We start from the raw sequence: 109159 nt of genomic DNA, 5'->3' as shown, positions 1-109159 counted from the left end.
CACTTAAAGTTTCCGGAACATGGAAGAATGGATGCAGTATGCCAGGGACATGGCGAAAGCGGAAAAAGAGCTGGAGATCGAGCTGTGGGTGATCATCTCCTTTTACAGGACTACGGAGCAGGGCAGCAAAGTCCTGCTCTTCCGATATGACCTGCCACGGAAAGTGGCGGACAAATATGAGTGGGTCGTCCGGTGGAGAAGGGCAAGACTGACCTGCCGATATCCCAAAGGGAATGTTACACACACTTACTGCCTGTATGACAGGCACAGCGGTGAAGACTATTCATTCGGCTCCTGCCTCTCCTCGCTGGCAGCAGCCAAGGCACAGGTCACCAGGATGGAACGGAGGATAAGGGAATACACCGCATGGCAAAAGCAGAACAACCTCTTTTTTGACGAACAGACGGACGAAATGCTCCAAAAGGCTGTCGCCAAGCTCAAAATAAAAAAAGAAAATGTACAGGAGGCAGAAAGAAGGCTGCAAAGGAAAGCCGAAAAACACCAACGGGAAATGCGAAAATAGCAAAACAAATTCCGCATTCCCATTTCTTGCCGCAAAGATAGCCGTTTGCCGGACTGAATGCGCAAGGCAGCCCTGCGGGCAGGTTGACAGGAAAAAAATCATCCTCGCTACGCTCCGGTATTTTTTTCCGTCAAGCCTTGCCGCAATCCCCGACAAACGGACAACGCATCCAACAAGAAATAAAAATGCCCGTCTCACGACAGGCTCATGTATAACTAAAAAATGATCGGCTATGATTACGGATGAAAGAACCCGGAACAGACTGTATGCGGATACGGAAACGACACTTTTCACACTGGAAGACAAACCGGGGGCAATATTACGGATAATGGAAATCATAAGGGACACCCCCGAATATGTGCAACTTTCGCCCCTTCTTCCGGCATATGCGGAAGAAGACCGGCAGGCAGAATGGTGGAAGGGCAAGGAACCGGACTTCCTTCTGGCGGAACTGCTGCATGTACTTCAACTATATGCACCGGAAGGATTCATACTGGGACCGATAACCGGGAGAACGCATGCTTTCGGATATACAAACCCGGAATATGAAAAAAATCTGATCTACAGGACAGAGATCGAGCTTGACTGGGGATATGTGTACGGGAAAAAGAACGAATACAGAAAGAAAAGGAAACTTTATGAAGAAATCGCGGAAATATTCACCACGGACGGATATACGGCAGAGATGGAGAAAAGAGGAAAAGGATGCCGGATAACCAAAGGGAATACAAGGCTTTATTCACATTACGAATGGATAACCGGACAGTGTGAGGCCACACACCTGACCGGAACGCTTATCCGGTTACTCAGGGAAAGCAGGAGATTCAATCTGATTAAGTGCACCCTGCTTGATTTCATATTCAGTTTCACGCAGGAAGAGGAGCTGGAATTCTACCGGCAGCAAAACGAAACAAGCATATACTACCGGATATTTGACCTTTTCAGAAGGAAACCGTGGACTGTTACCGAAAATCTCATGACGGTGGCTTCAGAAATCAACATACCGACTCAAAAATATCCGGAAGGGCCCGACCGGGACTCCCCCGCTTACAAATATGTCAGGGAAGCCTATCAAAAACTCATAGACAAGGGATATCTGGAAGAATACACCCGAACCTGGATAAGGGAAGAGCTCCTTTGTGCAAGAGCAACCCCGGAAGGAATATCAAAAAACATATTCTATGGAACTCAGCTATAACCGTCTATTACTCATCTTCCTGTGGCAGTACAACCACCACGGGGAGGAAGGGCTGAACCTGCACCTTTTCGAGGAGACCTTCGGGAAGACACAGGGCAGTCATTATTACGACAAATGGATGAACTGTTTCAACCGGGACCTCCGGGACATGATCATCTATTTCAGAGGGGAGGGTGAAAACGGACAGAAGTTCTGTGACATGGTGGCCCGACAAATTGAAGTATACCGTAAAAATCGAAAACACTATGGAATTTACTGACCTTTATACAGTGGAAAGCCTGCAATGCTTCAACGGTTTCCATTACCGCAGATATCGGGTAAACCAAAGTGACACGGACAAGGTAAACCGTCTCATTGCAATAATCCGGCAAGAACGGGAAAAGAATATCGGACCGGCAGCAGGTGACATTATCGAGTATACCTGCCGGAACGGTGACTGGTTTCAATCGGCACACATCGAAGAGATATGCGACGGACATTTCAAGATCTGCCTTTCCGGAAGCATCCCGTTCTGTTATGAAAGCGGGGACGGTGTCGGCTATAACGTCCATGAAGGGATATGGACTTATCTGAAGAGAGCCGCCTTAAGACCGGCAGGTATCAGGGAAAAGCAGTTCAGGACATGGGGACATGCCGGAAAATGCGCCAACGGGGAGGTATACTTCATGGCCTGTGTCCGTGCGTGGCAATATACGGAACCGGAACCCCTGTATGGCAGATATACTACCAGAAACTGGAGCAAATACCACATCAACAGGCAGCCCGACCCGGAACATGACGGCGAGTTCTTCTACATGACCGAAGGATTCACCCTATACTCACGCGAGGAACTGGACAGACTGACCGGAATCCTTCACGGGAAACTCTTCGACGGGATATACAGCAACTCACTCGTTCTATGGGGATACCACATGAAATGGGAAATACTCACGGAACAGGAATGGAACGAAACAAAAGCCGAAATACACATATCCTTTCTCGGAAAGTCTCCCGTGAAAATAATAACCAGCGATAATACCCGTACAATAACCGTCTATAAAAAGAAATGACAATGGCAAAATACGAAACCCCTCCCCCGGTCCGTCCGCTTGAAAAGCTGATAACGGATTTCTCCTACACAAACGGACTCGATCCCGTCAATGTATTCAACGATTTCCTGACCTATATCATCCACGGGTTTTCTCCCGGTGCTCCCCCACTGCAGAGCTGGAAGTACAAACGGCAGCAGAACATGAAATTTATGCAAATGCTCACCGGGTGGGTACGGCTCATGGCAAGCCGGATAAAGGATGATACAAGCTGGTATGACCCTTTCGGGGATTTATATATGGCACTGGTTTCCAAAAGTGCCCAGCAGTCACAGGGGCAATTCTTCACTCCGGTACATATCTGCGACCTCATGGTACTGTGCACCCAAACGGAAGAGAAAAAGACCGGACAGAGGATGGGTGACCCGACGTGCGGAAGCGGAAGACTGCTGTTGGCCTATCATGCACGGAATCCGGGAAACTACCTCATAGGGGAGGATATCAACCGGACCTGCTGCCTGATGACCGTATGCAACATGCTCATACACGGATGCGTAGGGGAAGTCATCTGCCATGACAGCCTGAATCCCGGAAACTTCGTGGACGGTTGGAAGGTCAATCCCATGCTAGCATGGACAGGCATTCCCACGATAAAGAGAATGAGCATGGAGGAATACCGGGCAGGCAGGAATCTTCCGGCATCCCCTTATATCATACGAAAAACGATGCCAGCGGGTGGCAGGAAGCGTAAGACGGACTCCCCTCCGCCTTTACAGACCGTTTTCAAGATGTAATAACGACATAAAATATGATACCAAACCCGATCATCAGCATGAAAAATGATTATATACAATATCTTATAAGCATACCACCGGTATGCCAAATTTATTTATTAACCCATTAAATACAGCAATTATGGAAGTTACAGTAATGCCGGCCGCTGCACCGGTACAGAAGCAGCAGGGATTGAACCAGGTAGTCATAAACAAGGTTCAAAAAATGATCGAAGGAAAACAGCAGGGTGTCATGGCTACAATCACCCGCCTGCTCGAAGAGGGAAAAATCGCGCAGGACTTCATCGCACCTATAGGAGTGAACCTGCGTAATGAGGACCGCCATCCGGTCATTACATTTCAGGCAGAGGAACAAGTACAGATGAACATGCCGGAAGGGAATTTCAACCTGCACGGAAATGCCATCAGCCAGATTTCCGAGAAAATGGGCATTCCAGCAAAATATCTCAGGGAGCTTTCCGCAGGAGACGCCTGGCAGAAACAGCTGTGCGCAACCATTCTCAACGAACATTCGGGATGGACGGGGCGCACACGCGTACTCATCCGTGCGGTAGGAACGGAAATCAGGGGTGTACTCTCAGACTCGTACCGGCGGCTTAACTCCGTGGACATACTAACCGCATTCATCAGGGAAGCGGCAAACAACGGAGCCGTCGTGTCCGATGCCTATATGAATGACACCAAAGTATGGTGCGAAACGATTCTTCCTACACCGGTTGAAATACCCACCCGTAAAAACGGGACGGTAATCATATTCGCAGGAGCAAGATTCAGCACATCCGATTTCGGAAACGGTTCGGTGGACATGCGCTCGTTCCTGCTCAACGGAGCTTGCCTGAACGGCATGGTACGTGAATCGGTCATGCGGCAGATTCATCTGGGAGGACGCCTGCCGGATACGCTTGCGCTCTCGCAAAGAACTTATGAACTGGACACCAAGACAACCGTATCGGCAGTCAAAGATTTGACTAAAGGGCTCTACAGCAAGGACACGATCATGCAGAAAGCCATCGAAATTCAGGGAGCGTCAGAAATAGACGTGGACTTTGACAAGGAACTTAAATCCCTGGTACAGCGTGGCGCGTTGCTGAAAAACGAAGGGCGAGAAGTCGAAAAGCTCCTGATGAACAATAACCCCGACGACGGCATAACAGGAGGAGCAACACTCTGGAAACTGGCACAAGGCATCACCGCCTTTGCACGGGAACAGGAGCCGGAACGCAGCAGGGAGCTGCATGAGATATCCGGGCAACTGATGAACCGGGTGAAAAACAACTAAAATGGAATCATAGAATGAAAAATCAACAGAACTTGCCGGACCTTCCATTGTCCGGCAAGCAACTGTAAAACAGAATCATTCACAATGGACAAATTGCCGGACTATAAAAATAGTTGATATGATGAAACGGATGTTTTAACCAAAAGAGCAGATAGAATTGTCGTATTCACCAACTTATTCTAGTTCCCCTATACTATCTCTGCATCTCCCCATAAACAGTCAACTGCTCCCCAGTTCCTCTACTTTATTAAATTCAAATTCATCCGTCTATAAATTTACACAGAATTATTTTTTGTATCTTTGCTTCCCTTTTACAAACATTTATTGAAAAAGAAAACTTATATCAATACTCAAAATGGAAAATAATAATTCGAGCCTGTATGCACAAAAGGCCGTTGAAAGTTTCTATCTGGACCGTCCATACGGTATAAGAATTGATTACTCCAGGAAAGGTTTCGTCCTGTTCAACCGGAAACTGAACCTGCTTGGAATGGACAAATGGAACTCAATTGAGGAATTACCGCTGGAAGAATATGACAACCCGGAAGAAATACCGGTTGAAGGGGTGGATATTCAAAGAAACAGCAGTAAAGTAGACATATTCTTCTACACGGACAAATCCAGTCCCTACCATAACGGAACACTGGATATGGAGTGTCTCAAAAAATACAACAAATATATCTACCGTCTGTCAATACTGCTGGGCAGAACCCTATAATAAAAGAGCCGCGAGCAATATGGTATACTATTCACGGCTCCGATAGCATGTAATCTAAGGTATATAGAAAAGTTCAAACTCCCTCTTCCACCTTGTCAATCATGGAAGGCGGATTTCCGGCACGAGCGGAAAAGGCGGAAATCGAAAGAACAATAAAAAAAGTTTTTTCCCATAATCCATTTTTCCGTTTGTGCTTTCAAACAACGTCTAAGGAAAGTCCGGTGTCTTCTTCCGCAATATTCCGATTCAAGTTATCCACATCCCGATGCATACGACTGTAATCATTCCGGCGGACCGCCAGCTCCTCAAACACGATTTGTTTAGGCAAAAGACGGTGACAATAATAGCTGCTGCCAAATGGGACACCTCCCCCTTTGTCAAACTGGATGCGTTTGTCAAACATCAGCAGTTGCAGCTCCCTGTCCTTGAACAGCCGGCACGGACCGACACTGTTCAGCCAGAAATTGGACATCAGCAGGGCGAACGGCTTGTCCAGTTGCAGGCAGCGTTCAAAAACTTCCATTTTTCTGCTGAAAGGCGGATTAGATACAATAATATCCCAACAATCCGGCTCGTAAGCAAAAAAATCCTGTCCGGTATTTATATGCGAGTATTTTACCTGAAATCCGGCTTCCTGCAGATGAAGCACGAACTCGCTGTGGCACGTGTCAAAAGGGCACCATATGATCTTCCCCTCAGGCAGATACTTGATGATGGGAGCCACTCCGTACCCCGGAGTGTATTTCTCGTCACTGCAGTTCAAGAACATCCTGCTCAATTTACTGGGCACAGGCTCCTCCTTCCATTCTCTCCGCCCCGTCATTCCTGTTATTGAAACTGAAACTCAGCTGCCGGACATCCTGCCAGTTATTTTCAAAGTACAAATCAATCGTTTGTGCCTCATTCGTACTTTTTGAAGTGTAATACAACCGGAACTTCTTCTCACTCAATAAATAGCGGTCATTGGGTTTCAGAAGCGTACCGTCTTCCAGTTTCAACAATCCGTTCCCGTCAGGCTGGAAATAACGGAGAGTATAAAGCGTTCCGGAAAAATTGCCCTCCTCGGTAATTTCCAGACGGATTTCCACCGTCTGGCCGCCGGCTATCTTGTCCGCTACGGGCATCGCCTTTACCGTGAACGGATATTCCTGCTGAATATCCAGGTCATCACTACAAGAGCCAAAACCCAAAAAGGAAGCTGCCATACAGCACAATATCATCATCAAGTCAAGTATCTTTTTCATTTTTCGTATGGATTTAGTCATTATAAAATGTATTTAATTCCCAAGCCGTACTGGGTATGGAAATGCTTTGCTGCACTCCCCCAGAAGATGCGTTCCCGAAGACGCAGTAACAGAACCACCTTATCGGAAAGATATGTTTCCACTTCCAGTGTCACTGTACCACCATAGATAAATGATTCGTATCTTTTCAGGGCAGCACCGTCAGAGAGCAGTCTCTTTCCGCCGTTTACAGCTTCATACCCCATCAGTCCCGAAGCACCAATATTCAGAAATACATTTTTCCCCGGGTCGGAAAAGAAATTGTAATAATAGCCTCCCTCCACAGTATACTGTTCCAAAGGAATACGCGTATTACGGTAAGGGTAATACCGCCGCATGATTTCAATACCCGATACCCATTTGTTTCCTCCCCTGGCATAGGTAGAAACAGCAAGTCCGAAAGTAAGTCCCGCATCATTACGGTCCTTTCCGCAATAAAAGCCGTCAACCATATCCGCCGTAAACTGCACACCTTTCATACCCGGCAGGCAGCGCTGGGCCTGCGCCTGCCCCAGAAACAGGGCAAGCATAGCTACAAGCAGCAACACAAATTTTCCGGTCATTTTCATCGTACCTTCAATTCATTGACAGGTTCTGCACGCACAAGGTCCTCGTTATCCACCTCAAACACCTGATGGCGTCCTCCCTGTTTCTCATACATCTCCACCACCAGTTTCTTGTCCTCCGGTATCGTAAATTTGGGTAATGCGAACACCGTACGTTCCGAGGCCTTTCCATCCACACGGGTCACATAGTTGAAGGCACGCAAGGGATAGATCACCTGTTCCTGCATGGCGGTACGTTTAACGATCTTTTTGTCGACAATCTTGAAGGTCACGAAATCCACATCAAACGGGACATTCGTCTCATTCCTTAGCTGTGTATGAAAGTACAACAGGTCATTATGAGCATAAAGCCCCTTGAGCAGGAACTGCACCCCGAAACGTTTACAACCGATATGTCTGACCCGTCTCTTGTCCTGCCTGTGCACGGACTTCATAATCAGGCGTACCAGACGCGGGGATTCATTACCCAGTTCCTGCAAATAGATTTCCATGGCATTGTTCGGACGGTTCACTGTTTCCCCGTCATGAATGAAATCGCACATCTCCACATTCAGCAGGAGCGGTTCATCCGCATACCTGACATTGAACGTGTAAAAATTTCCATCTTCAGTGATCACGCTCATGTTCGTCTCATCCCGGAAATGCTTTTTAGCAGCTTTCACACGGATCACGTTCTCTGCAGCATCCGCCTTTCCGGCTATCAGATTGGTGGACCCCAGGTCCACATACTTGATCGGGGAAGGAAATATGACATGTACCGTTTTATCATAAGTGATTTCCAGTCCGTGCGGGGCTATCATCCGGTTAAAGCCGATCTTGCGGCTCAGCCCCTCAAAAAAATCCCCGCTACTCTGCTGCGCACTGGCAGCCGTTACACCCGTCATAAGGGCAAAAAACATCATCAGAATCTTTTTCATATCCGATTGCATCTTGATTGGTTGGTTAATGATTGGTTTTCTTTTACTGCTTTTGTGTCTCACTGTTCAGGAGAATGAAGCAACAGCCTGTGTCCGGCTTTCAGAGTGACCTTCACCGTCCGCATCTTTTTGGCGACATATCCCGACACACCCTGTATCACTCCTTTTCCCAGGTCCGAAGCGATCTGCGCCCCGGCATCCGTAGAGATATTGATACTGCCGTTCATGGAGGTTCCCATATTCGCCGCCATCTCACGTGCCGCATCATACTCCATCGAATCGGGTACCGGTATTCCCCGCTGCCCGTCCGCATCGTAAATCTCCAGTTCTACCGGAATAACCGTACCTTTATATTCAACCGCCTGAACCAGGATATCAAGCCGTTCACCTTCCATACGGACTCCGCCGGTCAGGATCGTCCCCTTGGGAATAAACCGGTCATCGACCACCATCGGTTCCAGCAGGCGGATACGCAGTGCCTGACCGTCCGAAACGGTCTGTGTACCGTGTACGCTGGCAGGAATGGTATTCCTGTCAGAAGTCAGTACTTTCCCCACAGGAGTATTGAACCCCATATTCCTTTCCCCCGCAAATCCGGAAACGGATTCCCCGTTGCTCGCGGGTTGTGACAGGGAAGACACCACCTGATGCCGGACCTGTTTTACCGGTTTGACAGCCGTCCGCTGCCTTTTATCCATTGCCGGAGAAGTCGTCGTCGCCTGTTTCCCGTTGTACCGGGCAGCCAGTTCATAGGATTTCTCCATCAACGCCATTTTCTCTTCCATCGTAGTCTCCTGCGACGGCTTTTCATTCTGCCGTTCATGCTCCAGTTCTTCGATACGCCGGAGCAGTTCATTCCTTTCGGAATTCTCCGCACGGGTATAAAAATTATCCAGCGTACGGTTCATGTTACGGTAGGCACCGGCAGAAGAACGGACAGTGCTATGGGAACCTGTAGAGGGTTTATCCGTCTCTTCCACCGGCAATTCCGCCATGCCTTCAGGCAGGTGTACCGTATCCTTACCGGAACTGTCGAACAGCGAGGCCATCTCCTGAAAGGCATTTTTACGGTACTTATCCTTTTTCTCCAATTCTTCACGCTCATAGGCGTCCACCTTGTTACCGTCCATCCTTTGCTGTCCGGGGGAAGGAATGTCCGTATTGAATCCCTTCTCTTTCTCCTCCGCCGCCCTCTCCTTCTCCGACGGCGAATAAATCAGCCATAACGAACCTGCAAAGAGCAGGCACATGGCGGGATAGACAATATACCTGATACGCCTGCGTTTTTCCTCCGGACTCAAAGGTCTGTCAGCAGACAAGCCTAACAGTGTCCTGATTTTCTGAATGTCCATAATCATAATAGTCTTTAAAGTGAATGGTTGTATCTTTCTCCGGCTTTATATCCAAAGGACGGATATGCTCAATTTCCAGTCCCCCGCCCGGTTCTCCGAAACCGGAAAGGGAAGAGAGGATCATATGCAGGCAGCCTGCCGTAAACAGGGCAAATGCAATAGCGATGACAGCCAACCGTTGCCCTGTCGTCAGTCTGCGGCAGTATCGGTGTATCAGGATGTCCGCCTGTTTCCACGGGTATTTTCTTCTTCTCATCGGTCGGCACTCCTTAAATCCTTGTTTTCCATAATGGTAAAATGCTCGATAATGAACCCGTTCGGATTGTCATCCGACCTGACAGCATTCTGAAGCCGGCACTCCGTCACCAGGCTGCGTTCCGTCACGTTGCTCTCACGGATGATCATCTGCCGGGCATACGTCCTCGCCTTATAGGGATAACTGTTGAAGTCGCAAGCCACACTGTCCACCTGGACAACCTGGTTGATGTTACCCGAAATCAGACGGTTATAATATCCCTTCTCCGCAAAGTCCACATAATAATGGTAAGCGCTCTTGTCAGCCAGCAACAGAGCACGGTGGATATTGTGTTCGATGGCGTCCTTCTGCGGTGAAAGGCTGAAGAAGAGTTCATGGAAGCGCCTCACATGCTCCCTGGCTTCCGCCGGACGGTTCTGGGAAAGATCCTGCGAAAGGGCGAGCATCAGTGACTTGCCACCGTCCAGCACATAGATCTTCTCACGCTGCTTCTCGGCAAAACTGTAGGAGCTCCACAACGAATAGCCGGTGATGAGCGTACAGCAGCAGACAAAAGCAACCAGCATCAGGCGGATGCGCCTGAAGCTGCTCTCAATATTGGTTAATGACTTGAATTCCATCAGTGTATCGTTTTTGAATAGTTATTTTCCACGTATGCGCCCTCCGATATTGCCCAGTGCCGCACCACCGGCACCGGCAGTGAAACCACCGGCTTTAGTCGCCGTACGGTTCAGATTGCGGGAATAGTTGCTGGCACCTCCCGCCTGGACAATCCAGCCGGAAACGGTCGGCACGGTAAAATAGCCGACAATCCCGATCAGCATGAAAATGATATATACACAGTTTGAATTGTCCAGCGAATAATCGGGATTTCCCTGCAGTTCCGCAATATCACTCTGGAGCATGAGCACCTGTATCTTGGCAAGCATGCAACTGAACAGGTCGCTGACAGGAAGCCACAGGTAGACCGATATATATCTTGTGAACCACTGCCCGAGCGTGGACTGGAAGCCGTCCCACACCGAAATGGCGAAAGCTATCGGACCCAGTACAGAAAGGACTACCAGGAAAAAGGTCCTTACCGTGTCTATCAGCAACGAGGCGGCTGCAAAGAGCAGTTCCAGCAGGCTGCGGAAAGCGTCACGGATACTCTTCTCCAGATTATACATGCCCACTTCCATATACATCCCCAGACGGGTGGCGGCATCTCCCGGAGACCAGCCGAGCTCATCCAGCTGGCGGTCAAACTCCTCGTCACTGACTAGATAGGCGGTTTCGGGATTACGCATCATGGCCTCCCTTTCCAACTGATCCTTCTGCGCCCTGTATTGCTGCATGTCCAGTGTCTGCCCTTCCAGCATCCTGTGGGTCCCCTGCACAATGGGACTTAAAATACTGTTCATCGTTCCCAACACCAGCGTCGGAAACAGCAGGATACAGATACCCAGCGCAAAAGGGCGAAGCAGCGGATAGACGTCCACCGGCTCGGCACGGGCCATCGACTGCCAGACGCGAAGGGCGACATAAAACAGGGCACCCAGCCCCGCAACGCCCTTCGCCACACCCAGCATGTCCTCGCAAAGAGGCATCATCTCATTGTACAGACTCTCCAGTATCGTATGGAGGCTGGCAAAATCTATCGACAACAACACCATAGGCTACCAATATCTGGAGGTTTCATCACCATAGAGCCTCATTACGCGGTCCATGTCGTTCCTCTTCCTGGCACGCAGGTAGCTCACGGCGATATTCCTGTTCGTATAATAACTGACAAGGTTCCGGTAACGACGCATATCACGGTAACACTCATCCACCACGTCCATGCGGTCCTTGTCCGTCATGGAGAGGGTGCTGACATCGATTACCTGCTTCAGATCCTGCAATACGCCGTTGCTCTCCTCCAGAAGTTTCGTATAGCCGGAAGCGATGGCGTCCAGTTCCCTTGCCGAGAAATTCTCATCCTTCATCATCCTGCCGAAGCCGGTGACATAGATATCCGATACGTCACCCACCATTAGGATGATTTCACGCACCTTGCGGGCGTCCCTCACCAGGTTGTTCACGGATTTAAGGGCGTCATAGTATTTTTTTGACTGCTCATAGATCTTGACCGTTTCGGAAAAGCTCTGCGCGGTGTTCGTGGCCGTCTTGGAGGTATGCGCAATATTGTCCGACATGTTGATGATACCCTGGGCCAGGTTTCCGGGATCGGTAACCACCCACTGAGCACTTGACTGTACGGTTGCCAGCAGAAACACCGTACAAACAAGGCTTGCCTTTTTCCATATGCCTCCCGTTCTCATCGTCTGTTTTCATTACGTACATAATCACCGTGGGGGGAAAAAGTCAGCACGTCGGTTGCTTCATTATAGGATACGTCAATGCGGTATCCGGTGTTGATGAAAAGGTTGCCGTTCTCCTCGACCAGCAGGTAGGTCCGCGGTTTCAGGACACGTGTCTTTCCGCTGCGGGAAAAGACCGTCACCTTATAGGCTCCGCCTTCCTTGTAGACCAGCACGTCAGGCTTACCCTCCACGCTGCTCCACGAACCGCAGAGTCTGTCACAATCCGTTCCGTTTGCTTCCATACAACTTTGCAATACCATGGCGGCCATGCCGACTAGGCATACCGCCAGCCTCACCAATTGTCTGTTTCTCATAACTTCGTTCATTTAGGGGTTTGATACTTGTTTTTGTTCCTCTCTTTTCCTCTCAGCCAGCCGTCGGACGGCGAGCTCCAGATTACCGCCCAGTTCCCGCGTCAGTTCATGGAGTTCCAGCTTCTCGGATTCCTCGGTCGTATACACGTAGGCTAAGCACCCAGCGCCTTGTCATATTTCTATGGTAGGTTTCCGAGTACTCGCCTCCGAACCGGACTTACAAGTCTCCCTGTATCCGGCTCTCCACTAATTAATTCAGTCTGATTCTTCGGTCGGGGTCTATTTTTGCATGACACTTTGAGCAGACAGCCAAAGTTTTTCGTCTTCGAGCTATCATTTTCTTTTCCCAGTCGGATTTACCTTTCAGGTCTTTAAGTTTGCGAACGTGATGCATTTCGAGTTTATCGGTAGCACCGCATAATTCGCAGACTTGGAGCTTCAGCCTTTCCATAAGGCTGTTACGTCCACCTGTTATGGAAACTGTCCGTGGAATAGTGTCACAGTAAATATTCCCTGCAACCTTTTTGCGTTTGAAACCATCATGATAAAATGATTGGTAAAGTGTCTTACCCTTACTATTTTCATATGCCACTTGGAAAACCTTGTTCTTTTTATATTTCAGAAGTATTTTCTTTACAGATGATTTGTATTTGTTCGCAAATACCTTATACATGCTGTATGACATAATGTGATAGAAAGAATTGATGACATAGCTGTTATTGGCTATTGAGTAGTAATTATAGAACCCTCGGATTTCGGCATTGAACTGACTGACTATTTCCAAGTCATCCAAGTTCAGCATGTACGTTCTGACGATGGATTTCCAAACCTCTTTGCCATTGACGACCGCGATTCTTGCGGCTTTATAATCAAAGAGTTTCTTCCGCATCGTTTCAAAATTCAGGTACAATACAGGCTTGTGTCCGAATGCACGAACCGTTTTACCGTACTTATCCTTACGTAAATCGTTACACCTACGTATAAATACGTCATATCCGAGAAATTTCGCTGGTTTCTGCGCATTGGTTATCAGTGTCTTTTCGTCTGACAGTTCCAGTTTAAGAGCTTCATTCAAATAATTCTTAATATCCTCTTTTACTGTTTTGCAGTCTTTAAGATTACCGGTAATTCCAATCAGAAAGTCATCTGCGTATCTCACGTATTTTAACCGTTTGATACTGCTGTCCATTTCATTACGTGCCGGATAGTTGTTCCGTTCTTCTCGTAGCCGCTTAATTTCGGCGGTCATCTGTTTCCTTACCTTTACATCTTTCTCATTCTTTAGTTTCTTTGCCAGTCGGTATCTTCGCTGTTCGTAGAGCTTGTATCGAGCGTCGCCTTTTCTTGTTACCCCTTTATTGAACCGATTGATGTATTCCTTGATGTACTTGTCGAACTTGTCAAGGTAGATGTTAGCCAGTATTGGGCTGATAATCCCGCCTTGCGGAGTTCCACTGTACGTTCTATGAAATACCCAGTCTTCCACATATCCGGCATTCAGGAATTTTCTGATAAGCCGCAAAAATCTCTCGTCGGCGATACGTTCCCGAAGAATATTAATCAGTACGTCATGATTGATATTGTCGAAGAATCCTTTAATATCGCCTTCAATAAACCATTTCACGGCAGTGAATGTCTTTTGTATATCTATAAGAGCAGTATGACAACTTCGTTTGGGACGAAACCCATGTGAAGTATGTTCAAAACTACCTTCATAGATTGCTTCAAGTATCATTCTGACTACTTCCTGTACCAGCTTATCATCAAAAGAGGGTATGCCAAGCGGACGTTTTTTCCCGTTTTTCTTAGGTATGTACGTCCTTTTGGACGGATTAGGCTGATAAGTCTCATTTTTAAGACTGCCAATCAGTTGTTCAACTCGGTCAATGCTCATTCCGTCAATGGTTTTACCATCGGCTCCTGCCGTCATGTTGCCTGTCTTGCTGTAAATATTCTGATAGGCTACATAAAACATTTCCTCGTTAAACAGCACTCTATACAGCCGCTCAAACTTATAGTTCAAGTTACCGCTGTGTTTACTCAGACTGTTCAACACATTTTCTGGATTTCTCATGTCTCTCACATCTTCCTTTAAATTGTTAAACTTAATTAGCTGCTCCCCTTCGCCATGTACAGGGCGTTACCCTGCTCAGACTACTATGGAAGCTCCGTTGCCATGCCGGATATTCAGGGGCAGACCCCATAGCCCTACAACTGGCTTTCCGGTTTAGGCAATCCCCGTTTAGAAATTTGACGACTATTTGGCTCGATAGATTGTCGGATACGACTTTCGTCCTTTACTACTTATGGTAGTTGCCTTGCGGTAAGTTTATGCTACTCCTGCTACGTGTCATCAGTGTAGTACCGCAACATAACGGTATAATTCCGAAGAATTATTCAACTGTCTTCCGTCATTGCCCAAGGATACGACTGCTCGGACTATCGTTCAACCAATGCAGGCTTTATCCTCATATCTATCATTTTAACTTGCCATTCGGTCGCAGCCTGACAGTTGGCTGACTTATGGCTTTACCAACGTGCTATGTTCCCTTGTGGGGTTTTCCCCTCCGGTTAGCGGTTGTTAATGGGCATTTTAAACACTTGCCCAGTCGCTTGCCAAAGCGACATTCGTCAAATTTCCTTTACGGGCGCACCGCATACTCCTCCGCGCTGACCTCCGTCGCATAAACGGCGGAGTGTGTTCCGCCCAGCCCGATCCAGACTTCACGGTAGAAAGGTCCGGGACGGTTCGCACGGTTGATGGAAAGGATCTGCCCCCTCTCCTTCTCCGTCAGTCCCAGAAGTTTCTGGATATGTTCGAACTTGTTCATATATTTACGCTGGTCAAGCAGTATCTTGCAGTCCGAGTTGTTGATGATCGCCTCCTTGACAATATCCGAGGAGATGATATCGTCCACCTCCTGCGTCACTACCACGGCCTCGCCGAAATACTTTCTGACGGTCTTGAACAGATACTGGATATAGGTAGCCATATTGGGGGACATCAACGCCTTCCAGGCTTCTTCCAGCAATATCATCTTGCGGATTCCCCTGAGCTTTCTCATCTTGGAAATAAAGGTTTCCATGATAATAAGCGTAACCACCGGAAGCAATACCTTGTTGGAGGAGATATTATCCAGTTCAAAGACTATGAACCGTTTGTTCGTCAAGTCCAGCTCCTTGTCGGAGTTCAGCAGGAAGTCATAGTCCCCGCCCCTGTAAAACGGTTCCAGCACATTCAGAAAGCCGTCAATATCGAAGTCCTTTTCACGCACCTTCTTTTGCTCGATCATACGGCGGTAGTCATCACGGACAAACTCATAGAAGCCGTTAAAATCCGGCCTGGACGCCCTGTCATCCGTAATCCGGCGGATATAGGCATTCACCGCACCGGACAGGGCCACCTCCTCCGAACGCTTCGGGGCTTCGTCCTCCCGTTTCCAGAGGGTCAGGATCAGCGTCTTGATACTCTCCCGTTTTTCAACGTCAAACTGTCCGGAATCCGTATAGAAAGGATTAAAAGCTATCGGATTATCCTCCTCATACGTTATATAGATACCGTCCTCACCGTGCGTCCGGTCATGGAGCATGCGGCACAGTCCCTGGTAACTGTTACCCGTATCCACCAGCAGGATGTGCGTGCCCTGTTCATAATATTGTCTGACCAGGTGGTTGGTAAAAAAGGACTTGCCGCTGCCGCTGGGGCCGAGAACAAACTTGTTGCGGTTCGTGATGATACCGCGTTTCATCGGCAGGTCGCTGATGTCCACATGCAGGGGGATACCGTTCCGGCGGTCAGCCATTCGGATGCCGAACGGGCTGGGAGAACTCCGGTAATTGGTTTCAGCCGTAAAGAGGCAGACGGCCTGTTCCAGAAAGGTGTAGAACGACTCTTCCGCCGGAAAATCACCGGCATTGCCCGGAATACCCGCCCAGTAGAGCACCGGGGCATCCACCGTATTGTACCTCGGGGTACATTCCATCATGGCAAGCTGGCTGCCCGTATCGTTCTTCACCCGTCTGAGTTCCTCCCGGTCTTCAGTCCATGCCATTACGTTACAGTGGCAGCGGACGGGCAATACTCCTCCGGTATGGGCTTCATCCAGATACATCTCCGTCCACTCCCTGTTTACCGCATTGCTCCGGCTGTACTTCGAGAGGGAAAGCATGTTGCGGGAAGTTTTTTCCATCCCCCGGAGAATCTCCTGCGCGTCATCTATAAACACATACTGCGAATAGATATGGTTACAGGGGAGCAGCAATCCGACGGGGGCGGCGAACGAAAGACGGCAGTCGCTACGGTCGGTGGACATGCGTTCATAGCGCATATCCGTAGATACCCTGCCGGGAAGGTCTCCCGCATCCGAAAGGGTATGCACACACAGCCGTTTGTCACCGATGCGCATACCGCCGGGTTTAAGGCAGATATCCTGAAGCACGGCGGTTTCATCCTCCAGCGACAGGGAGAAATATTTCTCCACCAGCCCGGGACGTCCTTCCGTACCGGTAATCTCGTCCGCCTCCAGCCTGCGCAGGCTGACATGCCCGGAATCATTCATGATACGTTCGAACTGTTCCACAGCTTCCAGAAACCTGCCCGCCGTATCCTTGTCAACCATTTCCTTAGGCAGAAGGGAACCGCGGCAGAGTGTGTTAAAGTCACTCCTCTGCCGGCTGCGCTCACGCGTGGTCTTCGTCAGATACAGGTAGCATTTGTGGTTCAAATACGGGCGCTCGTTGAAATGGCGCTCATAGCTTTTTGACAGGAAACTCTGCCCGCCGTCCTTAAAATCCGCACGGTAAGTTTCTTTCGTGAACCAGTCCTGCTTGCAGACAACCGAGAAGTCAGGCAGCACTTTGACAGCCTTTACCCAGGATGAGTGGATATCCTCGTATTCGGCAGCAGTCACAGTATAAAGTTCAGGCAGCTCCACCTCGAAGGCCACAGTCAGGTCGGCGTCCTTGCTGACGATGCAACCGTTCTCCACAGACAGCAGGGGGAACTTTCGTTCAAGCGTTTCCGCTTTCAGTACATTTCTCATAGGTTCTTCTTTTGGTTAGTAATCGGAATAATCTTCTCCGGTGGATCAGGTAACGGGGATGGCGTCTTTCCGCCAGCAGTTTCATCAGTCCGTGTTCACCGTACCGGGCATTCAGGCGGAAGGTCAGCCAGACCAGCAGCGAGCCCGACAGGAGCCCGAAAGGAATGCATATCCACTGGTTCACACCGGCTATATAAAGGATGACCACCACAAGCAGCACCGCGACAAGCCCGCCCGCAAAAATAAAAAGGTACTGTGATTTCAGGCCCTTGAACTCCAAAGGATTACCCGCGCCTTTGTTTATCTCATATTCCATAGCCTCTAGAGGAAGAAGGAACGCAGGATAGTGGCGGCCACAATCAAAAATATACAGGCGAAAAACCAGCTGGCTGCCGTCTTGCTGGTGTCGGGATCACCGCTTGAAAACTTACTGTAGGTCTTGATACCCCCGACCAGCCCAAGCACCGCGCCGATGGCATAGCACAGTTTGGTTGCCGGATCGAAATACGAGGTCAGCATGCTCGTGGCTTCGTTGATGCCAGCAAGCCCCTGCCCCTGCGCAAAAGAGCCGACCGCGAAAAACGCGAAAAGCACTGAAAAAAGGATTCTCTTTCTCATTGTAGAATCGTTTAAGGTGAGACATAAAATTGAATTCGAACGCAAATATAGGAGGGGACAAAAGACCATGATACAAACATTTCATCAGGTGGCAGCAAATGTCAGCAGATGTCATATCTTACAAAGCACAGACGTCTTTCAGCCTGGTTAAAAGAGAAACAATCTTGTTAGCAGAAATCATAAGTTCAAGAATCCAAATTGCACGCAAGATAACCAGTGCAACAATGGAATTATATTGAAATATCGGCAAGGAACTGTCCGCACAACATTTGAACAAAGGATATGGAGCACAGGTGGTGGAAATACTTGCTTCTGATTTGCAGAAAGAATTTCCCGGAACTACGGGCTTTTCTTCGAGAAACCTCTGGGAAATGAAACGGTTTTATGAACGATATTGCGGGGAAAGCCGGAAACAGCAACAGAGCGTTGCAGTTTAACCTTGAGGACATAACCTATTGTTAATGAGCAAGTGCAAAAAAACGGAAGAAATATACTTTTACCTGAACCTGTTGGACAGACAGGTAAAGATGCCGGACGAAAACCCGTCCATCGGTATTATATTGTGTGCGGACAGGAACAATGTGGAAGTGGCCTTGCAAGGCTCAACGGCTCCGATTGGGGGTTCCGAGTACAGTTACCTGATTCCACAAAAACAGATCAAAGAGTTAATCAACAACGAATTGTCCGGAAATAAGGAATAGAAGAAAACAGCCGTAAAGAAAACGAAAAAATAAAAGCACATCCCGGCATTTGTTCCGGGATGCGCTTTTGGTACACCCGAAAGGTCACAGATATTGCTTCCAACCGTCCGATACAGGTACGACAGATTTTGTTTTCCGCACGGGCAGAGGGTTCCCGTTCCCGTCCAGATATTTTCCCATCAGACTGTCGATGACATTCTTATTCTCGACCTGGGAGGAAAAAATCTCAAACAGGTCCGTTTCCCGGATGGTGTGCAGAGTAAGGGCCGCACGGAGAGATTTCTCCTCATCCTTGTCCGCATCATTCAGTTTAAACAATACGTTGCCGGCATTGTCAAGATCATCAGGCGTTACGACCCGTGAAACGGCATCCACTACCGGGTACATTCCGTCCAGTTCTTCCTGTTCCTCTTTCAGCATTCTCATCTCCTCCAACGGTAATTTACATTCCACTTCTCCCTCAGCGACATCTTCCTCCTCACCTATAAAATCCGCAGCCGTTTCCAACGGCTGGCTCATATAGGGGGCAACGCTCTTTCCTGCATCCTCATCCAGATAGACAAAACAGGTGCTGCCCATAATGCCGGATTCGCCGCCCGGTTCCGACAAGACATTTTCCGGCTCTTTCTCTTTTACGGGAGGTAACTTCGTATACAGCAGGTCACAAATTTCACGTATCTTCTTTTTCTGCCCACATACCTTATATAATATATAACAGGCACAGGCAAGGCGTATCGACAAATAAACTATAGTTCCCATTCCACCGGTTTTTGGGTTGCTTCCCGATTATACATTCCGTTAATTATATCCTGATACCTTTTCAGATGGTCCGACAGTACACTGTTCACAAATGTGGGGACAGACATTTCCGGTGCAATGACCGGAAGCACCCTGGCCAGGACCTTATACAGTGAATCATGTATATAAGTCTGTCTTCTGGCTCCCGTCAGTTTCTGTTGCAGGAATTGTTCCCGGTAATCATCAAAGCCGTATGCCCGCGGTGTTTTCTTCCCCGCGAACGGTTTCTTCTCAATGGAGACATCAGGTTTCTTTTCTTTTTCTTCCGACACTCCGGAGGCACCGGCATCTTCTTCCGGCCGTTCATCCTGTTTCCTTATCTTTTCCAAGGCCGTTGTATCTCCGGCTACCATACGCTTGAGCGCGTCCTCGTCCACATTATAGACGGATCTGTTCTTGTTTGCCATAGTCATGTCCGGTTAAAGTCCGAGTATGGTTTCCATTTCAGCGGCAAGCAGATCGAGGTTGCTTCCTTTCAGAGCGGCGGCGGAAGGCGGAAACAGAGTGCTGCGGAATATCTGCCCGTTCAAACCGACATCCTTTTTATAACGCTCCGCACCCGGAAGGACCGTATTCAATACAGGTAGTCCCAAAGAACGGATGATTTCCATATAAGCGTCATACAAGTCCCTGGAGACGCGCTTGTCCATTTTATTCCAGAACATATGGATATCACGCAAGGGGACTCCCTTGTGATGAAGCAGATATTCCCGGATGGACAGGACAAATGACATGCTGCTCTGCATGACCATCCTCTCCTGGGTGATCGGGGTAAAAACATAGTCCATATTGATGATGGACTGGAAAACGCCTGTGGTATTGACCGTTCCGGGAAGGTCCAAAAGGACAAGGTCATATTCAGTATCGGAACGGTCTATAAAACCATAGGCAGTTTCCTTGGCCTGTTCGGGCGTGGAAGCCAGGATATTGTAGGCCTTTCTGCCCGTATCCCCGAACTGCTCAACCAGCAAACTTTGCAGACGAGGGGTCTTTTCCACATTTTTTATGTCCCATTCACGCATAGTCATCATGCTGTGCTGGGGATAGTCACAATCTACCACAAGCACGTTCTTTGCCTTATGGTAATGGAAATAGCTGGCAAGCAACACGGTTAACGTTGATTTACCGACTCCGCCCTTCTGATTGCTGAGGGCAACAAATAAAGGTTCCTTCTTCATAACTTCATAAAATTAAGGGTTAATGACTTATTTTCTTTTCGCCTGTATCCTTACATCAAGTGACGCCGTACAATACTGTACGGCAGCATGAATACAGCTGTGTATCACTGTTTCCATACATGGGCGGTATCGCATCCAACCGGGGTACACAGTACTGTCCCGTCACAGTCTGCGCCACATCAATACGACTTCTCATGTGCCGGACCAATACGATACATGCAGCCTTGCGTCACACTAAAAACGGAATGTACCTTTGATGCCATACGCCAATATTCGTTATGTATGACTGTATCTATACAAAAGCTACCTCATGGCATCGATACGCCTACGTATCATTGCATCGGAACAATGCCGTATCCATACATGACCAACGTCACATTCAACCGGAATACACAGTATTGTCCCACTACCATAGGCACCGTATTGATAAAGCATTTTTTATACCGTACCGTTCCGTCCCTTACTGCATTGCGTCACGCCAAAAGTAGAACGGATTTTTGATACAATAACTAAAATCCGCTTCACCTGACATGACATGTCATCAGATGTCATCACTTGTCACATAAACTTCTATTTTACAAGTACTTAATCCGTCATAACTTTGCAAAATCGGAATAAGACTATGGAGGAAACCATGCTTCATCGGACAACAGCACGCCGTGAACGTCGCGCAGCAATCCGACGAAGGAGGATTCTATGTTCAAACGAACATAGCAAGTTGTGTTTTCGTCCGACAGGAAGTATCCTGTCCGACGAAAACCACTTGCCCGACCTGACAGTCGGGGAATTTCCTCCAAAGTCGGAAATTCCGGAAGAGAAAAAAGGACGGACCATAATTATGCAATGAGTATGAAGGAAGAATCGAGAGCAAAAACGGGCAGAAAGCCCAAAAGCGATCCGGCGGACTACAAATACAGCTTCCGCCTGAATGCCGGAGAAAACATGCGGTTTGAAAAGTTGGTTACCGAATCAGAGGCAAAAGACAAAACACGTTTCATCAAAAAAGCCATCTTCGGTGGCACAATCAAAGTGGTTAAAATCGACAAGGCGACAATGGATTACTACATCCGCCTTACGGAATTTCACAGACAATTCCAGGCTGTCGGTAACAACTACAATCAAGTCGTACGTGCCATCAGGACCAATTTCGGGGAGAAACGTGCAATGTCGCTACTTTACAAACTGGAGAAAATGACACTTGAACTGATGCTAGTGAACAAAAAAGTTATAGCACTAACCGAAGAATACCAAAAGAAATGGTTGCAAAAATAAGTCATGGAGCCAGCCTGTACGGGGCACTGCATTACAATCACGAGAAAGTAGAGAAAGGGACGGCTGAAATACTCTCCGGCAACCGGATGATTTCAGACCGCCCGGGACTACCGGGCGAAGACATGCGCCTCGCCCTGCTCTCCTTTGAGAATTACCTGCTGGCAAACAGGAACACGGAGAAGCCCGTCCTGCACATTGCACTCAGCCCGGCACCGGAGGACAAGCTGACCGATGAACAGCTGGCGGAACTGGCGCAGAATTATATGCAGAAGATGGGATATGGCGACCAGCCCTACATTGCTTACAAGCATGGTGATACACACAATACCCATATCCATATCGTAAGTGTATGCGTGGATGAAGAGGGACGGAAAATCAATGATTCTTTCGAGCACCGCCGTTCCATGACCGCCTGTCGGGAATTGGAAACAGACTTCGGATTACGCAATAGTGCGGATATGGAAGAACGGAACCCGAAAGCGGAATTAAAGAAGGTAAATACGTCCGGGGGAGACATACGGCATCAGATAAGCAACACCCTAAAAGCTGTATTAGGAAGTTACCGCTTCCAGACATTCGGGGAATACAGCGCGGTATTGTCTACCTTCAATATTGAAGCCAAGCAGGTACGGGGAGAATTCAAAGGCGAGCCTTATACCGGTATTATCTATTCGGCTACCGATGACAGCGGAAAAGTGGTCAGCCCGCCTTTCAAGAGTTCACGCTTCGGCAAACGTTTCGGAAACGAACGTCTGGAAAAGAGGATGCTTTCACACACCAGGGATTTCAAGGATGGTAAATGGGCACCGGCTATTCATGCACAGGTGGTTTATGCCATGCGGCACGCACGTTCGCGTGAAGAACTGGCCGGACTATTAAAGAAAGCCCGCATTGATGCAGTATTCCGGGAAAATGAGCAGGGACGTATCTATGGTGTCACGTTCATCGACCATAACAGGCGGGAAGTATTTAACGGTTCGCGCATGGGCAAGGAATTTTCCGCTAACATTTACAATGAACTTTTCAAATGGTGGGACGGTATACCTGCCACAGAACGTTCCGCACATACCGGCACCGAACTATGGCAGCACCATTCGCACAAGGCGGAATCGGGAAGCCCATTGGAACAGGCGGCAGGCATATTCTCCATGGAAACAAATCCGGTAGATTACGGGGAGGAGGCCCTTGCACGCCGTATGAAGAAAAGGAGAAAAGCGAAACGAAAGTCCCGCGGTATTTAAGGAAAACTGATTATTACCCCCATTTACACATAAGTATTATGCAACAGGAAGACGATTTGAGAGCACTAGCCAAAATAATGGAATTCGGAAGGGCGGTGAGCATTTTTCTTTTGGTAGTACACGTATACGTGTATTGTTATCCGAGCATTGCCAGTTGGAATTTAAATCTGGAAGTGATAGACAAAATAATTATGAACTTCAACAATACAACCGGGATCTTCAATTGCGTCCTATGGAGCAAACTGGCAGCTATCCTGCTGTTGGCCGTCTCGTGTCTGGGAACAAAAGGTGTCAAGGGCGAGAAGATCACCCGGCACAAAATCCATGCAGCACTCTTCGCAGGATGCATCCTTTTCTTTCCCAACTGGTGGATATTGGATTTGCCCATGCCCCATGCGGCTGTCACCGCACTTTATGTATTCACATTGGTGCCCGGCTATCTTTGCCTGCTGATGGCAGGATTGTGGATGAGCCGTTTATACAGGCACAACCTGATGGAGGACGTGTTCAATCTCGAAAACGAGTCTTTCCAACAGGAAACCCGGTTGATGGAAAATGAATACTCGGTCAACCTGCCGACAAAGTTTCAGTATCAGGGGAAACTCAATGACGGATGGATAAATGTGGTGAATCCCTTCCGCGCAACTATCGTGCTTGGTACACCCGGTTCGGGCAAATCATACGCAGTGGTAAATAACTACATACGCCAGATGATTTCAAAGGGATACAGTTGTTACATTTACGATTACAAGTTTGACGATTTATCCATAATTGCATATAACACATTGTTAAACAATATGGATAAATACAAGGTAAAGCCCAAATTCTATGTCATTAATTTCGATGACCCGCGTAGATCACATAGATGTAACCCTATCAATCCGGAGTTTATGACGGACATCTCGGATGCATATGAAGCAAGCTACACAATCATGCTAAATTTGAACAAAACGTGGGTGTGACCTGTAAAGTCACGTAATTGATTGTTAGACAGTAATATTAATTGCATGATTTAACCCGCTGTTCCGTCAGCGGTAGCCTACTATAAGGTGCATCTCCAGTGATGGGTTGTGCCAAGCTTATAGGACAAAGTACACTTTCCGAAAGGACAAGACTGAACCGTGAGGGAATGTCAAGGGCGGTTAGTATCATACCGTTGAGTGGCGAGGCTGGATAGCATGGTTAACGTAAGTGAACTGACTTTAGCCGTCGTAAGGTTTGAAGGAGCGCAAGATACTTTAGCTCTCACCAAAAGGTAAGCAGTCGGATAACCCTTGCCCATGTTGGGGTTACACGGACACAGCACTGCCGGCGGACTTGGCAGAACCTAAACTATCCGTTTGTCAATTACGTGGAACAGGGCAAGCCTGTATCTCTCTCGTAAGAATGCGAGTAAGCGAACCGCAAGGCAAGCCGAATGGGGTGCAGGTATGAGATAACGGAAAAAGCGAATGCCACCCTGTAATGGGGTGGATACGGATTGAATCAACATCACGGGTTGTTATTGGTGACATCATCCGACACGAAAGTGGGCAGACTTCCGTATATGGTAACTCTTTACAAGATAACTTTTAGAACTTTCAAAAGGAGGAAAGCAAATGAACGAAACTAAAACATCGTGTGCGCCTGCTGATAGTAGGAATCTAACTTGGGACGGCATGGACTGGTCCAAGTGTGAAGCCTATGTCCGAAAGCTACAAGCGCGTATTGTAAAGGCTCAAAAGGAAGGCAGACATAACAAGGTGAAAGCCTTGCAGTGGATGCTGACCCACTCTTTTTACGCCAAGGCATTGGCGGTAAAGAGGGTTACTTCCAACAAAGGGAAGAAAACGTCTGGAGTAGATAAACAGCTTTGGGATTCTCCCAAGCGCAAGTACAAAGCAATCGGTGAACTGAAACGTCGTGGTTACAATCCGCAGCCGCTTCGTAGGGTTCACATCAAGAAAAAGAACGGTAAATTCCGACCGTTGGGAATACCGACAATGAAAGACAGGGCGATGCAGGCATTATATCTCATGGCATTGGAACCGATAGCCGAAACGACAGGCGACCGCTTTTCTTATGGTTTCCGCAAGAAACGCAGGACAATGGACGCTATCCGTCAGATTGATACGGTTCTAAACCGCCAGCATTCCCCCGAATGGATTTTGGAGGGAGACATTAAAGGCTGCTTCGACCATATCAGTCACGACTGGCTTCTTAATCATATCCCTATGGATAAGACGATACTCAGAAAATGGCTGAAATGTGGAGCTGTATTCAATGGCAAACTATTCCCGACAGAAGAGGGTACACCACAAGGAGGTATCATATCACCGACACTTGCAAATATAGCACTTGACGGACTTCAACCACTCTTGGCTGAAAGATTCAAAAGATTATGGCGCAACAATAAGACATTCCACTACAAGGTAAACCTTATTCGTTATGCGGATGACTTTATAATCACAGGTCGAGACAAGGAGCTATTGGAAAACGAAGTCAAACCTATCGTGATAGAATTTCTCAAAGAAAGAGGGCTGACCTTATCCGAAGAGAAAACTACCATTACGAACATATACGACGGTTTTGATTTCTTAGGTTTCAATGTGAGGAAGTTTGGCAAAAGGCTATACACATCCCCGTCCAAAGATGCACAGAAACGCTTCAGGGCAAAAATCGGTGACATCGTTAAAGGACATAAAATGTGTAAGCAGGAATCGCTGATACGAATGCTTAATCCTGTAATCACAGGTTGGGGCAACTATTACCGATATGGTGCATCAACCGATGCTTTTCATGGTTGTGACAATCACATTTACAATCTCACGAAGAAATGGGCTTTACGTCGCCATCCAAAGAAACGCAAGTCTTGGGTTGCAGACAAATATTGGCATGAAATTCGGGGGCGTAAATGGACGTTTGCATGGAAATATGAAACCAAGAGCAAGAAAGTGAACTACCTGACCCTTAAAAGGTTGTCGGATATACATTATACTCCGTACAAGCAAATCAAAGGTGAGGCAAACCCTTTCGACCCGGAATACGATGATTATTTCTTTCAGCGAAAGGAGCAACAAATGCTGGAATCTCTCAAGGGACGTAAGTCTCTCTTATATTTATGGAACAAGCAGAACCGGATTTGTCCGTTATGTGGCAAGGAAATAGATTGTACAAAAGCATGGAACGTCAACGAAATATCTGTTGGTGGTTCGATTGTACGGCAACTTGTCCACAACAACTGCTACAAGCGAAATAAACGAAAATGTTGAAAGTATGAGCCGATTTCTAACAACAAATAGAAATATTGAGTTGCTTGAGCCGTATGAGGGGAAACTCTCATGTACGGTTCTTAGGGGAGAAGGGGGCAGCAATGCCCTTGACTTACCCGATATTGAGAAACAGGGGGATTTCTTTGTGGAATCACCCATCATTCTTCTGGCGGCAATTATCTGGTATTTAAAGATTTACAAAAACGGCATCTATTGTACATTCCCGCATGCGGTGGAACTGCTGAACAAACCGTATTCAGATCTATTTACTATATTAACCTCTTATCCGGAGCTGGAGAACTACCTTTCACCCTTTATGGACGCCTGGAAATCCGGAGCCCAGGATCAGCTCCAGGGGCAGATTGCCAGTGCAAAGATCCCGCTCACCAGAATGATTTCACCACAGCTTTACTGGGTAATGACGGGTAATGATTTTTCCTTAGACATCAACAATCCGAACGAGCCGAAACTGCTGTGCGTAGGCAATAATCCCGACCGACAGAATATTTATTCGGCGGCCCTGGGATTGTACAATTCCCGCATTGTAAAGCTGATTAATAAAAAAGGACAACTGAAAAGTACGGTAATCATTGACGAATTACCGACTATATATTTCAGGGGACTGGACAATCTGATTGCCACGGCACGAAGTAACAAGGTAGCAGTCTGTCTGGGTTTTCAGGATTTCAGCCAGTTAAACCGCGATTATGGTGAAAAAGAATCCAAAGTGGTACAAAATACTGTGGGCAATATTTTTAGCGGCCAGGTGGTCGGGGAAACCGCCAGGACACTTTCAGAGCGGTTCGGAAAAGTACTCCAGAAGCGGCAGTCCGTATCCATCAACCGGCAGGATGTGTCCACATCAATCAACACGCAACTCGACTCTCTTATTCCTGCCTCCAAGATAGCAAACCTTTCACAAGGAACATTCGTTGGTGCCGTATCGGACAACTTCGGAGAGAAAATAGAACAGAAGATATTCCACGCCGAAATCATCGTGGACCACGAAAAAGTCAGCGGGGAAGAGAAGAATTACAAAAAAATACCCGTCATCAATGAATTCAGGGACAGGGAGGGAAACGACATCATGACGCAGCAGATCGGACGGAACTATGACAGGATCAAGGCGGATGCGCAGGCAATCATTAACATGGAAATGGAACGCATTAAAAATGACCCGGAACTCTGCAGGCGGCTGGGACTGGAGAATGAAGATGACAAAAAGAAGAGAAACGGGAAACAGGAATAAATGCGCATTTTCCCCTCCATAATTTTGAAAGATGAAACAGCACCCGTTTTCCGGGGGCTGTCCTATATTCCCTTATTCACACAATACCGTATTTCCTCAACTTGTAATACAGGGCAGTCCGGCTGATGCCGAGTACACGGGCGGTAAGGGTGCGGTTGTTACCGGTCTGCCCAAGTATCCGAAGTATCTGCTGCTCCTCCTTTTCCGGACAGACAATCATGTTTCCCAATTTCATGCCCTGATCCAGATTCAGTTCCTGTGCGGATATCCGCCCCTCCCCGGCAAACACGACGGCACGCCGGACGGTATTCTTCAGTTCACGGATATTCCCCGGCCAGCCGTATTGCCGTAACACGGCAGCCGCTTCCCGGTCGAAGCCCTGAACCGATTTCCCGTATCTTGCGGAAAACTGCTTCAGAAAGAATTCAGCCAACGGAAGGATATCCTCCCCGCATTCGGAGAGCAGGGGAACCCGGATAGTGAACTCGTTCAGACGGTGGTACAGGTCCTCACGGAAACTCCCTTCCGCAATGGCCTTCTCCAGATCCGCATTGGTGGCGGCGATAAGGCGGACGTCAAAGGGCCGTTCCCTGACTGTCCCGACCGGCAGGTAACGCTTTTCTTGCAGGGCGCGAAGCAGTTTCATCTGATTTACGGGAGCAAGGTTACCGATTTCATCAAGGAACAACGTACCACCTTCGGCAGCCTGGAAAAGTCCCGCCTTGTCACTGTCCGCACCGGTGAACGCCCCTTTGCAGTACCCGAAGAATTCGGATCTGACAAGGTCATCGGAAACGGCACCGCAGTCCACGGCTACAAAAGGCTTGTGCCTGCGCAGGCTCCGCTCATGAATCTCGGCGGCAATATGTTCCTTACCCGTACCCGATGCTCCACGAAGCAAGACGGACATGTCGGAACGGGCCACAGGGCCTATCAGCCGGTACATCTCACGGGCCTTTTCACTTTCACCACGGTAGAATTCCGTGCTGCCATGCTGCGGACGGCTGAACTCTTTTTCTATGACTTCCCAAAGCCGGTCCGGCTGTACCGGCTTGCAAAGGTAATTGGAAGCCCCAAGCTGCATGGCTTCCACCGCATTCTCCACCTGGCCGTAACTGGTCATAATAAGGAACGGGATGGAATAATGTTTTCCCTTCATCCACTTCAGCAGCTCCATACTGCTGCCGTCCGGCAGGCGCAGGTCTGCCAGGACAAGGTCGAACTCTTTGGCCTGAAGTTCCTTACGGGCCGCCGAGAGTGTAGACACATGACCGGTTACCATACCCTTTTTCTTCAGCCAGTTACTGATACTGCGACTGAAGACAACATCATCCTCTATAATCAGTATATTTTTCATTTGCTTATTTTATATTCTTCTTCATATTTTCAGCACAGGCAATTAGTTTCCCGGCAGCTTCTCCTACTTTATAGATACACCTTATCTGTTCTTCCGTCCAGAGTCCCGGTTCAGACAGTACAATAGTTGCAGTTCCTCTATCGGATAATCAAGGCGGACACTTGTCCACAGGGGAAGGTTCTTGTGCAGGATCTCTCGGACTGTCTGACGCTCATCCCTTTCCAGTGCCCCGTGCAACCTGTCAAGGTCCTTGCGGCTTTCCCGGATGAAGATACCGAGCATCTCCCCCTTGTTGTCCTCCCCGCTCAGAATCAGGGAAAAATCCGGTTGCCATACCGTCTGCCTATTCCCTCTGACGATTCGGGAAACGGTTTCCAGCAGCTCATTCATCCGGAAGGGTTTACGGATACATCCGGCAAATCCCCGGGAAAGGTACTCCTCTTCCGGGTTCATATCGGCAGTCACGGCTATGACCGGAATTGTTCCGGCCCTTTCCATATTGGATGAACGCAACAACTCCAGCAGCCCGAACCCGTCCATGTCAGGCATGCGGATATCCGTCAGCAACGCGTCATAATCCTCATCCCGCAATCTTGCAACCACCTGACGGAAATCGGTATAACAGTCACATTCAACCCGGTTTCGCCTGAACATCTCACGTGTTGCGGAAAGCTGTCTCGGGTCATCGTCAAGAAGGAGAATACGCAGTCCTTCCGTTTGATAGTCAGACGGAAATTGTAACTCTTCCTTCAAGAAACCGCTGTCGGCAGGGGAAAGGGGAAGAGATACCGTAAAACAGCTGCCTTCCCCCGGGTGACTCTCCACCCCGATGGAACCGCCCAGCTGTGAAACAAGCCGGGAAACGATGGCAAGGCCAAGTCCGAAACCGGAAACGCCGCGGGCATTATCAAGCCTTTCGAACGCATCGAATATCCGTTTCTGCTCCTCATCATTCATTCCCGCTCCCGTATCCTGCACTTTGATACACAATTCGCCGACGTTGAAAGTCGCTTCCAACCGGACATATCCTTTCCCGGTAAATTTCAGGGCGTTGGAAAGCAGGTTGTTCACAATCTGCTGTAAATGTCCCTTGTCACAACTGACAACAGCGTTCATGCCGGAATACCGGGTCAACAGTTGCAATCCTTTCTTTTGAACGAGCGGCATGTAATTGTTGGTAATCTCCCTGAACAGGGTTTCCAGACAAAAGACGGAAATATTCTCCCGTGCCTGTCCTGTATCAAGCAGATAGAAATTCATCAGTGTGTCAACCAGAGAAAGCATATAGTCCGATGCATGCCGGATATTTTCGGCATATTCCTCCTGTCCGGCCCTTTCCTTTTCACCGGGCAGCAGTTCCGCCGTTGCTCTGATAATGGCAAGGGGAGAGCGCAGGTCATGGGCGATAGTCAGCATCATACGCTTCCTGGATTGGAGGAGTTCCGTGTTTTCCAAGTTGGAAGCTTCCAGCTGACGCCGGTATCGGTTTCGCCGGTTCAACTCCCGATGTATGATGATATAAAGTAAAATAGTCAGCAATGAAATAAAAACGGCAAAGGTGGAAACCGTATAAAAGGACCGTTCCCGTGCCTTGAGGAACTGCATGTAACGTTCCTCAAGGCGCCGGTCAGTCTCCAATTCAAAATCTCTGATGATACCATACAACCTACAGTTTAATACCATATTGTTATTGAACAGACGCTCCATTTGTACCAGCAGACGTTCACGCTCAGTCTCCTGCCGGCCGGTCAGTTCCCTGTTTAAAGAATGAAGTATACTTGCTGTTGAGACCTTCCGGTCTTTTTCCGCAGGAGGTTGCAGCCGTTCCCGTTTTTCCTTCTGTTCCGAATAAACGGATTTTCTCTTCTTGCGTTTGAGGAAGGACCAGAAACTTTTCTTCGGAACTTCCTCTTTGACTCCAACAGGCGCTTTCTCATTGCGGATATGGGATGCAATCAACGGGATTTTCCGGTTTATGATTTCACCGGCTTCACGAAAACGGCTGAACGTATGCATTACCGTGTCAAGCAATTGTTCCTTTCTCTCCAGAAGCAGGCACAGCGAATCTATACGCCCCCGTTGTCCGGATGCATGCACATAGTGCTTCAAGGACTGTAATGTACCGCATACCTCGTTTCTCCTTTTCTGATAAGTGCTCCGATCGTTCTCGTCCCACACACTGACCGTCTCTCCATAAGTGGCCAGATCCAGCAGGCCAGCGTAGGCTTCTCCGGTCAGATGCCAGAAATGAAGCAGTTCCTGTTCACCCTGTTGCAAATAGTTTCGCTTCATCTGTTCCTTACGGAAGAGACAAATGGTCAAGACAAGCAGGAATATCAAGATAATATATCCCGAGAATATTTTAATTTTTAAACACATAATAAACTAAACTTACATCCTTCATTCCTGCCCAACTAAAGACTAAATATAAAACAATGGCTAGTAGTGAAAAAAGCATCCAAATCCAATATAGTAAATACACCTTTCAAATGTAGCCGAATTTCATCCGTTTTTCATTTAAAATCTGTGATAAAACAAAGTATCAAGATGCTTAAACAGAATATTATTTGCATACACTATACTCAGAAATCAACCGATATAATTCAATTCTTTTATCAAATTCCTATTTTATAATTATATAACTCATACTATTATTTAAACAACTAGTATCAAGAAATATAACCAGCATCAGTTCAAAACAATCTGATAATTTCCACTCCTTAACACTGGTAAAAACAGTTTCCCTTCCTTCAACCTTGCTTTTACCTGCTTTCCATTAATACTTACTCTATTTTTATCTTTCCTTGCAGGAAGAATCACCTCAGCTTCTGTATTTCCGGGAATTTTTACTTCCATCGAGAAAGTAGTGCCTGCCTGGCTATACTCCACGGTCACCGCTCCCTTAATAGTCGGAACTTTCGCTTTCGCCCATTCCAATTCACCCAACTGAGGTTTAATCTGAAATCTGTTCCAACCCGGTAAAACAGGTTTTACTCCTATCAATTCCCTCATAATGATATTTCCGGGAGCAGCCCCCCAAATATGATTCCAGTCCTGATTGGGCTTGTATTTGTTTCCCCATGCCTCCATAGACACCGTACTCCCTTCACGAATCATATTATACCAACTTCTGTCACCCGTCGAATTCATTAATGAAAGTCCATAGTTTCCATCTTCCGCACCATATACCGCTTCCAATAGGAATTGTGCCACATATACGCTGCAAGCCATACCTTTGCTACGGATATACTCCATTACCGATGCTTTATCCTTTTCATTTACCAATCCGAAAGCTAATGAAAAAACATTCGCATGCAAAGAAGCGTGTTCTGTTTTATCACTGTCCCGATAACGCTTGTTCTTCCTGTCCCAAAAGACTTGTTGGAAACTCTTTTTCACATGAGCCGCTTTCTTCTTATAAAAAGTCACGTCCTCCGTATGCCCCAACGCTTCTGCCATTCTTGACATCAATACCAAATCCCGGTAATAATAGGCATTAATCACAGACTTGCAGGAATTGTCAACCACATATCCGTCACGTTCCGTTATCGGCCAGTCGACAATATCCTCAATGCTCCTTTTATGATGTATCTTTGCCATTACTTGCGGATTCTTCTGTTTGTCTGTACCCGATACGATAATCAAGCCATTCTCCGTCTCGAAATCCATCAGACATTTCGCTTTCAAATCCTCATAATAATATCGGATGGAGCGCAAGTCACCCGTATAAAGGTAATCCAGCCATGCCGTCATTACAGAAATCTGAATCCATTCGGTAGGCCAGGTAGGATGAGTGATAGAATACTCGTGCGAATAGCGTGGCAGGTTATATTCATTGTCCACACAATAAGCTGTCAGTTGGCCGATATAATTATCTCCTTCATAAGGCAACCGTTCACGGTCCCCGTCGATAAACTGACCGGTGAATGAGGTTGCCTTTACACTATATTTGCACAAGTCCCATACCTGGTTTAAGATACTGTCCGAACTCTCAAAATAAGAAGCCTCTTCATTATAAGGATAATATACGGCATTGCGAACCAATAACGCCTGCCTGGCATTACCGCCATAATTTTCCAGCTCTACGTAACGAAAAGGAACTACTTCGCCTATGTACCCCGGCATCTTTATACTACCTCCGTCATGCCGGAACTGAATCTGGTAGGTATGCGTTCCGGAGCGCAAAGGCAGGCGATATCTGCAATACCGGATACTGCCTCCGGGTTTTCTGTTTACAGTACCCTCCGGTGTATTCGCTTCCCCCGTATGCACCACCACCGTATCCCGGTCGCTGTCTGAGGTCAAGGTCAGATAAAGTTGTCCGCAAAAAGCCGCCTTACCAAAATCCGCCACCCATGTATTGTCTTTCACATTTCGCACACATACAGGCATTTCTTGTTGTTTCTGCAGAGGATAACGGGCAGTCGCATGTTTTTGCAGATTCTTGTCTGTCAGGAAAACAGCCGCATCAGAATAAGCACTCTCCACCTGGTTTCCATTCCAAATCCTTACTTTCCAAAAATAAAGACGGTCACCGGCAAGAGGCTTTCCGCCATAAAGGATACCGGAAGATTGGGCACTAATCACTTTTCCTGAATCCCAGACATCCCCTTGATTCTCCTTCAAACCGTTCTCCGTACTTGCCACTAAAATCTGATAAGCAGTCTGCATCACCTCCGGTTCATCACTTGAAATGTTCCAACCGAAAGAAGGGGTTTGCGTGAGGATTCTCACACACTCATGTTTGCCCGCCTGTGCCGCTTTCCATTCTGTCGGAACAACAAAACCGTGTGCAGACTGATAATCAGTCTGCAACAACAAATCACATCGCAATTGGGTCGGCACACTCATCTCCTGAGACCATCCGGATACACAACAGCCTATTCCCACAAAGAACAAGACCTGCCTGACTAATCGATTATTCACAAAATATTCCATTCACATATCATTTTATTCATTCAACGCATTACAAACTTTCCGGTTCACCGCCTTTATCTGCGGCTCATCCACTTTGACTACCTTACGGTCATACGTAATCAGCCCGTTCACTTCCCCTTCTACATCGGTAATCTGGGTATAGACAGCGGCGGAGAATCCTTTCTTTATCAGTTCGAGCAACCGGTTGGCATAATTCCGGTATTCCTTCGTCACCTCTTCCGGGGTATTGTACTGCACATAGCCCCAGTTCTTGTCGGGCAACCACAGATGACCTTTCAAAGCCAGACCAATGCCCCCGTATTCGCCGAGCACAGTAGGGCGGACAGGGTCATACAGATAAAGGTTCGGTTCCGGATAATGGTGCAAGTCGAGCATGTCGCCGCACACATAATGATTGCCGCCGCTTGCCGGATTCACCAGTCGGGTAGGGTCGTACTCCTTGGTCCATGCCGCTATCTCCACCGTCTTGAACTGTCCCCATGCTTCATTGAAAGGCACCCACACACCGATGCTCGGATAGGAATACAGGTAATCCATGATTTCTTTCCACTCCTTGCGGTAATTGGCTTCGGAAACGGCAGAACGCACCACTTCCGTACCGTTGAAATATTCCCGCATCTGCCATTGGGGGCTGGGACCACCGCTCGGCATGTCCTGCCATACAATCAGTCCAAGCCGGTCGCAATGGGTATACCAACGTGCCGGTTCCACCTTGATGTGCTTGCGCACCATATTATAACCGAAGTCCTTGATTTTCTTCAGGTCATACACCAACGCCTCGTCCGTAGGTGCCGTATACAACCCGTCGGGCCACCATCCTTGGTCGAGTGGACCGAACTGGAAATAGTCTTTGTTGTTGAGCTGCAACCGGGTGAATCCTGATTTGTCCTTGCAAACGGAGAATTTGCGGAATGCCGTATAACTCTTCACCTTATCCGCCACCTTTCCGTCCTTGTACAACGTAACCTCCATGTCATAAAGCGAAGGAGACTCCGGCGACCAGAGCTTTACATCCTCCGGCATGGACAGTTCTATCGGCAGTCCGCCCAGCGAAGCCCCTGCAGCCGCCGTTCTGTCACCGTCCAATACCCGGACTTCCACCTTGTCCGCAGAAGGGCCGTTCGTAGTCACATCCACCTTCACGGTCCGCTTGTCAATGTCCGGAGTGGTCTTCAGCTGTGCGATGTGCACGGCACCCACCGGTTCCAGCCACACCGTCTGCCAGATGCCCGTGACAGGCGTATACCATATCGTATTCGGTTTTTCCACTTGTTTTCCTCTCGGCTGCTCACTGCGATCGGTCGGGTCCCATACCTTGACAACCAACCGGTTCGCGCCCTTGTTCAACGCCGGAGTGATATCAAAGCTGAAAGGAGCAAATCCTCCCGTATGCCTGCCGACCTTTACGTCATTCACCCAGACATCCGTCTGCCAGTCTACGCCTCCAAAATGCAACAGAACCTGTCTGCCACGCCACGAAACGGGAATCTCAAACGTACGCTGATACCACAACTCCTGCTGTTCGCCCACCGTTTTCCCCACTCCAGACAAAGCGGATTCTACCGCAAACGGAACCAATATCTCACCCTGATACACATCCGGGGCAGGAGCGCCCTTTTTCGTAATCGCATAGTTCCAGCTTCCGTTCAGATTCTTCCACTCCGGACGCTCCATAATCGGGCGGGGATATTCCGGAAGTACATTTTTGGGGTCCAGCTGTTCTCCCCACGATGTTTTTATTTTATCGCCCGCAGGGCTCCACTGTGCTGAGATGAGGTTGCAACATACCAACCCGAGATACATCAGCCATACACTTTTTCTCATAAACAAACGTTGCTTCATTATCTATTTTTCAAATTACTTTCACTATCCAGCACCATGCGTGACGACTCTATCACATTTCTCGAATCCCGGCACAGTTCGATTTCGTATTCTCCCGCATCCACTCTCCAATTGCCCAGGCGGACATCGTAATAAGAGAACGCACCCTTGTCCAGTTCAAATTCTACCCGGACCGATTTACCGGCAGGCACAAAGACTTTTTTAAACCACTTCAACTCGTGCTGCGGACGTTCTACGGAAGGACGGAGCGGTTTGACATACACCTGCACCAGTTCACTGCCGTCTCTGCTGCCGGTATTGTGCACTTCCACACTGCCCGAAACGGTAGTCGCTCCCGTCTTCCTGAGTTGCAGGTTGTGGTAGTCGAACGTCGTGTAACTCAATCCGTAGCCGAACGTGAACTCCGGTTCCGCCTGTGCCGTATCAAAATAGCGGTATCCCACTTTCAACCCTTCGGTATACAGCACATTGTCATTGTCCTGATAGCCGTACTTATAGCTCGGCGCATCTTCCAACTTCTTGGGCCAGGTGAAAGGCATGCGTCCGGAAGGATTCGTCTTTCCGAACAGGATATTGGCAACCGCCGTCCCGCCTTCCATACCCGGATACCACGCCTCTGTCAATGATACTACATTCGGAAGCCAGCCGCCGATTTCCAAAGGCGAACCGTTGATTAACACTACATGCGTACGTTTATTCAGCTTGGTCAGGCGGTTAATCAGTGTCTCCTGAAGTTGCGGGAAGGTAAGACTCAGGCGGTCGCGTCCTTCCGTATCCAGGCTATGGTCAATACCACCCACAAAAACCACCGCATCCGCTTTCCTGGCGACACGTTCTATCTGTTTCCACTGACGGGCTGCCAGTTCAGTCTGCGGGCTTTGCCATTCCACACGCACGGCAGCATCACCCTTGTCTTTCTTATAGATAAGACACAAACGAAGCATTACGCCTTTCTTCAAATCAAGGCTGGCGGAAACCGTTCCTTCTCCCTTACCCGGATGGGCAATGGTGACAGGAGCACCGGCCCATTCATTATTGTAGACATAAGCAATACCGCCACCTGCCGTAAACCGGAAGGTGTATTTTCCGTCTACCGGCGGAACAAACTTCATCTCAAAACGGGCTTCACGAAACTTGTCCGCCTGAATGGAAGCATCGGGCGATTTCATTTCCCACATGAAGTCTACGGCTTGTTCTGTACGGGTAAGTACGGGCTGCTTGCTGTCCCGCACAAAATACTGTGCTGTGAAACCTGCACCATCCGGCGACATCTCCGCCGACAAAGGACGGAAATCGCCCAGTTCGTCTGAAGAGATATAGCTGACCTTGTTTTCGCCCAGCAGACGCTTGATTCCTTGCAGCACCGTCACTTCATAGGTGGACTCCATCCAGGAACTGCCGCCCATGCCACCCAGGCAAAAGCGCTTGTCCGCATTCGGACCTATCACCAGTACATTCTTCAGTTTCTGCGCATTCATCGGAAGGGCGTTTTTCTCGTTTTTCAGCAATACGATACCTTGTTCCGCAATCTCCAGTGCCGTCCGGTGATGTTCGGGCGTGGAGATAGTAGCGCCTACTGATCGGTCCTCACGGTCGAGGATACCTATATAATCATAGACGCGCAAGATACGACGTACCTTATCGTCAATGACATCCATCGATACACGACCCGCCTTCACCGCATTCAGCAATGCCGTACCGAAACCGCAGGCATCGCCGCCGGGCATGGAGACATCCAGACCGGCAAAAGCAGCCTTTTCCGTCGAACGGGTCTGGAGCCAGTCGGTCATGATAAAACCTTGGAATCCCCACCGGTCTTTCAGGATATCCGTCTGCATCTTCCGGCTGTCGCTCACAAACTCATAGTTCATGCCGTTGGCGGAAGTCATGACAGTCTGCACGTCCGCATCTTTCACAGCCGCCTTGAAGGCGGGCAGGTAGATTTCGTGCATCGTGCGGTCGTCAATCACGGACATATAATAATTGCGGTTGTTCTCGCGGTTGTTGCAGGCGTAGTGTTTCAAACAAGCAGCCACGCCCTGTTTTTGAATCCCCCTTACCTGTGCCACTGTCAAAGCACTGTTCAGATAGGGGTCTTCGGTATAGTACTCGAAGAAACGACCGCAAAGCGGATCACGCAGGATATTGCAGGCAGGTCCCAGCAGGATACTGCGCTTCATAGCACGCAACTCTTCGCCCATGACGTTACCGGCGCGCTCCACAATCTCGGGATTCCATGTGGCACCGAACAGGATACCGGAAGGAAAAGCGGTAGCACCGGCACGTCCGTTCGGACCACGCGGCCCGTCACACCAACCTACATCGGGTATATTCAATCGGGGGATTCCCTTGAAACAAGAGAATCCTCCCGAACAAAGGGACACTTTTTCTTCCACTGTCAGTGCAGAAAGGAGTGCTTCTATTTTCTTTTCTCTATCTTGTGCCTGCATGCAAACCGCTACAATCAGTAGCAGACAGGCATACCATCGTTTTTCAACTATTTTCATTCTGATGTTGTTTATATAATTACTTATTTATAATCTATCGTTTCGATACTCACCGGTCCCAGCAATCCTGATTTCTGCAAAGGCGAAGCGGCGTTCCACGGATTGCAAGGCGACCATGTGGGACGTTCTTCGGTAGCAAGCGCACAGTCGCCGATTAATCGGTTCATCCAGGTGTTCACCACACTCACTTCTATCCGGTTGTTGCCCGTTTGCACCGCATCCGATATATCAAGCCGATAGGGGGCGGTCCATACACCGCCTACCTCTTTCCCGTTCACTTTCACCTTTGCCATCACCATCACATCACCTAAATTGATGAAAAGGGATGAAGCAGCCGGTTCCGGCAAGTCAAATTCGGTCTGATAGATGACTTTTCCCGAATAATACCGCACAGCGTCGTCTTCACTGGTACTCCAATCAAACAAGGTTCCGGTAACGACAGGCGTTGCCGGTCCGCGCTGCGCCGAGTCGAACGTCAGGGTCCAGGGACCGGACAAGACGGCTACGGTCTGTGGTTCCGGATAGTTGGTACTGCCACTTCCACCGGTCGCTTCCGCCATTTCTGCATGCCTTGCCGTATCCGTTGCATCCTTTACCGTTTTGAACACCACAAACGCGCTTTCCAACGGTTCCAGTTCCAGGGGGACAGCCGTGGTCTCCCCGTTCTCTTCATACACGTTCAACGTACGGCATGTTCCCGTAGCGGGATTCCACAATTCAGGCTGACGGCCGCTTACACGGAAAACCGGTGAGAAAGCTACCTTTTCAGACGACTGGTTGGCAAGAAAATAAATATCCGCATCGGGCAGCCGGCGATGGCAGTAGACTACCGGAAGGTCCGCCCCAAGGGCGCAATCCGGCAGGCAGTGCACTGTAGCCAACGCTTCCGCCATGTCCATACCATTCAGTACCAGACCCTTTCCGAAACGGGCGCTACGGGTTTGCACGCCATCTACGTCCCCCCACAATTGACCCGCCATATCACGTACATGCTCATCGGCATGAGGATAGTTCTCGTAACTCGGCGAACGCTCCGGACGGGGACCGAGAATGACACCGCCGTCTGCCACCAGCTGTTTGATTTTTGCCAATAGTCCGGGACGCATCGTTTTCAGTTCCGGCAGCACCAGCATCCGGTAGGATGTGCCGTGCGGAAGAGTCAGCATGCCGTCTTTCACAGTCATGTCACGAAGAATCACTTCCGCATTGATATAGTCGAACTGGTAACCTTTCGGAAGGGCAGGCTGTGTGATGCCTGTCATTTTAGGCGTGTCTTCACCGATGAAGTAGCAGACATCCGCCACATTCAATCCTTGTTGCAGCATGAAGTTGCAACGCTTCAGGTAATCGGTAAACAAGTCCAGATGGGAATACCAGGTATTGTTACGGTTGAACTCGTTGCCGTACCATGTATTCAGGCCCGGACGTTTGTATTCCGGTTTCTGGGATATGTAAACATGCAACAGGCTGTTGTTGATACCTTCCGAGAAGAACAGGTCACCTCGCTGTTTCATCACCCTGGGATATCGGCTGTAGGCTTTTCCACCACAAGTGAACGATTCGGAAGAGACTTTCCGCTTCCCGTAAATATGGGCACAGGAAGAAGCGGCGCGGTTTTCCACATTACCCAAATCCCCTTCGCTCCAGAACTCGCCTGCCACTTCGTCCGCCTGACCTCCGTATTGAAGGAACTCACCCATAAATCCCCAATGCCCGTAGTTCTCCAGCCAGGTAGTCAAGCCATGCTGATGGCTCAGGCGGGTCAGTTCGCCGACATGGTTGTAAGACAATTGTTCCGCCACCAGTTTGCGCATGTCCCACAAGAAACGGTCGGACACATCCTGGCTTTCCACCACCGTCCCGTCAAAGACAGGAAGGAACGGAACCGCACTGTATCCGTAAGCGCGTTCGAACGAAGCAAGGAAATCATCTGTAAAGTTCTGTCCTCCCACTTCGTAGCTGTCTGCCACTACTACCTTCCAGGTCTTGCGGTCTTCGGCAGGAATGCGCCTGTATATCTCACCGATGAAGGCGTCGAAATGCGCCTGCAAGTGAGTCTTGCTCATCTTGTCTACTTCAAGCCCCAGTCCGTCTCCTTCCAGGGCAGGGAAATTGGTGACATAGGTGGGCAGCATGCCGGTACGTACAATTTCCCATTCACCCGGCGGGACTTCCCACAAAAGGGTGTCTCCCTGCAAGTATCCGGAAATGTCCGTCACCCTGCCGGCATGTACCAACAGGGAAGCATCGTCCACTTTGGCCTGCTCCGCCCACTGGTATTCTTTCCAGTAAGGCAAAGGCTCCTGAAACATCTTGGCAAAAGTCTTTTCTTCAAAATTCTCCACTACAGGCAAGGAAGAGAGCGTAATCTCCCGAAAACCGCAACCGGGATTCAAGCCTGTGAATTCCAGCCGGAACTCCTTGCCCGTCGTGGCGGGAAACGAAACGGAGACCGGAGCGTAAGGGTCAAAACCTACATCCAAACGGTCTCTACGCCGGTCTATGCGGAAACTCTTCACCTTTTCATAACCGTTGTCTCGCTTTACTAACAAAACCGCCTGTGCCAGAATAGGAACGGGCAAGGGATGGCAACGGAGACTGCGGAGCGTGACCGCAGTGTCTGTCCGGAAATCAAGCGAAGCGTCAGATTGTGTAAAGCGTACCTCTGATGCCTGGCGAAGCGTCATTTCTTGCGTTCTCAGGGAAGGGTAAGCGAGCACCTTTACATCCTGAAAGTCCGGCGAGGGCTTGGGAAGAGGGAGCCGCACGGTTTGTCCGCCCGACAAACAGGCGCGGACGGAAGCCAGGCGGCGCATCGACTGCTCCGGTTTGACCCACGCACCTCCCGCCTGGCTCCAACCGGCGGAGTTGAATATACCGATTTCGATATCCAGTTCGGTGGCTTTCTTCAAGGCTGCGTGTAGAATCTCCCACCATTCGTCCGACAGAAAACGGACATCACCCGTAGGCACTTCGTGGGGTTGCAGCCCGATGTTGGCAATAAAGGCGCGGTTGATGCCCGCCGCCTTCATCGATTCCAAATCACCGATGACACCCTCCTTAGAGATATTGCCCGCCAGCCAGTGCCAGTAGACGGTAGTCTGGATAGAATCCGGCAAGCTGGTGAAACCGTTGCGGAGCTGTTCATAGCTCACAGCCCTGTCCGGTGCCTGGCAGGCAAACGAAGAGAAGCCGAGAGCGACAATAGCAATTATTTGTGTAAATTTGTTCATATCACTTTTTATCTAATTAATCCGGGTATCTATATACGACAATACCCTCATCCAAACTCGTAAGTTCAATCATTTCGCGTACAACCTTTCCAATCATCCGTGCGGAAAGGAGAAGCGGGAAGTCCGGCGCCGTTGTACAAGTTACAGTCCGGATTGTTTGCCCACGCATAGCGGACGGCAACGGGGAAAGGAACCTCCGGTGAACTGACCACTACGCAATTGCCCTCAATGCGGGCTGTCGCCCAATGAAACTTATGGTCATAACCGGCGATGGCAAAACCTTTCAGTTCATTGCCGTTCCCCGTTTCTTTCACACCTGTCGCATTCTCCCCGCAACCGGCTTTCAGCCCGCCGTCCGCATGGTCGAAAGAAAGAATCACCCTGTCTCCCTCTATGCGGTACGAACGATACATCGGACCGGAATACGGAAGCGACGCCTCACCATAGGCCTGCGCACGGGCAATCAGCGAGAGTCGCTTACCCACCGTCTGCTTGTCCTTGGGATGGATATTGGTAGCATGTCCCTTATCTATAATAACTGCCATACCGGTATTTTTCAGTGCAAGGGCACGTGTCTGAGCCTCACGCAGTTCCGCCCATTCCGATTCGGCAGGCTCGGGAAGCATCGGAGTGAAAGCCGCCAACTGTACGAAATAGAATGGGAAATCCACGCCCCAGTCTTGCCGCCAGTTAGTGATGAGCAAGGGGAACAAGTCACGATACTGATAAGCACGGCGGACATTGTTTTCGCCCTGATACCAGATAACACCGTGAAAACGATAAGGTATCAACGGATGAATCATCGCATTGTACAGAGCTGTACCCGCATGCGGGCTCACCTTCTCTGTCAGCGGTAAGGAAGCAACGGAATCTACCTTTTCCGCAAAAGCCGGTAATTTCCGCAGATACTCTCCGCTAATCCACGGTTCAATGTCCGTACCACCCCACGAAGAGTGCAGCAGCCCGACGGGAACATTCAATTTCTTCGCCAGTTCACGACCGAAGAAATAAGCGGTTGTGGAGAACTCAGCAATAGTAGCCGGCGAGCAGACCTGCCAGCCGTTACTTCTCACCTTGATATCGCTCCGGGGTTGTGAAGAAGTGACGTGCTCCACATGAAACAGGCGGATTTCGGGATGGTCGGCATCCGCTATTTCCTGTTCGTAATTGTCCGGTTTGCCCCAGCCTATAAACGGCATTTCCATATTGCTTTGTCCCGAGCAGAGCCATACTTCGCCTACCATGACATTATTCAATACCAATTTCTCACCGTCGCTGATGGTCAGGCGGTAAGGTCCGCCGGCAGCAGGCGTCTGAATATCGATACGCCATTTGCCGTTCTTGTCGGCTTTGGTGACATACTGTCTGTTATCCCATGAGGAAGTTAGTTTTACCTTCTTGTCGGCTTTGGCTTCTCCCCATACAGGTGCCACGGCCTGTTGCTGTAAAACCATATTGTCCGAAAACATGGGTGGCAATACGATTTTGGCGGAAGCTGTTCCTGACAGCAAAGTCAGGAACAACACTCCGTAATTAATGAGTCTTTTCATTTTATATATTGCTATATTTTTCTATCAGTTATTTTCCGAAATGATAAGTTCCCGAACTCAGTTCCACCTGCCAATATGCTTCCTGCGAAGTTATCCCGCGAATACCTTCTGCCAGCACCGGTTTCTCCGGATGCAACGCCACGGGCAGATAAAGGGTGGCGGAACAGTTGGCGGGGATGGTCACCGTCCACGACAGGCTGTCGCCGTCACGTTCCCACCGGCTGCCGATAGTGCCGGAAACGGAACGGTACGTAGCGGAAACACGCCCGAGCCCGTCGGGGAAACAGGGTTTCATCTCGATATGGCGGAAGCCGGTGGAGCCTTCGGCATTTTTGATACCGGCAAGGTTCTCGTAATACCAGATAACCAAATCGCCGAGCAGCATCACGTGATTGGCGGAATTCATGTCCGGTGCCGCCGTGTCGCCGTTCCAAAGTTCCCAGATGGTGGTAGCTCCTTTTTTTGCCATGTATCCCCAGCTCGGATAAGTCTCCTGCGTCGCCAGTTTATAGGCAAGGTCCTGCCGGCCGTATTTGCTCAGGCAGCGCATCAGGTACTGGATGCCGACTACCCCGGTACTGACATGCCCGTCGCGTTCTACTTCGGTTTTTTCTACGATACTATTGAGCACCCGTTGTTCGTAGCCTTCGGGCACTAGGCCATAGTAAAGAGGAAGCAGGTTGCCTGTTACGGCATTGTTGCCGTATTGAGCGGTTTCATAATTGAACAAATGACGGTTGAGCCCTTCTTTCAGTGAAGAGGCACAAGCAAGGTAACCATCCGCATCTTCCGGATGTCCTGCCAGTGAAGCAAAGTCCGCCAACAGATACAGAATATGTCGGAAGGTAGCAGTACTCAATATACGGCCGTCCGGCTTACGGGTAGGATCTTTCGAGAAAATCAGTTCCAATGATTCGGGCGGGAGACACCAGTCACCAAAGCAATCGCGAATGACCACCCCGTCCTGTACATACTGGCGGATGATAAGCTCCGCCCAACGCTTCATTGAAGGATAGTGCTTTACGATACCGGATTTGTCACCAAAGTGGCGGTACATCATCTCGGCGGCAAAGATGTAAGCACCGGACCAAGTAATATCATCTGCCCGTTCGTACCAGTATTGGGGAGAGACAACAGAGATACAACCGTTGTCGCCTTGCGAGCATTCAATGTCCTGCAGCCACTTGCGGTAGAGCAGGCAGTTTTCGAAGATGAAGCTCTCGCCCCAGCAGCCCGTGGTGCGGTCGCCCATCCATCCGTGGCGCTCGTCGCGCTGCGGGCAGTCGGTAGGCATGTTCCGGTAATTGCCGCGGATACCCCAGTAGGCATTGCTGTATACTTGGTTGATGACGCGGTTGTCGGTCTCAAACGTGCCGATAGTCGCCATATCGTCATAGAGTACTTCCACTTCGAGGTCTTTTGCCGCCGGCATTTCCGTCAGCCCGTCCAGCTCAATGTAGCGGAAGCCGTGGAATACGAAAGCGGGCCTCCAGGTATATTTACCGTCAGCAGCGGCGGTGAACAGGTCGGTAGCCTTTGCCGAACGAAGGTTTGCCACATAGAGTGTGCTATCGGGATTAAGCAGTTCGGAAAAGCGCATGGCCACCACGCTGTCTTTCCGGGCTGTGAAGGTAGCGTTCAATCGTCCGACCATATTCTGTCCCATATCCACCAGGTATTTGCCCGAAGGCATCCGGGTGATACTGACTGGACGGACGCGCTCCATCACCCGGATAGGCGGACAAGGCTGCGCGCACAACTGTCCGGCAGGAGCAGAAACAACATCTGCCGGTTGCCAGCCAGTGTCGTCATAACCGGAACGGTTCCAGCCGGGGAGTTCCTTGCGGGCATCGTACTCTTCGCCGTCGTATTCGTTGTTGGCAATAATCGGACCTTTGGAAGTCACTTTCCAGCTGCCGTCGGTAACGACAGCCTGACGGCTGCCATCCTCATACTCCACTTCCAACCGGGCAAGCAGGCGGGGAAGACCGAAGCCGGCGATAGGCTTACCCTGGGCACGAAGCCAGAAGTAACGGCCATTGCCGAGAATGACCCCCAAGGTATTGTCGCCTTTATGCAACAGGCGGGTGACATCGTAAGTGTTGTAATAAACTAACTTGCTATAAAAAGTAAGAGCAGGAGCCAGAAAATCATCACTGACACGTTCGCCGTTCAGATAGGCTTCGTACGCGCCAAGCCCGCTGATGTAAAGCATAGCGCGGCGGATGTCCTTCTGTCCGCCGGCAAACTCCTTGCGTAAGTAGCGGGCGGCAAGGCGAGTGTAGAGGCTGTCGCGGTTCTCACCCAGGTTGGAGAGCCGGTCTTCACCAATCCATTCGGCTTGCCAACGGTCTGCGCCGATGGCAGTGGAGAAGCGGTGTGCCTTGCTCCAGGCAGTGGTACCTTCATTGGTATAGGCACGGACTTTCCAATAATAATCAGTGCCCTGCTCCAAAGCCTGCCCGTCGTAGGCTGCCTGCATGGCATCCGAGGCTACTTTACCGCTGTTCCAGACCAGAGAGGATTCGGAATCCAACCCTTCAAGGGTAGAGGAGACTCTGATTTCGTAGGCGTTCTGTTCCACTCCTTTCCGGTCGGAATCCAGATGCCACGAAAAGACGGGATGCGGGACGGAAACGCCCAAAGGTGCTTCCTGCATCTCAAGACGCGGCGATTCCAGACGCACCGCATCCGAGCATCCCGATGCTATACAAAAGTATAGCAGAACACACAATAGTTGTATCTTTTTATATGTCATAGATTCTAAGTAATGCTTATGTTAGTTTAGTAGCACTGAATTGTCAGTTGTTGGCACTCAATGTAAAGCGGCGGCGTTCCACACGTTGGCTGTCGGGGCCTACCATCACTTCAAAATCCCCCGGTTCGCAAACGTATTGCAACTCCGAATTGTAGAACTTGAGCAGTTCCGAGGTGAGAGTGAAAGTCACTTTCTTCGATTCCCCTTTCTTCAAATGGATACGTTGGAAACCTTTCAGCTGTTTCAGCGGACGGGAGACACTTCCTACCAGGTCGCGGATATACAACTGTACGATTTCATCCCCGTCACAATCTCCGGTATTCTTCACGGTAACGGATACTTGAATGTTTCCTTGTTCCGTCATGCGGTCGGCACTCAGGGTCATGGGCGAGTATTCGTAGGTGGTATAGGACAGACCGTAACCGAACGGATAGAGCGGTGTATTGGGCACATCCAGATAAGCACTCGTGAACTTGACAAATTTACTGCCTTCCGCCAACGGCCGGCCGGTGGGCAGTTCGTCATAGTGGATAGGGATTTGTCCTACATTGCGCGGGAAGGAAGCCGTCAGCTTGCCCGAAGGATTGACATCGCCGAACAGGACATCGGCAATAGCATCGCCCGCCTCACTGCCCGGGAACCAGACGTTGAGGATGGCGGGCACGTGTTCCGTCTCCCAGTCCATCACCACGGGGCGTCCCGTGAAGTAAACCAGTACCACCGGTTTGCCCGTCTTCAGCAAGCGTTCGAGCAGAGCCCGCTGGGATGCAGGCAGGGTCAGTTCCGAACGGCTGCTGCTCTCACCGCTCATCATCTCGTGCTCGCCGAGGAAAGCGACGACGACATCAGACTCTCCGGCAATGCGGACAGCCTCATCCGCCTCTTCCGGTGTGCCGGGCTGCCACTTGAAGCCTTTTCCTTTATCGCGCAGATAATTCTGTATTTGTTCTTCGTTAGCGCCATCTTCAAAGCCACAACCGCGAGCGTAAAGAAGCTCTACCTTCTCTCCCACAGTCTTGCGGAATGCTTCCAGAATAGTAGTATATTTTTCATTGGCACCCGACGGACTCCAAGTCCCCTGAATTTCTTTCCTGTCATTCAGGAAAGGTCCGATAAGCGCTACCTTTCCTTCTTTCTTCAACGGAAGAAGCTGGTTTTCATTTTTCATCAGCACAAATGTTTCTGTCGCCAGTTGGCGTGCAAAATCACGATGTTTCTGTATATAAACCTCTTTATCAGGACGGGATACATCACAATATTTATAAGGATCTTTAAAAAGACCAAGTTTATATTTGGCCTCCAATATGCGGCGACAAGCTTTATTAATCTGTTCTTCCGACACACGCCCCTCTGCCACAGACTTTTCGAGAGTACGCATAAATGCTTCCGACCCCAAGTCCATGTCCAATCCGGCATTTACAGCCAAAGCAGCCACTTCCTGCGTATTTCCCATACCATGAGCACACATCTCTTGAACGGAACTGGCGTCACTCACGACAAAACCGTCAAATCCCCAATCGTTGCGAAGCAGTTCGGTGAGCAGCCATTTGTTACCGGTAGCCGGTATACCGTCCACTACGTTGAAGGCACTCATCACAGAACCTACACCGGCATCGATGGCAGCCTTATAAGGCGGCATATATTCATTATACATGCGCAGGCGACTCATATCCGCCGTATTGTAATCACGACCTGCATCCGAAGCCCCATACAAGGCAAAGTGCTTGACACATGCCATCACTTCGTCCCTTCTCCGGTAGGTATTGTCCCCCTGATATCCTTTCACCATGGCTTCCGCAATCCGCGAACCTAAGAATACATCTTCGCCCGAACCTTCGGACATACGTCCCCAGCGGGCATCCCGGCAAATATCCACCATGGGCGAATAAGTCCAGCAGATACCATCGGCACTTGCCTCGATAGCGGCAATACGTGCCGATTTCTCAATCTTTTCCAGGTCCCAACTGCACGATACTCCCAACGGAATAGGGAATACCGTCTCGTAACCATGAATGACATCTTTTCCGAAAATCACCGGAATTCCCAAACGGGATTCTTTCACTGCAACTTCCTGTATACTGCGAATATAAGAAACTCCTTTCAAGCTGAGAATCCCGCCTACTTCTCCTTTCCGGATTCGTTCGGCAATATTGCTACGCACCACCGGACCAGTATAGACGTCTCCTGCACCACAAAGGTTTAATTGTCCGATTTTCTCGTGAAGTGTCATCTTCGACATCAATTCATCAATAAAGCGGTCCATCTTCGTATCCGAAGAAGACGCAGCCGACAAGGTTTCTCCACATAAGAACCCCGCCAATAAAACAACTATGATTTTCTGTAAAATATTCATTCCTTTGATTTTTATTTCTTTCATAATATAACTCCCGCATAGCGGGACATAATTCCATGTAATTTGTCTCTATATAAACAGCATAGTGTCCCTATACAGACACTGTAGTGCAGATATAGAGACACTACGGTTTCTATATAGGGACACTGGGGATATGGCAATACACCTGCCATGTCAACCGTTATCGTTTATTTCGGCCGCATATACATATTTCTGAAGTCGATCGTATATTCACTGATTGGCAGTTCCTTCTCCTGCCAGATTAAGATTCGGAATGTATTGCCTGCATTTCCCCACTTGGTTTCTTCCAGGGCTTTTTGTATATCAAGCGTAATGGTAGTCCATTGGTCTGTAGCCGGCAGATTCCAATCATAATCGTATCTCTTACCAGTATCCGTCATAAACATAAGCTGTGTACGAGCAAGTATTGAACTTTTATATTGAAAAACCAGCATCATATCAGTGCGTCTCAAACTTTGCTCCATAGGCACAGACAAGATAAAACGCTCTGCAGCATTATAATCAAACACATATCGATATGCATTATCCTCTCCTTCTATCGGAGTCATGCTCTTGATACCGTACGATTTTTCCAGATTAGGTTCTATCAAGATAACATCCCGAGGATCAACAATAGGAGACGCCTCATATGTGCTTTCATCCGTCATCGTCCCATCCGCTACATTCTCAGCACGAACAATGAAAGTCGTCTTTCCAACCAAGTCTGTTATGGAATAATCTCCTGTGAAAGTCGCATCTACTTCCTCTTCCATATACATTCCCAACCCATTCGTGTAAGAGAGATGCAATGTCACACCTATTTCTGTTTCGTTCACCCAGAAGAGACGCGCACCGGCTTCCTTAGGCTCAAACTGCACCGATTCCATTACGTATGCAGCAGCTCCCGACCTATCGTCCGGCGTACCTTTTACAACGACCGGAACGGAAGAAGCTCCGCTATAGCCATGAGTAGTCAACGTAAACTCATATTCATTAGTGTCCGTGAATCCGCCTACAAACGTTGTTGTAGTATGGTCCGGACTCCCGCTAAACCGACTGACTTTCTTATTCACCGTCCGCCCGTCAGCGGTTTTATAGGAAATCAACGTGTAATACCAATCCTCACTCGCCGGATTTTTCCACTTCATCTGAACCGAACCGACGAAAGGGCTACACTCCACCTCTGTCACAGGCTCTATCACTCCCTTGACATCATCGTCATTACAGGCAGATGCGAGGAACAGAAACCCTGTTAAAAATAAAATATATTTCTTCATTATCTTTCTTAATTAAAAACATGTATCAAGTTACCAACCGGGATTCTGCCAGGTCACACCGGTCACTTCTTCCATCTTGTCCACTTCGGACCGGTTGATGGGGAACATCAGATACTTATCTGTATTCGTGCCGCGTTGTGCCAACTTAATGCGCTCATACTTCAAAGTTCCGGATAAACCGCTTGTTATCTTCATTCCGGTTACAAAATCATCTGTTTCTTTCAGAATCTTCCAACGACGTACATCAAAGAAACGGTGTTCTTCAAATGCAAGCTCTACACGGCGCTCATTTCTGTAACGCTTACCGAATACCTCTTTCGACAATCCACGCGGCAGTTCGGGCATACCTGCACGCGAACGGATGGCATTAACCGCTGCACGAGCAGTCATAGAACTGCCACCAACCGTTGACTTCACCAGTACATCGGGGCCTTTGGCCTGATAAGCCGCTTCCGCAAAATTCAAATAAAGTTCCGCCAAACGGAAAATACGGATAAAGCCATCTCCTGCAATCTCATTACCCGAACGATAATTATTGAATTTTCTCAAATAATAACCGGTACGTGTATAGCGGATATCTGTCACATCGTCAGAAATACCGCAATTTCCTCCCACATAAGTATCTACCGTCTCTGTACGGCTATCCAAATACCGTCTCACTCCGTTGTAATAAACAGATGCATAGAATCGCGGGTCGCGGTTGGCATACGGATTATTCTCTCTATACATCAGATTGTTCTTATTATAATTGGGTTCCAGATGGTCAGCATCCTTATAAGGCTGGTCTAAGTCCAGCACAGGTTCTCCGTCAATCGTTTCATAAGCATCCACCAGTTCTTGCGACGGTCCCGCACCTGCCCTTTCCATACCGGGAGTGATGGGAGTACCTGCATATTTCCACACGTTTGTTTGGGCAGACGATTCGAAAATCGTCTCCTTATCCAAGGAACGGCTGGGATCTGAACGCGTAAAGTGGTAATAAGCATATGCATTCTGCGCTACGTCAGCCGACGGTTGGGTGGCATACAGTTTGAATCCATGCTTCAGGCATTGGTCCAGCGCCTCTTTCGTGATTTCCATAGCTTTCTCCCACGTATAAGCGCCGGTTCCATCCTTCCACAATGGGCTGGCAGCATACAAAGCGGTCTGTGACATCACAGCGTAGGCAAAGGCACGCGTGATTTCTCCACGTTCCGTATCATTGATATCCCAACGGAAACCAAATGTAACGGCACCGCTCAATTCCTCTGTAGCCAATGCTCTGCGGCATTCGCTGATGATAAAATCGGCACACTCTTCAAACGTAGCCCGACGGTCAACCGAATAATCATGGCCTGTTCCGTAAGGTACCGTCACCAACGGCACACCACCGTAACGTTTGATTAATTGCAGGTAGTAAAAAGCACGCGCCACCCGCACCTGGGCAATCCAACCGTTTTTTTCTCCTTCACGGAAACTGTAAGTAGCCACTTCCGGGTCATTGATATACAGCAGAAACGTATTGCAATGGCGGATAGCCTCATACAATGAACCCCAGGGGCTCGCTATCGGGAAGTAACTGGCGGTTGCATATCCTTTATACCAATCTGAAACAGCACCGTCGGCACAATCACTGGCATCATGCGCTTCATCACAGAAAGAGGCCAAAGCGGTACCGCCATAGGATGTCATACTGATGTTCGGTATCTTTTTTATACACCCGTTAAAATAACTCCTTGTACGACCGTAATGCCTGAAGATATCCTCATACGTCACACGTCCGTCCGAACGGACGTCCAGGTCGGCGCAAGACACGCCTCCCAATACACATCCGACAAGCATTAATAGTTTTAATATATTGTTTATCATATCATGCTACTGTTAAAAGGTTAAACTGACTCCGATGTTATACACCCTGTAAGGTTGGAAATCCCCCATCGTTCCTATTTCCGGGTCGATATACTTGGAACGCATCTTGTCGAAGGTAAGCAAATTCTGCCCGCTCAACGAGAAACGGATGTTTTCCGCACATATCTTTCTGGAGATATGTTTGGGCAGCGTATAAGCAATCTCCATATTCTTCAAGCGCAAATAGGACGCATTCCATACAAAGAAGCTGTTCGCCACATGATTGGTAGATTCATTCAACGACAAGGCGGGATATTCTATCTTTTCCCCATTATTCCAGCGTTCCTGGGTCCAGGCATGTTGATGAATATCATTGAATACGCCCTGATAAGCATGTTCATAAACTCCTATGCCGCTCGCTACGGTGGACACCTTGTTTACGCCCTGGAACAGCAGGCTGACTTCCAAGTTCTTATATTTGAATCCGGCGGTCAGATTGTAACTCTGACGAGGGATTCTCGAATAACCGATAGGGGCTATGTCTTTTTCATCAATCACCTTATCACCGTTCAAATCCTGATAAATGAAGTCTCCCAGGCGGGGAGTGCCAAAAGCATAAGTCAAGCCGCTCGCCTCCAGCTCCTCTTTAAAGTTGAACATTCCGTTACCATTGCTATAGTCGATAAGATACCCCCATACCTGTCCGGATGTATATCCTTCCGTACGGAATCTGTAAGCATAATCGGAAGCATAGGGAGATTCGTTGACGCTGATTACTTTATTCTTATTGAAGCTGAACGAACCGCCTACATGAAATGACCAGTCGTCATTGAGACGCTTCTCATACATGGCTTCAATCTCATAACCGTAATTTTCCATTTTTCCCCCGTTGGTTTTCGGATAATAGTTGAGAGGTACGCCCTGGTATTGAGGAATCGTGCCGGAACTACTTACCAACATATTGTCGCAACGTGACTTATACCAGTCCAATGAGACGCTCAGCTCGTCAAACAGCCCCAATTCTATCCCATAGTTCTGTTTTTTCATCTTCTCAGCCGACAGGCCTGGATTCCCTTTCAGTCCCTCATTACCGTTTATGTCGATATTGTCAAGATAAAGATAACGTGCACCACCGAACTGGTCGTTTGCCGTAATACCATACGAAGCCCTCAACTTCAAATAGCTCAACCACTCTATATCCTTCATGAACGCCTCGTCCGAAACAATCCATGCTCCCGAAATGGCAGGGGTTGCCACATAGCGTTTGTCCGGGTGAAACTGTTCCGAACCGGAATAGCCTACGTCCGCCTTGATGAAATAACGGTTCTTGTATCCATATGTAGCAGTCGCTCCCATACTTTCACGTTTATAAGGCAGATTACTCTTCTGGAGCTCCTGCTTTTGATAAAAGATATACCCCATCGCATCAATGCTATGGTCACCGAACGTACGGTTATAATTGGCATGTGCGTATAAATTCAGGTTATAATCCATCGTAGACGATTTAGAGTATTTCAACGGAGAATTGAGTGAAGAACCTTTCTTAGTGAAATACAGTCCACTCATATCTTTGGTACGGATATAGCGTTCGAAATCCTGTGTTGTCAGGGTCTGATTCAATGTGCTGGTCTGATAAGCCATCAGCCCCCCGATTGAAAGTCCTTTTGTTAGAAAGCCCAGATCCATATTTAACCCCGCCTGTGCCGTAATATTGACATATAGATTTTGAATATATCCCGAACGATTCAACATTCCATATACCGGAGTCCCTTCATCATCATGCGTTATCACCTGCCCGCCGTTTTCGTATTCATCCCCGCTTGGAGTCAACGGACCATACATGGTAGGAGGCAAAGTGAACAAATGGTCATAAACAGCAGCATTGGAATATCCGGTCATTTTCTCATTCTTCACATTCCCCGCCAACCGAAGGAAGCCTTTCAAATAGGAAGTAAACTTCACGTCGACATTGGAACGGAAATTGAACCAGTCATTCTTGGGTTCCGGGTTGTATTGGGAACCAGGTTCTTCTGTCGTTTTAAACGGGGATTGCTGATGCATGTAATTGACATTGGAAAAATATTGAACTTTCTCACTACCGCCGCGAACAGTCACTCCCGCGCGGGACATGAATGTCAACGGACGGACAAACATGTCATACCAGTTATTATTCGGATACAATTCATTGCCTCCGGCATGAAACTGTTCCACATCCGACGGGGAGAACTGTGAATACTTGCCCAATCCGTCATTGCAGCCTGCTTGATTCCGCAGATCCACATACTCGCCCGAATTAACGAAAAGAGGTCTGCGTGTCATTTGCTGAAGCGACTGGTCGAAGGTGACCGTAACATCCGTCTTTCCCACACGACCTCGTTTGGTCTTGATGGAAATTACACCATTGGCACCCTGAATCCCATATAGTGAAAGCACAGCGGCATCTTTCAGCATTGTGACGGATTCTATTTCATCCGGTGACAAATACACATAGTTCGTATTAGGACATAACACACCGTCCAGAATCACCATCGGTGTTGTCCCGTTGACAGTAGAAAGTCCGCGAATCCACCACGACATTCCCATTGTTTCTGTAGAAAATCCGCCCCTTGACAATTCCGCATCCGTCTCCCGGGTTGTCAAACCGCTAAAACGTCCCGCAAAGGTCTTGGGCAGACTTGCATCCGGACTCTTTCTCAATTCCGTACCGGATACACTCGACACTGCTCCTGTGACAGCCCTCTTGGGCAAAGTGAGATATCCCAAATCGATAACTTCCTCCTCATCCGAGGTACGGACAGCAGAAGAGGTGGCTTCCTGTCCCCAGCTTGCCGTTGAGGGAACCATCAGGCAAGCAAAAACAGCCCATACGGATATTTTATTCTTAATATTATTCATTCTATTGTTTTTTCAAATTATACTAATGTTACCATCCCGGATTTTGCCAACTTTCTCCGGTCACAGCCTCCAAACGAGCTGCCTCCACAACCGGAACCGGCAACAGTAAATCACGCGTTTCGCATCCGCCACGCGGATTTTGTGAGATGCTATAGCGTTCGTACTTGAATGTGCCGTCAGACTGCTTAATCGGTTCCATACCGGTCAGCCATTGGCAACTTTCCGACAGGTCGCCATCCGGTTGTTGCCAGCGGCGCAAGTCGAAATAACGGCATTCTTCCCATGCCAGTTCCACCTGACGTTCATTACGCACACGCAGAATCATTTCTTTCTGTGACAAACCGGCCGGCAATTTCGGCATCCCCACACGTGCTCTGATTTCATCCACTGCATCCTTTGCGTCAGTCAAATGTCCTGCTTCCGCAGCTGCTTCCGCATAATCCAATATGATTTCTGCCAAGCGGAAAAATTTCCATGCAGGTGTCTGTATACCATTCTGTTTGCATGCGCCCGGCTGAACGAATTTGCAGTGATAGTATCCGGTACGCGTATTATACACTTGACCGGGATTCAAATTAATCTCATTGTATCCCCCTTTGTAAGTCTGCACCGTTTTAGTCTCCCCGCTCCAGACAAAAGTGGAACCGTTGTGCATCAACGTCTCTTCCATACGCGGGTCGCGGTTGGCAAAAGGGTCATCAGGATTATACTGTGTATTTCGGGAGTTGTAGTTCGGTAGCAGGTGTTTTTCATCGTTGTAAGGGTTTTCCAGATTCAAAACCGGTTCACCGTCAAGCGTATTAAAAGCATCCACCAACTCCTGAGTCGGACAGGCACCACAAGCATACGTACCGTCAATACCATTCATACCTTTACTTCCGATATAACCGATATGCCATACGAAACAGGTATGTCCGACGTGTTGCCAGATAGTTTCCTTGTCTCTCGGTTCCGCCACATAATCAGCTGCCGTATTAAACAACTGGCGAAAAGCGGCCGCTTTTCCCGTGCCATAAGTAGTAGGGTTCGTACATTCTTTAAACAATTCATATCCGTTGTTTTTCAATGCGTTCACAGCATCGCGATTCACGATATAGGCTTCTTCCCAATGATTCATGCCTTCGTTGAACAACGGACTTGCAGCGAACAGCATCATTTTTGACTTAATGGCCCAGGCAACCGCCTTTGTCATCCGCAATCCTTCCGATGCTGTAGTGATTCGCCACGGAAGATTATCCGAATAAATAGCTGCATCGCAATCTTCCTCAATAAACTTCACCACATCATATACCGATTCACGTCTCATGCCCGAAAAATCCGCATCAAAAGCAATCGACTCTCTAACGACGGGCACCTTGCCAAACCATTTCACCAATTCTGAATAAAAATAAGCTCGCAACACATGCGCTTCGGCACGAAAACGGTCACGGTCTATTTCACTGTTTACCGCTGCATCATCAATATTTTCTATAAACTGTGTACACAAGCGAATCTGTTGCCAATAACGTGCCCAATAATTATTGGTACACCAAGTGTTTTTCTGACTATCATCCAGCCATGCATCTCTCACCGGATGATCCGAAGCGGAAACTTGACCGCGATATACTTTTGGAGCAGCACCACTGCCTCCATCTCCGGAAGTCCATGCGTCATCACTGAGAGAAACCGGTGCCGGATCCCATCCCCAATAGAAATATCCCTTTCTCGGAAGGTGGTTATAGCAAGTATTCAAAAAGGCTCCTACCTTGGTCGGATCAGCAAAAATATCTTTCATCGACAACCTGCCGTCAGGTGCCGTATCAAGCACATCGGCACACGAACACAAACCGCCCAACACGATAAAAGAGGAGATAATACAATATTTTAATTTCATAATATTTGTCTTTTCAACTGTTAAAATACAACATTCAGACCGAAATTCACCATCTTGGTCAACGGATAGTTCACCTCCCAGCTCTGTTCCGGGTCAATGGCATTCACCTTAATCTTCTTCCACGTAAGCAGGTTGTTTCCATTGATATAGACACGTACTTTAGAAAGGCTAACCTTTTGCAGCCAATGCTTGGGCAGACTATAACCCAACTCCACATTCTTCAAACGCAGGAAATTACGGTCCATGATAAAGAAGTCATTCGCCACATGACTGACACCGGTCGATGCCGCCAACGCCGGATACTCTATGCGTTCTCCGTTAGCATAGCGTTCTTGTGTCCATGCATGTTTATGCCAATTGCTATATACACCCTCACTGGCAAATTCCGTAGCCCTCCAAGAATTGTAAAGACGAGAACATTTGGCAATGCCTGAAAAATGGAAGGAGAAGTCAAGACCTTTCCAATCTACCGAACCGGAGAAACCATATGATATACGTGGCACATTGGAATATTTGATAGGTGCCATATCCTTCTCACTGATTTCCCCGTCACCATTCAAATCCTGATATAAGAAGTCACCCAAACGGGGCGTTCCGATTTTATACATTTTCTTTGCTTTCTCCAATTCTTCAGGAGTATTGATGAAGCCATTTCCATTACTATAATCAATCTTATATCCGAATAACTGTCCGATGCTATAGCCGGTTTTACGATAACGATATGCATAATCTTCGGAGTAAATAGCTTCATCCATGTTGCGTTGCTTGTTCTCGTTGTAGGCAAAATTCCCTTTGAAAGAGAATGAGATTCCCGAATCCAGACGTTTCTGATAGCCTGCTTCTATTTCAAATCCCTGATTGTCTACTACTCCCATATTCACTTTAGGTAGGTCCGCAGTTGATATGCCCAAAACTTCCGGCACGGTCCCGCGGGAAATCAGGATATCCTCCCGTTTTTCTTTAAAGTAGTCGACAGAAAGAGAGAAATCGTGGAACAATTTCAAATCAATTCCATAGTTTTGCTTATAAGCTACTTCCCATGTAATATTCCTATTTCCAAATTTTCCTATCGAAATAGACTGACCACGTCCCAATGAAGATATCTGTCCACCAGTGACGGAAATATTATCCAAATAAAGGAAGCGGTCATTGCCTAATTTGTCATTACCAACCTTACCATAAGAAGCACGCAACTTCAAATGGGTAAGCACAGGGTTGTCACGCAAGAAAGCTTCATTGCTGGCTACCCATCCTGCTGAAAACGCAGGGAAGAACCCAAAACGTTGTCCTTTGGCGAACTGTTCGGAACCGTTGTAACCTACATTGACCTCAGCCAGATAACGGCTGTCATAAGCGTAAGTGGCGCGAGCGGAAAGTCCTAACATATTGTAAGGCAAATCCGCATTTGCCTTCTGCCAGTTGTCACGCTGAAACAATGCCATGGCAGACACGTCGTGCTTCTCAAACTGGCGGGCATAATTGATAGAATATTGCAGGTTCAAGTAGTAGTTGGAAGCATTCGAACGGGTAGGAGCACCCAGCACATCTTGTTTGTCAACTTCTATTGCCTGATAATAAGACTTTTCATCGGGTGACTGTGCCGGATAAGCACGATAAACATCAAATACGCGGCGGGCAGTCAAAGTTGTGGAAGAAGCTGCATCAAAAGCTACCATAAACTTCGTGCTCAATCCCTTCGTAATAAAATCAAGCCCCCAGTCTATCGCCAAGGAAGAGTTCAAATTCATATTGGTCACCTCCTGATAGCCGCGACGGTTTAACTCTCCCCACTTGTTGTTCTTGATGTCTGTATTAAAATTAGAACCTACTATCTGGTTGGCAGGAATCTCCGCCCCTGTATCCGTTGTATACCCCGGCATGGTAACCGGTCCCGGTGTAGTAGGCGGAGTTGCCCATGCATGCGCAACCATATCTGCAATCATTGAATTCAAATTCCCATTATATAAATCCTGACATTGCGGTGTATTGGACTGTTGAAGATAAGAAGCCAGATTCAATGACAATTTCAAATTGGAAGCCAATTTATAATCGACATTAGACCGAAAATTATAACGGTTCATTTTATAACTGGGATCATATCCCAATGCCTTGGGCGATTCAGTCTTAAATTGTCCGCTTTGTCCTATATAACCGACATTGATGAAATAGTTGATTTTCTCCGTACCTCCATTCATATTGACGTTCACCCGGGTTTGCGGCGCCCACTTCTTGAAGAACTCTGACATAATGTCGCGGTCAGGAAAGAAAACAGGATCCTCTCCGCTTTTATACATGTCAATCATATAAGCATTATAAGGCGCATCCTTGCCATCATTCGTGAAAGCTTGATTTCGTAGTTCTGCATACTCCCAAGAGTGGATACGGTCCATTGATACCGTAAATTGCTGCAAACTATGGTCTACAGAAATACTCAATTCTGTTTTGCCTACCTCTCCACGACGAGTGGTAATCAGTATCACACCGTTGGCGCCACGTACACCGAACACTGCGGTAGCAGAAGCATCTTTCAGTACGGTAACGGATTCCACTTCATTGGGGTCGAGCGTAGCAATACCGTCGCGGGGAACACCGTCAATCAGAATCAGCGGATTCACCCCGTTGGTGGTACTGGCACCACGCAAATAAAGTGTTACGTCATCTCCACCGGGACGCCCGGAAGTCTGCATCGTGGCCAATCCCGGCAAACGTCCTGACAATGCAGCCGCCAAGTTTGCCTGAGAGCTTTTGAGCAAATCTTCCGTTTGGATAGAAGCAACGGAACCGGTCACAGAGATTTTCTTCTGCGAACCGTAGCCTACCACCACCACTTCTTCCAACGTTTTGGCATCTTCCTGCAAGGTGACGGTCACAAAATCGCGTCCTTTCGTGAAAACCTCCTTTTTTACATAGCCGATATAGGATACTTCTATGACGGCATCCTGCTTTACCCGCAGTTTGAACGTACCTTCCAAATCGGTAATCACCCCATTGGCATATACACCTTTTTCTATAATGTTGGCACCGATGATAGGTTCTCCATTGGTATCAACTACTTTCCCGGTCAACATTTTCTTCTGTACCGCTTGTTCTGGCGCATACGCTAGAACAGTGGGGGCTTCCGCTCCAGTTGCCGAAAATACATCCGACAAACAAAATGGAGCGGAAATCATGAACAACAGACACAAGCCAACCTTGACAACCTGTCTGGACTGCCAAATCTTCGAGATATCCCGGTTGAACCTTTGATTTATTCTCATAATGTTATTCTTTATTATTTTGTAATAGTTTGATTAGTCGGACACACTGTGAATGATATCCTCCCACTTGCTTACCCCGATAACGGGTAAGTATTGATCGAGTACTTTACTCTCATTTGCCGTTCCATATGCCTGATATACATACCACGACGGTTTCTTTCCCCACGGGTCGCCCGGATGATCTTTACGATAATGCAATCCTAAGTTCAGATTCCCTTCAACATTATTATCTGTCAACGCATGCCAAATCACTGTTTGGATGCCGGACAGCTGCTCTACCTTTTTCAAAGCGTATGCTGCGCAGGCTGCTTGTTCTTTCAAGCTCTGTTCAGTATAGGTCGATGTACTAGAACCATTCTCTGTCAACCAGATATTGCGTTGCTTCGTCCCTTTATACATATTCGCCGGTGTTTTAGCCCATTTATCCAATACTTCTAGATTCTTGAACGTCACCATACGAGTGTTCATTGAGAAAGTCGCATCCGGATCTTCCCATGTACGTGAGTTGAACTTCTGCGGATAAGAATGATAGCCCATTCCCCAATAGAAATCCCCCTCTTTGGCGCTAAGTTGGTTAAGTAAACCGAATATCTTCTTTACTGCATATTCCGCACGAATGCCGGGGGTAATTACTTCACGAGTCCACGACTGCGTTACGGGCACCAATATCTGTACATGCGGATTGTATTGACGGATAATATTATGACCGATACGAATTGATTTCGTAAAATAATCCACGTAATATTCCAATGGCTTGTAGCCGATATTATTCCAGTTAGCAGGGTCGTCGATTTCATTGTGCAGTACATAACGATGAATGCGCCCGTGCGTACCGTCCGAATAGCGCGATGCCATAAAGTCAAGTGCCGCTGCCCAATAGTTTACACTTTTAGCTTCATCAAGGTTGACCATCGAATAAACCCCGTTTGTACCAGCAGGTTCAGAGAAATCGGGATGTTGGAAAAGCATACCCAAATCATGGTCGTAATTTCTGTAAGCACTGGCATCTTTCGACACTTCCGGACGAATGCAAATAACCGTAAACACAGCAATATTTCGTTTCTGGAATTCCAGAAGTCCCCTATCCATCTCCTCAAAATAACTCTTGCTGAAATAATAGTTCTTTCCCAAATATTGATGCGTAATCACCTGGTCGCCTACTTTGGCAGCATTCGCCTGGGTCTCCCACATGACGGCTGTCACAGGTATGCCTACCAGAACCGCTTTCAATCCTAACGCATCTACATCGTTCCAACCTGCCTGGCTACTTCTGTCAGCTTCTCCGCCTTTTGTCAGGTCACCGGAACAATCCGGCAACGAAGAGGCTTTAGAACGGTCTATCAAATCCGCATCCACATAGCGCCCGCACGATACCAATTCGTCTTTACCATTGACGGTCCGCACCAGCACGAACTTGGAGAGCAGGCGGTCATACTTATAACCATCATATTCCACCACACGGTCTAATGAAACGGTGAATGTTCCCGCTTTGATATCAGTCTTGCACTTCTTGAAATTTGTAAGCAGCAAAGCGTGCTCGTAAGGGGTGACTTCCGCCAAGCTACATGTACCGCTTCCGCTATACCGGCCTTCGATATTAACTTTATTAGAGGTCACTTCCACACGGGTGATTTCCGAAGAGAAAGAACGTTTCAGATATTCCGGAAGTTCTTTTGCTAATTTCTCTATACCATTCTTCTTCTCCTGTTCTGCTTCCCAAGCTTCTTTCTCCTCGCTATTCATTCCTCTCAGACGGACATTCCGCATATAAAGTTGTACCCCTACCGTACTTCCAAAATCCAAACGGAGATAATCCTGTATTCTTCCCCACGAGTATTTTTCTATAGCATCATACAGATTGCATGAATATGTGTCCCATTTGCTGGGCGATGCTTCAATTGCCCCATATTCTTCCATTCGGTCGCCGGACAAAGGATTGGCAAAAAATACCTGAAAGCCATTGATGGTTTTAGAAGCTTTGTATTCGAAAGTCAACACAACGGAATTTTCCGGATTCTTTTTATCCAGCGGCATAGTGCAGATATAAGGGTCTTTTCCTGTTGTTGTCAGTACGAATTCTCCTTTATTGTTTACGCTGACTTTAACGTCGTTCGTTTTATCTGCATTCAGTTTTAGTTCATTGACTGATGTTTCTTCTTCCGGTGCCGCGGGTTTTTCACCTTCTTCAGCCAAATCAGAATCACTGCTACAAGCACAGACTGCCCCAACGAATAGTAGCAGATAGAAAACGGATATATAAAATAACTTCATAAAAGAATTGATTAACAGCCGTTAAGCGGCTGTATGTTATATAAAAAATAATTCCTGAAAAACAATCTTTTACCTTTTCTCAACTAACAATACCTTATTTATCCTTTATTTCCAATTTAACATTTTTCAGTTCGATACCATTGAAACCGTACATTTCTGGACACTGAGGATTATCTACTACTCCATTCTGTCTCACTAATCTGAATCGAAAACGCATCTTGTAAGTAGACACCGACAGTCCCCATTGTTTTGCCTTAAGAACATCGGTTATATCCATCCGGATATTTCCCCAATCTCCCTTATACTCTATCGGCTGCATATCGATTGTATTACCATTATCTGCTATTCCTCCACCTCTGAGATAAGCTGTAAATTGCCAAGGATATTCAATCTTTCCAATGGATTTATAATCAAAGACCAGTTCTATTTTCTGATTGTCTGCTACCGTCAATGCTTGTGCCAATACATCAGTTTCAATAAAATGTTCTCCATGACCACCTCCTGCTGCGAAACTCAATGTATATTGCCCATCTTCAATTTTATCTATGGTTACATTAGCCTTTGTCGATGATTCAGAGAATATCAAAGCCAGAACATTCGGGTCTTCCGGCTCTATCGGAGCGGGCATATCACCAACTTGCAAATGAACGTCTTTGAGGTCTATTTCCTTAAAATCGTATTTTTCAGGATGTGCGGGGTCAGTGATTTCTGCGCTTCTCATCAGACGGAACCGCAAACGAATCTGCGGTGATACTGAAAGATCCTGTCCCCATTTATATGACTTCACCATACTGGTTAAGTCGTGACGATAAGTTGCCCATCCTTCACTGTCAGGATTAGCATTTGCCGATGCCTTCATATTTTGGCAGTCTACAACTGTTGCATTGAATATAGTCAGATCCTCATTTACCTGAAAGAAAGTCGTAAATTGCCATGGGTACTGAGTAGATGCTTTATACTTAAATACCAGTTCTACTTTCTGATTGTCTCCCACATTCAGCATCTTGGTCAATGGATCGGTAGCAAACATATGTTCGTTATGTGATTGTGTAGCATCGTAATGACGGTCAACGAACGTAATATGGTATTCATCACCGTTTCTCGTATATTCGATGCCATCCGCGCGTCCGAATTTATTTTCGAATGCAGTAGATGGACGATTCGATGAAAATGACAAAGGATACTTATTAGGATCCTCCGGTTCAACGGGCTCTACCTGCTCATCCGTTTTCTCCAGATAGATGTTTCTTATTTCAAACGTCACAGGAGCGCCAGTCTTCGTTGCCGGCTGAAGATAAAAACCAAGCCAATCGTCTACATTTCCCCACCGGTATTTTTCAATATCCTGAACCAGGCTTACGCTATACGGTGCCCATCCATCTTCATCCTTATCTACATCGGCTTCAATTTTTCCGAAATAGTTCATGTTCTCTTCACCGGAATATCCTATATTAAACTGTGCTATATCTTCGGTACATTTATATTCGAATGTCAGTTTTACTTTCTTATTAGCTAATGCATCTTTCAATCCGACGGTAGGAATATAATACTTGCTGCCGTCTGTGGTTTGAATACTCAACTGATACCCATTCGTTTCACCGGCAAGCTCCGTCAGTGAAATACCGCTTGACTTAGCTGCATCCAAGAACAGTGCCGTCCCGTCTCTTTGTGGTATATCCGGACCATTTGGATCATCAGGATCAACTGGAGTTTCTGGTTCCGGCTCCTTAACTAATTCCTTTTCGTCATCATCGCTGCACGCACCTAGCATACAAGCGAAAACAAATAATACGCCTAATGACATGAAACGCCACATAGGACTACTCATTGCTTTCTTTATACGAAGCAATTCTGCAATAAAAAAGTTTTTTGTTTCCATAAACAGGTTATTAAATAAAGTTAGTCAGTTTCAGATAAAAGATTCGCTATCACTAAACCTTCATACTTTTAGAAAAACATTTTAAAAAAGAAGTATAAATAACAAAGAGGGGAGAGAACAAGAAATCTTCCCAAGAATTTAAAAGTATTTTTCATTGTATCACACATCGTGTTGTAAGGTCAAATAATAATATCGAAATAAGTTTTTATATCATTAAAATATTAAGTTATATTTTAATATCTTATTTTACTGGCTTTTAGCCTCTTGATCCATTACTCCATAGGCTTTGTTTTAAGGTTTACTACTGTTTTTTCACTACTATTACTCTTTACTTCCACAAAGATAGTATTCTTTTTCAAAAGAAAACATAATCATTTTGATTGTAACACTATCATTATTGACACTTATCACTTTTATCATTTCTTTCAAATACTTGAATTTTCCTTAATAAGTAATTAACCTTCCCACCTTTTATATATTGGTTATATTAATTTAAGGAACGCGCGTACATAATTATAATATAGCAATAATCAACAATTTCATTTTGGTGCGGTTACCTTATAAATTATTTTCTTTTTTTGGAGAAAAAGCATAAAATCCGTATATTTGCAATATTCATTTTACACTCTATTCTCTTTATCTACAAACGGGCTTGGGTTTCGTTTACAGAAAGCAGGTACCGACTGAATGTATTTATTAACCCCAAATTAAATCAATGATGAGAATATTCATTGCATGTACAGCACTCTGTTGCTGCCTGCAAATGTTAGGACAGGAGACATTTCCTGATGGCAAACCGATTAGCAAATGGTTCAAAGAGACCCAAAATGTGAATCCAAAATCACTCGGTAAACAATATCGGATTACTGACTACGGAGTAATAAACGACAGTACCGTATTGCAAACCAAACAAATCCAGCAAGTAATTGATATGGCTGCAGAAAATGGTGGTGGAGTTGTTGTTGTTCCCCAAGGTACTTTTTTAAGTGGTTCACTATTCTTTAAACCGAAAACGCATCTGCATCTTGAAAAGAATGCTGTGTTGAAGGGCAGCGATGACATAAGTGACTTTCCGCTGCTGACCACCCGTATGGAAGGACAAACGCTGACATATTACGGAGCTTTAATCAATGCAGACGGGCTGGACGGATTTACCATTTCAGGAAAAGGTATGCTCAACGGCAATGGCTTCCGCTTTTGGAGAGCATTCTGGCTACGTCTGAAATGGAATCCGAAATGTACTAATATGGATGAACAAAGACCTCGTATCATTTATCTGTCCAATTGTAAAAATGTGCAGGTGGAAGGTATCAAAATAGCCAATTCGCCCTACTGGAGCACGCACTATTACAAATGCAATAATTTGAAACTTTTGAATCTTCACATTACTACTCCCCGTAAGCCTATGGAAGCCCCCAGCACAGATGCTGTAGACCTGGACGTCTGCAAAAATGTGCTGATAAAAAATTGCTATATGTCAGTATGCGATGATGCTGTATGCCTGAAAGGCGGCAAAGGGCCTTGGGCAGACCAGGATGCAAACAATGGCAGTAATGAAGATATTATTATTGAGAATTGTCAATACGGCTACTGCCATAGTGCCCTGACCTGTGGAAGTGAATCTGTACATAACCGAAATATTATCTTTCGCCACAGTACGGTAGACAAAGCATTAATTCTCCTGCATTTTAAGATGCGTCCCGACACTCCACAAAAATATGAGTATATCTTAGTAGAAAATATTAAAGGAAACGCAACAAGCTTTATAACCATTGCTCCATGGTCTCAATTTTATGATTTGAAAGACCGGAAAGATATTCCGCTTTCCTATGCCGAGAATATCACAATGCGCAACATTGATTTGAAATGCAATATTTTCTTCAATGTAAAACCGTCTAAACAATACCAACTATCAGATTTCTATTTCCAGAATCTACATATACAAGCAAAAGAAGGCGATATTGACAAAAGTATTATAAAATCTTTTATAACTAAAAATGTTACGATAAATTCACAAAAGGTAGAATAATAAAGACTAATCAGTATTCCTTTTATTTCTTCCTAAGAAATACTCAACATGGTTGAAATAGAAGGAATACTTTCAGCGACAGATTTAATATTAGAAATAACTATTGTAACTATGAGTCTAATTTTACCTGCTGAAAATTGTTTTATTATTAAATAATAAATCTGCTCATTTATTATCTGAAATTTTGTCATCACATTTATAACATTAATGTAACAAATCTATATTTATCTAATCCTAATATTAGGATTATTCCGAAACATAACTTTATATACGATTGAAGTCAGAATCCTCATAAGAATGAGATATTTGGTAATACCTGCAAAATATTATATTATACTTAATTCCCCTTTCTTTTATAGTCAACCTCCACAAGAATACGACATAATAGTCTATTAATGCATAAGTATGTAAACACCTTTTTATCTTACTAGTTTTAATCATATAATAAAAATAACACAGTTATTTCCTATAATAAAGATAAATCAAAAACGTCTTGTCTCCACGTTCCGGCTTACGTTTTTCAAAGAAGTTTTCTTCGCGACTTCGTCGGAGAAAATTCCTTTGAAAAAAACGTTCCGACCACGTTTTTGATTTAATGAAAGGATTATAGGGACTAACTGCGACCGACGTGACGCATAGATCACATTTCCACCATTCCCTTTCTTTTTACCAACATCTCTACAATATTACACAAACGACACAGTTCCCACAGTAAATTCATAATTAAAGAAAAACTGTCCCCAATAAAGACAGGGACTCCTGCTCTCTCTGTTCTACATAAATTTCTCTCACCTTATTAACCGGCTTGTATATTTTTTTCTTCCTTATTCCCTTTTTCCACCATCATCTTTTCCCTTTGATTGACATCTGCTGACATCTAACGACACGTGATGTCACCATTTTGAGAATCAGCATTTTATTCAATTTCAGCCATTATTTTTGAGCTGTCAAACGAAAACATTAATCTCAAAATGATGGATCATGGCACAAGAAAAAGAAGTGAAAGAAAAACCGAAGCGGACACGTAAAACGCAGAAATCCGCCAAAGAAAAGCCCTATGTGGAACAAATCAACGAACTACTGTTTGTCCACAACAAGGAGGACCCCAAAGCCGGTGTGCAAGCCGTCAGCGAAATTGACGGAGAAGGAAAAGCTCAAACGGTTCCTGCCGAAGAAAAGAACGAAAACTCCTTTCTGAAATTCGAGAAAAACTCCAGTATCCTCGAAAACTTCATCAGGAACTTCTGGAGCCAGCTCAAGGAACCTACACATTTCCGGCTCATACGAATGACCGTCCATGATTACAAGCAGAATAAGCAGGCAATCAGGGATTTGTCACAAGGCAAGGAAACGGACGCAGTAAAAGAGTTCCTCAAACGCTACGAAATCCGACCAAGAGAAAACAAGGAACAGAGTAAGAACGAAAAAGAAACAGAAACAATGGCAAAGAAACAAAAAACAAACCCACAGGAACAGGCACCACAACCGACAGTTTCAACAGAACAGCCGCAGGAACAGCAGGCACCACGCTACCGTTATGACGAGAACATGGTAAACTGGGACGCACTGGAAAAGATGGGCGTCTCCAAAACTTCCCTCGAACAACAGGGACTGCTGGATTCCATGCTGAAAGGATACAAAACCAACAAACTGGTTCCCCTGACACTGACGCTGACAGGTGCCAGGGTCAAACTGGACGCACGCCTCTCATTCATCACCATGCCGGACGGGCAGATCGGTCTGGGTATCCACGGCATCCGCAAGGAACCGGAGCTGGAAAGGCCCTATTTCGGGCACATCTTCACGGAAGAGGACAAGAAGAACCTCCGTGAGACAGGAAACATGGGACGCGTGGCGGAACTGAACTTGAACGGGGGTTCCTATACACCCTGTCTCATCTCCATTGACAAGAATACCAACGAGCTGGTTGCCGTACGGCAGGAAAACGTGTACATACCAAGTGAAGTGAAAGGCATCAGACTGACAGCGGATGAAATAAACGCGCTGAAGGAAGGACAACCGGTATATGTGGACGGAATGACCTCAAAAAACGGAAAGCCGTTCGACGCCACACTCCAATACAGCGCGGAACGCAGAGGACTGGAATTCATCTATCCGGAAAGCAAGGGGTTCAACCAGCAGAGCCTGGGAGGCGTACAACTTTCACCCAACCAGATCAAAATGCTCAGCGAAGGACATACCATCCTTGTAGAGGATATGAAACGCACCGACGGAGCGCTGTTCTCCTCTTTCGTCACGCTGGACAAGGTGACCGGCCGACCGCAATATACACGACATAATCCGGAGAACGGGGAAATATACATCCCGAAGGAAATCTGCAACGTGCTACTGACTCCCGAGGACAAGGAGGCGCTGCGCAAGGGACAACCCGTCTTCCTTGAAAACATGATCAACCGCAAGGGGGAAGAGTTCTCCTCCTTCGTCAAACTGGACATGAATACGGGCAGGCCGCAATACTCACGTACACCGGACGGTTTCAGCGAGCGCCAGGTGCCGGTCGTTCCGGCGGAAGTATACGGGCATGTATTCACGGCACAGGAACGGGCCAACCTGCAGGACGGAAAAGCCATACTCGTATCGGACCTGAAAAGCGCCAACAACAAGACATTCAGTTCCTACCTGAAAGTGAACGCAAATTCCGGACAGCTGCAATACTTCCAGGAAAATCCCGACATACGCCGCAATACGGCCCGGCGTGCCGCACAGGTGGACGACACGCAAAACCGGCAGCAGGAACAGAAAAAAGGAAGCAGACAGGCCGTATAAAAAGAATACAAAAAAGAATCATTAACCATTCATCAGAAAAAAAGACATGAATCAGAATGACAACCGGATATTCAGAAAGGAAGACCTTGACTGGAAAGAACTGGAGACCATCGGTATCCACAAAGAAGAACTGGAAAAAAGCGGGGACATGGAACTGCTCCTGCAAGGGGAGGAAACGGAAACCGTCCCATTGAAAATCCGCACTTCCGCACTCCGCTTAACAATGGACGCCACCCTCAGGATCACGGTGGGGACGGACGGAAAGCCGGTAATGGAAATCAACGGGATCAGTCCCGAAGCGGAAAGCGAAGCCGGCGGATAATCCCTGCCCCATACAGACAGAATCAAAAGTATACACAATTTCCCCGTACCGGTTTTATTGCGAAGGTACGGGGAACATCAAATGGAAAAAGAACATGATTGCGATATTGACAGACAAGCCCAATGTGGGAAAAGAGATAGCAAGAATTCTGGGAGCACATACCAGAGAGGACGGATACATGAGCGGGAACGGGTACATGGTGACATGGACCTTCGGCAACATGCTTTCGCTGGCCATGCCGAAGGATTACGGGATGGACCGCCCGGAACGCGGGGACTTCCCGATAAATCCCGCCCCCTTCAGACTGATGGTAAAACACATCAAGACCGATACGGGATGGATACCGGACATCAACGCAGTCCTCCAGCTGAAAGTGATCGAGAAAGTATTCGCCGCCTGCGAGAGCATTATTGCGGCCACCGACGCCTCCCGGGAGGGAGAAATGGTGTTCAGGTACCTTTACCAGTATTTGGAATGCAGGAAACCCTACCGTCGTCTATGGAACTCGTCACTTACGGACGAAGCCGTGCTGGAGGAAATGGGCAACCTCAGGCCCGGCAGCCTGTATGACCGCATGTTTCTGGCAGCGGACAGCCGCAACAAGGCGGACTGGGTACTGGGACTCAACGCCAGCTATGCCCTCTGCCAGGCGACCGGAACGGGAAACAACTCACTGGGACGGGTGCAGACGCCCGTACTGGCAGCCATAAGCAGCCGTTACCGTGAACGTGAGAACCACATTGCCACGGACACCTTTCCGGTTTTTATCAGCCTGTGCAAAAATAACACCCTGCTCAAAATGCGCTGTACGGAAGAATTCACAGACCGGGAGGCGGCTGCACGGCTTTACAGTGACTGCAAACTGGCCGGACATGCACGCGTCACCGCTGTCAGCAGACAGGTCAGGGAGATAGAGCCTCCAGCCCTCTACAACCTGACCGAACTCCAGAAAGACGCCAACAACTATTACGGAATGACTGCCGGAAAATCGCTTGAAATCGCACAGAAACTTTATGAGAAGAAACTGATTTCCTATCCGCGAACTGCCGGACGTTTCCTTCCACGGGACGTTTACGACAAACTGCCCCGTATCATGGAGAAAATCCTGAACAGGAAGGAATTCCGACCGTATGTCAGAAGCATGGGGATCAACATATTCGACCTGCCGGACAAGGTAGTCGACGAAGGACAAGCGGCGGAACACCACGCCATCATCATTACCGATACATATCCGGAAGGATTAAACCGGGAGGAGATGCAACTTTACATGATGATTATCGGACGGATGCTGGAAGCCTTCATGCCCGTATGCAGGGCGGAATACACCACTGTGGATGCCGTATGTGCCGCACGAAATTTCCGGTGTCATGCCTGCCGCATCATTGAAAAGGGATGGTTCGGCATATTCGAAAGGGAAAGCGTCATTGCAGGAAGGGAATACGGCTTCTCCCCCATCCCACAACTGGAAAACGGGGAGACGGCCGCTGTTACCGGATGCAGCCTGATACACAGGAAGGACCTGCCCGTATCCGCATATACCGACGCGGAACTGATCACCTACATGGACACTGCCGGACTGGGAACGGCGGCCACGCGTACAGGAATCCTGCAGACCCTGATTGACCGCAAATATGTACGTTATTCAGGCAAATACATCATCCCCACACGAAAGGGACTTTACATATATGAGACGGTACGGAACATGAAAATAGCGGGAGCCGCACTGACTTCGGGGTGGGAGGCGCAACTGGCACGAATGGAAAGAGGAAAACTTACACAGGAAGAATTCATGAAGGGGGTACTCAAACTCTCGGGAGAGGTAACGGAAGATATCTTCCGGAAATGTGAAAGATAGAAGCTATATATAGGAACGGGAAATGCAGGCTGAAAAGTCTGCATTTTTTATTTATCAGACATCTGTTATGCCGCTTTTAGGCGGCAAAGGTACCGGATTACCCCGTATTCGTGTCAAGGCAGCCCTGCGGGCCGGTCGGCTGAAAGAAAATCATCCTCGCTGTGCTCCGGTATTTTCTTTCGCCAAGCCTTGACACAAAAGGGCAATCCGGGAAACGAAGGCCTGTAAAATCGGGAAAACAGATCCCGAAGAGATAATCATACACTCATAAAAACAACAAGGACATGAAACAGAAATCCATCGCAAGCATCTGCAAGCCGGCGGTCACACTGCTGGCAGCCGCAGTAATAATCCTGCTATGCCGTAAAGGCATAATTCCGGTACATACCATCCTGTTACTGACAATGGCGGAAGGCATAATCCGTATTTTGCTAAAACTCCTCCCGTTCCTGGCGACAATTCTCACCATTCTGATCCTTATCGGAATGTTATTATAAACCCTTAAACTACAAATGAAATGGAAACAAGAAAATTCACCCCGTCAGCTCCGGTCGCACCCGCACTGTGGCCGACAACGCGAAGCATCAGGCCTGCAAAGAGAAGATTTCCCAATACGGTTGATGAGCCCAGAAATATCGGGTATTATCTCAAGCCACTGCTTGACATCACGAAGCGACCGGACAGAGACGAAATTCTGAAGACATATCTCAAGGAAACCTATGTATAACAATAAAAAACAACCATTATGTTTTTCCAATCAATTTATCAGATGATGTCGGCAGGCACAGACCTGAACATCAACATCAGGAGAACGGACGGAAAACTGTCCGTAGCGGTAATGCCCAGACGTACAACACTCAAGGATGAAGCTGGACAGGCCATCGTGCCGCTCATACTCAACGGTACCCCCATGGAACTGGACGGACAATTCCTGCAGATCATCACCACACCGCTGCAGAAAGCGCAGGGAATCCTCACCAACCTTGAAACCTTCGAGCAACAGGCACGGCTCGCCGCAACACAAGGCAAGGCGGCCGGAACCACCAACGACAAGAAGACAAAAGAGGCACGTGAAAAACAGGAAAAGATGGAAAAACTCCTCAAACGTGCGGAGGAGGCGTTCACGGCAGGAAGATACTCGGAAGCGACAACCTGCTTCAGGCAGGCCAAGGTACTCGCAGATACGGACAGGCAGAAACAGATAGAGGCAAGGATACAGGAAGTGCAGAAGGAGTCGTCACAGGGCTGCCTGTTTCCTGAAATGGACACACAGCCGCTTCCACAACAGCCGCCCGCAAACGGTACGGCGAACGGTAACCGACCTGACGGACAAATGCGGATGTTCACGTCACAACCGCCACAACAGCCTGTACAGCAGGCAATCCCGCAACCGGTACAACAACCGGTGCCCCGGCCGCAGATAGTACAGCCGCAGCCCGTACCACAATATTATCCGGGAACACCGCAACCACAGCCAATGTACGAAGGATACTGCCGGAATCCCGCAAACGGCAGTCCGCAACAAACAGCGGAACAGCCCCAAACATACTTCCTCCAGCCCGGCGGACAGTCCCCCCAGGCACAACCATGGCAACAGCCGCAACCCGTCCCCCTGCAGCCGCAGGCAACCGTCATACAGACAACCCGGGAAAATACGGGCAGGGAATACCAGTCACCGCCACAACCGGCCGCAGAAGCGCTCACTTTTGACAAGGACGATGAAAGTGACAGGGAACTGTTGCGTGCAGACCCGTATGCGGAATACATAGACTTCCCGCAGGAATGCCGCATGAAGGACGAGACACAGGCGGAGCTTATATGTTGTTAAACCATTAAAACTTTAAATAATATGGCACTTGATATCAAAGGACTCAAAAGAGTATTCATCCTGAAAAAAGGAAATGACACCCTGACACTGGAAGATCCGGACAGCAGAATGTCCCTTTCCGAAGTGACGGACTTCTATTCCATGAACTATCCGGAACTGACCACGGCAACCCTGCACGGGCCGGAACTCGAAGAGGACCGCGCGGTATACCGGTTCAAAACCACCATAGGAACGAAAGGATAAGCCATAGCAAAGAAAACAAACCCTAAGAAAAAGGAGGAGACAACATGCAGACAGTTATCGGAACTACAAACGGAAGACCTGGCACGACTTATTATCAGCGAGGCCGGATGCACAGACATCAGCCGGGGAACCGGCAGCAGAAAGAAAAGAAGGCTGCCGCCGGCAGGAACCGTAATGATTTTCTAACGGGGAGAATTCTCCCCGTTACCCCCGATTACTGTATGGAGATCCGCGCGGGAGAGAAAATCAATCTTACGACAAGGGAGAATTTTTATTTCCTGTACCGATCGGCACTCAGATACAGCGCACTTGTCGGCCTCAGGCTTCCTTTCCGTCCGACCGGGAAATCACCGAGGATGAACATCGTCAAACTGTACCGGGCAATGGACACCATGCTCCCGGAGCATGTCAATCTGGAAGAGGAGAACGGAAAGTTGTACTTCTGCCTCTACCGGTTCCATGAGTGGCCGGAGTATAAACTGTTCTGGATACCGCTGGAATTCACGGAGAGACTGCCGGAGAAACTCGGAAAGATAGCACTGGAATTTATCCGGCAGCTCGCCCGGCACCATGGCATACCCAAAAGCACGGATACCAGCTACTACGAAATGGCACACGATTACCTGGAAGACTACAGGCTCTACGACGAAGAGGCGACGGCAGGAGAGATCAGACGCAAGGCCGCACTTGCCAGACTGTATGAAAAAGGGAAGGCGCACCGTATACTGGAGAGAATGGGCAATTCAAAGGGATTTCTTGCGGACCTGGAGGGGGAAATACGGAAATATCATACGAAGAAGAACAATGAGCGGGCATTGCTGGAACTGCTCACGGAAGGTACGGCATACATTTCACACGGCAGCCCGAGCATCATGCAATACTCCTACGACTGGGCATACGAGGAGGCAGCAGATTTCAGGCCGGTGGGACTGGATACGCAGATAATGGTCACCTGGTCGGTAAAGGACGCCATGAACGACGAAATGGAAAGCTATTTCAACTCGGACTATCAGGAATCATATGTGATCACACCCGTCACGACATTCCACCTGACACCGGACACGGAAAAGCCTTTCTCCATGGAGGACTTTCCGGAGCGGTTCTCCCAATGGCTCACACGCTTTATCAAACTCATTACAAACAACTTCTAATAAAACAGGAAAATGAATGAACTGACAAAACAGATGCAGCAAATCATGCATCCCAAAGCGGTACTTGTCGCCTATGAATGCGAAACGACAGATTACTCAACCCCGCGAAGTTATCTCGAACTCAGGCCCGTCAATGAAAAAGGACGGATGGGGGCCGGCATTCCGGTAACCTATGAGTTCATGAACTCACTGGTGGAATCATACACGGAAAGCATGAGCGGAATCCCGCACGGACGCATCCCCGGGAACATGCTCCTGTGCGACCCCAGAAAAGGGCGCGAAAGGTACATATGGTACAATCCGCCGCAGAAGAGAAAAATGTACTTCCAGGACGGGCTGCACATTACAGACGGGACATTCAACGTGCCGGGCATCATCTACGTGGTGGAACGGGAATGCATGGACATACACGCCTTCAAGGGAGCAATCCCCGAAGAGCGGACAGAACTGTATCTGGCGCCGTTCTTCAATGTAACCGGGGCGAACGTCTGCCTGGGCAGCTCGTCAGTAAAAAAACCGCAGGACATGAATTTTCATGAATTTCAGGAATACTGGGAAAAGCGTTTCTGGATGAGCGAGTTCTCACATTTGGGAGGCGGCAGGAACCCGACCCGCAGCAATCTGGTGTCAGTAACGGAACATGCACGGAACAATCCGTTTGATTACAGCGAGTTACAACAATCCAGGAAGAAACTTAAAGACATACTGACATGAAAAAGATTCATTATACGGACAGCTACCTGCTGAAACCCTACCATCCCGTCACCATCCATGTTGCGGGTGCAGGGGGCACGGGATCACAGGTCATAACCAACCTGGCACGCATGAACGTCGCGTTGCAGGCACTGGGACATCCGGGACTGCACGTCACCGTATTCGATCCCGACATTATCACGGAAGCCAACATAGGACGCCAGCTCTTCAGTGAGACGGAGCTGGGGCAAGGCAAGGCGACAGCGGCCGTCACACGCGTCAACCGTTTTTTCGGAACAACATGGACGGCGGAAAACTGCCGCTATCCCGTACGGAAAACACAGGAAAACGGGGATGACAGGACAAGACCGGCGAATATCATCATCACCTGCACCGACAATACCCGCTCACGACTGGAACTGTGGAGATTCCTGAAAAAATACAGGGAGACCTCCGCAAACAATGAAAGGGCGGTTTATTACTGGATGGATTTCGGGAATGCGCAAACCACCGGGCAAGTCTTCATAGGTACTGTCCGCAACAAGATACGGCAGCCGGCATCAAAAGAATTCATGCCGGTACCCGGAATGAATGTCATCACCGAGGAGGTGAACTATTCCACAATAGAAGAGAAGGACTCCGGACCGAGCTGCTCACTGGCGGAAGCACTGGAAAGACAGGACCTGTACATCAACTCCATACTGGCACAAGTCGGCTGTGACATCCTATGGAGGATGTTCAAGGAAGGAAGAACCCTGTACCGGGGAGCATATATCAATCTGGACACACTCCGGGTTAATCCGATACCGGTATAAGCCATGTGAAACAGACAGCCGCCCTTGCCGCCAACAGTTGCTGCGGCAAGGGAAGCATCGGTATTTTTTTTCAATCCGTATAAAACCGGAACCGGATTCAGGACTTAATCCGCACTAATCCGGCAACACCCTTTCCTGTTTTAACCAGTTCGTATTTCTCAAGCCTTTCATACAATTTGCCGAGCGTCCTGCAGCCATACCTTTTCACTTTGAATTTGGGCATCAGCTTCTTCAGCGCACCTCCAATCAAAGACAGGCTAACCTCCGCCTTACCGTCAGCAGCCTGTTCAAAAGCCTTGTCAAAGTATTCCATATCTCTTTGAATAAAAAATTCAGGTGTATTTTCCTGAAAAGGCTTCTCCTCCTTCCGGTCAGCCAACAGAAACCCAGTACAGGAACGTACCAGTGCCACCGGAGTCTTTCCCTCCCCGTAACCGAGGACCGTCAGACCACTCTCCCTGATACGTTGTGCCAGCAGGGTATAATCCCCGTCACTGGCGACCAGACAAAAACAACCGACCCGCCCCTCATGAAGGATGTCCATCGCATCCATAACCAACGCGATATCCGTCGTATTCTTTCCCGGCACAAAAGAGGAAGCCTGCACCATCCTGAACGAATAATCCCTTGCCGCATCCTTCCAACCGGAAAGGGATTTTTTAGTCCAGTCACCATATATACGTCTCACAACGGCAGCACCATAGCGGGATACGAACCGCATCACATCTTCCATCTTCTCGGAAGAAGCATTATCGCCGTCAATCAAAACCGCGACAGACAAATCTTTTTCTTTTTTCATACCGAATCCTTAAGCTGCAAAAATATAACAGGTTCCCGCAAATATAAATAATTGATCCTATTTTTTCTTTCCCCTATGCCGCAAAAAATCCTGTATTTCCGAACTACGATAAAAATTCTTCCCGTTCTCGTCCGTCTGGTAGTAGCGGATAAGCCCCTTTTCACGGTAACGGGCAATGGTCCGTTGCGTCACGCCCAGAAGTTGCGCAAGGTCACAGTTATCCAGCAAGGTGTCGCCGTCCAGGCAGTCTTTCAGGCGGTTCATACGGTCAAGTTTCTTTTCAAGGCGATTAAAACCTTCCACCATAGTCATGATCATTTTCTCAAGTACCTCATTATCTATATACATCATGGCATATCCTCCATTGTTTTAAAAAGTGATTACCTGAATACTCTTCCTGTGCGCACTACAAGAGTATATTACACTATAATGAAAATTACATGCCGGATTCAAAAAAACGAATCCATCTTTTTACATAACATTCTAATTCACAAAGAAATATAAAATAAAAAATTACAAAAAGCACTGTAAAATGTAATCCCGGATGTTGTAAAGTCCGGGTACAATTTGTAAATACGACTTACAATTTGACCAGCTATCCGTGAAATCTGACGACATCTGCTGACACCTGTAGTCAGAGACTTGGAGACAAACATGCCGGCAGTATACCTTTACATCGGACAAAAAATCAAAAGCTTATGGAAGTGATCAGTATCGAAGCCGCAACATTTGAAGAAATGAAGCAGGCGTTAAGCTCAATCATCCGGGATATCCGGACAGGAAGAGGAATACGGCAGGAGGAAAGACTGACGGAATGGATGGACAATCAGGAAGCATGCATTATGATGGATATCTCTCCAAGGAAGTTGCTTACTTTGCGCAGCACGGGAAAAATCCCGTACAGCAGGATAGACAGGAAAATCTATTACCGGAAAAAAGACATCGTCACATACATGGAAGGAGTGTTACAAAAAGGAAACAATTAAACAAAGAAATATGGCACATGACTTACTGACAAGGGAAAGTCCGGAAATTATCCGGTTCTTTCAGGACATTGGACACATCACTGAACTCTTAAGAAGCGAACCGGACAGATACAGACCTGTCCTGAACGGTGACAGGTACATCACCGAAGCTGAACTGTCCGAATCACTGAAGATAACACGCCGGACACTGGTTGAACACAGGACAACCGGGCTTATCCCCTATTACCGGCTGGGAGGCAGGATACTTTATAAAGAGAAGGATATTATAAAACTGCTGGATGAAAACAGGCTGGAAGCTTTTTAAAAGCCGGCAATATAGAAGAGAACGTCTTCGGAAATTTTCCTAAAGACGTTCTCTTCATATATATGCCATTCATTCCAGCATAAATGAATACATTATAAAGTTTTCCTGATGCACCACTTTGAAGAAAAGCAATAAGCTGTAAAATCCTGATTTCCAAACGAAATTTGGATTTTTTGTTTCTTGATGGAACGCAAAAACGGTAGAACAGGAACCGGAACGCAACAGGAAGCTGCATGAGATATCCGGAAAATTGATGAACCGGGTAGAAAATAGCTAAAACGTAAAAAACGCTAATCATAGAATGAAAAAAATTACAGTTGTTTGCCAGATAAAAGGAAATCCGGCAAACAACTGTTAGAAAATGAATATAATATTGAAGCAGATCAGGCTAAGGAACTACTATCGTTCCTTTCGCTGCCCTGAAATCAAGAGTTATTATAGTATTGGCAGCCCATACATAATCTTTGTTCGGTTCATCCATGCCCTCTTTACGCAAATAGATTTCAAGAGTCTCCGGATTAACAGCATATTCGCGTTTCCAAGCACCAAATGAAGGATTAAGATTATCAAAAGCAGGAATATAAGGATGTATTCTGAAACGTCCTCCATTAGGTAAAGTAACAGAGAATGTTTTCCCGTCGCTACTTTCCGTAAAAGGCAAGATCTTTTCGTTGTTTCCTCCGGCTGCCGTTCCATACCCATAGATTACAGGCTTTTGGATGGAGATGGTCTTCGAACCTAAATCAACGAAAATGATATAAGTACCACTCTGGGGGATAACCACCAGCCCTTCGTCAGAGATTTCGAAGCCCACATTATTAGTCAGTCCGGTAAACTCTCCGTCACCAAATATCTTGGATGTAGAGAAACGAAGTTTAGTTCCGGCATTGAAATAATTAATATGTATCCATCGGTCGGCACTGTTCCAAACCTTATCTAATGAGATAACCCCATCCGAGCCCCAATTCATGTTTCCAAATTCATCGCCAACCATGTAAATAGCTTTCGCTGTTGAGGGGACATCACTCGGAGAGGCAAAAGTTACAGCGATTTTACCTTTATCTTGGGAGAAATCAAGCTCTATTGGTATATTAGAAGTAACAGGAACCGATTCCAGTACAGCACCTACACCACGATAATAGATTTGTCCATTATAGATGTTGAATTCCATACTGTTCCAGTCTCTATTGTTATAGTCGGAAGTTGCATACATCTGAAGGTTACCTTTTGTAGTAGTGACAGCAGAGAATTTCTGCCCGGAAAGCTCGAACGATACTTCCTGTCCGTCAAAGCACTCACCTATTCCATAGACGACAGGTTTCTCAAAAGCTATGAGATTACGGTTCATATCTACATATACCAAATACAGGCCGCTTGTTTCTACCGTCGCTCTTCCGTTACTGCCTACAACATAATTGACATTTGTACCCAAAGAGGCAAAACTTTCCGCATCAGATTTTTCCGATGCCCATTTGATTCCCTGACCAGCATTGAAATACTTGATAGTCCAGAATGCACCATTGCCAAGCTGTCCCACAGGGGCCATCTCTACCACATTTGTCGAATTCCAATTCCAGTTTCCAAATTCATCTCCAATCATATATAGTTTCTCCGGATACCCCTCCGGTTCGGGTTCTATGATCTCATTGCCCGTCATCTTCGCAAAGAATTTTCCTGTCAAGACTTCATATTGAAGCGTTACTTTATACTCACCTTTGTTTTTAAGATTGAGCTGCACTTGCGACTGGTTGGTTAGTTCGGCATATTCTTCAGTTAAAACATTCATTTTTATACTTCCTCCCGTTCCGGTGTACATAGAAGAGAATGTATATTTCTCCGTATCTGTTTCCTTCACATCAAAAGATGTATTATCGGTATAATTAAACGAAAACTCTGCCGGTAATATCACTTCTAACTCGCCACTGGACACCCAGGTAGCCACATGGTTAATATGGTCGTAAGACGGTTTTTGAAGAAAGAGTTCGTTTTCACCGTCTTCTGTCAGTTCGAATTTACTCGTCAAACGGAAATTGAATGGAACAATATTAACCTGTTTCAATAAAGGATTCACAATTAGCTGATACAATCCATCTTCCATTACTCTGAAACCGCCGGTTCCAGGAGCCAAAGAATAAGTTGACACCTCACTGTTGTCGTTTTGCAAAAGCGCTCCCTGCCCATAATAAACTGGTTGCCCATCCGGTCCGACTAAAGAGATATAAAAATCTCCGCTGGATGTCAGCCATGTGTTCAATGCGACCAAAGTGCCCTCTTTTATCACATTCATTTTACCATTGATTGCCTCTACCGAGAATTGGGACGCACTCCCCGTCAGATAGATACCTTCGGGAACATTGATTTCCCGTTCATAGTGTATCCCGTCGTCGGCACAACGACAGAAAATAAATGGCAACGAAAATACAAATAATAATTTTATTATAGTTTTCATCTTCATGATTACATTAAATTATAAATAACTATACTATTGGAATCTAATGGTATTTGACTAAAATTTCACATCAAACTGATGTTGCTTCTTGTCTTTTCCATTCGCTCCTACCACATCAATCACCATTTTTCCATCTTTTATCTTACAAAGCAGATAGCTGTTATTATCATTGACAAGGATGGGAAAGTTGGCTTTATCGGATTCTGATTCACGGAAATAATATTTATGAGTGTGTCCGGATAACATCAGATCAATTCCAGCCGTATTTAAAACGGGCAACAAGGTTTGCTGCAAATGATAGTTTCCATGCCAGTTGCCTATCGTCGGCGGGATGTGCAGGAATGCGATCCGAAGGGATGATTGCTTAAAATCGTTTTCTTCCACCACACTCCGCAACCATAGGGTTTCTTCTTCTCGGTAATTGTCATAGTCGGCAATACCGGCATACTCCAAATCCGAATCCGGCTTATCTTCACCGGAATCAAGAACAAGAAAACAAACCTTACCTATGTTGAAACGATAATAAAAAGTTCCGGTAGACGTAGGAAAATACTTTATCAACGCATCGGAATAAACTCCACGTGTTTCATGGTTTCCCCGATTGAAAACAATAGGCACTTCGGACGCAAACAATTCGACACAAGCATCAATATAATCTTTACATATCTGCTCCTGCCCCTCTACCCATGACGACATATCTCCATTAAGCAAAACGAAATCAAGAGATTTGAAATCTACTTCCCGACACAGAGACTTCATATAGTCACTCCGCCCGTGAATATCATTTAATACCAGAAAGGAAATTTCTTTCTTCCGGTCGTCGAAAGTTCTGAATCTGAAAGGTTCTTGCTTGTATACATTTGAAGCAGCAATCAATCCATAAGTTACCCAGTCACTCGAAGGCCAGGAGACAACTTCTCTCGAAAAAATCCGGTATCTGTATTCCCTGCCGGGTTCCAAATGTTTGATGCGTACACGGTGGATTGTATCATTGGCCCGCTTACGTCCGGACTCCGTATCGTAATATCGCGGACGTTCCTTCCCATAGAAATGATCTTCACCGGCAGGCGCCACTTCCACCCACGAAAGAGCAGGTTTGTTTGTAGTCCATACCACTGTCACGCCGTCGGTACTCATATCACACAGGTAAGGACCGTGTGTGATCTTTATACTGTCACCGTCATGTGCAGAAAGCCGAGCGGCAAAGATGACAAAAAATACAATTATCCAATTTCTCATAGAACGGTTCCTCCTTCTAATTTATTAGTTTGACCGATATGGTTTGTAAATCATTACTGTTGCAGCCGGTCATAATTTCAAATTCACCGGGTTCTACCACATAGTTCATGGCAGCATCATAAAAGCCTAAAGCTAAAGGAGAAATGTCAAACTGAACGGTCTTTGACTCCCCCGCTTTCAGGAATATTTTCTTGAATGCCTTCAACTCCTTTACCGGACGCACAACAGAAGCAACTTTATCATTCACATACAGTTGCACAGTCTCTTCGCCATCTCTGTCTCCGGTATTGGTTACTGTCACCGAAACGGAGATGGTCTCCTGTCGCGTATATTCTTTTTGGGTGCTCTGCGGAACTGAATAACTGAATGTGGTATAACTCAAACCGTAACCAAAAGGATAGAGCGGAGCATTCGGAACATCGATATGCCGGGTGGTTGAGGAATGGGGCATATCTCCCGGACGTCCGGATTTCTTATAGTTATAGTAAACCGGTACTTGTCCCTCTACCCGTGGAAAAGAAATGGTCAATCTTCCGGAAGGATTATAATCACCGAACAGTATATCAGCAATAGCGGTTCCTGCAGAAGTACCTAAAAACCAGGTTTCGAGAATGGCCGATACGTTCTTGTCCACCCATTCGATAGACAGCGGACGCCCATTCATCAATACGACGACAACGGGTTTCCCTGTGGCAACCAGTTCTTTTATCAATTCTTCCTGCACACCCGGCAAATCCAGTTGGGCACGGCTTCTCGATTCGCCACTCATCAAAGCTTTTTCACCGACAACGGCAATCACCATATCACTTTTGGAAGCCAATTTCACTGCTTCTTTGAATCCTGACTTATCTTCTCCGTCAAAATCGCAACCACGGGCATATCCAACTTTCGTTTTGTTACCGCCGATTTTGTTCTTTATGCCCTGCAATACAGTCGTCACATGGCGATCTTCCCCTCTTGCTCTCCACGAGCCCAGCAGTTCGGTCTGATTATCGGCCAGCGGACCTACCACGGCAATGGAACGGACATTTTTTGCCAGCGGTAATGTATGATTGTCATTCTTCAACAGGACAGCCGATTTATGAGCCATGTCCAGTGCTGCATCCAGAAATTCTTTTTTCATGATTGTCTGCGATTCGTATTCTTCATTACAGAATTTATATGGATCAACAAACAGTCCCAAAGCATATTTGATATGCAGAATCCGACTGACGGAATTGTCGACATCTTCCATACTGATTTTACCGGCTTCTATCAGTTCTTTCATGTATTTATTATAGAGCCCATCTGTCATATCCATGTCGATGCCGGAATTGAAAGCCAGACGGGTAGCGTCTTTATCGTCTTCCGCCACTCCCTGCGCCACCAGCTGCTTCACTGCTTCCCAATCGCTTACCACAAAACCATTGAAATTCCATTGCCCTCTCAATAAGTCTTTGAGCAGGAACGGATGTGCGGACGCAGGAATACCATTTATATCATTGAAAGCACTCATAAAAGTAAGTACTCCCGCATCAATGCAAGCCTTAAAAGGAGGTAGATAAGTATCAAACAAAGTCCGTTCCGACATATCCACCGGAGCATAATCTCTTCCCGCCTGGGGAAGTCCGTAAGCTACCCAATGCTTTGCACATGCCAATACTGAATTATTCTCCCAAAGATTCCACTGAAAACCATTCACTCTTGCTTTGGCTATTTCACTTCCCAGGTAGGTGTCTTCTCCTGCTCCTTCCACTACCCTGCCCCAACGGGCGTCTCTTGCGATGTCGACCATAGGAGCGAACGTCCAATGTAGTCCGGCTGCCGAGGATTCAATCGCAGCAATCTTGGCAGCTCGTTCGATCGCTGCTAAATCCCAACTACACGATTCCGCCAAAGGAGTCGGAAAGATTGTCTTATATCCATGAATCACGTCCATCCCAAAAAGAATCGGTATCTTTATCCGGGAATAACGCATATTCTTTTCCTGCAAATCACGCAATGTCTTTGCACCGGATATATTCAAAACAGAACCTACAAGTCCGCGTGCTATCAATGAATCGCTCAAATATTCTGATTCAGGACCGGTTAGAAGGGTACGGCCTACGTATTGGGATAACTGGCCGATCTTCTCTTCCACAGTCATCCGTGAGAGCAAATCTTTAACAAATGAATCCGCTTCCGGAGTATGAGGTAGTTTACTATTTCCGACGATCCGGGTATGCGGATCGCGAACATAAACTCTTATCCAATCAATATCGAAATCAAATTGCTGCAATTCCTCCACAGGATAGCCGACATCCAACTTGTCAAATGCTCCTACCTGCCCGGTGATAGCAATATCCCAAACTCTGTCCAGCCGATTCTCTTTACGAGCCTTAGTGATAAAATCAGTATATGCATCCCCCAACTGTGTACGGGTATGTATCTGGTAATTGACTTTATTATCTATCAGAAACGTAATGATGGCATGATTGTTATCAACAGGATCGGGATCTATCTGAACCGCATATACATGGAAATTATCTCCCGGCTTATCGTCTCCGATTTCAGTATATCGTATCTGACCTTTGGGTAGATTGATTCCCAACTTTTGCGTTTCCGAATTGAACAAATGCAAGGTTTGATTCGCTTTGGCCGGATAAGGATTTTCCCCGAAAGCTTTGGTAAAAAACTCCAGTATATCTATTTCGGCTACTCCAGCTCCTTTATAATGCCTCAACCAAAGTGCATTCCAAAGCCCATATAGATATGGGACTTTGGCTTTGATCTCTATGCGGCAGAAAAGAGGATAATATTTCTCCGTATCGGAATCTCTGCTGGACAGCGCTCCCGACCACCATCCGGTCTTGCTCTTCACACTGGGATGAACGGGACTGGGCGCATCTTTACTTTTGAATGAGCGAATTCGACAAATCTTCTCTCCTGTAGGAAGGGTTTCGATAAAGACCTGCTCCGGACGGTATGTCTGAAGCATGGCTTTATTTTCCTGATTATAGGTGGGTCGCCCCACTTTTTGGGAACCATATATTCCCCAATACCGGGAGTCAATCACATCTCCGTTAAACTCGTCTCCATCGTAATAAATCCATCCGGGAGGGGTTTCTGATGAAGGAGGAATAACGGTTTGGGCTTTCACCACCCCGATACAGCAAAATATGATTATTAGAATCTTTATTTTCAACATGATATTTCTTTTTAATGATTTACCAACCCGGATTCTGTTTCCAGTTCTTCAACTGCAGAATCTCACTTTCAGGTATGGGATACCAATACATTTTAGAATCAAACACTCTCTTTTCTACCACAGCACGGGAATAATCAAACTTCTCGACGGGATATTCCGGCTTTTCAGGAATCTCTGGTTCTGTTTCATCCCGGGTAAATACACGTACCCAATCTACATCCATCGAAACGTTTCTCAAATTGGCATTCCTGTCTTCGGGATAGCCGATACCATTTTCATTCTTTCCTCCGATTTGTCCGGTTATCGCAATGTCCCAGGTTCGCTTTTCTCTTCCCTCCGCTATTGCTTTGGTTATAAATGTATTATATCTGTCATCATAGTCAATCGTCTTGAATGTATTGGTTACTTTACCATCCAACAGGTAGCTGATGATAGCATGCTTATCCGGAGAAACCGGGTCCGGATCTACCTGAACGCCATACGTATGGAAGTCTGCTCCCGGATCAAAATCAAGCACTGTATGTCGTCCGTACCCATTCACGTTGATTCCCAGATTGCCTGTTTTATTATCATGCAAATGTAAAGCCTGGCTAAGCCGGCGGGGTGAAGCCGTATTCTCAAATTCCTTGACGAAAAACTCTTCGATGTCAAGTTCCGCAACACTGGCTCCTGCATAATGACGACACCACGGTCCCATCCATATACCATATATATAAGGTATTTTTGCACGAATCTCAATGCGGGAATGCAGAGGGTAATATTTCCCCTGATAACCATATTTGTCGGTATCCCGGCTGGACAAAGCTCCCGACCACCATCCTTCTCTCGTACTGGCAGTGCTTAATGTCGGAGCCGGTGGATTGTCGTCCTTGGTGGCTGCTATCCGGGCAAAGCTCAATCCGCCACTCCCTTTCTCAATCGTAATCTGTTTTTTACGATAAGTCTGGATATTTCCGGTGGGTTGTCCATACTGGGAGTTTCCTACCGGAGTGTCGCTTCCATACTGTCCCCAATATGAGTTGTTTATGACCAAATCATTGAATTCGTCTCCATCGTAATAATGCCATCCTTCCGGAACTTCGTTAGCCGGTATTACGGAATTCCGGGTAACAGCTCTTCGAGCCTGATTCTTACGGGTGATTTCAAGACCTAGCAAATCTCCTCCGAGTGTTTCTTGCGCAATCTTCCACCGTCTTACATCCCACGAACGATGCTCCTCAAATGCCAGTTCGACACGACGTTCACGCCGGATACGCTCACGCATTTCGTCCTGCGTCAATCCGGAAGGCAGATTCGGTTGTCCGGCACGGCTGCGCACTCGATTGACGTATTCTGCTATATCCGCATTTTCGGGATCGTATTCGTTCAAGGCTTCCGCATAATTCAGGTAAATCTCCGCTAAACGAAACAACGGCCAGATATGTCCCTGACTTCCTCCGCCGGTTTGGATATTCACATCTTCATTGAGGTATTTTTTCAGATAGAATCCGGTTTTGGTTGCATTGGTAACGCCCAGACCGTCTTTTCCACCGTCCCAATTCTCTACCGCCGTGCTTTTCCAAACGGAATCATTCAGCAGAATGGTAGCATTCAACCTGTCATCCCGGTAGAATTGCGGACGAACGGCATTTTCCTCATTCTCCCAACTAAAATAGCTGCCATCTTTCATTTCATAAGAGTCTACCAGATTCAACGAAGGATTGATGCCGCCTACCCCACCATAACTGACAGGAAAGTTGTATTTTTCAAAGTCGGAACTGTTTCCGTAACGACGCATCAGAATAAACTCGGAATTCTGAAAGTTATTCTTGAATAAAGTGGCATAACTGCCATACAACGAATATATGCCCAGATCAATTACGTCTTTCGCAGCCTGTGCCGCAGCTTTCCATTTCTCCATATCGGAAGGAAGATCGCTTTCCGAAAAATTCTGCCAGTCCAGATACAAGGGACTGGCCGCATACAATAAAACTCTGCTTTTCAAAGCCAATGCGGCTCCCTTCGTTGCACGTCCCAAATCCGAATCGATTCCTCGTCCCGGAGTTAAATCGAGCACTTCGGCTACCTTATCACATTCGCTGGAGATGAATGAGATGCAATCGTCCATAGACGGGCGTGGAGTCTCCGAATAATCCGCATTGACGGATAGTGTAGAAGTAATCACAGGTACAGGTCCGAAACGTTTCACCAGCTCGAAATGGAAAAACGCTCTTAAAAAACGGGCCTCATATTTCCATGTTTTCAAGTCATTCAGACGGTTCTGATATTCATTCTGATTATCCGGATCGAGTCTGTATTTATCCAGATTCACTCTGTCTACATTTTCTATAAATTCATTCGCTATGCGAATTCCTGCGTAATACTTATTCCACAAATCATCCGGATTGGACCTTGAATTCCAGGCTCCGGTGTTGAAGTGCTGGATGTTGCAGGAGGCATTAGCATGTTCGGCATCATCGGTAGCGGCATCCAACATAGCTTCGGAACCGATACGGTTGAAACCATCAGGCAGATACCGATAAGCATTGACTAGAAATTTGCTTGTACGTTCATAGGAAGTAAAGGTCATCTCGTTGTCGATAAACGAATCATACTCTCTGTCCAGATAATCACTGCATCCGGACAATATGCTGATAGCAGCAAGAGCATTCAATATGATAGATAAACCTATTGGGTATTTCATAATTATTATATTTTTGTTCTTACCTATTAAAAATCAATTTTTATTCCCAGGTTGTAGGAACGTGTCAACGGATATGTAATCAAAGAACTGCTTTCCGGTTCGGCCAATCCGTCAAGATGACTCACGGTGAAAAGATTGCTCGCATTAGCATACACATACAATCTGGACAATTTTATCGCTCTTGCTATTGACTGGGGGAAGGTATATCCAATCCGGATATTCTTCATTCTGAAGTAGTTTCCGTTTCTTTTCCAATATGTAGATATCCGGTAATTGTTTTCAAATGTCCGGGTAGACAAACGGGGATAAGAAGCATTGGGATTCTCCGGTGTCCAGCTGTCGAGAGCCAGTTTTGAAGCAGAGCCATTGTCGGTAAAGGAATAAGCCAACGGCCCGCTCAAATAGATGTCTCTATTGGCAACGCCATGAAATAAAGCCTCAACGTCTATCCCTTTCCATTCAAAGCCTATTTTCAAAGCATAATTCCACTCCGGAATATTAGAATATCCCACAGGATAGGAGTCATTGGAATCGACTACTCCATCACCATTTTTATCGATATATTTTATATCACCGGGGTTTACTTCTCCAAACTGCGGTACCGGTAAATGTGACTTCAGACTTCCATTCGAATCGAAATCACTCTCCTGATACAGTCCGTCAGCAACAAGTACAAAAGGAGTATTCACGGAACGTCCTTTACGATATTGATAATCGTAGAGTTTCACTTCTTCCGCCATATCGACAATTTCATTCTTTGCATACCACGCCGATGTTTCAACGTAATAGTTGAAGTTGTTTTTAAGACTGCTTTCGTACCTGATCGTACCCTCGAAACCTTGATTCTTTACTTTACCTACATTCATATAAGGCAATATGTCGCCATAAGAGGCTCCAACAAATCCGGGAATAGTGGAATACGGCTGTGACAGGATATCATATCTTTCTTTATGGAAATAATCGAATTCTACCGACAGCCCTTTCAGTAAAACTGCATCCAATCCGATATTGAATACACGTTCCTTCTCCCAACTAATATCGGGATTAGCAATCATATCTGCCCGAAACCCGCCTGTTGATGACGACCCTGTACCTAAAAAATAGGAGCCGTTACTGCTATAAGTCTGGTCGAACAGATAACGTCCATTCTCATTCTGATTGTTTCCAACCAGTCCGATAGATGCTCTTAGTTTCAAATATTCAACCCAGTTGATATTTTTCATGAAGTTTTCTTTCGACAGTATCCATCCGGCGGAGAAAGCGGGAAAGAATCCATATCTTTTTCCAGGAGCATAATCATCACAACCTGTATATGAAGCTGCAAATTCTCCTATGTATTTTTGATTATAAGAGTAAGTTACCCGCCCTGCATAATTCAAGTATTTAATCTCATCACGACTTCCATATTTCTGATATAAATCAGACAGGAAAAAGATACTGGCAGTGAGTTGATGTTGCTTGAAAACGCGATCATAATCCAACTGTGCCTTAATGTTCAGACGGCTCCAGTCTGTACGGAACCCTTCATCAGATTCCAAAGGAGAATCAGCGCCGTAGGGTGTATATAGCACCTCTCCCCCTGCTCCTTTGGAAAGGGAATAACGGGCATAATTCTGATTCTTTATAGATGAATCCGCCATATAGTTGTTGTAGGCAATACCGGCACTGACACTTAATCCCTTTGTCAGTTTCTCCAGGTCGTATTTAGGCATAAAAATCAGTTGGAAAGTCCGGCTGTTTTCTTTATAAAGCCCTCTGCTGACGATATTACCGACCGGGTTGGTAAAAGCGGCATTTCCTCCATACGATCCGTCGGGGTTGTACACCGGAAATGCATTCGGAGCTGTTCTCCATATCGCTCCCAAAAGTCCGTTGGCAGAACTGCTGCCTCCGGGAATAGATCGATTACCTACACTCCCGCTAAAATTGAGTCCGGTAGACAGGTGTTTGCTTATCTGGATATTCAAATTAGACCTGAAATTAAAGCTCGCATAATAGGCATTCGAGTTTTCCCGGCGTTTTTTATCGGTGTCTTTGTAGAAACCGATGTTCTGCAAAAGATTCATCATTACATAGTATTGCACCACATCTCCTCCTCCTTTAAAACTTAAATCAGCCATACTCAAAGGAGCTGTATTATTCAAAATGGCCTTTTTCCAGTTTACATTGGGGTAAAAGTAAGGATCGGTGTTGTTCTGATAGGCATTCAATTCCTCTGGAGTGTATAAACGAGGCAATCCGTCATTCACACGCGCCTGATTGTATAAGGTGGCATAATCATACGCATTGATAGGATCGGGAACGCCCAACGGTTGTTGTATTCCCGTTTGTAAACGGATACTGACTTGCGGAGCGGAAACGCATCCTTTCTTGGTTGTCACCAATAAAACACCATTTGCACCACGCATACCATATAAAGCCAGAGCCGAAGCGTCTTTCAATAATGTTACAGACTCGATTTCCGCAGTGGACAGACTTTCAATCGGGGCTTCGAAACCGTCGACATATACCAGCATTTTTTGTCCGCTTGCATAGGAAGTACGTCCCCGGAGGTAGAGATTCGCGATAGAGAAATCATAGCCGGGCTCTCCGCTTTGTTGCAACAATGTTAGTCCGGGAAGCTGTCCTTGCAGACTATTTCCCAAGCTTGCGGAAGTAGTTTTCATCAAATCTTCCCCACGTATGGAAGAAATGGCACTTGTTCGCCTCCATTCCGGTTGTTGCCCATAGGCGACTTCTACAAGTGCAGAGTCGGCTATGTGTTGAGCAAACAAAACGGGAGCATAAAAAGTGAAAATAGTAGTCAAAAGTATAGCATAACGCTTCCCTTTGTATATACTGTTTATTATTGTCATACCTTTTATTTTTAGTTGATTGAACATATTTACCATCCCGGATTCTGAAGCATATACCCTTTATCTATTTCGGTCTGCTTGATAGGATGTAAATAAGAACGGTCACTCCATAATCTGTTTTCAAAGACATAAGGTTTGTAATGTACTTTATCCGGTGCTCCTGTAACAGCGGAGAGCTGCAATCCATACATAGCACCTTTCATTACACCTTCATCATCGGCTATCAGCCAACGTCTTATATCCCAAAAACGATGATCTTCATAAGCCAGTTCCACGGCTCGTTCCCTTCGCAGTTTCTCCCTGAATTGCTCTTTATTCAAAGTGGAAGGAAACCCCGGCATTCCGGAGCGTTCACGAACTTTCAGGACTGCATCGAATGCTTCTTTCGGGGGAGTTTCATAATATTCATTCAAAGCTTCCGCATAATTCAGATAGAGTTCGGCTACCCGGAAAACAATCCAGTCCATGTTAGTGGAGTTGCGCGGAGCCGTTGCTCTTAGTACGCGAGGTACCCATTTGCGAACCAGGTGTTTCGTTTTATCATAGGCTACATTGTGAGCTCCACCAGGCAGAAAATTAAGAATTCCAATTTCTGTATTCCAGTTAGCTCCATGCGCTGCAATGGTTTGCGCAAAACGAGGATCCAGTTCATCGTACTTTTCAAGCAGATCATCGCCACCATCCATATTCCATGTTTGTTGGTTCCCATCTTTTTTCTCATAGAAACGCACAAAATTAAAGGTTGCAAAAAGCCCGCCATCGCTCCAACTACTTCCTGCCCATGCCGGTATATTGCTCGTTATGGGATGACTGCTTGTTGTGAAATTCCGGTATTTCTTGTTGGCCAGAATTATTTCTTTGTTATCGGGAGCAGTCCACACATGTTCGTAATTTGTTTCAGGTATTCCCTCATCGTACAAGTCGTAATAACCTGAAGACTCTACAGCAGTAATAGCCGCCTTGGCTGCTTTGGCAGCCTCATTCCAGCGTTCTTTACTATAGTTTCCATATCCTATCAGGTCATTATTTTCGCTAAAAGGAAGATACGGATCATCGGTATTGAACAAGGGACTCGCCGCATACAGGAGTACTCTGGATTTAAGGGCTAAGGCGGCTATCCTGTTTGCCCGTCCCACTAATATCGAATTCGTATAATAATCCGGTAATATGGAAGCAGCTCGGTCACAATCGATAAGAATAGAATCTACACAATCGGAAAAAGTGTTCCGGGGTAGTTTACCATCTTCCGACGGATTTATCCTACGGTGTATTATAGGCAGTCCACCATATCTATATACTCCTTCCCAAAAGACCAAAGCTCGCATAAAATAGGCTTCGCCTTTGGAACGTTTCTTAAAATCAATGTCTCCTGGATCATCGGGCACTTCATCAATACGTTCAAGCACGATATTGCATTTTCGCAATGTCTGCCAACGGGTGTTGTGACGGGGGTCTTCATCCCAGTCTATGCTGCTGTTGTTATGATTGTCCACGTTCCACGAAGCATTGCCTTTCCCCCAGTTTGCACCTTGTTCAGCTTCATCACACGCACCTGCCAAGGTTGAGGTTGCACACAGTTTACGGTCAATCCCGCTACTTCCCATCGAGAATCCCAACGGCATACCCTCTGCATAAATGCCCGTTATGTATTGTTCTGTCAAAGTCCTGTCGGCAAAGACACCGTCTTCATCTAAATCGACAGAGGGCGGAGCTTCCAGATAGTCACTACACGAAAACATCAATACAGACGACAGAAGTATTGCACATATATATGTTATTCTTTTCATGATTATCAAAAATTTATATTAAGACCAATATTATATACTTTCTGCAACGGATATGTATTGATTTCAACATTTCCACTTCTCGAAGGTGCTTCCGGGTCCAGATCTACCACATCTGTCCACGTGAATAAATTGGAACCGTTGAAATATAATCTTACACTATTCAGATTAAGCCGTTTGACAAAACCTCCAGTAAATGTATATCCTACTTCGAGGTTTTTCAATCGCAAATAACTGGCATCCCGTATCCAAAGAGTAGAAGGACGATAGTTGTGATCGGTTTCTCCGTTGGGATTCAGAGACAAACGGGGAAAGGTGATCTTTTCTCCTGCCTCATACCGTTCCTGTGTCCAACGTTCTTTTATCAGAGATTTCGCACTCTCTTCTCCTTTCGCGAAAGGCCACATCGACCGTCCGAAATATTTAATGGATACATTGTCGGCTCCCTGAAATAAGATGGAGAAATCAAATCCTTTATATTGCACTCCGAATGAGAAACCGTAAATAATCTCCGGTACGGGGGTGTATCCTATCGGAACCATGTCGTAATCATCAATCACCCCATCCTGGTTGACGTCCACATACTTGACATCTCCCGGTTGCAACTGATTCCCGCTCCATGAACTTTTAGGACGGTCTAATGCATTGATTTCTTCCCACGAGTTATAGTATCCGTCAAAGATCAGTCCGAAAAACTGATTCTTTCTTCTTCCGGTAGTCATCTGATAATCATATCTCTTCTGCACTTCATCCATGTAGATGATTTCATTCCTCGCAAATGAATAATTGAAGCGTGCCCAATAATGGAAATCTTGTATATGATGTCTAAAATTAAGGTCCATTTCCCAACCGCGATTTTCCATTTCTCCAAAATTATATGCAGGAAGATTAGCACCTATAATCATGGGGGATGTTGATCTGTTGGCTAATATGTTATTTCGTTTTTCTTTGAATATATCAAATGAAGCAGTCAGACAATTATTGAACAGATTAATATCTACACCGACATTCATCTTTTTCGCCTTTTCCCAAGTCAAATCAGGATTACCGATTTTATTTTCAACAATCATCAGTGAAGTATACGGATTGGAAGCCAAACCGAAATTATACTTGTTCACACCCGAATCGCTCGCTGCTCCATAAGAAGACGGCAGATACAAAAATCGATCACCACCTATCTGATCGTTTCCTACCTCTCCGTAGGACCCTCTCACCTTTAGATATTTAACGATATTGTTTTTCGGAAAAAACTTTTCTTCACTGATGACCCAACCTAATGAAACAGCAGGAAAAAATCCGAACCGTTTGCCTTTGGCAAAATTCTCGGTTCCGTTGTATCCCATATTGAATTCTGCTAAATAACGGGAGGCATATTCATAGGTCAATCGTCCTACCAATCCCTGATAAGCATTAGGTACATAATATTGAAGGGAGGGGGAATAGTATTTACTCTGATTATACAGAATAAGTGCTGTCGTTTTATGAAGCCCGAAAGTTCTATTATAATCAATTCCAAACTCCATATATACTTTCCGGTTCTTATCCCATCCGGTACTTACAGACCAGATACTCTCTTCTGATTGGGGGATCAGATAGATGTAATCCAGATCTTCCGCATCACGGCGCGCAAGATAATAAGGAAAGGTTTTCGAATATTTCTTACGGCTGTAATAATAGCTATCATACGCGATACTCCCGTGTACGGACAAACCTTTGGTCAGCAAAGATGATAAATCATAATTCAGACGTAATGTTGTATTGATGTTATTTCTATTATCTTTCTGATAACCGTTGCTTAATAAGGTTTGCCAGGGATTGACGCTTCCCAATCCATCCTGTATGCGGACAATTTTATTGTCCACCAATCCCGGAGAGCTCAAGGGATTGGCAAAAGAAATAGCTTGCCAGATTCCACTGTTACCGGAGCCCGGAGTAATCACTCTGCCTATCTGAGCGGCCATTTGAACAGTTGCCGAAAAGTCCCGCGTTATCTGAAAATCGAAATTAGTTCTGAAGTTATAACGGGTGTTACGGGGATTTACATCATGATCCGAATCTATCTTGGTATGTTTATAGATACCGGTCTGATCGAAATAACTTCCCGATATAAAGTATTTCACACGTTCTGTACCACCCGAAAGGTTGATGTTATGTTGAGTGCGGGTAGAAAACTTTCTAAGAAAATCGTCTATCCAGTTAGTGTTCGGATGCAAAATCGGATCAAAGCCATTTCTGTACAATTCAATATCTTTATCCGTGAATTTCGGTTGGTAGGTAGAACCCGAAACCCGGGAGTCATTTTCTAAAGCTTCATTGTATAAAGTTGCATAATCCGCACTATTCAGATAACTGGGAAGCTGGGTAGATTGCTGCAAAGCAAAATTACCCGAATAGCTCAACCGGGGACGTCCTCTTTCCCCTTTACGGGTAGTAATTAATACTACGCCGTTAGCTCCCTTTACTCCATAGATCGCTGTTGCCGAAGCATCTTTAAGTATATTCAATGATTCAACTTCATTCGGATCTATGCCGTCAAAATTAGTTCGTTCGATGCCATCGATCATTATTAAAGGAGCCGTGTTGTCTGTAAATGTACTGACACCTCTGATTAACAAACTGGAAGCGTCTTCGCCGGGAGCACCACTTCTTTGAAAAGCAATCAATCCCGGCATTCGTCCTACCAGCATGTTACTAATATTGGATTGTTGTGTCTGTACCAGTTCTTTCCTCGAAATAGAAGCAATAGATGCTGTCACACTTTCTTTCTTCTGCTTTCCGTAGCCGACAACAACGACTTCCTCCAGACTTTGCTCGGCTTCTTTTATTTCAATAGAAAGCACTTTATTGTCTTTTACAGGTACTGTCGTCGTGACATAACCGATATAACTGATTTCCAAAACTGCATTCGGATTTACAGATAAGGCAAAGTGCCCGTTCATATCGGAAATTATGCCGTTAAATGTACCGACTTCCTTGATATTGGCACCGATAATCGGTTCTCCTTTTGTATCGGTAATACTACCGGTTATTCTCCGAGGCTCCTGTGGCTGTGAAGAAAGATTCTTTTTCACTGCCGTTTTTCTCTTTACAACAATCTGTTTTCCATTTATTTCATATACCAGATTTGTCTTTTCAAACAAGGCTGACAATTTTTCTGTGATTGTCTTCTTCCTGGATAGATCTACACTGACAACTTGATTTAAACTAGGCCGGATGTCTTTCGAATAGATGAAAACGTAGCCTGTTTCTTTCTCTATATCTTTAAAATATTCCAGTAGAGTCCCTTTCTTTATATCATAGAGTTCGCTCGTTCCATTTCCATTAGCGAGAGTTACATTCGCTATAAATAGAAAAATAACAAAAAATTTCACAAACAGATATGATTTACAAAGAAAATATGCCCTATTTGCATGATTGTAATAGGAATTTTCCATATTTTTGCGTATCAATTTTTAGGTTTTTCATAAGTAATTGAAAAATTTAAATCTCACGGGTTCGGAAGAGTTGCCTCTCTTCCGAACTTCTTTTTTACAAAGGCTTCATTTCTGTGATTTATTCATAGGCATTAAATTTTTAGGGTTATTACTCGATTTTTATACTTCCCGCTTCAATTGTACACTGGACATCGTACAGCAACGAGAAGGTTTTCATGACTTGTTCTATATCATCAAATAAGATAAGTTTTCCCATTGTACACTTTTGCGCAACTTCCGGCGTACATGTGATAGATATATTATAGTAGCGACTTAGCCGTTGGATAATATCTTTCATTGTCTCACCCCGGAACTGAAGTACGCCATCTTTCCATGAAATATAATCGTAAGCATTTACTTCATCAATGCCGGATATCCCATCACTCAACTTAAAACGCTGATTAGGCAAAAGGCCAAAATCTTCATTGGAGTTTGCTTTTACATTTACTTTTCCTTCTACCAACACCACTGATTGCAATGCATCATCAGCATAGGCAGACACATTAAACTTTGTTCCCAATACATTAACTGTCAGTTGGGGTGTCTCTACATAAAAAGGCCGGGAAGTATCTTTGGCAACTTCTATATAAATCTCTCCTTCTACTTTTATCCTGCGTTCGCCCGGACCAAAAGAGGAAGGGAAACGTAATTTACTTCCGGAATTAATCCATACTTTCGATCCGTCTGCCAATACAATGGATGAATGGCTACCATAAGGAACTATCAGTGTATTTTGTTTTCCGGGTTGAGCCGCTCCCTCTTTGATTATCTCCGTTTCCTTACCATCGGATTGAATAGTAATATTGCTATCATAAGTAATGACGGCATTATTCTCTATCTGAATCGCTTCCGCATCATCTCTTATCAGCATTACTTTCTGATATAGAGTATCTGCTTTCACATTGACAAGCAGATCATCAGCAGTTCCGGACGTCTGAAAAGAATGGATCAACCAGAAAGAAACAATACCTAATATTAGTACACAGGCAGCAGCATAACGGGTAAATAAGATAAAACGATGTCTCTTATCACGACGCTCCATGCTTGTCTCTATACGTGCCCACAATCTTTCTGATTCTTCGGGTAACCGCTGAACCGGATTCAGCCGGGCAGATAACATGATTTTGCGGGCCTCCTGTAGGGATGCCTGATCTTCGGGATGCTCTTTTTGATAATTACCCCACCATTCTTCCGATTCCTGGGTAGAAGCCAGACACCACAATATGAAGTCTTCATTTTGTAGCCATTGTTTTGTCGATTCGGGGATTCGATCTGAATGCATACTCGTTCTTTTTATGGTTTCACTTTAAAAACACGCAAAGAACCAAAATACCCCCACGAAAATTAAAGAAAATAACCGAAAAGGAAAAAATAAATAATTTGAGGCTGAATTTTACGCATTTGTTCGATAGCCCGATACACTAATTTTTGCGCTGCTTTAGGTTGTATTCCCATTAATTTCCCGATTTCTTCATAGCTAAGTCCTTGGGTATAACGAAGGTATACAGCCTCCCGTTGTCGGTCTGTAAGGCTATCCAACATTTTTTTCAACTGTTTTTGTATAGCAGCTCTTTCTTTTTCTTCATTTATGAGTTCAAAGCCGTTCACTTCAATAAGGAAACTATAGTTGTCAGAACCTTCTTCCAGGAATTCGGTATTCATTTCTTTTTTCTTAATGGTCCGAATTCGGTTTTTTAAGCAGTTCAACAGATAGAACTTCATATTCTGACTTTCCAAAAGTTTATGCTCACGCTCATATAAATACAAAAAGACATCCTGAATGGCATCTTCCAAAAGTTCTTTACTAATACCAAAAGCAATGCCGTATGAAAACAAATCGTTCTCATATGTCTCATATAACCATTTATATAAGGATTGCTTATTCTTCATACCATCTTCACAAAAAGTTAGAATCCTATCTTCTAAAGAATATTGAAATAATAATTATCGCCAACCTGTCTCATCCCATCCGCCAACATAACACATTATAAAATTTATCTTCCACAGACTGTATCCCATCTGTCATTTTCACCCAATAGCCCTCTGTGACAAAGCTACGAAGAAAATTGTCATCTGCTATATAAACTAAGCACTGAACGTAATAAGATTCTCTTTCATCATCGCCACTATGACAAGCGACTACCAGCATAGCTAAACACACAAACAAGGAGAATATTTTTATCTTTTTCATTAGATTTCAAGTTTATTACGAGACAAAGATAAGAAATATGAGAAACAAAGCTCTATCTCTTAATAAGATTAACAATTTAACTATTGCTTATGACTCTTCCGATTTCGATGCGATAAATCATATCTTACCAATATTACATCATGACATTTTTCCTTGTAGTAGAACGGACATGACAGGTTACGGCAGGATACTATATAAAAAGAAGGATATTATAAAACTACTGGATGAAAACAGACTGAAAGTTTTTTAAAAGCCGACAGTATAGAAATTCCATTATAAATAAATACATTAGAAAGTTTTCTGTAATTTTATCCCAATAGTATTTGGAGGAATCGAACCTTTTCCATATCTTTGCACCGTCAAAAAAATGACAGCGATAAAGATTGAAATAATTGAGATTAGGAATATGGCTAATTCAATGGTTTTGATTTTAACGATATAAGATTTAGTGCTGTTTATTAGGGACTTAGAAATAAAAAACTTTAAATGTTCGATTCCTGGTGGCACCACTTCTTCAAGCAATCGGAATGTAGCGCAGTTGGTAGCGCACTACGTTCGGGACGTAGGGGTCGGGCGTTCGAGTCGCCTCATTCCGACCAAACAAAGGGTAGCTTTCTGTAATTCAGCAAGTTACCCTTTCTCTTTTTCAAGTATCCGGGACGAAATCGGGACGACAATACAAGAGAACACTAACCTATTATATCATGAAGAACAAATTCTACCTTCTCTCAGTAGCAGCCGCTACCCTGTTGTGCGCCAGTTGCACAAAGACTCAAACTACCCTTTCGGACAAGGAGCAAACGTTCAATCCCCCCATCATGGGATGGAGTTCATGGAATGTATTCCGGGTTGACATCAGCGAAGATATTATTAAACATCAAGCCGACCTTATGGTGAAGAAAGGTCTGAAAGATGCAGGGTATCAGTATATTAATGTAGATGACGGCTTCTTTGGGAAAAGAGATGATAACGGTGTCATGCACACACATAAGACACGTTTTCCGAATGGTATGAAACCGGTGGCAGACCACATCCACGGCCTGGGCATGAAAGCTGGTATCTATACGGATGCAGGTAACAACACCTGCGGTTCCATTTGGGATAATGACGCGGCAGGAGTAGGCGCAGGCATCTATGGTCACGAACCGCAGGATGCCCAGTTATACTTTGGCGACTGGGGATTCGACTTTATCAAAATAGATTATTGCGGCGGAGACGTGCTGGGACTGAATGAAAAAGAACGCTACACTTCTATCCGCAACAGCATAGACAAAGTGAAAAAAGATGTTTCTGTGAATATCTGCCGATGGGCTTTTCCCGGCACTTGGGCGAAAGACGTAGCTACTTCCTGGCGTATCAGCGGAGATATCAACGCACATTGGGGTTCACTGAAATATGTAGTCGGAAAAAATCTCTACCTGTCCGCCTATGCCGGCAACGGACATTACAATGATATGGATATGATGGTAATCGGATTCCGTGATGACAGCAAAGTAGGCGGAAAAGGACTTACCCCGACTGAGGAAGAAGCCCATTTCGGTTTGTGGTGTATCATGAGCTCTCCTTTGCTTATCGGCTGTAACTTGGAAAACCTGCCGGAATCTTCTCTCGAATTGCTGACAAACAAAGAGTTAATCGCACTCAATCAGGATCCACTAGGATTGCAGGCTTATGTAGCGCAGCATGAAAACGATGGGTATGTACTGGTGAAAGACATCGAGCAGAAGCGCGGTAATGTACGTGCAGTGGCATTATACAATCCTTCTGATACGGTATGCACTTTTTCCGTTCCATTCTCTTCTTTGGAATTTGACGGAAATGTGAAAGTACGTGACTTGGTAAAGCATGATGATCTCGGTAGCTTCTCCGGCAACTTTGAACAAACTCTGCCCGCCCGTAGCGCCATGTTCCTCCGCATGGAAGGCGAAACACGCCTGGAACCGACTCTATATGAAGCAGAATGGGCATACTTACCTCTCTTCAACGACTTGGGTAAGAATCCTAAAGGTATTATTTATGCTAACGACAAGGAAGCATCCGGCAAAATGAAAGTGGGATTCCTCGGCGGACAACCGGAAAACTATGCTGAATGGAGCGAAGTGTACAGTGGAGACGGCGGACGCTACAACATGACTGTTTACTATTCATTCGGTAAAGGACGTCAGTTGGAAGTAGATGTCAATGGCATTATTACCAAAATTGATTCATTGGGAGAGGATAATAAACACAATCAAATCTCCATCCCTGTTGAACTGAAAGCCGGATATAATACCATTCGTATGGGTAACAGCTATAACTGGGCACCTGATATTGACTGCTTTACACTGACTAAAGCACTGTAAAATAATAACTACCATATAAAAAGGAGCAAAATGAAATAAATTCATAATTGCTCCTTTTCTGTTTTAGCTATGTCTAGTTTCTATTACGGATTCACTATAATTTCCGCTTTCTCCTGAAGGTACAACTGCAACTGGGCATCTTTCCCCGTCGGAGTCCACATAACACGCTTGCATTCTCCTACCTGTAAAGCGTTACGATGTGTTCCGCTACCTCTAAGATACTCCGTATCTATGTCACAGTTTTCAATTCCCCAGTCCCATGCACTATTCAAGTTCAGATAGAAATTTTCCATTTTACTATCCTTTGCCGTAAACCTCAATTCTTCTCCATCTATACTAAAAGAACGGAATTGGCAAGAATCAAGCAATACTTTCTGATAAATGGCATGCACAAACAAAGAATCCATTTTCACCTCCTTCAAATTCAGCCTTAAACCTTGCGTATTGATAAAAAGGCTATTTAACGAATCTACAGACATTTGGACATCTATTCCGGTCGCATACATATAATCCTTATTACGGAATTTCTTCGGAATATTACGGTTATTAAAATCAAATTCCATCAATAACGTGTCATTCATCCGGTTAACTTTCAGATATTCATTCTTCGGATAGACAATCTTTCTTTCCCCTGCCGCAGAAGGACTTGACATCTTCACATCTCCATTCATGTAAATCCTCCTTTCTTTACTATCTTCGGACTGGCTGACAAACATCTTCACCACATGTATACCATCCATATTCATTTCAACCAGCTCTCCTCCTACGAAAAGACCATTCTCAGGATATGGTTTTTCGGATGTAGAAATGAAAATAATAGATGCAATAATGACAATCAATCCGGAGACAATAAGCCCTATTAATATATAAGTAGTACGTTTCATAATATTTCGTTTTTATTTCTGCTTTTTTATAAACTCACGATACATTGGTTCTATCTCTTTCATCGGAATATCAAGCGTATAAAGCTGACGAAAAAAGTACTCCAACTCTTCTTTCAAAAAAGTTTCTTTGCGAAGAGAATGAATCAACTCCTTTGCTCCCGAAGCTACAAAATACCCTATACCACGTTTATTATAAATAATATTCTGTACCTGGAGATAATCAAAAGAACGCATCACCGTATTGGCATTCACCTCTACAATAGCAGCATATTCTCTGACCGAAGGTACACGTTCTTCTTCCGGATACTGCCCCAGCAATATCTCATCACAGATTCTATCTGCAATTTGTAAATAAATGGCTTTACTTTCTTTAAAATTCATAAGCTAAGGATTACATTCGGTTAATAATTTCTGATTCCTTAAAACGGAAGTAGGCAAGGATCCAGTTAAACAAGGTAAAGAATATGCTGACAGCAATTAATAATCCCCACATAGCTTCATCGGACATCGCAATATCATCCCAAAAAGAATAATACACACCACTCTTCAACAACATCTTACCCATAAAAGCACCGACTCCAAAATATCCCAGTACAATAACCGTTACCGATGCAAATGTTTTCAGAAATGAGTTTTTAGACCATATAGTACTACCCAGAATAAATAAAGATTGAACGAAGAAATATCCTGCCATCAACGCCCCAAATTCCCATCCGGTTCTACACAATGCATAATAGCTTTTTTTGCCGACCAAATGAGATAAATCAACAGGAGAAATAAACCACTTTTCAGGATAGGCCAACGAGTAAACCATCACCCGCGTATAATCCGCCAACTTATAAGTAATCAGGAAAACCACCAGAAATACCACCGTAAATACAAACCAACGTGAGAAAAATTTCTCGAAAGGAGTTGCCGGGGTCATTAACGTAGAAATACGATTGGTTTTTGTTTTCATCTTCTCCATAGTAAACGAAGCGCTTAGACAGCCGAAGATCCACAAGCCCCATATAAAAGCAACCAGAAGAAATGACCACGTCGGGTCTTCCGTACTTTTATATCCATGCCTGTATTCAAAATATCCGTTCCAAACCATCGCCACCGTCATCACTCCATAAAGCAACACGATACGAAGCACATTCGATCTCCAACTCTCCACCATCTCTTTGCGGCAAAGATTCATAAAACGGGGCAAACTGAAAAAAGTATCTTTTATCATCGTCTTTTATTTTTGAGCGTGAAACAATCGGGCTATCTCTTCGGGAGCGGCCAACGTAGCATTAAACAGAAGTTCCAGGTTAATCTCCGACTCTTCCTTTTCCACATTGGGAAGTATCAGATGGTTACCTTGAATCGTAGGAATCGCAAAAAGAGCAGTCTTTGCCAACTCGCGGTCGTCACTCTCCACAAAGTAAAGTTTCTCACAGATTTCACTTGTCGATTCATCGAGCAACACACGGCTCTCATCCATAATCAACACATGATCGAGCACCTTATCTATATCACGAACCTGATGCGTAGAAATCACAATCGTCTTTCCATCCGACATGCCCGACGCGATAAACTTGCGGAACTGGCTCTTTCCGGGAATATCCAACCCATTGGTCGGCTCGTCCATCAAGAGCAGCGAAGTATTCGTCGCAAGCGCGAAACTCATGAACACCTTCTTCTTCTGTCCCATAGACAACGCCCCGAGATCAATATCAATATCCATCTCGAAACAATGAAGGTACTTAATCATATCCTCCTTACTAAAACGGGGATAGAAGGGACTGTTCAGCTCCACATAGCTGACCAAGGATACCGAAGGCAATTCAAATTCCTCCGGAACCAGAAACATATCCTGCAAAGTTACCGGCAACCGGCGACGCACATCCGTGTCGTGGAACATCACCCTGCCACTTTTAGGCATCAACAGCCCGGACATCAGATAAAGAAGAGTAGACTTTCCGGCTCCATTCTTTCCCAGCAGCCCATATACCCTGCCCGACTCGAATGAAAGAGAAAAGTCGCGGAGCACCGCCCGCTTCGATTTACGATAAGTAAATGAAAGATTTTCTACTGCAATCATAGTACTTTTGTTTAATGAATTAGTCAATTCTAGTGTATTAGTATAATAGTACACTGCAAAAGTAGGCAATCTTTTGAATAAAGCAATAGAAAAGCAGAAAAAAATGCAAAAAAAAGGAGAAGCTAAGATCACTCTCCACTTCTCCTGTCACGACAAACAACTAAAATTATTCACTATTTGATGCCATCCAATGCCCTTTTAGCAGTAGCATTAGTGGGGTCTATAGCCAGAATTTTGCTCCAGTAATCCCTGGATGTATCTTTGTTCGCCTTCGCTTCGGCTTTCAGTGCCGGGTTTTCGATGGCTAGCAAATAATAGTATCCAAGATAACTGTAACATTCAATCAAAGCAGCATTGTAATGAGGGTCGTTTTTACTTTCCAATAAAGTAGCCACTTCCTCATAGAAAGGCTTCGCCAGTCCCAGGGTTGTTTCGGGGTCGAGTGCCGAATTGGCACGTGCCCGCCAGAAATTACCCAAGTAGCTGTCCGGTGCCGCTACTGCGATGGCCTGGAAAACAGAATCGGCAGATGCCAGAGCCTGTTTGCGCTCATCGACAGTGATTGTTAACGAATCAGGTTGCGTACCCGCTCCATAATAAAGTCTGCCAAACTGGAATTGTAAATCCGGAGTCTGTTTTTCTTTATCAAGAGAGGAATAATATTTATGGTAAGCACCGATCGCTTTCTTATAATCATTCTTCTGCTCGTAAGCAGCAGAGATGTTCTTGTAAAGCTCCGTCTTCGTCGGATCCATTTCAACCGCCTTTTCATACTGCACTACTGCATCGTCATACTTCTTCAAGTCTTCCAGCAGATGCCCGTAATACATATAGTCCAAATACGAATAATCGGCTTTGTCACATTCATTAAAGAAAATATCCGCAGCCTTTATCGCTTCGTCAAAACGCTTCAGATCTGTATAATTATACATCGCCAACCGGTTGAACGCAGCGTGACGGGGATTCTTCCGCAAACCCATGTTAGCCACTTCGAGCGATTTGGCAAAGTCATGATTCAGGAACAAGGCAAACGCATACTTCACTAAATCTTCTTCAGTGGCCGTCGGGCCCATTGCAAAGCGCGAATAAGCATCCGCCGCTTTACTAAAATCATTCTTTAAATAATAAATCTCGGCAAGTTTTTTGTCTACGGCTGTGTTGGACGGTTCCAGGGCTTTCAATTGTTCCAGTTTTTCAATGGCAAGACTCGCGCTTGCCGACTTATAAATATCCGCATACTTCAGATAAGCCTCCGCACATTTCGGATCAAAATAAATCGCTTCCTCATACTTTTGAGAAGCAAGTCCCGCATTTTTCTGTTTCACGGCAATATCCCCCTCCAGTACAGAAGCCATAGGCGATTTACCGTCCGCTTTTCGCGCAAGGGCAGCATACTCCTGCGCTTCGGTGAGTTTGCCGGCATCCAGATAGGCTTCTCCGACAGCCACCAGAAGTTCCACATTCTTCTTATTCTTTCCTTTTATCAGATATTCAGCTTCTTCGGCAGCCTGTGCCGGATTCGTCTGAATAGTTTCCTTCAATTTCGCGACACCTGCCTGCCATTCGGCATCAGATGATTGTGCGCAGAGCGACCCAACTGCTATAAACGCTCCAGCTAAAAACATTTGTACTCGTTTCATGATAGTCTCTAATTTTAGTTATTATTCGTCTTTCACATGGACAATACGCACCGGCTGTGTAGCCGGAACAAGTCCGGATTTTAATATGATCCGCTGCCCCTTGTCGGATGTCATAAAAGAAGTGAATCCCCAGGGCAGCCCGTTGCGGGGATCATTCAGAATTGCATAAATCGGACGTGCCAACGGATAGTTGCCGTAGTACAGATAAGCCTGATAAGGTTTATAACTATTTTCGGGAGTCGCCACATCTCCGGCACTCACCGCCATCACTCTGATTTCTTCCTTGAAAGAAAGGTTCGTGGTATCACTGCGGTTGCCCAGCCAGTTCACCCCGATCACCCCTATCGCCGCGGGATTCTTCGCTACAAAATCTATCACCTGCTGATTGGTCTTCAAGGCACTCACATTCTCCGTAGCCAGCGGTTTCCCGCCACATACAGAATCCATTGCAAAGCGTACGGTGCTCGAATTCTTATTGTCGAATACCACCTGAATATCCTTCAGCCCGGAGTTGGAGTTCACCTGTTTCCAAGTCTTCGCTTCTCCCGTCAGGATACGGCGGAAATCGCGTACACTCAACAAAGAATCCGGATTCGCACGGTTCACAATCAATGCCAGGGCATCGGTCGCCAACTTAATCTCACGAGGATAGAACTTACGACTGTGAAACGAATTCATCTCTTCTTCAGTCAGCGTCCGGGTAGCGACAGCCAACCGGACACTGTCTTTCAGAAGTAAATTAATCGCTTCCACTTCCGTCGTGTAGCGAGGGACAATCCCGGCCAGAGGATACAGGCTCTCGAATACATCAATCTCTTCCTGTATGATAGGCTCGAAACTCGCATCCGCCGCAATAGCTATCACGCCGGACGAATACGTATCCGTCTGTCCCTCTTTCGATTTAGAGCGGCAAGCACTTAATGCCAGCAGCAAAACGATTCCTATCAGCCAAAATTGTCTTTTCATCATCTTTTATTGTAATCTGAACATTACCGGGACGGTGAACTTCACACGCACCGCTTTACCATTCTGCTTACCCGGAATCCACTTCGGCATACTCTTTACCACGCGTACCGCTTCCTTATCCAGATAAGGGTCTACGCCACGGGCGACGTGTACATCCGAAATAGAACCGTCGCGCTCTACCACAAACTGAATAATGACACGCCCTTGCGTTCCATTCTCCTGAGCGATAGTCGGATATTTGATATTCTTACCCAGATAAGACATCAATTCCTGTTGTCCACCCGGGAAAGCAGGCATCTGCTCTACCATGTCGAACACCTTTTCCGGCTCCGGCGCAGCCTGAGTCACCACTTGCTTCAAGTCCGCGATATCCTTACCGTTGGCTTCGTCATTCCCTTTCACGTCGGCAATGGAGATAGCCACCTTCGTAGAAGTCAGTTCTTCCTGACTCTTGATCTCATTATCCTCGTGCACCTCCTCATCCTTCTTGATGACAGGAGCCGTAAACTTGATAGAACTCTTCAATGCAGGCGGGGGAGGCGCAACAGGTTCCACCCGTTTCATCTCTTCCTGCTTGATTTCCGGTTCTGCCAGTTTCGACAGGGTCGTGACCTCCGTCATTACTTCCTTCTGTTTCGGGGTTGCCAACTTCACCAACGTAGGAATTGTAAAACCTATCAATGCGATGACCAATACAGCCAACATAGCCCAATTGTGCCGTTTCGTTGAATCGGCGCGCATCTTATAAGCGCCATACGCCTGATTCTTGCCTTCAAAAATCAGTTGACACCATTCCGAAGAAGTCAAATCTATTTTTGCCATTTTACTTTTCTTTTTTAGGTGTTACATCATTTATCGGCCAAATTCTGCGACAACGCTCCCTTCGCATCAAAATTCTTAATCAAGAATTCGTCCGCTTCGGCAATGTCCGTAATCACATACTTACCTATATTGCATATCTGCATTTCGTCCAGCGCGTCAATCAGATTCATATAAGAAGCATCATCCGTCGCCTTGATAATCACGGTCGGCGTATCTTTTCCGCTCTTAATTTCGGAAACCTGTTTCCGGTATTCCTCCTCTGATATCTTGAGGTCAAGCTTCTGCTGCTTCAAAGCTCTCACTTTGTTCACGGCAGCCGCGTTCTTCTGAAGAAGTATGGAACGTATTCCGTCCGGGGTGTAACTCGTCTCTTTCAACGAAGTGTAATCCTTATAGTTCGGTTCCCCTTCGTAATAATAGAGCTTGTTATCCGCTCCCAGCAGCAATGTAATTGCCTGCGAAGCCTTCACCATACTCTTCTGTTGTTCAGTAATATTCTTGTCGTTGCTCGGCATGCTTATCTCCATCGTCTGAGGTTTGCTCAGGGTGGTACAAAGCATGAAGAAAGTAATCAGCAACATATTCATATCCACCATCGGGGTGAAGTCCACCCTTACGGCAAATTTCTTCTGTTTGCCCTTTCCATTTTTTCCGCCGCTCTCTTGTACTTCAGCACTCATTCTGTTTCCTCCTTTTTATTCTTCAGATGTCGCTTTGAGAGAAGTAATCAGATTATACCGATTCTCCCGCAAATCCTGAAGTGAGTTCATAACGTTCTTTATCACTGAGTATGGAGTTGAAGCATCTGCCTTGATAGCGATACGCAAGTCAGCATTGGCGATACGTGCGTTGCGCACCCATGACTTGAACTGATTGTCGGTACTATCGCAAGGAATCCCTTCGTTTTTGAGAATCTTGTCCCGCTGTTCTTCAGGAAGATCCAGGAATTTCTGCATACTTCTGATAGGCACTCCGAAAGTAGAAGCCAATGTAAACCGCTTCTCCTGTTCGGGAGTAAACTTGACGCCATACTCTTCTCCCATGCTCTCCAAAACAGCCTGCATATCCTGCTGCTTGTCGAGGCTCATAAATATCTTCCCGTTCGGGTCTACCAGAATCTGGAGCACGTTTGTCTCCGGGATTTTGATTTCCGATACGGAAGCCGGAGTGTTCACCTGCACCGGTTCTTTCTTCACAAATGTTGAAGTCAACATAAAGAAGGTCAGAAGCAACACAGTAACGTCACTCATAGCAGTCATATCTATGAACGTACTTTTCTTTTTAATTTGCGCTCTACCCATGATTAATAGATTTTAAAGGGTTCGCAGAATTAATGAGTAGCAGCAAAAGTTTGCACGATAGAGAATCCGACTTCGTCGAGCCCGTAAGTCAGCTTATCAATTTTGTTAGTGTAGTAGTTGTAAGAGATAACAGCCAATGCACCCGTCAAGATACCGAAAGCAGTGTTAATCAAAGCCTCGGAAATACCTTGCGACAAGGCCATGGAGTCAGCACCACCACCGGCAGACAGAGCGGCAAACGAACGGATCATACCGATTACAGTACCGAGCAATCCCATCAATGTACCCAATGTGGTGATGGTGGCGATAATCGGAAGATTCTGTTGCATCATCGGCATTTCCAGTGCGGTAGCTTCTTCCAGTTCTTTTTGGATGGCCAGCAGTTTCTGTTCCTTGGACAAAGCAGTGTTCTTTTCCATCTCGTCGTATTTGCGAAGAGTAGAAGTAACAACATTAGCCACAGAACCTTGTTGCTTGTCACAGATTTCCTGTGCTTTCTTAATATCGCCGGCAGCCAGGGCAGCTTTGATATTAGCAACGAATTTAGCTAAAGAACCTTTTCCGAAAGCAGAGCGGAGAGCAAAATAGCGTTCGATACTCAATGCGAGTACGGTTAACAACAGTGTCTGAATGACAGGCACAATAATACCACCTTTGTAAATAGTACCCAAAAAGTTGCCGGGCAACGGATGGTTGTTAGGATCATTGTTCATAAAGTTGGACGGATTTCCCAACAGGAAATGGTAAATACACACTGCCAGAATAAAACAGCAGATAATCACGATACCGGCATTCTTTATACCTACAACTTGAGTTTTTTTAGTAGTTTCCATAATAAGTTTTTTGTTAAGATATTAATTTTAGTTATTTAGAAAATTTCAAATGATTAGATAATACACTGCGCTACAGACCCCGCGACTTTTTAAGCATAAAAAAGGCGCACAGTTCATACAGAGTATAAAAAGTAAATTAATACGGGAAAAAAGATTGGAATTTTAAATAAGGATACGTCTTAGAGCGAATACATAGTAATCGCTACAGATAATGGAGTAATGTGGATCCTTATCCGAGTAGTAAGATTTACTTTGATCTAATACAAGTGAGTTTTCTCTTAACAAGAAGAACTTATGTATAGTGTCTTTTAAAGAATCATTTATTTCGATGATCCTGCGTAGACGGTAGTTATTGGCATTTGATTCAGTTACCGGCTTAAAGCCCAATTCTACGTCCGAAATAGACAAAGCCTGAGAGTTATCATAACCCACAGAATGACTATTGACAGAAGAGCGTTGATTGGTACCGGAAGATGATTCGGAGATTTGACAAGAAGAAGCACATTCTGAAATACAGGAAGATGGATTCCCGGCATTTCCACTTATGCTAAAGGATAGCATCAGCAGAAGAAAAGCTAATATGAATTTCGGGGAAGCTTTCATTGTATTTCAGTTGTTTATTATTGTCCTTTTGACATTCGACGACAAATGTAGCAATTAAATGCACAGGTTTGCCGTTGTTCACGTCATTTATACTTTTAAATTTAACTCTACTATTAAAACAAGTCCAAAAGGATTTTGTTCTTTAAGAAAGTAATTTTATGTCTTAAAAAAGATTTAATACTTGAATAGGAAGGAAATACGAATTGCATAAATAGTTATTATACGCACGAGATGTATAAAAACAGAAAGCCCCTTGATTCTTTCGTTGAATCAAGGGGCTTCTTAAAAACGGCGGCTACCTACTC

General features: G+C 46.2%; 83 protein-coding genes, 1 tRNA gene and 3 pseudogenes. 31 read left to right on the top strand and 56 right to left on the bottom strand.

Annotated features, from left to right (window positions below):
• Positions 1-19: 19 nt before the first annotated feature.
• From AB5443_RS19810 to AB5443_RS19780, 7 genes are all read left to right on the top strand, one after another.
• Positions 20-523 (top strand): hypothetical protein, encoded by a 504-nt coding sequence (locus AB5443_RS19810; RefSeq protein ID WP_368114220.1) that lies wholly within the window; start codon positions 20-22, stop codon positions 521-523.
• Between the two features lie 232 nt (positions 524-755).
• On the top strand, positions 756-1721 hold the full coding sequence (locus tag AB5443_RS19805) for a hypothetical protein (RefSeq protein ID WP_368114219.1): 966 nt from the start codon (positions 756-758) through the stop codon (positions 1719-1721).
• On the top strand, positions 1705-1980 hold the full coding sequence (locus AB5443_RS19800) for a hypothetical protein (protein ID WP_120145077.1): 276 nt from the start codon (positions 1705-1707) through the stop codon (positions 1978-1980). Before AB5443_RS19805 ends, AB5443_RS19800 begins: the two co-directional genes overlap by 17 nt.
• Positions 1967-2770, top strand: a complete 804-nt coding sequence (locus AB5443_RS19795) for a DUF4121 family protein (RefSeq protein WP_138336084.1) — start codon at positions 1967-1969, stop codon at positions 2768-2770. The genes AB5443_RS19800 and AB5443_RS19795 overlap by 14 nt, the downstream gene beginning before the upstream one ends.
• Before the next feature lie 2 nt (positions 2771-2772).
• The gene (locus tag AB5443_RS19790; RefSeq protein ID WP_368114218.1) at positions 2773-3543 is read left to right on the top strand and encodes an N-6 DNA methylase; all 771 of its coding nucleotides are present in this window, start codon (positions 2773-2775) and stop codon (positions 3541-3543) included.
• 121 nt (positions 3544-3664) lie between these two features.
• A complete protein-coding gene (locus AB5443_RS19785; RefSeq protein WP_052587905.1) occupies positions 3665-4822 on the top strand; it encodes a hypothetical protein in 1158 nt (385 codons plus the stop codon).
• Positions 4823-5177: 355 nt separating this feature from the next.
• The gene (locus tag AB5443_RS19780) at positions 5178-5540 is read left to right on the top strand and encodes a hypothetical protein (protein ID WP_346990733.1); all 363 of its coding nucleotides are present in this window, start codon (positions 5178-5180) and stop codon (positions 5538-5540) included.
• Between the two features lie 196 nt (positions 5541-5736).
• Here the strand turns inward: AB5443_RS19780 and AB5443_RS19775 are convergent, their stop codons facing one another.
• The 14 genes and pseudogenes from AB5443_RS19775 to AB5443_RS19710 form a co-directional block, all read right to left on the bottom strand.
• Positions 5737-6309, bottom strand: a complete 573-nt coding sequence (locus AB5443_RS19775) for a tRNA (adenine-N(6)-)-methyltransferase (protein WP_288214944.1) — start codon at positions 6307-6309, stop codon at positions 5737-5739.
• 10 nt (positions 6310-6319) lie between these two features.
• Complete coding sequence (locus AB5443_RS19770) at positions 6320-6784, bottom strand: DUF3872 domain-containing protein (RefSeq protein WP_368114217.1); 465 nt, start codon at positions 6782-6784, stop codon at positions 6320-6322.
• 20 nt (positions 6785-6804) lie between these two features.
• Positions 6805-7392 (bottom strand): conjugal transfer protein TraO, encoded by a 588-nt coding sequence (locus tag AB5443_RS19765; RefSeq protein WP_368114216.1) that lies wholly within the window; start codon positions 7390-7392, stop codon positions 6805-6807.
• Positions 7389-8306, bottom strand: a complete 918-nt coding sequence (traN, locus tag AB5443_RS19760; protein WP_368114215.1) for a conjugative transposon protein TraN — start codon at positions 8304-8306, stop codon at positions 7389-7391. The genes AB5443_RS19765 and traN overlap by 4 nt, the downstream gene beginning before the upstream one ends.
• A gap of 59 nt (positions 8307-8365) precedes the next feature.
• Positions 8366-9664 carry a conjugative transposon protein TraM gene (gene traM, locus AB5443_RS19755; RefSeq protein WP_368114214.1) on the bottom strand — a complete coding sequence of 433 codons (1299 nt, stop codon included), beginning with the start codon at positions 9662-9664 and terminating at the stop codon, positions 8366-8368.
• Positions 9615-9914 carry a TraL conjugative transposon family protein gene (locus tag AB5443_RS19750; protein ID WP_254033019.1) on the bottom strand — a complete coding sequence of 100 codons (300 nt, stop codon included), beginning with the start codon at positions 9912-9914 and terminating at the stop codon, positions 9615-9617. Before AB5443_RS19750 ends, traM begins: the two co-directional genes overlap by 50 nt.
• Positions 9911-10534, bottom strand: a complete 624-nt coding sequence (traK, locus tag AB5443_RS19745; protein ID WP_072067186.1) for a conjugative transposon protein TraK — start codon at positions 10532-10534, stop codon at positions 9911-9913. Before traK ends, AB5443_RS19750 begins: the two co-directional genes overlap by 4 nt.
• A gap of 21 nt (positions 10535-10555) precedes the next feature.
• Complete coding sequence (gene traJ, locus AB5443_RS19740; protein ID WP_368114213.1) at positions 10556-11569, bottom strand: conjugative transposon protein TraJ; 1014 nt, start codon at positions 11567-11569, stop codon at positions 10556-10558.
• A 3-nt stretch (positions 11570-11572) separates the two neighbouring features.
• Complete coding sequence (locus AB5443_RS19735) at positions 11573-12217, bottom strand: DUF4141 domain-containing protein (RefSeq protein WP_044655412.1); 645 nt, start codon at positions 12215-12217, stop codon at positions 11573-11575.
• Positions 12214-12573 (bottom strand): DUF3876 domain-containing protein, encoded by a 360-nt coding sequence (locus AB5443_RS19730; RefSeq protein WP_165938053.1) that lies wholly within the window; start codon positions 12571-12573, stop codon positions 12214-12216. The genes AB5443_RS19735 and AB5443_RS19730 overlap by 4 nt, the downstream gene beginning before the upstream one ends.
• Positions 12574-12823: 250 nt before the next feature.
• Positions 12824-14647, bottom strand: coding sequence for a reverse transcriptase/maturase family protein (locus AB5443_RS19725; protein ID WP_002560980.1), 1824 nt, complete (start codon positions 14645-14647; stop codon positions 12824-12826).
• Positions 14648-15215: 568 nt separating this feature from the next.
• Positions 15216-17615 carry a TraG family conjugative transposon ATPase gene (locus AB5443_RS19720; protein WP_368114212.1) on the bottom strand — a complete coding sequence of 800 codons (2400 nt, stop codon included), beginning with the start codon at positions 17613-17615 and terminating at the stop codon, positions 15216-15218.
• Positions 17584-17931, bottom strand: coding sequence for a DUF4133 domain-containing protein (locus tag AB5443_RS19715; protein WP_195408455.1), 348 nt, complete (start codon positions 17929-17931; stop codon positions 17584-17586). The genes AB5443_RS19720 and AB5443_RS19715 overlap by 32 nt, the downstream gene beginning before the upstream one ends.
• Positions 17932-17936: 5 nt before the next feature.
• A pseudogene (locus AB5443_RS19710) lies at positions 17937-18318 on the bottom strand (DUF4134 domain-containing protein).
• A gap of 157 nt (positions 18319-18475) precedes the next feature.
• On the opposite strand from AB5443_RS19710, the gene AB5443_RS19705 reads away from it, so the two are divergent.
• Both AB5443_RS19705 and AB5443_RS19700 read left to right on the top strand, forming a co-directional pair.
• Positions 18476-18670, top strand: coding sequence for a DUF1016 N-terminal domain-containing protein (locus tag AB5443_RS19705; protein ID WP_368114233.1), 195 nt, complete (start codon positions 18476-18478; stop codon positions 18668-18670).
• Between the two features lie 24 nt (positions 18671-18694).
• Entirely contained in the window at positions 18695-18934 is a 240-nt protein-coding gene (locus AB5443_RS19700; RefSeq protein ID WP_308746988.1) for a PDDEXK nuclease domain-containing protein, read from the top strand.
• Between the two features lie 84 nt (positions 18935-19018).
• Here AB5443_RS19700 and AB5443_RS19695 read toward each other — a convergent pair whose 3' ends face one another.
• The 3 genes from AB5443_RS19695 to AB5443_RS19685 are packed head-to-tail and all read right to left on the bottom strand — an operon-like array spanning position 19019 to position 20910.
• Positions 19019-19693 carry a DUF4122 domain-containing protein gene (locus AB5443_RS19695; protein WP_368114211.1) on the bottom strand — a complete coding sequence of 225 codons (675 nt, stop codon included), beginning with the start codon at positions 19691-19693 and terminating at the stop codon, positions 19019-19021.
• Positions 19681-20139 (bottom strand): DUF3408 domain-containing protein, encoded by a 459-nt coding sequence (locus tag AB5443_RS19690; protein WP_008026391.1) that lies wholly within the window; start codon positions 20137-20139, stop codon positions 19681-19683. The genes AB5443_RS19695 and AB5443_RS19690 overlap by 13 nt, the downstream gene beginning before the upstream one ends.
• A gap of 12 nt (positions 20140-20151) precedes the next feature.
• On the bottom strand, positions 20152-20910 hold the full coding sequence (locus AB5443_RS19685; protein WP_138336115.1) for a ParA family protein: 759 nt from the start codon (positions 20908-20910) through the stop codon (positions 20152-20154).
• 87 nt (positions 20911-20997) lie between these two features.
• Between AB5443_RS19685 and AB5443_RS19680 the strand changes: the two genes are divergently transcribed.
• The 6 genes and pseudogenes from AB5443_RS19680 (at position 20998) to AB5443_RS19655 (ending at position 27923) form a co-directional block, all read left to right on the top strand.
• Complete coding sequence (locus AB5443_RS19680) at positions 20998-21411, top strand: hypothetical protein (RefSeq protein ID WP_195408452.1); 414 nt, start codon at positions 20998-21000, stop codon at positions 21409-21411.
• 348 nt (positions 21412-21759) lie between these two features.
• Positions 21760-22182, top strand: a complete 423-nt coding sequence (gene mobA, locus AB5443_RS19675; RefSeq protein ID WP_368114210.1) for a conjugal transfer protein MobA — start codon at positions 21760-21762, stop codon at positions 22180-22182.
• Positions 22167-23423 (top strand): conjugal transfer protein MobB, encoded by a 1257-nt coding sequence (gene mobB, locus AB5443_RS19670; RefSeq protein ID WP_368114209.1) that lies wholly within the window; start codon positions 22167-22169, stop codon positions 23421-23423. Before mobA ends, mobB begins: the two co-directional genes overlap by 16 nt.
• A 38-nt stretch (positions 23424-23461) precedes the next feature.
• Positions 23462-24382, top strand: a pseudogene (locus AB5443_RS19665) (YWFCY domain-containing protein); the annotation flags it as partial.
• Positions 24383-25021: 639 nt separating this feature from the next.
• Positions 25022-26674: a group II intron reverse transcriptase/maturase gene (gene ltrA, locus AB5443_RS19660; RefSeq protein ID WP_368114208.1), complete on the top strand. Its 1653-nt coding sequence runs from the start codon at positions 25022-25024 to the stop codon at positions 26672-26674.
• A gap of 4 nt (positions 26675-26678) precedes the next feature.
• The gene (locus AB5443_RS19655; protein WP_368114207.1) at positions 26679-27923 is read left to right on the top strand and encodes a TraM recognition domain-containing protein; all 1245 of its coding nucleotides are present in this window, start codon (positions 26679-26681) and stop codon (positions 27921-27923) included.
• A 76-nt stretch (positions 27924-27999) separates the two neighbouring features.
• Here AB5443_RS19655 and AB5443_RS19650 read toward each other — a convergent pair whose 3' ends face one another.
• The 16 genes and pseudogenes from AB5443_RS19650 to AB5443_RS19575 all read right to left on the bottom strand — a co-directional run bounded on the left by AB5443_RS19650 (position 28000) and on the right by AB5443_RS19575 (position 63740).
• Positions 28000-29280, bottom strand: a complete 1281-nt coding sequence (locus AB5443_RS19650) for a sigma-54-dependent transcriptional regulator (protein WP_368114206.1) — start codon at positions 29278-29280, stop codon at positions 28000-28002.
• A gap of 4 nt (positions 29281-29284) precedes the next feature.
• Positions 29285-31659, bottom strand: a pseudogene (locus AB5443_RS19645) (ATP-binding protein).
• Positions 31660-31968: 309 nt separating this feature from the next.
• The gene (locus tag AB5443_RS19640; RefSeq protein WP_368114205.1) at positions 31969-34218 is read right to left on the bottom strand and encodes an alpha-L-rhamnosidase C-terminal domain-containing protein; all 2250 of its coding nucleotides are present in this window, start codon (positions 34216-34218) and stop codon (positions 31969-31971) included.
• A 12-nt stretch (positions 34219-34230) separates the two neighbouring features.
• Entirely contained in the window at positions 34231-36042 is a 1812-nt protein-coding gene (locus AB5443_RS19635; protein WP_368114204.1) for a glycoside hydrolase family 2 protein, read from the bottom strand.
• A 17-nt stretch (positions 36043-36059) separates the two neighbouring features.
• The gene (locus AB5443_RS19630) at positions 36060-38567 is read right to left on the bottom strand and encodes a beta-glucosidase (RefSeq protein ID WP_368114203.1); all 2508 of its coding nucleotides are present in this window, start codon (positions 38565-38567) and stop codon (positions 36060-36062) included.
• Positions 38568-38590: 23 nt separating this feature from the next.
• Complete coding sequence (locus AB5443_RS19625) at positions 38591-41800, bottom strand: glycosyl hydrolase (protein WP_368114202.1); 3210 nt, start codon at positions 41798-41800, stop codon at positions 38591-38593.
• Positions 41801-41865: 65 nt separating this feature from the next.
• Positions 41866-43350 carry a sialate O-acetylesterase gene (locus tag AB5443_RS19620; protein WP_044654357.1) on the bottom strand — a complete coding sequence of 495 codons (1485 nt, stop codon included), beginning with the start codon at positions 43348-43350 and terminating at the stop codon, positions 41866-41868.
• 28 nt (positions 43351-43378) lie between these two features.
• Complete coding sequence (locus tag AB5443_RS19615) at positions 43379-46108, bottom strand: family 78 glycoside hydrolase catalytic domain (RefSeq protein ID WP_368114201.1); 2730 nt, start codon at positions 46106-46108, stop codon at positions 43379-43381.
• 43 nt (positions 46109-46151) lie between these two features.
• Positions 46152-48485: a beta-glucosidase BglX gene (gene bglX, locus AB5443_RS19610; RefSeq protein WP_368119628.1), complete on the bottom strand. Its 2334-nt coding sequence runs from the start codon at positions 48483-48485 to the stop codon at positions 46152-46154.
• A 164-nt stretch (positions 48486-48649) separates the two neighbouring features.
• Entirely contained in the window at positions 48650-49738 is a 1089-nt protein-coding gene (locus AB5443_RS19605) for a DUF4959 domain-containing protein (protein WP_368114199.1), read from the bottom strand.
• 30 nt (positions 49739-49768) lie between these two features.
• Positions 49769-51586, bottom strand: a complete 1818-nt coding sequence (locus AB5443_RS19600) for a RagB/SusD family nutrient uptake outer membrane protein (RefSeq protein WP_368114198.1) — start codon at positions 51584-51586, stop codon at positions 49769-49771.
• Between the two features lie 12 nt (positions 51587-51598).
• The gene (locus AB5443_RS19595; RefSeq protein WP_368114197.1) at positions 51599-54460 is read right to left on the bottom strand and encodes a SusC/RagA family TonB-linked outer membrane protein; all 2862 of its coding nucleotides are present in this window, start codon (positions 54458-54460) and stop codon (positions 51599-51601) included.
• A gap of 28 nt (positions 54461-54488) precedes the next feature.
• A complete protein-coding gene (locus AB5443_RS19590; protein WP_195408436.1) occupies positions 54489-56333 on the bottom strand; it encodes a RagB/SusD family nutrient uptake outer membrane protein in 1845 nt (614 codons plus the stop codon).
• A 20-nt stretch (positions 56334-56353) separates the two neighbouring features.
• Positions 56354-59590, bottom strand: coding sequence for a SusC/RagA family TonB-linked outer membrane protein (locus tag AB5443_RS19585; RefSeq protein WP_368114196.1), 3237 nt, complete (start codon positions 59588-59590; stop codon positions 56354-56356).
• A 33-nt stretch (positions 59591-59623) separates the two neighbouring features.
• Positions 59624-61861 carry a DUF5722 domain-containing protein gene (locus AB5443_RS19580; RefSeq protein ID WP_195408435.1) on the bottom strand — a complete coding sequence of 746 codons (2238 nt, stop codon included), beginning with the start codon at positions 61859-61861 and terminating at the stop codon, positions 59624-59626.
• 94 nt (positions 61862-61955) lie between these two features.
• Positions 61956-63740: a hypothetical protein gene (locus AB5443_RS19575; RefSeq protein WP_195408434.1), complete on the bottom strand. Its 1785-nt coding sequence runs from the start codon at positions 63738-63740 to the stop codon at positions 61956-61958.
• A 718-nt stretch (positions 63741-64458) separates the two neighbouring features.
• Here AB5443_RS19575 and AB5443_RS19570 point away from each other — a divergent pair.
• The 12 genes from AB5443_RS19570 to AB5443_RS19515 all read left to right on the top strand — a co-directional run bounded on the left by AB5443_RS19570 (position 64459) and on the right by AB5443_RS19515 (position 75463).
• Positions 64459-65769 carry a glycoside hydrolase family 28 protein gene (locus AB5443_RS19570; RefSeq protein WP_368114232.1) on the top strand — a complete coding sequence of 437 codons (1311 nt, stop codon included), beginning with the start codon at positions 64459-64461 and terminating at the stop codon, positions 65767-65769.
• 981 nt (positions 65770-66750) lie between these two features.
• Complete coding sequence (locus AB5443_RS19565; protein WP_368114195.1) at positions 66751-68556, top strand: DUF3945 domain-containing protein; 1806 nt, start codon at positions 66751-66753, stop codon at positions 68554-68556.
• 46 nt (positions 68557-68602) lie between these two features.
• Positions 68603-68878 carry a DUF4099 domain-containing protein gene (locus AB5443_RS19560; RefSeq protein WP_004323215.1) on the top strand — a complete coding sequence of 92 codons (276 nt, stop codon included), beginning with the start codon at positions 68603-68605 and terminating at the stop codon, positions 68876-68878.
• A 94-nt stretch (positions 68879-68972) separates the two neighbouring features.
• On the top strand, positions 68973-70733 hold the full coding sequence (locus tag AB5443_RS19555) for a DNA topoisomerase (RefSeq protein WP_004323216.1): 1761 nt from the start codon (positions 68973-68975) through the stop codon (positions 70731-70733).
• A gap of 22 nt (positions 70734-70755) precedes the next feature.
• Positions 70756-70926: a hypothetical protein gene (locus AB5443_RS19550; RefSeq protein ID WP_215708346.1), complete on the top strand. Its 171-nt coding sequence runs from the start codon at positions 70756-70758 to the stop codon at positions 70924-70926.
• A gap of 91 nt (positions 70927-71017) precedes the next feature.
• Positions 71018-71230, top strand: a complete 213-nt coding sequence (locus tag AB5443_RS19545; RefSeq protein ID WP_118220183.1) for a hypothetical protein — start codon at positions 71018-71020, stop codon at positions 71228-71230.
• Positions 71231-71250: 20 nt separating this feature from the next.
• Entirely contained in the window at positions 71251-71460 is a 210-nt protein-coding gene (locus AB5443_RS19540) for a hypothetical protein (RefSeq protein WP_004323219.1), read from the top strand.
• 18 nt (positions 71461-71478) lie between these two features.
• The gene (locus AB5443_RS19535; RefSeq protein WP_368114194.1) at positions 71479-72561 is read left to right on the top strand and encodes a PRTRC system protein E; all 1083 of its coding nucleotides are present in this window, start codon (positions 71479-71481) and stop codon (positions 72559-72561) included.
• 21 nt (positions 72562-72582) lie between these two features.
• Positions 72583-72804 carry a PRTRC system protein C gene (locus tag AB5443_RS19530; protein WP_004323222.1) on the top strand — a complete coding sequence of 74 codons (222 nt, stop codon included), beginning with the start codon at positions 72583-72585 and terminating at the stop codon, positions 72802-72804.
• Positions 72805-72848: 44 nt separating this feature from the next.
• Positions 72849-73955, top strand: coding sequence for a hypothetical protein (locus tag AB5443_RS19525; RefSeq protein WP_368114193.1), 1107 nt, complete (start codon positions 72849-72851; stop codon positions 73953-73955).
• A 12-nt stretch (positions 73956-73967) separates the two neighbouring features.
• Positions 73968-74669 carry a prokaryotic E2 ligase family D protein gene (locus AB5443_RS19520; protein WP_368114192.1) on the top strand — a complete coding sequence of 234 codons (702 nt, stop codon included), beginning with the start codon at positions 73968-73970 and terminating at the stop codon, positions 74667-74669.
• A complete protein-coding gene (locus AB5443_RS19515; RefSeq protein ID WP_368114191.1) occupies positions 74666-75463 on the top strand; it encodes a PRTRC system ThiF family protein in 798 nt (265 codons plus the stop codon). Before AB5443_RS19520 ends, AB5443_RS19515 begins: the two co-directional genes overlap by 4 nt.
• A 97-nt stretch (positions 75464-75560) precedes the next feature.
• Here AB5443_RS19515 and AB5443_RS19510 read toward each other — a convergent pair whose 3' ends face one another.
• Together AB5443_RS19510 and AB5443_RS19505 are read right to left on the bottom strand one after the other, a co-directional pair.
• Entirely contained in the window at positions 75561-76262 is a 702-nt protein-coding gene (locus tag AB5443_RS19510; RefSeq protein WP_368114190.1) for an NYN domain-containing protein, read from the bottom strand.
• Between the two features lie 57 nt (positions 76263-76319).
• On the bottom strand, positions 76320-76613 hold the full coding sequence (locus AB5443_RS19505) for a helix-turn-helix domain-containing protein (protein WP_004323231.1): 294 nt from the start codon (positions 76611-76613) through the stop codon (positions 76320-76322).
• Positions 76614-76960: 347 nt separating this feature from the next.
• On the opposite strand from AB5443_RS19505, the gene AB5443_RS19500 reads away from it, so the two are divergent.
• Positions 76961-77248: a helix-turn-helix domain-containing protein gene (locus tag AB5443_RS19500; protein WP_011108428.1), complete on the top strand. Its 288-nt coding sequence runs from the start codon at positions 76961-76963 to the stop codon at positions 77246-77248.
• 10 nt (positions 77249-77258) lie between these two features.
• The gene (locus tag AB5443_RS19495; RefSeq protein WP_004323236.1) at positions 77259-77552 is read left to right on the top strand and encodes a helix-turn-helix domain-containing protein; all 294 of its coding nucleotides are present in this window, start codon (positions 77259-77261) and stop codon (positions 77550-77552) included.
• Between the two features lie 388 nt (positions 77553-77940).
• On the opposite strand, the gene AB5443_RS19490 is transcribed toward AB5443_RS19495, so the two are convergent.
• The 10 genes from AB5443_RS19490 to AB5443_RS19445 form a co-directional block, all read right to left on the bottom strand.
• Complete coding sequence (locus AB5443_RS19490; protein WP_368114189.1) at positions 77941-80001, bottom strand: SusF/SusE family outer membrane protein; 2061 nt, start codon at positions 79999-80001, stop codon at positions 77941-77943.
• A 57-nt stretch (positions 80002-80058) separates the two neighbouring features.
• Positions 80059-81240 carry a metallophosphoesterase gene (locus tag AB5443_RS19485; RefSeq protein ID WP_368114188.1) on the bottom strand — a complete coding sequence of 394 codons (1182 nt, stop codon included), beginning with the start codon at positions 81238-81240 and terminating at the stop codon, positions 80059-80061.
• Between the two features lie 16 nt (positions 81241-81256).
• Positions 81257-84406 (bottom strand): glycoside hydrolase family 3 N-terminal domain-containing protein, encoded by a 3150-nt coding sequence (locus AB5443_RS19480; RefSeq protein ID WP_368114187.1) that lies wholly within the window; start codon positions 84404-84406, stop codon positions 81257-81259.
• 19 nt (positions 84407-84425) lie between these two features.
• Entirely contained in the window at positions 84426-87089 is a 2664-nt protein-coding gene (locus tag AB5443_RS19475; RefSeq protein ID WP_008651528.1) for a RagB/SusD family nutrient uptake outer membrane protein, read from the bottom strand.
• A 26-nt stretch (positions 87090-87115) separates the two neighbouring features.
• The gene (locus tag AB5443_RS19470; protein WP_368114186.1) at positions 87116-89944 is read right to left on the bottom strand and encodes a SusC/RagA family TonB-linked outer membrane protein; all 2829 of its coding nucleotides are present in this window, start codon (positions 89942-89944) and stop codon (positions 87116-87118) included.
• Positions 89945-89973: 29 nt separating this feature from the next.
• The gene (locus tag AB5443_RS19465; protein WP_368114185.1) at positions 89974-91731 is read right to left on the bottom strand and encodes a RagB/SusD family nutrient uptake outer membrane protein; all 1758 of its coding nucleotides are present in this window, start codon (positions 91729-91731) and stop codon (positions 89974-89976) included.
• Positions 91732-91736: 5 nt separating this feature from the next.
• Positions 91737-95162 carry a TonB-dependent receptor gene (locus tag AB5443_RS19460; protein WP_368114184.1) on the bottom strand — a complete coding sequence of 1142 codons (3426 nt, stop codon included), beginning with the start codon at positions 95160-95162 and terminating at the stop codon, positions 91737-91739.
• 148 nt (positions 95163-95310) lie between these two features.
• Positions 95311-96483, bottom strand: coding sequence for a FecR family protein (locus tag AB5443_RS19455; protein WP_368114183.1), 1173 nt, complete (start codon positions 96481-96483; stop codon positions 95311-95313).
• Positions 96484-96545: 62 nt separating this feature from the next.
• Complete coding sequence (locus AB5443_RS19450) at positions 96546-97091, bottom strand: RNA polymerase sigma factor (protein WP_195408615.1); 546 nt, start codon at positions 97089-97091, stop codon at positions 96546-96548.
• A gap of 70 nt (positions 97092-97161) precedes the next feature.
• Positions 97162-97392 carry a hypothetical protein gene (locus AB5443_RS19445; protein ID WP_195408616.1) on the bottom strand — a complete coding sequence of 77 codons (231 nt, stop codon included), beginning with the start codon at positions 97390-97392 and terminating at the stop codon, positions 97162-97164.
• 523 nt (positions 97393-97915) lie between these two features.
• On the opposite strand from AB5443_RS19445, the gene AB5443_RS19440 reads away from it, so the two are divergent.
• Both AB5443_RS19440 and AB5443_RS19435 read left to right on the top strand, forming a co-directional pair.
• Positions 97916-97991, top strand: a tRNA-Pro gene (locus AB5443_RS19440).
• Between the two features lie 105 nt (positions 97992-98096).
• Positions 98097-99734 (top strand): alpha-galactosidase, encoded by a 1638-nt coding sequence (locus AB5443_RS19435; RefSeq protein ID WP_368114182.1) that lies wholly within the window; start codon positions 98097-98099, stop codon positions 99732-99734.
• Between the two features lie 83 nt (positions 99735-99817).
• On the opposite strand, the gene AB5443_RS19430 is transcribed toward AB5443_RS19435, so the two are convergent.
• From AB5443_RS19430 to AB5443_RS19380, 11 genes are all read right to left on the bottom strand, one after another.
• Positions 99818-100618, bottom strand: a complete 801-nt coding sequence (locus tag AB5443_RS19430; RefSeq protein WP_022138086.1) for a hypothetical protein — start codon at positions 100616-100618, stop codon at positions 99818-99820.
• Positions 100619-100630: 12 nt separating this feature from the next.
• The gene (locus tag AB5443_RS19425) at positions 100631-100999 is read right to left on the bottom strand and encodes a GntR family transcriptional regulator (RefSeq protein ID WP_022138087.1); all 369 of its coding nucleotides are present in this window, start codon (positions 100997-100999) and stop codon (positions 100631-100633) included.
• A gap of 10 nt (positions 101000-101009) precedes the next feature.
• Positions 101010-101837 carry a hypothetical protein gene (locus tag AB5443_RS19420; RefSeq protein WP_022138088.1) on the bottom strand — a complete coding sequence of 276 codons (828 nt, stop codon included), beginning with the start codon at positions 101835-101837 and terminating at the stop codon, positions 101010-101012.
• Positions 101838-101843: 6 nt separating this feature from the next.
• The gene (locus AB5443_RS19415) at positions 101844-102689 is read right to left on the bottom strand and encodes an ATP-binding cassette domain-containing protein (RefSeq protein ID WP_044653980.1); all 846 of its coding nucleotides are present in this window, start codon (positions 102687-102689) and stop codon (positions 101844-101846) included.
• A gap of 173 nt (positions 102690-102862) precedes the next feature.
• The gene (locus AB5443_RS19410) at positions 102863-104329 is read right to left on the bottom strand and encodes a tetratricopeptide repeat protein (RefSeq protein ID WP_368114181.1); all 1467 of its coding nucleotides are present in this window, start codon (positions 104327-104329) and stop codon (positions 102863-102865) included.
• 21 nt (positions 104330-104350) lie between these two features.
• Entirely contained in the window at positions 104351-105298 is a 948-nt protein-coding gene (locus AB5443_RS19405) for a PstS family phosphate ABC transporter substrate-binding protein (RefSeq protein ID WP_044653978.1), read from the bottom strand.
• A 3-nt stretch (positions 105299-105301) separates the two neighbouring features.
• Positions 105302-106117: an energy transducer TonB gene (locus tag AB5443_RS19400; RefSeq protein WP_022137168.1), complete on the bottom strand. Its 816-nt coding sequence runs from the start codon at positions 106115-106117 to the stop codon at positions 105302-105304.
• A gap of 26 nt (positions 106118-106143) precedes the next feature.
• Positions 106144-106797 carry a biopolymer transporter ExbD gene (locus AB5443_RS19395; protein WP_022137169.1) on the bottom strand — a complete coding sequence of 218 codons (654 nt, stop codon included), beginning with the start codon at positions 106795-106797 and terminating at the stop codon, positions 106144-106146.
• A 15-nt stretch (positions 106798-106812) separates the two neighbouring features.
• On the bottom strand, positions 106813-107418 hold the full coding sequence (locus AB5443_RS19390; protein WP_022137170.1) for a biopolymer transporter ExbD: 606 nt from the start codon (positions 107416-107418) through the stop codon (positions 106813-106815).
• 29 nt (positions 107419-107447) lie between these two features.
• Positions 107448-108251, bottom strand: coding sequence for a MotA/TolQ/ExbB proton channel family protein (locus tag AB5443_RS19385; protein ID WP_022137171.1), 804 nt, complete (start codon positions 108249-108251; stop codon positions 107448-107450).
• Between the two features lie 162 nt (positions 108252-108413).
• Positions 108414-108854, bottom strand: coding sequence for a hypothetical protein (locus AB5443_RS19380; protein WP_022137172.1), 441 nt, complete (start codon positions 108852-108854; stop codon positions 108414-108416).
• Between the last annotated feature and the right edge of the window lie 305 nt (positions 108855-109159).

Source organism: Bacteroides sp. RTP21281st1_H5_RTP21281_210402, from assembly GCF_040918965.1.
Lineage (GTDB): Bacteria > Bacteroidota > Bacteroidia > Bacteroidales > Bacteroidaceae > Bacteroides > Bacteroides congonensis.
Note: the sequence above shows the minus strand (reverse complement) of the source record. Positions and strands in the feature narration are given on the sequence as shown.

Excerpts from the sequence above, each read along its gene's own strand:
- AB5443_RS19415 (WP_044653980.1), bottom strand. The coding sequence starts at position 102,689 with ATGATTGCAGTAGAAAATCTTTCATTTACTTATCGTAAATCGAAGCGG.
- AB5443_RS19520 (WP_368114192.1), top strand. The coding sequence starts at position 73,968 with ATGAATGAACTGACAAAACAGATGCAGCAAATCATGCATCCCAAAGCG.
- AB5443_RS19605 (WP_368114199.1), bottom strand. The coding sequence starts at position 49,738 with ATGAAGAAATATATTTTATTTTTAACAGGGTTTCTGTTCCTCGCATCT.
- AB5443_RS19555 (WP_004323216.1), top strand. The coding sequence starts at position 68,973 with ATGATTGCGATATTGACAGACAAGCCCAATGTGGGAAAAGAGATAGCA.
- AB5443_RS19810 (WP_368114220.1), top strand. The coding sequence starts at position 20 with ATGGAAGAATGGATGCAGTATGCCAGGGACATGGCGAAAGCGGAAAAA.
- AB5443_RS19545 (WP_118220183.1), top strand. The coding sequence starts at position 71,018 with ATGAAACAGAAATCCATCGCAAGCATCTGCAAGCCGGCGGTCACACTG.
- AB5443_RS19435 (WP_368114182.1), top strand. The coding sequence starts at position 98,097 with ATGAAGAACAAATTCTACCTTCTCTCAGTAGCAGCCGCTACCCTGTTG.
- AB5443_RS19775 (WP_288214944.1), bottom strand. The coding sequence starts at position 6,309 with ATGTTCTTGAACTGCAGTGACGAGAAATACACTCCGGGGTACGGAGTG.
- AB5443_RS19720 (WP_368114212.1), bottom strand. The coding sequence starts at position 17,615 with ATGAGAAATGTACTGAAAGCGGAAACGCTTGAACGAAAGTTCCCCCTG.
- AB5443_RS19685 (WP_138336115.1), bottom strand. The coding sequence starts at position 20,910 with ATGAAGAAGGAACCTTTATTTGTTGCCCTCAGCAATCAGAAGGGCGGA.
- AB5443_RS19595 (WP_368114197.1), bottom strand. The coding sequence starts at position 54,460 with ATGAATAATATTAAGAATAAAATATCCGTATGGGCTGTTTTTGCTTGC.
- AB5443_RS19785 (WP_052587905.1), top strand. The coding sequence starts at position 3,665 with ATGGAAGTTACAGTAATGCCGGCCGCTGCACCGGTACAGAAGCAGCAG.
- AB5443_RS19540 (WP_004323219.1), top strand. The coding sequence starts at position 71,251 with ATGGAAACAAGAAAATTCACCCCGTCAGCTCCGGTCGCACCCGCACTG.
- AB5443_RS19400 (WP_022137168.1), bottom strand. The coding sequence starts at position 106,117 with ATGGCAAAAATAGATTTGACTTCTTCGGAATGGTGTCAACTGATTTTT.
- AB5443_RS19750 (WP_254033019.1), bottom strand. The coding sequence starts at position 9,914 with ATGAGAAGAAGAAAATACCCGTGGAAACAGGCGGACATCCTGATACAC.
- mobA (WP_368114210.1), top strand. The coding sequence starts at position 21,760 with ATGAAGGAAGAATCGAGAGCAAAAACGGGCAGAAAGCCCAAAAGCGAT.
- AB5443_RS19805 (WP_368114219.1), top strand. The coding sequence starts at position 756 with ATGATTACGGATGAAAGAACCCGGAACAGACTGTATGCGGATACGGAA.
- AB5443_RS19535 (WP_368114194.1), top strand. The coding sequence starts at position 71,479 with ATGTTTTTCCAATCAATTTATCAGATGATGTCGGCAGGCACAGACCTG.
- AB5443_RS19450 (WP_195408615.1), bottom strand. The coding sequence starts at position 97,091 with ATGAAGAATAAGCAATCCTTATATAAATGGTTATATGAGACATATGAG.
- AB5443_RS19630 (WP_368114203.1), bottom strand. The coding sequence starts at position 38,567 with ATGAAAATAGTTGAAAAACGATGGTATGCCTGTCTGCTACTGATTGTA.
- AB5443_RS19390 (WP_022137170.1), bottom strand. The coding sequence starts at position 107,418 with ATGGGTAGAGCGCAAATTAAAAAGAAAAGTACGTTCATAGATATGACT.
- traK (WP_072067186.1), bottom strand. The coding sequence starts at position 10,534 with ATGGAATTCAAGTCATTAACCAATATTGAGAGCAGCTTCAGGCGCATC.
- AB5443_RS19445 (WP_195408616.1), bottom strand. The coding sequence starts at position 97,392 with ATGAAAAAGATAAAAATATTCTCCTTGTTTGTGTGTTTAGCTATGCTG.
- AB5443_RS19405 (WP_044653978.1), bottom strand. The coding sequence starts at position 105,298 with ATGATGAAAAGACAATTTTGGCTGATAGGAATCGTTTTGCTGCTGGCA.
- AB5443_RS19725 (WP_002560980.1), bottom strand. The coding sequence starts at position 14,647 with ATGAGAAATCCAGAAAATGTGTTGAACAGTCTGAGTAAACACAGCGGT.
- AB5443_RS19780 (WP_346990733.1), top strand. The coding sequence starts at position 5,178 with ATGGAAAATAATAATTCGAGCCTGTATGCACAAAAGGCCGTTGAAAGT.
- AB5443_RS19490 (WP_368114189.1), bottom strand. The coding sequence starts at position 80,001 with ATGAAAACTATAATAAAATTATTATTTGTATTTTCGTTGCCATTTATT.
- AB5443_RS19765 (WP_368114216.1), bottom strand. The coding sequence starts at position 7,392 with ATGAAAATGACCGGAAAATTTGTGTTGCTGCTTGTAGCTATGCTTGCC.
- AB5443_RS19470 (WP_368114186.1), bottom strand. The coding sequence starts at position 89,944 with ATGACAATAATAAACAGTATATACAAAGGGAAGCGTTATGCTATACTT.
- AB5443_RS19565 (WP_368114195.1), top strand. The coding sequence starts at position 66,751 with ATGGCACAAGAAAAAGAAGTGAAAGAAAAACCGAAGCGGACACGTAAA.
- traJ (WP_368114213.1), bottom strand. The coding sequence starts at position 11,569 with ATGGTGTTGTTGTCGATAGATTTTGCCAGCCTCCATACGATACTGGAG.
- AB5443_RS19430 (WP_022138086.1), bottom strand. The coding sequence starts at position 100,618 with ATGAAACGTACTACTTATATATTAATAGGGCTTATTGTCTCCGGATTG.
- AB5443_RS19570 (WP_368114232.1), top strand. The coding sequence starts at position 64,459 with ATGAGAATATTCATTGCATGTACAGCACTCTGTTGCTGCCTGCAAATG.
- AB5443_RS19505 (WP_004323231.1), bottom strand. The coding sequence starts at position 76,613 with ATGATGTATATAGATAATGAGGTACTTGAGAAAATGATCATGACTATG.
- AB5443_RS19485 (WP_368114188.1), bottom strand. The coding sequence starts at position 81,240 with ATGAGAAATTGGATAATTGTATTTTTTGTCATCTTTGCCGCTCGGCTT.
- AB5443_RS19480 (WP_368114187.1), bottom strand. The coding sequence starts at position 84,406 with ATGTTGAAAATAAAGATTCTAATAATCATATTTTGCTGTATCGGGGTG.
- AB5443_RS19590 (WP_195408436.1), bottom strand. The coding sequence starts at position 56,333 with ATGAAATTAAAATATTGTATTATCTCCTCTTTTATCGTGTTGGGCGGT.
- AB5443_RS19625 (WP_368114202.1), bottom strand. The coding sequence starts at position 41,800 with ATGAACAAATTTACACAAATAATTGCTATTGTCGCTCTCGGCTTCTCT.
- AB5443_RS19460 (WP_368114184.1), bottom strand. The coding sequence starts at position 95,162 with ATGGAAAATTCCTATTACAATCATGCAAATAGGGCATATTTTCTTTGT.
- AB5443_RS19585 (WP_368114196.1), bottom strand. The coding sequence starts at position 59,590 with ATGAGAATAAATCAAAGGTTCAACCGGGATATCTCGAAGATTTGGCAG.
- AB5443_RS19515 (WP_368114191.1), top strand. The coding sequence starts at position 74,666 with ATGAAAAAGATTCATTATACGGACAGCTACCTGCTGAAACCCTACCAT.
- AB5443_RS19735 (WP_044655412.1), bottom strand. The coding sequence starts at position 12,217 with ATGAGAACGGGAGGCATATGGAAAAAGGCAAGCCTTGTTTGTACGGTG.
- AB5443_RS19380 (WP_022137172.1), bottom strand. The coding sequence starts at position 108,854 with ATGAAAGCTTCCCCGAAATTCATATTAGCTTTTCTTCTGCTGATGCTA.
- AB5443_RS19770 (WP_368114217.1), bottom strand. The coding sequence starts at position 6,784 with ATGAAAAAGATACTTGACTTGATGATGATATTGTGCTGTATGGCAGCT.
- AB5443_RS19640 (WP_368114205.1), bottom strand. The coding sequence starts at position 34,218 with ATGGAATATTTTGTGAATAATCGATTAGTCAGGCAGGTCTTGTTCTTT.
- AB5443_RS19465 (WP_368114185.1), bottom strand. The coding sequence starts at position 91,731 with ATGAAAAGAATAACATATATATGTGCAATACTTCTGTCGTCTGTATTG.
- AB5443_RS19560 (WP_004323215.1), top strand. The coding sequence starts at position 68,603 with ATGAATCAGAATGACAACCGGATATTCAGAAAGGAAGACCTTGACTGG.
- AB5443_RS19500 (WP_011108428.1), top strand. The coding sequence starts at position 76,961 with ATGGAAGTGATCAGTATCGAAGCCGCAACATTTGAAGAAATGAAGCAG.
- AB5443_RS19650 (WP_368114206.1), bottom strand. The coding sequence starts at position 29,280 with ATGAAAAATATACTGATTATAGAGGATGATGTTGTCTTCAGTCGCAGT.
- AB5443_RS19575 (WP_195408434.1), bottom strand. The coding sequence starts at position 63,740 with ATGGAAACAAAAAACTTTTTTATTGCAGAATTGCTTCGTATAAAGAAA.
- bglX (WP_368119628.1), bottom strand. The coding sequence starts at position 48,485 with ATGAAAGAAATAAAAATCAAAGGAATGAATATTTTACAGAAAATCATA.
- AB5443_RS19455 (WP_368114183.1), bottom strand. The coding sequence starts at position 96,483 with ATGCATTCAGATCGAATCCCCGAATCGACAAAACAATGGCTACAAAAT.
- ltrA (WP_368114208.1), top strand. The coding sequence starts at position 25,022 with ATGAACGAAACTAAAACATCGTGTGCGCCTGCTGATAGTAGGAATCTA.
- AB5443_RS19655 (WP_368114207.1), top strand. The coding sequence starts at position 26,679 with ATGAGCCGATTTCTAACAACAAATAGAAATATTGAGTTGCTTGAGCCG.
- AB5443_RS19715 (WP_195408455.1), bottom strand. The coding sequence starts at position 17,931 with ATGGAATATGAGATAAACAAAGGCGCGGGTAATCCTTTGGAGTTCAAG.
- AB5443_RS19395 (WP_022137169.1), bottom strand. The coding sequence starts at position 106,797 with ATGAGTGCTGAAGTACAAGAGAGCGGCGGAAAAAATGGAAAGGGCAAA.
- AB5443_RS19475 (WP_008651528.1), bottom strand. The coding sequence starts at position 87,089 with ATGAAATACCCAATAGGTTTATCTATCATATTGAATGCTCTTGCTGCT.
- AB5443_RS19580 (WP_195408435.1), bottom strand. The coding sequence starts at position 61,861 with ATGAAGTTATTTTATATATCCGTTTTCTATCTGCTACTATTCGTTGGG.
- AB5443_RS19730 (WP_165938053.1), bottom strand. The coding sequence starts at position 12,573 with ATGAGAAACAGACAATTGGTGAGGCTGGCGGTATGCCTAGTCGGCATG.
- AB5443_RS19530 (WP_004323222.1), top strand. The coding sequence starts at position 72,583 with ATGGCACTTGATATCAAAGGACTCAAAAGAGTATTCATCCTGAAAAAA.
- AB5443_RS19620 (WP_044654357.1), bottom strand. The coding sequence starts at position 43,350 with ATGAAAAGACTCATTAATTACGGAGTGTTGTTCCTGACTTTGCTGTCA.
- AB5443_RS19420 (WP_022138088.1), bottom strand. The coding sequence starts at position 101,837 with ATGATAAAAGATACTTTTTTCAGTTTGCCCCGTTTTATGAATCTTTGC.
- AB5443_RS19410 (WP_368114181.1), bottom strand. The coding sequence starts at position 104,329 with ATGAAACGAGTACAAATGTTTTTAGCTGGAGCGTTTATAGCAGTTGGG.
- AB5443_RS19600 (WP_368114198.1), bottom strand. The coding sequence starts at position 51,586 with ATGATAAACAATATATTAAAACTATTAATGCTTGTCGGATGTGTATTG.
- traM (WP_368114214.1), bottom strand. The coding sequence starts at position 9,664 with ATGATTATGGACATTCAGAAAATCAGGACACTGTTAGGCTTGTCTGCT.
- AB5443_RS19680 (WP_195408452.1), top strand. The coding sequence starts at position 20,998 with ATGAATACAGCTGTGTATCACTGTTTCCATACATGGGCGGTATCGCAT.
- AB5443_RS19615 (WP_368114201.1), bottom strand. The coding sequence starts at position 46,108 with ATGACATATAAAAAGATACAACTATTGTGTGTTCTGCTATACTTTTGT.
- AB5443_RS19800 (WP_120145077.1), top strand. The coding sequence starts at position 1,705 with ATGGAACTCAGCTATAACCGTCTATTACTCATCTTCCTGTGGCAGTAC.
- AB5443_RS19425 (WP_022138087.1), bottom strand. The coding sequence starts at position 100,999 with ATGAATTTTAAAGAAAGTAAAGCCATTTATTTACAAATTGCAGATAGA.
- AB5443_RS19790 (WP_368114218.1), top strand. The coding sequence starts at position 2,773 with ATGGCAAAATACGAAACCCCTCCCCCGGTCCGTCCGCTTGAAAAGCTG.
- AB5443_RS19550 (WP_215708346.1), top strand. The coding sequence starts at position 70,756 with ATGCAGGCTGAAAAGTCTGCATTTTTTATTTATCAGACATCTGTTATG.
- AB5443_RS19695 (WP_368114211.1), bottom strand. The coding sequence starts at position 19,693 with ATGGGAACTATAGTTTATTTGTCGATACGCCTTGCCTGTGCCTGTTAT.
- AB5443_RS19525 (WP_368114193.1), top strand. The coding sequence starts at position 72,849 with ATGCAGACAGTTATCGGAACTACAAACGGAAGACCTGGCACGACTTAT.
- AB5443_RS19495 (WP_004323236.1), top strand. The coding sequence starts at position 77,259 with ATGGCACATGACTTACTGACAAGGGAAAGTCCGGAAATTATCCGGTTC.
- traN (WP_368114215.1), bottom strand. The coding sequence starts at position 8,306 with ATGAAAAAGATTCTGATGATGTTTTTTGCCCTTATGACGGGTGTAACG.
- mobB (WP_368114209.1), top strand. The coding sequence starts at position 22,167 with ATGGTTGCAAAAATAAGTCATGGAGCCAGCCTGTACGGGGCACTGCAT.
- AB5443_RS19385 (WP_022137171.1), bottom strand. The coding sequence starts at position 108,251 with ATGGAAACTACTAAAAAAACTCAAGTTGTAGGTATAAAGAATGCCGGT.
- AB5443_RS19635 (WP_368114204.1), bottom strand. The coding sequence starts at position 36,042 with ATGAGAAAAAGTGTATGGCTGATGTATCTCGGGTTGGTATGTTGCAAC.
- AB5443_RS19510 (WP_368114190.1), bottom strand. The coding sequence starts at position 76,262 with ATGAAAAAAGAAAAAGATTTGTCTGTCGCGGTTTTGATTGACGGCGAT.
- AB5443_RS19795 (WP_138336084.1), top strand. The coding sequence starts at position 1,967 with ATGGAATTTACTGACCTTTATACAGTGGAAAGCCTGCAATGCTTCAAC.
- AB5443_RS19690 (WP_008026391.1), bottom strand. The coding sequence starts at position 20,139 with ATGGCAAACAAGAACAGATCCGTCTATAATGTGGACGAGGACGCGCTC.
- AB5443_RS19700 (WP_308746988.1), top strand. The coding sequence starts at position 18,695 with ATGAGCAAGTGCAAAAAAACGGAAGAAATATACTTTTACCTGAACCTG.